Here is a 93031-nt window from a genome sequence, read left to right on the forward strand (position 1 = left end):
ACGACACCGACTACCTCGCCGCCCAGCTCGCCCTGATGCTGAACGCGCTGCCCGCCGACATGGCCACCGCCCTGCGTCAGGAGCTGAGCCCGGGCTTTGTGCCCAATCTGCTCCACACCCTCGGCTTTGTGCGCCAGTACCAACTGCTGCAAAAAGAGAACGCCTCGCCGGAGAAGCTCGACAACGTCGAGATGCGCGCCGGTCTCAAGCACCCGCTGCTCGGCTGGCCGCTCTACCACGACTTCTAAGGCCGCTTTCGCCGCCCATCAGTCGCACCACAACGCCCGGCCCGCCGGGCGTTGTTATATCCTCCCCTCACCCTCTCGACAGCAAAGAGAGAACACGCGCAAGTCCCCCTGAGGCTACTCCTTCTCTTACCGATATTTATGCACTCAATGCCCAAGGATGAATAAACAACCTGCAATACAACAACTTGGCGCCAGCTGCGTTTCGGGACAACAAAGCGGGACGCAGATCCCGCTACAGCGCCATAATCGGCATTAAATAGCCGACTGGATCACATCAACCGTGCCGCAATCGCGTGGTAAGCCGAGCTACAACCACGACTCAATCGCGCATAAAAAGGCGGAATAGATCAATAAAAAGCAATTAATCGCGCCGGATTAAATTTCAGGTATGGCTATTTGCACCGCTTGGCCGCTAAATGACAGACCGGCCTTCAGACCAGCATGGAAGCGCACAAGGCTAGCCGGCAGCAGACCGGTACGCTCTCAGGACGAGTAATGATTTTCTTCTCTCACAGGAGACAGACCGTGAGCGCTTCGAATCAACACCCCACCATTCCCCCCGGCTCCGGGGCGCTGTTCTTTATCCAGACCTTCTCGACCCTGGGGTTTGCCGTGCTCTACTCCACGCTGGTGCTCTACGCCACCAAGCGGCTCGGCTTTAGCGAATCCCAGGCCAACGCCATGATGGGGGTCTTCGGGGCCTTCAACTATGGCCTGCACCTGTTTGGCGGTTATCTCGGCGGGCGCTACCTCAGCAACCGCAACCTGTTCGTGATGGGGATGGTGCTGCAGGTGATCGGCTGCTACTTCATCGCCGAGATGGGGATCACCGGCCTCTACTGGGGGCTCGCCATGTTCCTCACCGGCAGCGGCCTCAACGTCACCTGCCTCAACATGATGCTGACCCAGCGCTTCGCCCCGGATGATCACCGCCGCGAGAGTGCCTTCCTGTGGAACTACGCCGGGATGAATCTGGGCTTCTTTATCGGCTTCACGGTGGCGGGCTACTTCCAGCTCACCGAGGATTACCGCACCTTGTTCCTGTTTGCGACGCTGGGCAACATCATCGCCATCATCGCTACCTTCGCCTGCTGGCCGATTCTGGCGGATATCAGCACCCCGCTGCGCCATATCAAGGGGAGCGGTTTCTACCGCCGCATGCTGGCCGGCCTCGCCATTCTGGCCATGCTGGTGCCCGCCCTGCGTCTGCTGCTGACCCACGCCAGTTTCAGCGGCAGCTTCGTGCTGATCCTGGGGGCCGTGGTGCTGGTACTGCTCTGCGTGATGACCGCCCGCCACCCGGACGCCGCCGAGCGTAGCCGCATGGTGGCCTACCTGATCCTCGCCCTCGGCTCCCTCATCTTCTGGTCGCTCTACCAGCTGGCGCCCATGGGGCTGATGCTCTTCTCCGAGCACAACATCAACCTCAACGTGTTCGGGCTGCGGGTCGCCCCCCAGTGGATCCAGAACATCAACACCATTGTCATCGTCATCGGTGGCCCGCTGATGGCGCTGCTGTTCAAGCGGCTGCGCGAACAGGGGTGGAATATCGACATCCCCTCCCAGTTTGCCGCCTCCCTGTTTTGCATGGGGCTCGGCATGCTGGTGCTGCCGATCGGCATCCATCTGGCGGGGGCCGACGGGCTGGTCGCCTTCAAGTGGATCGCCATCAGCTATGTGCTGCAGAGCTTTGGCGAACTGCTGATCTCCCCCATCGGTTACGCCATGATCGGCAAGCTGGCCCCCGCCAGCCTGCAAGGCTTGATGATGGGCTGCTGGATGATGGTGACCGGCGTCGCCTCGGTGCTGGCGGGCTATGTCTCCAGCGCCATGCCGCAGAATATCGGCAGCTCTCCGGTGGCCACCAACCCGGGTTACAGCTCGGTGTTCAATATGCTCGGCTGGGGCTCGATGGCGGGCGGGATCGTCCTGCTGTTGCTGGTGCCCCGCCTGCGCCTGCTGATCGCCTCGAAAATCACCCCGCCACCGGCGGCGACAGCCATTCCTGTCTAATTGGATTCGGGCCAACCATTTCAGTAGCCCCTGCCAGCGCGAACGGTTGAATCGGCAATGCAGCTGATAATGCGAAGGGCCCCGCCATCATGGATGGCGGGGCCCTCTTTTTTGGCGGGATGGATGACCCTAATCTGGCTGGCGAGCCCCCGTTTAGGCTTCGTCAATCAAGCCTATGTCCCCACAGGTCTCGTTTCTCAAACATCCGATTTTGGGGTTCCCAAACGCAGCAGCTTGAGCAATCGATATAGAAAAAGTGGCTGAATAATCGTCAACACTATGGTTAGCCAAGCCAATAGAGTTATGTTGCCAAGGTGACCATCGACATTTGTTAAAATCATCGAAGAGACGACGGCAGCCGAGCCACTGAATATATGTTGAAAAACATTTTGCAATGACATGAATCCCGCCCTTTCCCAAGGCGCTGCCACTTGACTATTAACAGCAGCAACGGTGATCGTTCGGGTCGATGTAACCACCACGAATAACGTGAAAATCACTATGGTCGGCAACCAAGGCTCATGCAAAAAACCATCCCAAACAACCGCTATCGTCAATGCCCCTATCAAAATCGTCACTTTCATTGCGCCAAAACGGTCAATAAACAATCCGCCAAGCTGCATTGAAAACAGGCTAAATATACCACCCATGACATAGTAATAACTCATATCACCACGAGGGACATCAAGGTTAAATTGAAAATAAGCAGCTATGTTGGGAACAATAAGGAAGGTGCTGAAAATTGCCAACCCAATTGCCATAAACGCATTCAACACCACAGGTCGCTTCAACATTTCAATGGATGAAAAAGCCTTCTGACTCAATCCCAAGTGGGCCGTCATCCCGGGCAGCCTTGTATATACCGCCACGCAGACACATAATCCCAAGCCACCTAAAACATAGAAAGGTGCACTCCATCCTTTTGACATTGCCAGCTCCAATCCCAACGGCACACCGGCAATCGCTGACAACGAAAACGCCCCCATCACGATGGCCATCGCTCGGCCACGTTGCTGTACAGGCGTAGCATCCGCAACGATCGCCAGAGCAATGGATGTTGCAGGACCGGCAAACATACCGGCCAGCAAGCGGGTAAAGAATAAACTTTCCATATCCCATGCCAAAGCGCAGGCCCAAGTGGATAGCGAGATCCCCAACAATGTGATCAGTGCAACATGCTTTCTATCAAATAGGTCGAGATATCTGGCACATAACAACGATGATAGTGCGGCTGCCAGTGCATACCCGCCTCCTAAATATCCTATATAGGTTGGACTTATATTTAGTGCGCGAGATAAATCAGGCCCGAGAGGCATAATCATCATGAAATCAAGTGCACTGACCAATTGAATCAATGCCGCCAACCAGACAACGTTAAAATCCATAACCGAACAATTACTGTGAGTTTTTTCACCCACATTATTTTTATCTAGCATAATAATGTTTACTCTCAATCTTTAGAGATAGAAAGTATACCCACTATCACATTTTAATTTTATTCGTTAAAATGGCATGAATTGTTATCAGATTAGGGATAATCAATGCGTACCGGCATGGAATTGAATGCGCTGAAAATTTTCATTGCAGTGGTTGAAAACAGCAGTTTTGTCGGTGCATCTAAAGCCCTTCAAATCCCCACCTCAAATGTGAGTCGCAGTATTTCTCAATTGGAAGAAGCCTTGAATCTTCAACTGATTGAACGCTCAACCCGCCATATGAAGCTCACACAGTCAGGGCAACTGCTCTATACCCGAGTAAAACCACTGCTGGAATCACTGGAGCAAACCGAGGCTGAATTGACATCACAGCAGATTCAGCTGAAAGGGCCATTACGCATCTGTATCCCCAATGAGGCTGGGCCAAAACTGCTCGGTACTGCCATTGCCGACTTTGCCTGCCAACATCCTGAAATAACGATCAGCTGCATTACCAATCTCTCCGGACTTGAATCATTAAGAGAGGATTTGGACATGGCAATCATCATTCACAGAGGCAAGATGGATGATTGCGATTACATAGCCAGCCATTTGACCACCATTCCCTGTACTGTTGTTGGCTCCCCGTCATTGATTCAGAAGTGGGGGCTTCCCAACCACACATCACAACTCAAAACTCTCCCCTGCATAACAACGGTGAGCGCTCTGAAAGGGATGCCTTGGCAATTTACTCGCACGAGCAGTGAATTTTCCACCATTCAGGTGAATGAACACTACCGGGTCAATAGTGGCGAACTGGCGTTAAAAGCAGCAATAGCCGGTGTAGGTTTTGCCATTCTTGCCAAGGTATCTTGCCAGGAGTTTATTGATGATGGCAGCTTGGTTGAAATTGAACTTGAGCTACCCGCTGCCCCATTACAGTTGTTTGCTGTTTATGCAAACCGCCAATATCTTCCTGCTAAAACACGTGTATTTATTGAGTTAATTCGACAAAACATCATTAGTTATCAGTAGCTAAAGTCCAAAACTAAATGGCCTACGCTAGCGTTTATCGTTTGCGTAGGCCTGATTACGCTTCGTTAATCAGACCTACAGCCTTATAAAGGCCTGTGCAAAACTAACTCACTTTCAACACTTCTTTACCATAGTGAGTTTCACATTGTACATATTCTAATAGCGCATACAGTTTATCAGGTTCATTTCTTATAACCTTCAAACTATCCATTGTCGTTTCCCTTGGTGAAACCTTTGTTAAAAATAGCTCGCCATAAATCTCATTTTGCAAACATGATATGAGATCTCTGGTGAAACACGATATTTCTCTAGATACCCATTCTAACTTACTAAAAAGTCATTTTTTTCAAGATATGGTTGTTCCCTAGAAAGCTCGTATAATTTTGCTTGAATCATGAAACGAGTTGTTCTAAATAACAAAGGATTTAAAATTTCGTGGCATTCCAATTCTTTGCAAAACAAATACGTGACATGCTCAAGCTGCATTGCGTAATCCATTCTTTTAGGGAGGTCAACCTCATGTCCATCCGCTTTATTAACACGCCATATCAACGCTTTTAAAGATAGTTCATCACAAGTAGATGTCAGTGCATTGGAAACAGAGAGCAATTGTTCAAATATTTTAATTTGATGTTCTTTTTTAAAGTTAGCTCTTCTTTCCCGTTGAGCTTGATAAATTGGGACAAACAATCCAAAAAAAGCTAAAAAGACAGGTGAAAAGTCCTTTATAAAATCGTACATGAAATCACCAAAAAAATTTTATAATAAAAAAGGCGCTTTCGCGCCCTTCAATATTAATTACCCTTCCTGATTTTCCCCGGCTACCGGTTCGGTTCCCGCGGCGGGTTCAATCTCAATACGATCCACCCGCTGCAAACCGCGGGGCAGCTTGGCGCCGCGGCGGCCGCGCTCGCCGCGGTAGTAGTCGAGATCCGAGGGTTTGAGGGTGAGCTTGCGCTTGCCGGCAAACAGGGTGACCGACTGACCCTGCGGGATGACGGCGGCCATTACCACAAACTCCTCCCGTGCTTTCACCCGAGCCGACGGAATGCTGATGAGCTTGTTGCCCTTGCCCTTGCCGAGTACCGGCAGGGTGTTGAGCGGGAACAGCAGCATGCGCCCCTCGTTGGAGATAGCCATGCAGAGATCGGTCTCCGGCGAGCCGATCTTCTGGGGTGCCATCACCTGACCCCCTTCCGGCACGGTGAGCAGCGCCTTGCCGTTCTTGTTCTTGCCGATGAGGTCGTCATAGGTGCAAACAAAGCCGTAACCGGCGTCGCTGGCGATCAGATACGGCTCGCCTTCGTTACCCATCACCAGATGACGCACCTCTTCACCGGCACCCAGCGCAAAGCGGCCGGTAAGCGGCTCGCCCTGACTGCGGGCGGAGGGCAGAGTGTGCGCCTCCAGCGAGTAGGTGCGGCCAAAGCTCGACAGGAACACCGCCTGCTGGTTGCTGCGGCCAAAGGCGTGGGTGAGGTAGTTGTCCCCCGCCTTGTAGGAGAGCCCCTCGACATCCACGTCGTGGCCCTTGGCGGCGCGCACCCACCCCTTGTCGGAGAGGATGACGGTGACCGGCTCGCTCGGCACCAGCTCTTTCTCGGTCAGCGCGACGGCGGTGGCACGCTCCACCAGCGGGGTGCGACGATCGTCGCCGTACTTCTCGGCATCGGCCAGCAGCTCTTTCTTGAGCAGGGTGTTGAGACGGCGCTCGGAGCCCAGGATCAGCTCCAGCTTGTCGCGCTCTTCGGCCAGTTCGTTCTGTTCGGCACGCAGCTTGAACTCTTCGAGCTTGGCCAGATGGCGCAGTTTCAGCTCGAGGATCGCTTCGGCCTGGGTCTCGGTAATGTTGAAGCGCTCCACCATCACCTTGCCCGGCTCATCCTCGGTGCGGATGATCTCGATCACCTCGTCGATGTTGAGATAGGCGATCAGCAAGCCTTCGAGGATATGCAGGCGAGCCAGCACCTTGTCGAGGCGGAACTGCAGACGGCGACGCACGGTCTCGCGGCGGAACTGGATCCACTCGCTGAGGATGGTCTTGAGGCACTTCACCTGCGGCCGGTTGTCGAGGCCGAGGATGTTGAGGTTGACCCGGTAGTTCTTCTCCAGATCCGTGGTGGCGAACAGGTGGGCCATCAGCCCCTCTACATCCACCCGGTTGGAGCGCGGCACGATCACCAGACGGGTCGGGTTCTCGTGGTCAGATTCATCGCGCAGATCGGTGACCATCGGCAGCTTTTTCGCCACCATCTGGGCGGCGATCTGCTCCATGATCTTGGCGCCGGAGGCCTGATGGGGCAGCGCTGTGATGACGATGTCGCCATCCTCCTCGCTCCAGACCGCCCGCTGCTTGATGGAGCCCTTGCCGGTCTCGTAGATTTTGCGGATATCGTCGCGCGGGGTGATGATCTCGGCGTTGGTCGGGTAGTCCGGCCCCTGAATGTGCTGCATCAACACATCGAGCCCCGCATTGGGGTTGTCGAGCAGCTCGGCACAGGCGTAGGCCACTTCCCGCGCGTTGTGGGGCGGGATGTCGGTCGCCATGCCCACCGCGATACCGGTCACCCCGTTGAGCAGGATGTGCGGCAGGCGGGCAGGCAGCACCACCGGCTCCTTCATGGTGCCGTCAAAGTTCGGCGTCCACTCCACCGTGCCCTGGCCCAATTCGGAGAGCAGCAGCTCGGAGAAGCGCGACAGGCGCGCCTCGGTATAACGCATGGCGGCGAAGGATTTGGGATCGTCCGGCGCCCCCCAGTTGCCCTGACCATCCACCAGCGGGTAGCGGTAGGAGAAGGGCTGGGCCATCAGCACCATGGCTTCATAACAGGCGCTGTCGCCGTGGGGGTGGTACTTACCCAGCACATCACCCACGGTACGGGCGGATTTCTTGTGCTTGGACAGCGCCGACAGACCCAGCTCGCTCATGGCGTAGATGATGCGCCGCTGCACCGGTTTGAGGCCATCGCCAATATGCGGCAAGGCCCGATCCATGATGACGTACATGGAGTAGTTCAAGTAAGCCTGTTCGGTAAAGGTGCGCATTGGCTGGCGCTCTACCCCGTCCAGACTGAGCTCGATAGCATCACTCATGTGATTTTCTCTTTCGGTTCGGGAGCCGCCACAGGGCGACTCCGGCTAAATGCTTGCTGGCCCTGTGCGGGCCAGCCTACAGCTTAGATGATGGCGAGGTTGCCCTTCTCTTCGAGCCATTCGCGGCGATCACCCGCCCGCTTCTTGGCCAGCAGCATGTCCATCAGCTGCAGGGTCTCGTCAGCCGCATCCCCTTCGCTCTCCCCTGCCGGCTCCATGGTGAGCTGCACCAGACGGCGGGTGTTGGGATCCATGGTGGTTTCCCGCAGCTGTTTCGGGTTCATCTCACCCAGACCCTTGAATCGGGTCACCATCACCTTGCCCTTCTTCTTCTCGGCTTCGACCCGCTGCAGCACCCCGTTCTTCTCGTCCTCGTCGAGGGCGTAGTAGACCTCTTTACCAATATCGATCCGGTAGAGGGGCGGCATGGCGACATAGACGTGGCCTTTCTCCACCAGCGTGCGGAAGTGTTTCACAAAGAGGGCGCAGAGCAGGGTGGCGATGTGCAGACCGTCCGAGTCCGCATCCGCGAGGATGCACACCTTGCCGTAGCGCAGACCGGAGAGGTCGTTGGAGTCGGGGTCGAGACCGATGGCCACGGAAATATCGTGCACCTCCTGCGAGGCGAGCACCTGACCGGCCTCCACCTCCCAGGTGTTCAGGATCTTGCCGCGCAGGGGCATGATGGCTTGAAACTCGCGATCCCGCGCCTGCTTGGCACTGCCGCCCGCGGAGTCACCCTCCACCAGGAACAGTTCGCCCTGCATGGGGTCGGCGCAGTTACAGTCAGTCAACTTGCCGGGCAGGGCCGGGCCCTGGGTAATCTTCTTGCGCACCACCGTCTTGGCGGCGCGCATCCGGCGCTGGGCGCTGGAGATACAGATCTCGGCGATCTGCTCCGCCAGCTCGGTGTTGCTGTTCAGATAGAGGCTGAAGGCATCCTTCACCACGCCGGAGACAAACGCAGAGCTCTGGCGGGAGGAGAGCCGCTCCTTGGTCTGACCGGCAAACTGCGGATCCTGCATCTTGATGGAGAGGATGTAGGCGCAGCGATCCCAGATATCTTCCGGGGTCAGCTTGACCCCCCGCGGCAGCAGGTTGCGGAACTCGCAGAACTCGCGCATGGCGTCGAGCAGGCCCTGACGCAGGCCGTTGACGTGAGTACCGCCCTGCGCGGTGGGAATGAGGTTCACATAGGATTCGGCGAGGCATTCGCCCCCTTCCGGCAGCCAGCAGAGCGCCCAGTCCACCGCCGACTGTTCGGAGCTGAACGAGCCGATAAAGGGCTGCTCCGGCAGGCAGGTGTACTGCTTGACCGCATCGATCAGGTAATCCTTGAGGCCATCTTCGTAGCACCACTCCAGCTTGATGCCGGTGTTCTTGTCGAGGAACTTGATGGTGAGGCCGGGGCAGAGCACCGCCTTGGCTTTGAGCAGGTGCTCCAGCTTGGTGACCGAGAATTTGGGCGAATCGAAATAGCTCGCCTGCGGCCAGAAGCGCACCCGGGTGCCGGTGTTGCGACGACCGCAGGTACCGGTGATGGTCAGCTCCTGCACCTTCTCACCGCGCTCGAAGGCGATGTCGTAGACCTGACCGTCGCGACGTACCGTCACCTCGACCCGATCGGAGAGGGCATTTACGACCGAAATACCCACCCCGTGCAGACCGCCGGAGAACTGGTAGTTCTTGTTGGAGAATTTGCCGCCCGCGTGCAGCTTGCAGAGGATCAGCTCCACCCCGCTGACCCCCTCTTCCGGGTGGATATCGACCGGCATGCCGCGGCCATCGTCGATCACTTCGAGGGACTGGTCTTCATGCAGGATCACCTCCAGATTGCGGGCGTGACCTGCCAGCGCTTCATCGACGCTGTTGTCGATGACCTCCTGGCCGAGGTGGTTGGGCCGGGTGGTGTCGGTATACATGCCGGGGCGACGACGCACCGGTTCAAGGCCATTGAGGACCTCAATGGCATCCGCATTGTATTGAGTAGACATGGAGGGCCTTGCGAATTGACGTTTGGGGAGAATCTTACTCGTTGGGAGGGTATTGGACAAACTTGGCTGCGGGAAAGGGTGATCCGGAGGGGATTGTGCCCCTCCCAAGGCTGTTTCAGCTCCCCTCGGCGGGGCCCGGCAGCGCCTGTTGCAGCTGGGAGAGCGAACTTTGCAGCCGCCACACCATGCCTGCCAGCTCTCGCGCCGTGCCATCGCCATGGTTGGCCAGCCCCTGACTGATCCGCTGCAGCTCGGCCAGCGTGCGGTCGAGGGAAGCGTGCTGCACCCCCTGCTCGGTGAGGATCCCCTTCAGGCTACGGATACAGTTGTCACGCACCAGATAGAGAGGATGCTCGTCACCGCGCCACTGGCGCAGCTGCCAGACGATATGGCTGCAGTTGAGCAGCACCACGCCCCAGCGCAATACCCACATACGGGCGGTCTGCTCCTGACTCTGACCGAGCTGGCTGATGCAGTGGTAGATCAGCGACTCGAACTGGCTCTCACTCTGGCGCGGGGCCGGCTCCAGCTGATCCATGAAGTGGCGGCGCAGGGAGCGGATAATGCGGCGGCTCTTGCGCCGATCCGAGCTGGGTCGCAACAGCTGAAACGCCAGCGCGGCGCTCATCACCCCCATCATCTGGGCGAGGCTGCTGTTGATGAACTGCTGATAGTCGTAGCTGGGCGGATTGGTGATGGCGAGAAACGAGCCGAGCAGCACGATCATCTGGCCCCAGAGGCCCGCCTGCCGCACCTGCTGCTGTTTGCAGAGCTGCATGGAGAGCAGCGCCGGAAAGAGCAAGAGGCAGAAGACCCAGAAATCGTCGATGCGGATCATCAGGCCAAACTTGACCGCAAAGCAGATGAGGCTGAGCAGCAGGATCGCCCTGAGCATGGTGTTGGCCCCCTGAGCCGGCGCCGGGGTCGCCGAGTAGAGCACGCAGCAGATGGAGAGCATGGTGAGCGCCGAGCTGCCCGCATCCCACTGACTGTTGATCCAGAAAGTGCAGCCGAGCAGCACGCAGAGGAAGGTGCGCCCGCCGTTGTAGGCGGCCTCCAGCGTGTCGGTATGGCTGGTGAGAGAGGTGTGACGGGGCGGCGCCGGCCACTCCTGATCGTCGTAGCGGGTCAACCGGTCGAGCCAGCGCTGACACTCCAGATAGCTCCAGCAGAAATGGCGCAGCCGCAGCAAAAAGGTGCGCAGCCGGTAATCATGCTCGCTGGTCGGCATCAGGGGAGCCAGCAACCTCGCAACCCGATACTTGTCGCACTCCGGCTTGCCAAGCTCGGCCAGCAGGGTGGCGAGCAGCGCCTGAATGCCTTCCGGTTGTTCCGGCCAGTTGTGCAGCATGCGGCGCTGGCTGGAGATAAGGCTGATGAGCCGCAGCTGGCGATGGAGCAGGAAGTTGAGCAGCCGGTTCTGGCGCCGCAACCGATGATGGCTCCAGACCGCCTGTATGCGCAGCACGTTCATGGTGAGGATCTGGCCGATCAGCCCTTCGTGGGAACTGCGCACCTCGGGCGTCATCTCCCCCAGCCAGAGCAGCTGGGCATGTTCCAGCAGGCGGGTCTGGCTCTTGCGCAGGGAGTCCAGCAGGGTTTCGCTATCCGAGGTGCTGGGCAGGATCATCATCATCAGACCGCCGCAGAGGATACCGATGATCACCTCGCTCACCCGCGCCTGGGCAATATCGAAGATATGGTGGGGATCCGCCACATTGACGCAGGAGAAGGCGATGATGGCGGCAGTGTAACCGCCGAGGGCGAAGGCGTAGGAGACGTTGTTCTGATAGTGGTTGGAGATGTAGGTGCACAAGCCCAGCCAGAGGGCGATGAGGAAGCTGAACAGCCAGGGATCGCTGATGCCAAGACCGGTGATCACCACCGCCGCCATCGCCCCCATCAGGCTGCCAACCACCCGCCCCAGACTCTTGCTGATCACCCCGCCCACAGTGGGAAAACTCACCACGGCGGCCGAACTCATCGCCCAGTAGGGGGAGTCGAGCTGCAGCACGAAGGCCAGCCAGAGCGACAGGCACATGGCCAGCGCGTTGCGCAGGGCATAACGCCACTGCCCCCCTGTCGCCTTCCCCCAGGGGGTACGCAGCCAGAATGACTCGCTCACCCTACTCGCCAATGGTGATGGTGCAGGTGGTGCCGGCGATCAGCGTCACGTCCGCCGGCACATCCAGCAGCTTGATCCGCACCGGCACCCGCTGGGCCAGCCGCACCCAGGGCACGTTGGGTTTGACGTCGATCAGCAGACCGTTGCCGCCATCGACGCTCTGATCGTGGATGGCGCGCCCTATGCTCTCCACCTCGCCGCGCAACCGCTGCTCACCGCTGTAGAGCACCACTTCGGCCGGTTTGCCCGGCGCTATGTGGCCAAGCTTGGTCTCTTCAAAGTAACCCTGTACATAGAAGGAGTGAGTATCCACCAGCGCCACCAGCGGCACACCGGCGCTGGCGTAGTTGCCGACCCGGGTCTGCAGGTTGGTGATGTAGCCATCGCTCGCGGCATGCACCCGGGTCTTGGCCAACGACCACTCCGCCTTCTCCAGATTGGCCTGTGCCACCTGATAGGCCGCCTGCATCGCCTGGGCATTGAGGCGCGCTTCATCCATCGTCTCGGCGGAGATGACGCTGCGCGACAGGCCACTGCGGCGGTTCGCCTCATGCTCGGCCTTGTCGAGATCCGATTTCGCCTTGGCCAGTGCCGCCCGGGCATTATCGAGGGCGATCCGGTAGGGCTCGGGGTCGAGCGTAAAGATCTCCTCCCCCGCTTTCACCAGCTGGTTGTCCTTCACCGCGATCTTGATGATCTTGCCCGACACCTCGGGGGTAATGCTGACCAGCTCGGCGCGCACCTTGCCATCCCGGGTCCAGGGCCCCTGCATGTAGTAGTTCCACAGCCACCAGCCCGCCGCCAGCGCCAGCGCGCAGACCAGCAGGGTGGAGAAGTATTTGAGGGTCGCGAGAGGTGATTTAGCCATGTAACAGCATCCATAAAGCGCCGCTGACGGCGAGGATAAAGAGAGAGAGATCCATCAACATGGGGTGCCAGACATCCCCGCCATAGAGCCAGTCACGCAGCAGATGATGCACCGGCAGCCAGCAGAGCAGGCCGAGCAGCACCGCCTTGAACAGCGGCGGAAAGTAGAGAGAGGCGCCCAGTACCAGATCCGGCAGCGCAGAAGGAGTTGTCACAAACGTGTTCCCTGTTGGCAGTGAAGTTCAGAAGAGTTCGGCCATCCCCTGCCCCGGGCGAGGCAAAGTAAACAGGCCGCTAAAGATTAACACTGCCCCGCAGGGCGCAACAGGAACATATGAGCCCCTTTCGTTCAGGCCTGTCGATCCGCTGGATGGTGCACTCCATCGCGCGTCGGCACCTCCCCCAGCTCGAACGGGTTCACTTCCTCAGATGTCAATCAAACAGGGTATCGCGCCGCCCCTGCTGCAAGTGCTCATGGAGGGTGCGCAGCTGGGAGGCCACCACCCGATGGCGGGAGAGCGGGGGCAAGTCGTCGATGGGGAAGTACCCCGCCCCTTTGGTTTCATCGGTTTCGCCCAGCAGCTGGCCGCCGGTCACCTCGCACAGGAAGAAAGCCTTGTGGGCGTGGGGCAACTGGGGTGGATGAGGGTGTTTTAGCTTGTCGAACAGGGCCAGCAGTTGCACCGCCCGACACGCAAGGCCGGTTTCCTCAACGGCTTCACGCACCACGGCATCCGCCGGCGAGTCACCGATATCGCACCAGCCACCGGGCAGAGTCCAGCAGTCGTCGCTGCGCTCCTGCACCAGCAGAATATGGCCCGCATCGTTCTGAATGAAGGCCCGCACATCGAGCTTGGGGGTGGGATAACCGTGATCGAGGGCAATCCAGTCGCTAATGGCTTCCGGCGCCAGCTCGCTCTGGCTGGCAATAAGGGCCACGGTGGCCGCTCGCAGCGCCTCGAAACGGCCGATATCGAAGGGGTCTTTGGAGTAGGTGAGGCCCGCTTGCGCCGTGGCCAGTACCTGTTCCAGAAAGGCGGACAACGGCGGTTGCATGATTAAAGCCCGAGGAAACGGATAATCTGGGCGGGGTAACGCTCAAACGCGACAAAGGCGTGGTTGCCGCCGCACTCCAGCGAGAGGCGGGCAAAACGGTATTCATCCAGCGCCTTGCGATAGTCGAGCACCTCATCTCCCTGCTGCTGCAGGATCCAGAGTCGCTCCGGCGCCGTCACCGGTACCGCCAGCGCTCGCAGCTCATCCATATGTTCAGGCAGCAGCTGGTACTGCTCACCCGTATAGGGATTGGTCTGGGGGCCAAGGTAGTCACAGAGCAGCTCATGCGGGCGCACCGCGGGATTGATTAGGGCCGCGCGGCAGCCGTACTGCTCGCTGACCCGGGTCGCCATAAAGCCACCGAGGGAGCTACCCACGGCGCCGAGCTTGAATTCACTACCATAGCGGCTCTGCAAATTGGCAATGGTCTGTTCGATGGCCGCCCAGGCTGCCGCTGGCGTATTGGGCTGGGCCGGGATCACCACCTCTATATCGGGTCGGTTGGTGGCCACCCAGGCCGCCATCTGCTGCGCCTTGGCGGAACCGGGTGAGGAGTTGAAACCGTGCAGGTAGAGGAGAACGGGCTTCATGGCGACTCCTCAATAACCGGTGGCATTGGGGTCGGGCACAAACTGCCCCACCGGCAGACGCCACACCTGGCTGGCGATACGGCCATCAGGGTAGAGGGTGAGGTAGCGCCAGCCCGGGCCGGACTCGTCCAGCGCGAAACCGTCACAGAGCGGTTTGAACTGGATGCAGGTCGATGGGCTGGCGATCAGCCGCACGCCGCGGTGCACCTCGTCAAACTCCTGATGGACGTGGCCAAACAGAATGGTCTTCTGCTGCGGGTGGCGAGCCAGCACGGCAAACAGGTCATCGGCATTCTTGAGATTGTGCTGATCCAGCCAGGCACAACCCACCGGCACCGCCTGATGGTGCAGGGCGATGAGGGCGTGGCGATCCGGATACTGGCGCAGAGCACGGTCGAGCGCTTCCAGCTGGTGATCACCGATCATGCCGTGGGGTTTGCCACGCACCTGGGTGTCGAGCAGGATCACCTGCCAGTGGTTTCCCACCAACTGCTTGGACTCACTGATCCCGGCGGCATGGAGGTATTCGGTCATCAGCGGACTGTCATCGTGATTGCCTGGCAACCAGTAGATGGGGCGGCCAAGAGGCGCCATCATGGAGGCAAAACGCAGATAGGATTCCGGGCTGTGATCCTGCGACAGATCGCCGGTCGCCAGGATCACCTCGTAGGGATGGTCGTTGGCCTGCACCTGTTCCAGCACGGCAGCCAGACTCTCTGCTGTACGCACGGCCAGCAGCCGTCCCTCTTCACTGGCAAAGAGATGGGTATCGGTAATTTGCAACAGGCGCACACTGCCGTCCTGCGCCTGGGGGAGCTCTGTTTCCAAAATCACGCTTCTTTATATTTGTTCAACTGGAGATATTGATGGGGCTGGTGCCATGCCTGAGACAAAATTTCAGCCATTCGGCCAGAAACAGATTTACCTGCTCCTTTTCATCCCGCTGGTGCATCTTTTTGTTGGGGTAATCATAACGTGGTTGCAAACGGGAAATCTGTTGCGCTGCACACACTTCCGCCATCCGCACATCATGATACAAACGAATCTCGATTTGAGCCTGCAGATATTCGGGCAACTCGGGATTGTGCTGACTCAAAAGAACCTGAGAAGTGAAGCGACTCTCGCCACAAATGGTGAGCTGGAACTGCAGATCGTTGCCAACACGATAGCGGCGTTCAGATCCGACTTCCCCATCTGGCGGCAGCAGTTTCATCAGCGCCATGTAATTGACCTCGCAGGTACGCTGCAAGGACATCAGATCAGGCACATAGCGCCTGCTCTGTTGCTGGGTCTGAGCCAACTCAGCGCTCCGCCAACCAGCGGGCGCGCAACTCGCCGTGGTTGAGGGCCAGCCACTGCAGGGCGATGACCGAGGCGGCGTTGTCGATGCGCCCCTCTTTCAGCCAGGCGTAGGCCTGCTCGCGGCTCACCACGTGGACCCGGATATCCTCGCCTTCATCCGCCAGACCGTGCAAACCGCTCGCCTTGCTGGCATCCACCTCGCCCACATAGACCTCGATCCGCTCGGTACTGCCGCCCGGGCTCACCAGATAGCTGATGGCATGTTCGCAGCGAGCTACCTCGATCCCTGCTTCTTCCACCGCTTCGCGACGCACCACCGCCTCGGCAGTCTCACCTTCGTCGATAATGCCGGCCACCAGCTCCAGCAGCCAGGGGGTCGGGCTGGTCTCCATGGCGCCGATGCGAAACTGCTCCACCAGCACTATCTGGTCGCGCACCGGATCATAGGGGAGCAGCGCAGCAGCATGGCCCCGTTCAAACAGCTCGCGTACGATGGGCTGATTCCAACCACCAGCAAATAACCTGTGCTGCAGGCGATAGACGTTCACCTTGAAAAAGCCGTTATATCCAGCTGATTTTTCAATGATTTTCACATCATCAGCGGCATAGTGCCGATCTTGCGGCAAGGGTTGCTGCGACATCAGGGACTCCCGTCAGCTTGACTTGAACCAGTTTGACCATAAAATCCGAGGAACATGAATGAACATTCATTCACTCGGCGTGCCATGGTAATGAGGGGTGGATTTTAGCAGCCACAGACCATTTGGCTAGGCACTCGGGGAGAAAACTGCAGCCGGTTCTTGACGTTCCCGTCACCGGACCCGAGACACTTCGCATTAAATTTTGCTTATAGTAGAGTGATTAAGCTGCAATCAAGCTTGGTCGGCGACAATATTTGCCCTCTCCAGCAACCAGTTTGGGTTACTACATAAGGTTAAAACGATCTATGAAAAGAACACTCTTGTCCGTCATGGTGTTGCTGGGCGTCAGTGCCGGTGCCCACGCCGAAAACCTGCTCGATATCTATCAACAAGCCCAGCTGAAAGACCCGCAGTTGCTGCAGTCCAAAGCCGTTCGCGACCAGGCCTTCGAAAAGATCAACGAATTCCGCGCCCCCCTGCTACCCCAGATTGATCTGGGCGCCGGGCTCAATTATTTGCAAAACAAGAACGATACCCAGACCAATAACAACGCCAAGGGTGAGCTGACGCTGTCACAATCCCTTTATCGTCGCAGCAACTGGGTCAATCTGGATATCGGCGAGAAGCAGGCCACCCAGTCTGATGTCGCCTACAACCTCGAAATCCAGAACCTGATGGTGCGCACTGCCAAAGCCTACTTTGATGTGCTCAAGGCGATGGATACCCTGGAGTTTGTGCGTGCCAACAAGGTTGCAGTAGAGCGCCAACTGGAGCAGACACAGCAGCGTTTCGAAGTGGGTTTGACCGCCATCACCGATGTGCATGAAGCGGAAGCCTCTCGCGACCAGGCGCTGGCTGACGAGATCAATGCCGAGAATACTCTGGATAACAGCTACGAAGCCCTGCGCGAGCTGACCGGTGTTGATCACCGCAACCTGGACATCCTCAACACCGATCGCTTCAGCCCGCAGAAGACCGCCTTCGGTTCCGACAAATGGCTGGAGCTGGCGCTGGACAAGAACCTGCAACTGCACAATGCCCGCATCGCCAAGGACATCGCCAAGGAGCAGATCGATCTCGCCAAGACCGGCCACGAGCCGACCCTGGATCTGGGCGCCGGCCTGCAAACCAGCAATACCGATTACAAGCTGGATAGCATTCAGAACGGTGGCAATGACAACCAGGCCAATATCGGTCTGACCTTCAAGCTGCCCCTCTACAGCGGTGGCGCCACCAGCTCCAAGGTTAAGCAGGCTCAATACAACTATGTTGCGGCCAGCGAGCTGCTTGAGAAGAACTTCCGCTCGGTGCAGAGCACGGTGCGCTCCTCCTATAACAACGTGAATGCCAGCATCGGCTCGGTACGTGCCTACAGCCAGTCTGTGGTCTCCGCCGACAGCGCCCTGAAGGCGACCGAAGCCGGTTACGAAGTGGGTACCCGTACCATCGTCGACGTGCTGGACTCCACTCGCAAGCTTTACGAGGCCAAGCAGAAGCTCTCCGAAGCCCGTTACAACTACATCCTCAATATCCTGAGCCTGAAGCAGGCTGCCGGTGTGCTGGAAGCGCAGGATCTGGTGGAAGTAAACCAGGGCTTGATGCCTGCCACCGCAAAAGCCAAGGCCAAGGCCAAAGCCTGATAGCCGTTATCGGACATGAAAAAGGCGACCGCAAGGTCGCCTTTTTGTTATCCGGATTCTTGTCGGCGGCTCTCTCTGTTTATCGCGCCGTCTGTCGGCCCCACCATCCAGTGGGGCAAACACTATCGTTAGCCGCGCTCGCGGATCGTCTTGATGATGTCGGTGGTGGAGCAGCCATCCTCGAAGTTGAGAACGCGCACCTCGCCGCCATTGGCAGTCACCTCGGCGTAACCTGCAATCTCTTCCGGCTTGTAGTCACCGCCCTTGACCAAGAGGTCTGGCAGGATCTCGGCAATCAGGCGCTGTGGGGTATCTTCACCAAACGGCACAACCCAATCCACCGCGCCAAGCGCAGCCAGCACCGCCATGCGGCGCTCGGTCGGGTTGACCGGACGACCCGGCCCCTTGAGACGGCGAACCGACTCGTCGGTGTTGACCGCCACGATCAGGCGATCCCCCAGCTTGCCGGCGTTGGCCAGATAGGAGACATGGCCAGCGTGCAGGATGTCGAAGCAGCCGTTGGTCATCACCACCTTCTCGCCACGCAGACGGGCGGCACGAACCGCCACTTTCAGCTGGGCTTCGGACATCACGCCGAAGCCTGTCTCCTGCTCGGTGTAGAGGGCGTTGGCCAGCTCGACCGGGCTGACGGTAGAGGTACCCAGCTTGCCGACCACGATACCGGCAGCGGTATTGGCCAGTGCGCAGGCTTCGTCCAGGCTCTTGCCTGCCGCCAGCGAGGTGGCGAGGGTAGAGATCACGGTATCACCGGCACCGGTCACATCGTAAACCTCGTGGGCCTGAGCCGGCAGATGCAGCTCCGGCTGACCTTCGCGGATCAGGGTCATGCCGTTCTCGGAACGGGTGACCAGCAGGGCATCCAGCTCGAAACGATTGACCAGATCCAGCCCCTTGGCGACCAGCTCTTCTTCGCTCTTCACCTTGCCCACCACGGCCTCGAATTCGGACATGTTGGGGGTCAGCAGGGTGGCACCGCGATACTTCTCGAAGTCGGTCCCCTTGGGGTCGACCAACACAGGAATACCGGCGGCACGGGCGCGCTGGATCATGCCGGGCACGTCGTTGAGAGCACCCTTGCCGTAGTCGGAGAGGATCATCACGTCGCTGTTTGGCAGCGCCTGCTCAACCTTGCTCATCAGCAGGGTGGCATCGACGGAGTGGAAGGGCTCTTCAAAGTCCAAACGCAGCAGTTGCTGGTTGCGGGACAGCACCCGCAGCTTGGTGATAGTCGGGAAGTCGGCCAGACGAACGAAATCACAGGCCACCTTGACGCCAGCCATCTGGCCAGCCAGCGCATCGGCAGCTTCATCCTGACCGGTCAGGCCAAGCAGCACGGCGTGGGCGCCCAGCGCAGCGGAGTTGAGGGCCACGTTGGCCGCGCCACCGGGACGCTCCTCAATGTGTTCAACCTTGACCACGGGCACCGGCGCCTCGGGGGAGATCCGGCCGGTGGGGCCATGCCAGTAACGGTCCAACATGACATCGCCAACGACCAGAACGCGGGCTTTTTCAAACTCGGGCAGGGTGATCTTCATCTGTATCGACTCTCAAAACCTGAAAAATCAGTCGCCGATTTTATCACACTCTTTTATTTGAGGGAGAAAAAGCAAACCTGCGGTTTCCATTTAAAGGAAACCGATAGTTAGGATTCCCGTAACACCAGTGAACCACAATTAGCCCCTCTGACCAGCACACTGCCATTCGCCCCCGCCCCCCCTTTTCGGCTAGAATCCCCCGATTGTGTTTGCGAACAAGAGATTAGCCATGGCCCACGACAACGCTCCCCGCCTCGAGCCCCGCCTGTTTCATCCCCGTTACTGGGCCAGCTGGTTCGGCCTCGGCCTGCTCTGGCTGCTGACCCTGCTGCCGTGGCGCAGCCAGATGTGGCTGGGCCGTCAGCTCGGTCGTCTCGCCGCCAGGATATTGAAGTCCCGGGTCAAGATCGCCCGTCGCAATCTGGAGCTGGCGATGCCCGAGCTGACCCGGGATGAGCGGGAGAAACTGCTTAAGGCAAACTTCGAGAGCGTGGGCTGCGCCGTGTTCGAGGTGGGGATCGCCTGGTTCTGGCCAGACTGGCGGATGCGCAACCTGATGAAAGTGGAAGGGGAAGAGCATGTCATCGCTGCCATGGAAAAAGGTCAGGGCATGCTGCTGCTCTCCTGCCACTTCCTAACGCTGGAACTCAACGCCCGCTGTTTCGGGCTGGTGCGCCCCGGGGTCGGCGTCTATCGCCCCAACACCAACCCGGTGCTGGAGTATGCCCAGTACCACGGTCGCTGCGCCTCCAACAAATATCTGGTGGACCGGATGGATGTGAAGGGGATGATCAAGGCGCTGCGCAACGGCGACGCCCTCTGGTATGCACCGGATCACGACTACGGCAGCCACGCCAGCGTGTTCGTGCCCTACTTCGCGGTAGAGCAGGCGGCCACCATCACCGGCACCGCCACCCTGGCTCGGGTTAAAAACACCGTAACCCTGCCCTGCTACAACATCCGTACCAGCGAGGGTTACACCCTGCATATCGGGGCGCCGCTCGCCGACTACCCGAGCGGAGATGACATGATTGATGCCGCCCGCGCCAACCGCGAGATTGAAGCTGCGGTGCGCAAGGCGCCGGAGCAGTACATGTGGCTCCATCGCCGCTTCAAGACCCGCCCCTCTCCCGAGAATGCCGGCTTCTACTGAGCCGCAGCCTCAACAGGGGCCAGATCGCAAAAACTGACAAACCGCCTGCTGGCGGTTTGTTTTTATCTGCAATCTGGCCTGCGCGGCAAACAAGCGCCCCGAACATCTGCCGCTCGATAGCATCCTGCATGTTGGCGCCCATTCCCATCAATCAGCCGCAAAAGAGCCCTCATCACCGACCGTAAAAACTGAAAGCGGGTTACAAATTTATTGATTCATTGGTAAGCAATGGAGTATTTCGATAGATCCATCGCCACTACCCACTGATGAGTAATTGAGTGATTTGTCCCATTCGAATACAAAAACTGAATTTGTGATGTGAATCACCTTTACACGAAGGAGCGGCAAAGCTGAAGTGGTGACCTAAATCACAAAAAATGGTCATTCAAAACAGAAAAGATCGAAATGTAGCCGAATTACAGCTCTCGAACGTGATCAGGATCACTGGTTTGGGAGGGGGTATGGCTGGGTATCTGAGAGCTTGATCACAAGACACCCCGTTTTCAGCCTAATTTGATATCAAGCTGGTAGATTGAAGTTGCTTAGACGACCGGGATGGAGGTTCGGCAAAACCAGCCATCCCGACTACCACTTTTAATCAAACAGGCTTAAAACGGGGTCCCGACATGTTATCACCGGATACCAAAGTCAAGATACAGAATTTTGGACGCTTCCTGTCCAATATGGTCATGCCCAACATAGGCGCCTTTATCGCCTGGGGCTTTATCACCGCCCTCTTTATCCCCACCGGCTGGCTGCCCAATGAAACCTTGGCCAAGCTGGTCGGCCCCATGATCACCTACCTGCTGCCGCTGCTGATTGGCTACACCGGCGGCAAACTGATGGGCGGTGAGCGCGGCGGCGTGGTCGGTGCCATCACCACCATGGGTGTCATCGTGGGGACCGATATCCCCATGTTCATGGGAGCCATGATGGTCGGCCCGCTCGGTGGCTGGGCCATCAAGCGCTTCGACAAGGCGATGGACGGTCGCGTCAAAAGCGGCTTCGAGATGCTGGTCAACAACTTCTCCGCCGGGCTTATCGGCATGCTGCTGGCGATCCTCGCTTTCTTCGTGATCGGCCCCTTCGTCAAGGTGCTCTCCGGCCTGCTGGCCGGTGGCGTCGGCTTCCTGGTGGAAAACCACATGCTGCCGCTCACCTCCATCTTTGTCGAACCGGCCAAGATCCTGTTCCTCAACAACGCTATCAACCACGGCATCTTCTCACCGCTGGGGATCCAGCAGGCGACCGAGCACGGCAGCTCCATCTTCTTCCTGATTGAAGCGAACCCGGGCCCGGGCATGGGCGTGCTGCTGGCCTACATGGTGTTCGGTCGTGGTGCAGCCAAGCAGTCCGCGGCTGGCGCCTCCATCATTCACTTCTTCGGCGGCATCCACGAGATCTACTTCCCGTATGTGCTGATGAACCCGCGCCTCATTCTGGCGGTGATCGCCGGCGGCATGACCGGGGTCTTTACCCTGACCCTGTTCAATGCCGGTCTGGTCTCCCCTGCCTCACCGGGTTCCATCTTCGCCGTGCTGCTGATGACACCGAAAGCCTCCCTGATCGGGGTCGCGCTCTCCATCATCAGCGCCACTCTGGTCTCCTTCCTGGTCGCCGCCGTATTCGTGCGTGCCCAGCAGCCGGAAGCCGACGAGGCCGATGCCCTCGGTGAAGCCACTCGCAAGATGAAAGCCATGAAGGGCGGCAAGCCCGAAACCGCAGCGGCCAAGAAGCCGGGCGGCGAACTGATGGCGGTGCGCAATATCGTGGTTGCCTGCGATGCAGGGATGGGTTCCAGCGCCATGGGCGCCGGCATGCTGCGCAAGCGGGTGCAGGCCGCCGGGCTCGATATCAGCGTCACCAACCGCGCCATCGATCAGCTCGATGATCAGGTGGACTGGGTCATCACCCACAAGGATTTGACCGAGCGGGCCCGTCGCCATGCGCCGAACGCTCACCATATTTCCCTGACCAACTTCCTCGACAACGGCCTCTATCAGGAGCTGGTACAGAGCCTGAGCCGCGCTGCCAACGATGATGTCGCCAACCCGCAACTACTGGTGGCGGCCAACGACGACAGCTACGAGCAGCAAGCGGCCGAAGTCTTTACCCTGAGCCGTCATGACGTGCATCTGGGATTGAAAGCCGACAACAAGGAGGCCGCCATCCTGACCGCTGGCCGACTGCTGGCAGAGCGCGGCTACGTGGCGCCCGACTACGTCAACGCCATGTTGGAGCGCGAACAGCTGGTCTCCACCTACCTCGGCGAGTCCATCGCCGTGCCGCACGGCACCATAGCCGCCAAGGAGTTTGTGAAGCGTACCGGCATCGTCATCTGCCAGTACCCGGCCGGGGTCGCCTTTGGCGAGGCTGCCGATGAGGTAGCACGGCTGGTGATCGGCATCGCTGCCCGCAACGACGAACACATGCAGGTGATAACCCGCCTGACCAATGCACTGGATGAACCCGGTCTCATCGACCGGCTGGCCAGCACCACGGATCCACAGGCCTTCCTGGATCTGCTGGGTGCCGAACAGGCTGCGTAATCATCTTTCATCGTCTTTGGTTCAAGAGGTTAATATCATGAAAACATTGCATTTTGGTGCTGGTAACATCGGTCGCGGCTTTATCGGCAAAGTGCTGGCGGATGCCAGCCATCAGGTCACCTTCGCCGACGTAAACGACACCCTGATCGACCAGCTCAACCACCGTCAGGAGTACAAGGTCCATGTGGTGGGGGCAGATCAGAAGCTGGACGTGGTGCGCAACGTGGCGGCGGTGAGCTCCGCCGGTCACGAGGTGATCGCCCGTATCATCACTGCCGATCTGGTCACCACCGCGGTCGGCCCCAACATTCTGGACAAGATTGCCAGTACCCTGGCCAAGGGGCTGCAGGCCCGCTTCGATGCCGGCAACCTGACACCGCTGAACGTCATCGCCTGTGAAAACATGGTGCGCGGTACCAGCCACCTCAAGCGGGAGGTACTCAAGTACCTGCCGGTCGCGTATCATGCCACGCTCGAATCCTGTATCGGCTTCGTCGACTCGGCGGTGGATCGCATCGTACCGCCCGCCGCGGCTGCCAACGATGATCCGCTGGAAGTGACGGTCGAGAGCTTCAGCGAGTGGATCGTCGACCAGACCCAGTTCAAGGGGGAGCTGCCACAGGTGGCGGGCATGGAGCCCACCGACAACCTGATGGCCTTCGTCGAGCGCAAGCTGTTCACCCTCAACACCGGCCACATCGTCACCGCCTACCTCGGCAAGCTGCGGGGCTACCACACAGTGCGCGAGGCGATCGAAGATCCGGTGATCCGCAGCAAGGTACGCCGCGCCATGGAGGAGAGCGGTGCCGTGCTGGTGAAACGCTACGGCTTCGACCCGCGTCTGCACGCCGCCTACATCGAGAAGATCCTGGCCCGCTTCGCCAACCCCTATCTGGTGGACGAGATTGACCGGGTCGGTCGTCAGCCACTGCGCAAGCTGGCGGCGGGGGATCGACTGGTGAAGCCGCTGCTGGGCACCCTGGAGTACGGCCTGCCGAGCGATCAGTTGCAGGAAGGGATCGCCGCGGCGCTCCACTATCGCAATGCCGATGACCCGCAGGCAGTGGAGTTGCAAGCCCTGCTGGCGGAGCTTGGCCCGGCCAAAGCGCTGGCCCGCGTTACCGGACTGGATGAAGAGAGCGAGGTGGTTCGCGCCATCGTCGCCCGTTACGAAACCCTGTAATGACCCTGCTTGCGGCGCATTCAGCCACCACTGATAGCGCGCCAAGCGCTTGAATGGCAAGGGAATGTGCCCCATATGATAAAAACCGGGAGAGAGGCCCACTCTCTCCCTGTCAGCTGGACCCAATGCACCTATGACCACACACCAGGAAGATGAAGTACTGGAACGACTGAATGAGCAGGATGGCCCCCGCGGCTTCTTTCTCGAAGCCGTGACCATCCTGGAAGAGGCGGTCGACTCCCTGATGCGACGCGCGTTCCGTCAGGAGGAGTATGCCGTCAAATACGCCATCGAACCCCTGCTCAACCAGAGCGGACCCCTCGGCCAGCTGGAGGTGCGCCTCAAGCTCATCTTCGCCCTCGGCCTCATCTCCCTCGAGCGCTATCAGGATATCGAAGCCTATATCAAGATCCGCGACTTTCTGGTGCGCGACCCCAAGGATTACCGCTTCAGCGACAAGCCGATCCGCGATCTGCTCGACCGCCTGCACGGGGTCAATCAGGGCGGCATGATGAAGCTGGAGCCCCCCGCCAGCGAAGAGGATTGGGCCTTCTACCAGATGCAGCTCAACCGGCTCGATCAGATGGTGCGCTCCGCACTGGTACTGGCGCTGGCCGACTGTGTCGGCGAGCTCCACAAGGAGAGCCCCATCTAATCCAGCCCCAAGGCCACCCCATCACCACGGTTGGCGTCTGGCTGGCGCCCTGCACACCACCGCCAGCCACCATGACGCCGACTGTCGCACATCTCCCCATCCCGGCCATGATGCACGCTCCTTCAGGTGTCAATCTGACCAACTTAGCCACTACACTAGCTCCATACTCACTGCCTGAATCGAGGTCTGCATGATTGCCCTCTCTCTGGCCGGGATCGCCCTGGTCTCCGTGCTGGCCCAATGGCTTGCCTGGTCGCTGCGGGTACCCGCCATCCTGTTTCTGCTGCTCACCGGCCTGACTCTGGGCCCGGTCAGCGGCCTGCTCGACCCCGATGCCCTGCTCGGGGATCTGCTGTTTCCGCTGGTCTCCCTGTCGGTGGCCATCATCCTGTTCGAGGGGGCACTGACCCTCCATCTGGCCGAGCTCAAGGGGATCGGCAAGGTGGTGCGCAATCTCTGCTCCACCGGCATGCTGGTCAGTTTCGCCGTCATCGGCAGCGCCGGTTACTTCCTGCTGGGGCTGGACTGGCGGGTTGCCACCATGCTCGGCGCGGTACTGGTGGTAACGGGCCCGACGGTGATCGCCCCCATGCTCAACGTGATCCGCCCCACCCGGGAGGTGGACCGCATCCTGCGCTGGGAGGGGATCGTCATCGACCCCATCGGCGCCCTGTTTGCGGTGCTGGTGTTCGAGGCGGTGCGCCTCGGCAGTCAGGGGGATCTCATCAGCCATACCCTGCTGGCGCTGGGCAAGACAGTGCTGGTCGGTTCCCTGATCGGGGTGGCGGCGGGCTGGCTCACCACCCTGCTCATTCGCAAGGACTGGCTACCGGTCAGCCTGCACAAGTTCGGCGTGCTGGCGCTGGTGCTGGTCACCTTCAGCCTCTCCAACTGGCTGAGCCACGAGTCCGGCCTGCTGGCGGTGACCGTGTTCGGTATCTGGCTCGCCAATCAGGAGGGGCTGGACCTAGAGGAGGTGCTGGCGTTCAAGGAGGATCTCGCGGTCATCCTTATCTCCAGCCTGTTTATCCTGCTGGCGGCGCGCCTCGATCTGGCCCAGCTCTGGCAACTCGGCCCCATGGTGCTGGCGCTGCTCTGCGTGGTGCAATTCGTGGCGCGTCCGCTCTGTATTCTGGTCTCGACCTGGGGCTCGGATCTCTCCTGGCGGGCTCGCGCCCTGCTGAGCTGGATCGCCCCACGTGGCATAGTCGCGGCGGCGGTCAGCGCCTCGTTCGCTATCAGCCTGCATCAGGCCGAGATCCCCGATGCCGACAAGCTGGTGCCGCTGGTATTTGCGGTGATCATCTCCACCGTGGTGCTGCAGAGCCTCACCTCGGCGCCGCTGGCCAGCCTGCTCAAGATGCGCCAGAGCGCCCCCAACACCTGGCTCATCATAGGGGCCAACTCGGTGGCTAGGGCCATCGGCAAGGCGCTGGCGGATCAGGGGGTGCCGGTACAGCTCTGCGATCCCGCCTGGGAGTTCTGCAAACAGGCACGGATGAGCAACCTCCCCTGCTACTTCGGCAACCCCCAGTCGGAACATGCCGAGCTGCACCTGCCGCTCACCAGCATCAGTACCGTGCTGGCCCTCTCCCCCAACCGCCACAACAACGCCCTCGGGGTGCTGCACTTCGCCCACCTCTATGGCGAGGAGCAGGTCTACTCCCTGCGCTCCAGCGAGCAGCACGGCAAGGCGAACCGGGAGAGCGCCACCTTCCGCGCTCGCCAGAACCTGTTTGGGCCCGATATCAACTATGCCAGGCTGAGCGGCCTGCTGAGCCGGGGTGGCCAGATCAAGGCGACCCGCCTGAGCGAGGCGTTCGACTGGGCCCAGTATCAGACCGCCAATCCCGGCGCCATCCCGCTGTTCATCATGGATGGCAAGGGCAAGCCCCAGATCGTTACCGGCCCCGTCACCCCGCAGGCGGGTGAGCTGCTGATCGCCCTGCAACCGCCCAGAGAACAGGGCGCCGAATGAGCGAAGCCAACAATAATCCGCTGATCGCCCCTCTGCTGGTGCTATTGCAACAGGCGGCGGGCAGCTACAAGGTGCACGAGCTAATGGCCTCCCTGCGCCAGCAGGGGGCAATTCCGGTACTGGCTGACGATGAGCAACTACAGCTGTTTCGGGTCAACTTCCTGATCATGAACGCCCTCTACCAGTTGCAGGCCGAGCTCTGGCAAGAGGGATGGTGGCTAGTGATCAGCACCCTGGATATCCGGCTCGAACCGCTGGCCGGGAACCAGGAGGTCAACCACGGCTTTGCCCTTAGCGAAAATCTGCGCGGCTACTATCTCGACTGGCAGGTGTTCTGGCAGACCGATCGTGCCGAAGTAGAGGCCCTGCTCAACCGCTTCTGGCACGCTTATGACGGTGAGGGGCACAAAGCCGAGGCGCTGGCCCTGTTCGAGTTGAATGAAGGGGCGAGTCAGGAGGCGATCCGCCGCCGCTGGCGGGAGCTGGCATTGCAGCACCATCCGGATCGAGGTGGTAATGCCGAGACCTTTATCCGTATCCGCTGGGCCTGGGAGGTCCTGCGGGGATGATCCGGTTGCCGTCCGCACAAAGAGAGGCATAGACTGGAGCTGAATCCCCCTTCACAGGAGAGCATCATGACAGTCAGTGAACTTCGCAAGCTCTATCAACAACAGATCCTGCAAGAGGCCGAAATACTCCACGACGTGGCCATCCCCGGCTGGCTCATCGAATTCAGAGGCAAGGATGGCGCTCTCTACGAGCTGACCGACACCCTCGGCTGCCCGGTCAGTTTCGATACGGTCGAGCAGGCCCGCGATCATGTGCATCTGGTAGCTGACTGCCCGATGCAGGTAGAACACCTCTATCGCTTCTTCGAACGTTAACTCAAACCGTCACATCTCACCCCTAGCCCCGGTGAGGCTTGTACCAGGCACATAGTCAGCACGTGCCTGCCACAGGCCTCCCCAGAAAAAACTGCTTCGATTTACTCGTGTTGCAGAGTACAAGTTGCACGCTATCTGGCATAGACAGCCATAAATCTGGCTATGGAGTGGCTATCTCTATGGTCACATGGACCAGCTCTTCATGTATCGCCAACCGCGCGCGGATCTCGCTGGCGGAGACAGGCGCAGTCATCAGCAGGGAGAGCACGCAGGCATACTGCTGCTGGCCCACCCGCCAGACGTGCAGATCGCGGATCTCGGCATCCGGCAGGTCGGCAATCACCTCACGGATCTCACCCACCAACGGGGTATCCATCTCGGCATCCAGCAGCACCCGACCGGAGTCGCGCAGCAGACCCCAGGCCCACACCGCCACCAGTACGGCCCCCACTATGCCCATCAGGGGATCCAGCCAGTCGGCCCCCCACAGCATGCCCCCCACCAGTGCCAGGATCGCCAGCACGGAAGTGGCCGCATCCGCCAGCACGTGGATATAGGCGGCACGCAGGTTGAGATCCTGATGGCCGTGGTGATCGTCATGGTCATGATGATCGTGGTCGTGATGCCCATGATGGTGGTCATGCCCATGATGGTGGTCATGCCCATGGCCGTGGTGATGATGGCCGTGATCATCCTTGAGCAGCCAGGCACAGGCCAGATTCACCAGCAGCCCCACCAGCGCGATGGCGATCGCCTGTTGATAGTGGATCGGGCTGGGATCGAGCAGCCTGAACACCGACTCGAACAGCATCAGCCCGGCCACCCCCACCAGCAGGAGAGCGCTGGTGAAGCCACCCAGCACCTCGATCTTCCAAGTGCCGAAGCTGAATCTGTGGTCGCGGGCAAAGTGGCGGGCGGCGCGGTAGGCCAGCACCGAGAGGCCGAGCGCCAGCGCGTGGGAACTCATGTGCCAGCCATCGGCCAGCAGCGCCATGGAGTTGTAGAACCAGCCGCCGCCGATCTCCGCCACCATCATGATGACAGTCAGCAGCACGGCCCAGCGAGTCTTCTGTTCGGCCAGCGGATTCCCTTCGTGGACGACGGGTTGGTGGCAGTGGGATGAGGCAAGGGATGACATGGATTTCTCCTGAGGACGACAATGCAATATACTATACCCCAGTATAGTTTTATTGATCGAGAGGATCCTGCATGTCACACACCATTCACGGTAAAAAGAAGCTGCTGGCACGGGTACGTCGCATCAAGGGGCAGGCGGGCGCGCTGGAGCACGCACTTGAGCAGGAGAGCGACTGCGCCGCCATTTTGCAGCAGATCGCGGCCATTCGTGGTGCCGTCAACGGCCTGATGCTGGAGGTGCTGGAAGGGCACATGCGTGAGCACCTGGGCGCCGAAGAGGGGACCCCGGCCGAGCGGCTGGAAGATCTGGATCAAGTAGTGCGGGTATTGCGATCCTATCTGAAGTAAGACCGGTGAACGAGGCTGAGGGCAACCCCGCATCATCCCGTTTACGGCTGTGCGGCGTCTGCCCGCCAGCCCCCGTCCCTTTCGGGCTTGAGCCACCGCCAGCTTTGCGCCATGATGTCCAGCCCGGCTGACCGCCGGTTTTACTGGACAGTCAATTTCAAGGACCCCCCATGTTTGAACACGTCGATGCTTATGCTGGCGACCCCATCCTGACCCTGGTCGAGACCTTCCACAAAGACACCCGCGAACAGAAGGTGAACCTGGGGATCGGCCTCTATTACGACGAGCAGGGCCACATTCCGCTGCTGCCGTCGGTGCAGCAGGCCGAAGCCCAGCGCGCTGCCGCCCCGGCGCCGCGTCCCTACCAGCCGATGGAGGGTGCCGCCAACTACCGCACTGCGGTGCAGCACCTGCTGTTTGGTGCCGACCATGAAGCGGTCAAGGCGGGACGTATCGCCACCATCCAGACCATCGGCGGCTCCGGCGCCCTGAAGATCGGCGCCGATCTGCTCAAGCGCTACTTCCCGACCTCCGAGGTGTGGGTCAGCAATCCCACCTGGGACAACCACAAGGCGATGTTCGAGGGGGCCGGCATCAAGGTGCATGACTACCCCTACTACGATGCGGCCACTGGCGGCGTACAGTTCGATGCCATGATCGACTGCCTGCGCAGCCTGCCAGCCAAGAGCATCGTGCTGCTGCACCCCTGCTGCCACAACCCGACCGGGGTGGATCTCTCCCGTGCCCAGTGGGATCGGGTGATCGCACTTGTGGTCGAGAAGAACCTGATCCCCTTTATGGACATCGCCTATCAGGGCTTCGGTGACGGGCTGGAAGAGGATGCCTATGCCATTCGCGCCATGGTGGCCGCCGGCGTCAGCTTCTTCGTCAGCAACTCGTTTTCCAAGAACCTCTCTTTCTACGGCGAGCGGTGCGGCGGCCTGTCGGTCATCTGCCAGGATGCCGAAGAAGCCAGCCGCGTACTGGGCCAGATGAAGGCCACCGTGCGCCGCAACTACTCCAGCCCTCCCACTCACGGTGGCCAGATCACCGCGGCTGTGATGAGCCAACCCGAGCTGCACGCCATGTGGGTCGATGAAGTGACCGAGATGCGCACCCGCATCAAGGCCATGCGCCAGAAGCTGTTCGAGGTGCTGAGCGCCAAGGTGCCGGGCCGCGATTTCAGCTACTTCATCAACCAGCGCGGCATGTTCAGCTACACCGGCTTCACGCCGGAGCAGGTTGACAGACTGCGCGAAGAGTTCGCCGTCTATCTGGTGCGCTCCGGCCGCATGTGCGTGGCGGGCCTCAACAGCCGCAACGTCGACTACGTGGCCGACGCCATGGCGGCTGTGCTCAAGGGCTAATCCGCACAAGCCCCGCTTCGGCGGGGCTTTTTTGTCTTGTCTCTTCCCTTCGCTTGTGGAGTACTTATGGATCTGATCGCTCTCTCTCGGCTGGGAGGTCGCCATCTGGTCACCCTGCATCTGCTGCTAGACAACCAGAGCGTCACCCGCACCGCCGAGCGGCTCTGCACCACGCCTTCTACCGTCAGCAAGACCCTCAACCAGCTGCGGGATCTGCTGGGGGATCAACTGCTCTATCGCCAGGGCAACCAGCTGCTGCTCACCCCCATGGCCGAGCGACTGGCTCCCACCCTGCATCGGCTGCTGGGGGAGCTGAACGGCCTCACCCGCCAGAACGCCTTCAACCCCCAGCAGTGGCAGGGCAGCTTGCGGCTCGGATTGCGCGAGAGTGTGATGACCTGGCCGGTGGGCCCCATTCTGGGTCAGCTGATGCAGGAGGTGCCGGGTATGGTGCCGGAGATCTGGAACAAGGATGAGCAGGGGCTGGAGGCGCTGGCAGCGGGCAAACTCGACTTTGTCATCCTGCCCCATGACCAGAGCCAGCCGTTACCGCGCCAGCCCGGGCTGGTGTGGGAGACCCTGCGGGAAGAAAAACTGGTCTGCCTGTTACGCAAAGATCATCCGGCGCTCGCCAAGCCCTGGGATCTCGATGCCTATCTGAGCTGGCGCCATATCGCCATCCGGGATCAGGAGCTGGCCAACCCCTTCTTCGAGCAGAGTCTGGCCCAGCAACAGGTGCGTCGCCAGATTGGCGCCACCCTGCCCGATTTTGCCAGCGCGGCGGCCCTGCTACCCCAGACCGATCTGATCCTCACCGCCATCGGTGGATGGGCGGCCTGCATGGCCAGTCAGCCGGATCTGGTGATGCGCCCGGCACCGTTCGATTACGGCAAGGTGAGTCACAGTCTGGTCTGGTATGGCCCGGCCGGTGATGGTTCGGCCCGCCACTGGTTCCGCCAGCGGATCCTGCAACTGGGTCGCGAGCTGGTCGAGCCCTGAGCCAGGTGACAGCGAGAAGAGATGGATGTTTCGCCACGGCGAAACATCCATGGCAATGAGGGATCAGGGACGTTTGGTATAAATGGGGCTGGGGAAAGAGGCGACATTGCTACCCAGATCAGTAATGCGGGCAGCCCCCTGCTTTTTCACCTGATCGATGCGCAACACCTGATGCATGGGTATAAGGGTGTGATGCACATCGGCAAATTCGCTCTTGAGCTTTTCATGGCTGGGATCGACGATAAGCGCCGTGTGATTGTCCCAGACAAAATCGGCGATCTCGATAAATCCAAACAGTTGGCCCTGATTCACCTCGCGCACATAAACCTCATAGCGCTCGTTGTGGCAAATAAACTGAACCCGATATAACGCCTTGCTTTCACTCATGATTTATCTGTCGTGGAGGGTGGACGGATGGGCAATATCATAACGAGCCACAAGGTCCCCTCCAATAGACAGAAGTCACAGTTGTTTGCTTTTACTGCACAACCAGGGAATCGATTCGCCCCTTCAGATCAAAGGGGGCAAGGTCACGGCCCCCACTCCAGCAGCACGTAACCGATTCGCCAGCCACTCCAGCTCGCTGCGGGTCGCGTCTGACCAGCGACTCGCCTCACCACGTACCCCATGATGACGAAAACCATTGATACGGATAGGTACTGGCCCCAGCCGCAGCAGGAAAGCGGCGAGATCCGCGTCCAGCTCACCGCTCTTATCCAGAAAATCGCTCTTGCCCGGCACATGGAGCAGCCGCAGTTCGGTCAGCTTGCCGTGACGTGCCAGCAGTTGCAGAGACGCCAACACCCGCTCGCGACCATAGCCGGTCAGCGAATGATGCACCGAGTCACGCCACCCCTTGAGATCGAGCATGGCGCCATCGAGCACCGGCAATAGCCGCTGCCAACCGCTCTCGGCCAACGAGCCGTTGCTGTCGAGCAGGCAAGTGAGATGAGCCAGATCCGGCGCAGCCTTGATGGCGGCAAACAGCGCAACCACGAAGGGAAGCTGGGTGGTCGCCTCACCACCGGAGACGGTAATCCCGCTGAGCAAGGGGCTGTAGCGGCGCAGCAGGTTCAGCACCTCGGTCACCGTCATGGTGGCAATCTTCGGATTGGCGCTGCGCGGGCACGCATCGAGACAAGCATCGCAATCGGTGCAGAGCGCCGCCTGCCAGCGCACACTGCATTTCCCGGGGCGGCCCTCAGTAAGGGTCAGCGCACCGCTCGGGCAGACAGCAATACAGTCACCGCAATCGTCGCACAGCCCTATGGTGTGCGGATTATGGCAGCCGGGGCAGCGAAAGTTGCAGCCCTGCAGAAACAGCACCAGCCGGTTGCCCGGCCCGTCAACACAAGAAAAGGGCAGCACCCTGCTTACCAGGGCGCTGCGTGTTGGCAAAACATCAGCCATCGGTGCGAACTCAATACTCGCAGATGGTCGATTCGTGGGCGACTACCCGCGGTGCTCGCTGACGAATGGCGGTCACTTCACTCGCCTCGGCCCCGAGACAGGTGGTCTGCAAGCGCGAGCCTTCTTCTGCGAAACGAGCCACATCGCTCTTGCGGATCATGTAACCGGTCACCCGCACCAGATCGCTGTCGGCCACGTTGGCGGTGAACTCGCGCATACCGATAGCGAGCGCCCCTTTGCAGAGCTGCAACAGCGCCTGCGGGTTCTGGCGGATGGTGGGATCCAGCGTCAGGATCTCGCTGATCCCCGAATGGTAATAAGTGTGGTGCGGTGCCAGCGCCAACACATGACTGGCGGGATCCGGCTCATGACCATAAGGGATGCGCACCCCGGGAGTCACAGCCACATCGATGCTGAGGCCACCCTGTGAGTGCAGCAGCGCGCGCCCCCCCCAGGCGTGGGTTTGCGGCGTCGCAGTGACATATTCCGAGAGCTGAGCCGAGATGCGATAGCCAAGCTGATTCGCCTCGTCGTCGTGTCCATAACGATCTGGCAGATTCTCTTTATCCATCAGGATATTCACCGCTTCCGCCATGCCGTAGATGCCGAACATGGGGACAAAGCGCTCCTCATCCAGCAGCCCCTCCTTGACCAGGAAGCAGTCGAAGAAACCGGACTCCTCGTGCAGGAAGGCGGCTCTCGCCTCGATCAGTTGCGAGGCCAGACGGCAGTAGTGGGGCAACAGGCAGCCGAGGAAATCATCTATACCCTGAGCCTGCTCGGCGACCCGCTTGAGGGAGATGCGCACCAGGGTATTGGCGCCACCCGCCTGCGGCAGGGCGTTGTAGCAGCTGACGATACCAAAACCACGCTGGTCGAAGGTATCGCGATGGATCGGGTAGTTGGCGATGTGCGGCTTGCTGCACTCGGCAATGTTCTTCACCGCCTGCAGCAGCAGATCGTCCGGGGTCTGCTCCGGATCGTGGAAAAAGGTGAGGTTTGGCGCCACCTGCTTGAGCTCGTTGTCGATGCGCAGGATCAGGCGGCAGATCCGGTTGTCATCGGGGCCGATGTTGACGTGCATAAAGGCGTCCGGCAGCACCCGGTCCAGATAGACCCAGAACCCCTTCAGCTTGCGATAGAGAGTCTCGTCATCCAGTTCGCCGACGAAGGGCAGCAGCAGGTGGTCGAGCCGCCCCAGCCAGACCGGCATGCCGGTGACCGAGGGGACATGGTGATAGAGGATGCGCAGGGCATCGAGCGCCTCGTCGAAATCCTGCGGCGCCGCCAGCTCCAGCCAGGGAGAGCCCTGAGTCAGGAATTTTTCATAGTCCGGCAGTACATAACGTGGCTTGTAGGGGGCGTGCCCTTCGAACATGTCGCAGATAAATCCCTGCGCCATCGCCTCGGCGACTGCAGCAGGCAGGTCGGGGTAGGGCAATGCATTCTCGGCAGCCAGTGCCAGTGCATGGCTCTTCTGGGCTGCGGAGAGATGGGGATCGCGCACAATGCGCTGACAGGTTTCGGTCAAAGACATGGGACACTCCTTCACGGACAGAGCCCATATCCTCACCATTTAAAGGCCTTTTTTGAAGTGACATTCATGACATGACGGATGTCGAATAATGACATCCATTACACAAGATCACGACTCGCGTTTCACCAAGGCAAGAGCTCTGCTATGCCTCCCAGCCAGCGCAGCAGGAAGAAGCCCCCCATTCCGCCCACCACCACAACCAGAGTCGGCAGCCGCAACAGGGTCAAGAGCATCACCCACAGGGTGGCGGCCAGGTAGTCAGGATCCCAGTCAAGACCTATCCCCGGCTCGTAGCTAAAGACGATGGGCAACCAGATGGCGGTCAGCACCGACTGGGCCGAGAAGCCGAGAAACGCCCCCATCTCGGCACCCGGCTGATATCGGGTCAACCGAGAAAAGAAGGCGAAGCGGTTGAAAAAGGTGATCAGGGCCAGCAGGCCAATCATCAGCCAACTCACGCTACCTCCTCATCCGGTGCAGCACATAGCCCACCACCATGCCAGCCAGAGCCGAGACGATGATGTGGATCTCCGCCAGCAGCGGCTTGGTAAGCAACGCTGTGCCGCCGCTCACCAGAGTGGCCGCCACCATGGGCAGGTTTTTCATGGCGGGAATGGTCATGGCGATGAAGGTGGCCGCGATGGCAAAATCCAGCCCCATGCTGTCCAGCCCATCGATGTACTGGCCGGCCGCGATGCCGAGCAGGGTCGCCAGATTCCAGAACAGATAGAAGACGAATCCTGCGATGAGCGCGTAGGCCGGGTCAAAGCGGCCGCTGCGCTCCCGGTCTTTCAGCGCCACAGCGAACATCTCATCGGTCAGGAAAAAGGCAAGGCTGGCCCGCCAGCGCAGGGAAAGCGGCAATACGTCACGGCGGAAGGTGAAGCCGTAAAGCAGATGCTGGGAAGTGATCACCATGGTGGAGCCCATAATGGGCAGCAGGGGCGTGCCCGCCCCGAACAGGGTAGTGGCCGAGAGCTGGGCGGCTCCGGCGTAGACCAGCAACGACATCAGCTGAGCCTGAAGCGGACTCAGCCCTGCCTGCAACGCCAAAGCGCCACACAGGATCCCCCAGGGGATCACCGAAATGGAGAGAGGGAGCATATCCAGTGTGGCGCGCCACCAGAGCATCCCAGTTCGCTCGGGCAAGCTCGTTACTGACATCATGTGATCTTCCTTGTCACAGCCAAAGCGAGCCGAAAAAACTAGCACGGGACAGCAAGCGCTGTCACGTCATCACTGGCGGGAAATAAAACGCCCGCGGAGTCGCGGGCGTGCACAAGGGGATCAGGGCTCGATGACGATGGGCGTACCCGGGTCAACAGCGTTCCACACCTCATCCAGCTCGTGGTTGAGCATGGCGATGCAGCCATTGGTCCAGTTGGAGGGCTGAACCCTGCGGTTGCCAATGCTGTTGCGCTGGCCGTGGATCATGATCATACCACCCGGACGAACACCCAGTTCATTGGCACGCTTGATATCATCCAGGTTCGGATAGTTGATATGGATGGCTTTGTAGTAACCGGAATTGGTCTTCTTGTAGTCGAGGGTGTAGCGCCCTTCCGGCGTACGCTGGTCCCCTTCCTGCTGCTTGTGCCCCTTGGGCGCCGGGCCCAGAGCAATCCAGTAGCGCTTCAGTTCTTTGCCATCCTTCATCAGGGTCAGGCTATAGGTCGACTTCTTGACCACCACCAAATCGGCTTTTTCGGTCAAGGCAAAACTCAATGCGGGCCAAAGCCCCAACAAACACAGTAATACGGCTCTCATTCCATCCCTCGACAAGCCTCTGGTGCGGGCTTTTCTTGTTACCAGATCATCTGAACGATGCCCGCCGAGCGGCGAGCGAGCGCCATGATATTGGATCGCCATCAATACTCAATAGACCCAATGAAACATATCTTGGCGGTGAGAGGTGAATGGCCCATGAACGGCCTTCGCTGATATGGCCAATTGATAATAAAAACAAAAAGATAGCTTATATTTTCTGGCTGGCCATGAGGCCTCTGATCGGTAAATATGTAGCATTTGAACCTGATTCAGGATGACATCATGTCTCTGTACTTCTTGCCGAACTCTTCGCTGCCCCGTCTGCTGCTGGCCAGCGTCCTGCTCTTGTTGACCGGCGCAGCCGGAGCCGAAGAGCCGCGCTGGCTACGCGAACCTGCCCTCTCTCCCGATGGCACTCGGCTCGCCTTTACCTGGCAGGGGCGAATTTTTGTAGCCAGTGCCGAGGGGGGGCCCGCCACAGCGCTCACCGGCAGCGGCTACCTGAGCCAGCGCCCCGTCTGGTCGCCCGATGGCAAACAACTCGCCTTTGCCGCCAATCTCTATGGCAACGAAGATGTGTTCGTGGTGCCCGCCAGCGGCGGCGAGATGGTGCGCCTCACCCGCGATTCGCGCACCGATCTGCCGCAAGCCTTCAGCGCCGATGGCAAACGGCTGTTGCTGAGCAGCCAGCGCCCAGGCTCGGCTACAGCCGATCACTTCATCGCGGAAGGGGTTCAGTGGGGCGAGCTCTACTGGACGCCGGTTAGTGGCGGAATGCTGCAAGCTGACTTGCCGCTACCTGCCACTCTGGCGCGTCCGCACGGTGCCAGATTGGCTTATCAGATGCCAGCCATGGATCAACCGTTTCGCAAACACCAGCGTTCATTTGCCGTCTCCCGCCTCTGGCTGTTTGATGGCAAGCAGCATAAGCAACTGACCGAAGATCGGATTGCGGCCACCGATCCGGTCTGGAGCGACAAGGGGGATGCTCTCTTTTACCTGAGTGAGCGCAGCGGAGATTTCAACGTCTGGCGCCGGGATCTCGCCAGCGGTACAGAGCTGCAGCTCACCCACTATCAGGGTCACCCGGTCAGGGGGTTGAGTGCCTCGACCAAGGGGGATCTGGTCTGGTCGTGGCAAGGGGAGATCTATCGCCTCGACGAGGGCAGCAATACTCCACGCAAACTGCTTATTCAGCCGCAGATAGCCATCGAACCCGATCAACTCGGCGTATCGTCCGGGATGGCCGATGACATGGTGGTCAGCGAAGAGGGAGACGAGCTGATCCTGACCAGCGAAGGCAACCTCTACGCCGTCAACCCTGGCCGGGAGCGGGTGCGCCAGCTCACCCATTCCCCAAGCGAACAGTCCAGTCCGCTCTATGCAGAGCAAGGTGGCTCCCTCATTTACCTCTCGGAGCAGCAGGGACACGCAGCGCTCTACCGGCTGAGCAAGGAGGATCCCGAGCGGCTGTTCAGCGCACCGGGTACCCTGACCGAGAGTCTGCTGCTGGCCATTCCCGGCAAGGGGATCAGCCGTCCTGTGCTCTCCCCGGACGGCAAACAGCTCGCCTTTGTGGTGGATGGTCAGGCTATCCATCTGCTGGATCTGGCGAGCAACCAGCAGCGGGAGCTGGTCCCTGCCAGCTTCAATCCGTCACGCCACGAGGTCTCTCTCGCTTTTGCCCCCGACTCCCGCCATCTGGCGCTCACCTTCCGCCCCGACTCGGCTCAGCAGGAGATCGCCGTCATCGATACCGCCAGCCCCGGCACGGTACCGGTCAATGTCAGCCTCAACGGCTATCAGGATAGCTCTCCCGTCTGGAGCCAGGATGGCGCTATCCTCTACTGGCAATCGACCCGATATGGTGTGCTGGGGGCCGATGGCGAACCGCTCGGTAACAATCTGCTCGGCCTATACAGCAGTCGCGCCGCCAAGGCCGACTTTCTGGCCGAGCGGGAGGCTCCCAAAGGTGGCTACGGCTTCGAGAGTGAACGACTGGGCCATCGCGAGGCGCTGCAGCTACTGCCCACCGGGGTACTGCTGACCAGTCGCATCGTTGATGACCAGCTTATCTATCTGGTCGAAGAGGCTGGCGACGGTGATCAGAGCGAGATCAAAGGTTATGCCCGGGATCTGCGCAAAGGTGATACCCGGGTGCTGTTTGCCGAACAGCCAGGCCCGGTACTGGCCAGCCTCAACCGGCAAGCCACCCTCGCCACCCTGGTTCGGGAGGGGGAGATCACCCGCATCGACCTCAACTCAGGCGAGATCCACAGCGCCCCCTTTGCCCTGCAAAACCAGCTGCATTGGCGAGCTCGTATGGCCGCCGCCTTCGATCAGATCACCCGGCTCACCCGGGACGAATTCTATCGGGACGATATGAACGGGGTGGATTGGGACGGCTATGTCGCCGCCTACCGCCGCCAGTTGTCGGGCATCGGCAATCCCCGCGACTTTGGCAACCTGCTCGCAGAACTGGCTGGCGAGCTCAATGTCTCCCACACCTGGGGCAGCGGCCCGGCTCCCTTCCCGCGCATGGCGGACGAAACCGCCAGCCTGGGGGGGTACTGGCAGGATGACGAGCAGGGGGTGACCCTCACCGCCCTGCTGGCGGGCGGCCCGCTGGACCAGGAGAGCGACATTGTTCCGGGCTCCCGTCTGCTCGCCATCAACGGCCTCCCGATTGCCAATCTGAGCGATCTGGATCAGGCCCTCAACCAGCAGGCCGGCAACCGGCTGGTACTTACCGTTCAGCCACCGCAGGGCAAGGCAGCGAGCGAGCTGGAGGTGACCGCCATCGATCTGCAGCAGGAGTATCGGTTACAGCTCGACAACTGGGTCAGCAAGCGCCAGGAGCTGGTGGCCACCCTGAGCCAGGGCCGCGTTGGCTACGCCTACCTGCCGGAGATGAGCAGCGCAGCCTATGAAGAGCTGGTGGCACAGGCCCTTGGCCGGCTACGTGACTGCGAGGCCTTGATCGTCGATGTGCGCTTCAACAAGGGGGGCTACCTGGCCAACACCCTGGTGGAGTTTCTGACCGGCAGCGGCAGCACCAAGGGAATGGCCAGCAGTTGGCCACGTCAGGGTAAGGGTGAAACTGATGCCGCCACCCGCCAGTGGACCAAGCCCTCGGTGGTGCTAGTCAATGCAGGCAGCTACTCGGAGGGTTCCGCCTTCCCCGAGTACTACCGCACCCTCAAGGTCGGCCCCATCGTCGGCGACCCTGTACCCGGCACCGGCACCATGGTCTACGCCCACGACTCCAGACTATTTCCGGGGCTCGCCTACGGCATTCCGACACTGGGGCTGCGCAAGCCGGACGGCACCTTCTACGAAAATCAGGAGCTGATCCCGGACCTGCAGGTGCCGCTAACCCCCGCCGATATGGTGGCCGGACGCGACCCGCAGCTGGAGGCGGCGGTACAAGCCGCCCTCAAGCAACTGCCTGCGAGCGCCAAGTAACAGCACCCATCGAGCTCAGCGAAAGCGAAACAGCTCGCGATGCAGATGCCTGTCCGGCAACAACCGGGCCAGGGCATCTGCCATCCCCTCCGGCCCGCAAAACCACACCTGCTCGGGCGCATCTTGCGCGATGCGGGCCATATCCAGTCGCCCGGCTGCCTTGTCCAGATGCAGCTGATAGCGAACGCCGGTGCGATGACAGAGCTCGGCCAACCGCTGGTGGTAGACAGCCCCCGCCAGATCCGGCGCGCACTGGATCAGGGTGATCCCCTCGCCGTGCTCCCCACGGGCAGCCAGCCCCTCCAGCCAGGCGACAAACGGGGTGATGCCGATCCCGGCACCCAGCCAGAGGGCTCGCCCTCCTCCCTGCGGGGCGACAAAAGCACCATAGGGGCCGGTCACCACCACTCCATCCCCGACGCGCGCCTCTGCCACCAGCTGACGGGTATGATCCCCGAGCGCCCGCACCGCGATCACCAACTGGCGCCGATCCGCCGACACCCGCACCAGGGTAAAGGGGTGCGCCCCCTCCTTGGCATCAAATTCGAAGAAGGCAAACTGACCCGGGCGGTAATGGGCGAGCGGCCGCTCCAGTTGCATGGTCAGCTCGCAGGTGTGATCCGCCAGCGCCCGCACCGCAATGACCCGGCCGGGATGGCGCTCCCGCGCTCCCACTTGTCCCAGCAGGGAGTAGAGGGCCCCGATAGCTCCCAGCCCACCGACAAACCAGATCGATACCCCCACCGGGGTCATGGCCCCAATCTGAGGCAGCAGGCAGAGCCCGTGACACCAGCCCGCCAGATAGATGAGCGGGGCCAGCCGGTGGATCAGTCGAAAACGGCCATAACTCACCAGTGCCAGCAAACTCAGCACCACCAGCGCGATCAGCAGATAGAAACTCCACTCACCCAGGGTATTGCCAAGGGCATGGAGCGAGATGCCATTGCCTGCTCCGGCACCCACTTCGGCAGCGCTGGCCCCACGCCGGGCGGGACGACTCAGCCAGCCTGCAGAGACCGCCCACTTGGGCACCTCCACCAGCAGCCAGTGGGCAGTCAGTACCAATGCGCCGCCGACGGCCGTCTGGCGGTGCAATCGCAACATCCGATCCAGACCACCACACCACACTTCCAGCTGCGGCAAGCGTAACGCCAGCAACAGCGAAATGGCCATATAGGCCATCCCCAGCAGGCCGGTCAGCAGCAACATCTCATGACGCCAGGGCCACACCCCGTTGGCGTCCCCCGCATAACCCAGCCACCAGACCCCAACCGCCAGCAGTGGCAGCAGCCACCACACCCGTTTGCCCGTCATAACATCCCCCCTGGTTACATCGCTGCAGGACCTCATCTACCTGCTGATGGCGCCATTACACAGCCAGCCGGTCACAAGACTTTGCCACAGGGAGAAGCTTGTGTGGCAATGTGTGACAAACAGCAACAACAGAGGGCTCCGGAGACCCCCTGCTCAATCGGGCTGCTCCCTGTTCATCAGAAGGGTGGTTGACACTCTGCTGGCAAAGGGAATCAAATGGGGATAATTAATGGCTGCGGTGGCAGCACAGACCACCCCGACCGACCACGGACAAGGAGAACCCGTTGCTTACCTCTAACGAAAGACGCTTCTGCCCAAGCTGTCAGTGCGAAACCAGCCATGTCGTGGTGCTGGTCGACAAATCTTTTGGCCAGCAGCCGACACCGGAGCAAAAGCGCAAAGCCTTTATCAAGGATTTCATTACCGGTTGGGCTGCGGGCCCCTTTCTGGCCAACATGGATCGCTTTGAACGACATGCCATCTGCGAACATTGTGGAAATAAAGTCATTGATGAATGACAGAGCAGGTGCAAAACGGAAAACAGCAGAAAACGGCCCTGCCGTGAGTGACACCGCAGTGGGACACCCGCGCAGGAGAAATGCATTGCCCTTAAAGCAGCAAGCGATCATTTTTACAGCATGAGGGGTCGGCTGGCCGCTCATGCTCACGGTGCTTTCGAGGCCGTGCGCTTGCCCATCAGTCGGTGCAGCAGTTTGTTGTATTTGGCCCAGGAGTGGATCAGCAGGAAGATACCAAACAGCAGGACCAGAAACAGTTGTCCCACCTCGGCAGCATCGAGTGAGCCAATAAAGCTCTCGTTCTCATCCGTCTCCAGATAGTTGAGCCAGGGTTGCAATGCCAGAAACAGCCACCCCCCCCAGGTCACCAACAGGATCAGCAGATCTCGTAGTCGGTACTTCCAGCTACGCCGGGTGCCGTTGCTGATGATCATCTCTTTCGCCAGCTTATGTTTTGTCACGGAACGACTCTCCCCTATCAGGACTTTCCCACACGGCCAGCTGGCCACGACGACGCAGGATCGCCCTAGGCACGGCTACTACCACGGTCACCAGATTGAGCAGCCAGTAGATGAGCGGATACCAGACGCACCAGATAAAGCTGCGAGCCATGCTCTTGTCATAGTGGTTATCGATAAAGATGCTGACCCCGAACTGCAGCAGACAAATCGCGGTCATCATCACCCCGGTCCACTGGAACAGGTGACCCACCGCCAGCCCGCTCAGGTCCGGCTCAATGAGCCAGACCAGCGCAAGCAGCAACATGCTGTAGCACCAGGCAACGCTGGAGAGATACTCCAGCAGCAGCAACCAGAAGCGGCGGTTGCGCCAGCGCATCGCCTGCAAGCCGTAGCGCAGAAACACCTCGGCGCCCCCCTGTGCCCAGCGCAACCGCTGCTTGTAGAGACCGCGTACCGTCTCCGGCATCAGCACCCAGCAGAGCGCCTGCGGTTGGTAGTGAATGAGCCAGCCGGCCAGCTGCAGCTTCCAGCTGATGTCGATGTCCTCGGTCACCATGTCATTGCTCCAGCCACCGACCGCCTCGACCGCCTGCTTGCGAAAGGCCACCACCACTCCGGAGACGGTGAAGACGGTGCCGTAGATCCGCTGGGCCCGCTTGATGAGGCCGATGATGGAGCTGAACTCGCCGGTCTGGATCTTGCCGATGATGGTGGAGCGGGTGCGCACCCGCGGGTTGCCGGTGACCGCCCCGACCCTCGGGCTCTCGATGAAGTGCTTCACCATCCAGCGCACCGCGTCATAGTCGAGCACCGCATCGCCGTCGATGCCGACCAGGATCTCCCCGCTGGCCACGGCCAGCCCGTTGTTGAGCGCCATCGCCTTGCCCTGGTTGTGCTGGTGGAGCACGGTCAGGCGCGGATCCTGCTGCGCCAGCCGATCCAGCCGCGCACCTGTGTCATCCTTGCTGCCATCGTTGATGGCCAGCACCTCGAAATCGGGATAACGCTGACGCAGCAAGTGACCGATGGTCTCCTCGACATTGGCCCCCTCGTTGTAGCAAGGCACCATCAGGGTCACCCTGGGGTAATAGGGAAGTACCAATCCACGTTTTGCCAGCGCGATATCACGCCGCTCCCACTGGAAGTAGTAATAGAGACCGCCACAGACCCACACCATTGCCATCAGACTGGGATAAGCCAGAGTAAAGATGGCTATCCCTTCGAGAAAATCCTTCACCGCATCGCCTCCCCGTGGGTGGCTTTAGCGGCACTGACTGCGACCGGCGTTGCCGGCAGCTGGGCCGGCTGAGGCTGGGTCTGCACCGAGAAGACCGGTTTGAGCACGGCCGGATCCGGCTGGTTGTTGTGGAAATCATCCGGGTAGTAGCCAAAGTTGGTCACCCCCTTGCGCTGGATGATCTGCATCCAGCGCGCCAGCTCGGCATCGGGAATGGGCTGGTCGGTACGCCAGTTGCGGCTCTGCAGCTCGAACACCAGCCGATTGGCCGGTACCTGTGCCAGTGAATCTTCCGCCAGCCTGGCCAGCCACTCATCAGGATTATCTGCCTGCTCCATGTACGGCATGGCCATCACTGCGGTGTAGTCATAGGCCTTGGCAAACGCCGCCATGCTCTGGGCGAACCACTGCTGGGATTGCGGCTCGGTCACCAACGCCGCATAGATGTTGCGGGCGGTCTTGAGGCCGTCGGCTCCCCCCTGCCGGTAACGGGCTGCTGCATCGCGCAGCGCCATGGTGAACTCGATAAGCAGATCGGTCTTCTGCTCCCCTTGCGCCTGTAGCGCATCCGGAGTGCGCGCCAGCGGCATCGGCCCCTCGTAGTCGCTGAGGAAGGCATCGTCATGGAACAGCAGACCGTCGAACTTGGTGTAAAAACCGAGATCCTCGTAGATATCCAGCAGCAGCTGACGGCTGGCAGGATCCCATGGCGACAGGCGCAGATACTGCCCCTTGGCCGGAGCACCGGTACGGCTGTCGGTGACATAGGCATGGTTCGGCCCCATGTCGTAGGCCATCACCGGCATCCAGGCGAACACCTTGACCCCGGCACGGGTCTTGAGCTGCCAGGCCACCCGGTTGAAGAGATCCGCCTTGACCGGCATATGGCGGTTGGGGAAGTAGAGCGCCTCCGCCACCCCGTCACCGTTGTCATCGGCATAGGCCTGCAGATAGACGGTGGTGATGCCGTAACCCTTGATCCGGTCCAGCAGCATATCGATGTTCTTGTTCATCTGCTGCGGGTCCTTGTCGTAGACATAGTCGAGATCCACATGCACCAAGCGCTCCACCTGCCGCTCCCAGGTATTGCCCCCCATGATCTCGTCCAGAGTTTCGAGGCTGGTGTCCTCCTCCAGCAGGTAGCGGCGTACCGTGTTGCCAGAGTCACTCAGCTTGTTGAGCCCTTCCGCCAGCGTGAAGGTGTAGGGCATCCCGGCGGCCCCCGCCAGTTCCAGCGCAGCCTGGTTGAAGGCGCCGTAGGGCCAGACCAGGATCCGTGGTGCCCGACCGGTCTGCTCCCTGAGCTGATGGGCCGATGCGTCGAAATCAGCCTTAATCCGCGCCCGATAGTCGGCCATGCTCTCGTAGCCACGCTGGCTCCAGCCTGCGGTTGTGACCGCCGGCTGCACGTTGCCCTGCGGGTTGGCGAGTAGCCCGTAGTGGGAGGTGAAGGTGTGGGAGGCCAACTCCACCAACCCGGAGTCCTGCATCTCGCGGATCTGCGGCCAGCTCACGAAGTAGCTGCGTGGCAGCTTGTCATTGCCGTACGGGACCATCTGGTCATCGGCTACGTCCAGCCAGCTGCCCACCAGCGCAAAGACCGCCGGGTAGTTGTAGAGCTTGAGCAACGGATAGACCAGCCGGTAGAAGCTCTCATAGCCATCGTCGAAACTGAGCAGGATCGCCTTCTCTGGCAGTGGTGCTTTACCCGCTTTGGCATCCAGGATCTGCTGGAAGCTGACCGGGTGATAGCCCTGCTGTTTGATCCAGTTGAAGTGGCGGATCAGGGTGTCGCGCCGGATGGTCTGGGGGTAAAGCTTGAGATTAGGGGTCAATTTCAGGTCGACGATATCGTGGTAGCAGAGCACCACATAGTCATCGGGGTGCCGAGCCGCCTGTGTCAGCGAAGGCAACAGTGCAAGCAGCAAAACAAAAGAAGCAAGCCAGCGTCTCATCACATGAAACTCCATTGCAGATTGGCGAAGATGAAATTTCCGAACTCCGGGTTACCGTCATAAATGGCCTGACGGCGGCCCAGGCCATAACCCAGGCTGAGGGCGGGAGAGAGGATCCAGTCGTGGCGGTAGCTGAGCTGCCACCCCTGATCGCTGCCATAGCCCTGCTGCCAATAGTGGTTGCCACTCATGATCAGGCTCTGCAGCAGGAAGCGACGCCCATCCAGCGGCAGCCGATAGCGCCCCGCCAGCTCCAGCTCCAGATTGCGATCCTGCAGGGGGTTGAAGTAGTCGACGTCTACCACCTCGTTGCGAGAAGTGGCCCCGCGCAAGGTGGTATCGAACCACCAGCGATCACGACGCCAGAGATCCTGACGCAGCCAGCCGGAGACACTCAGCCGCCGGTTGCCATCGCTGATATCCATCCGTTCCAACCGCAGCGCCCCTTCGCGGGTCTCGTCCTGACGCCACCCCAGATCAAGCTGGTATTGATCGGCGTAGTTGCCGCGCGCCAATGCCCGCAGCGGGGTGTCGGCACTGTTGAGGTTGATGGCTGTGCCCAACGTCCAGCGCTCGTCCAGCCGCCAGTCGATGCGACTCCACAGATAGCCTTTGTGGTTGAGCTCGCTGCCCGTGCCCCCCTCCAGCGTCAGTTGCAGCGGGTAGAAAAAGATCTCGGCCCCCAGCCCGGTATAGGCGGCACGTTCGGGCTGCAGATCGAACTCGCCAAAGCTACCCTGACGACGGACAAACAGCCGATCGCCACCATCAGTGCGAGCGCTGTAAAGGCGGCTGTCGTAGCTCCAGTCACGGCTGGCCTGTACCGAGCCCCCTTCATTGCGACCATGGGTCAGGTCGGTGACAAACTGCGGGGCCTGTTCCAGGGTCAGCCGCTGCTGCAACTCCTGACGATCGCGGGTCAGGTTGCCAAGGGCACGCACGGCCTGCGGCGTGCCCTGCCAGTCGCCCCTGTCGAGCCGGGCGTTGAGGCGACCGGGCTCGGCCAGCACAGCACGTTCGGCTGGCAGCCAGCGCACCGCCTGTTCATAGGCCTGCTCGGCCTCGTCGGAATGACCCCGCCAGCGCCGAATATCCCCCAGTTGCAGCCAGAGCCAGGGGTTGGCTGGCGCGGTTTGCAACCACACTTCCAGCTGTTTCTCTGCTGCACCCGCCTCACCACGCCAGGCCTGCAGCAGGGTTTTCAGCTGCAATACCTTTTCGTAGTCGTCGTTGGCCATGCGCATGTTGCCGGTGAAATCCCAGCGAGTCGGCGGCTCCTGCCAACCAGCCAACAGCACCTGCGCCGCGCCATAACGTTCGCCATCCGAATAGGCGTAGAAGCGCTTCTCCAGCAGCCGCTTGTCGTTGGCTCGCGCCGGGGTCGCCAGTTGTTGGTAAATCACGGAGGCCTCATCCACCCGTCCCAACCCGGCCAGCGCATCGGCGCGCGCCTCCAGCACATAGTCAGGCAATGGCCCCTCGGCCTGCAGCGCGGCGGACTCCTGCTCGGCCCGGAAAAAATCGCCCAGGGCCACCAGCGTCACCACTACATCGCGGCGAACACTGGTGTAGAGCACATGATCGTGTGGCGCACGTGCCAGGATCCTGTCCTGCAGCGCCAGCGTACGGGTAAGGGAGCGACGGGCCAGCGCCGGATCCTCGGTCTGGGCCGAGACCCGCAGTAGATTGACCGCCTGGTAGTAGTCGAGCCAGAGCCGGTCGACCGGTTTGAACAATTCGGGATAACGGCCCATCAACTCCGCAGCGGCAGGACCCGCCCCCAGACTCACGGCTACCCGATAAAGTGCCAATACCTGCTCGTGATTATCCGGTTCCAGCTCCAGCCACTGCTGGCGAGCCAGCAGCTCGCCCATGGGATCTTCACTCTGACGGGCGGCATAGATACGGGCATCAAGGATCGCCTGATCGCGGCCAAAACGTGCTTCATAGTCAGCCGCTGCGCGGCGGGCCAGCTCGCGGTTTCCCTGATCGCTGGCGGTGAGAAACAGTCCGAGCCAACCATTGCGGTTGGCAGGATCACGCCCCTGCAGGATGCGGTAATAGCTGATCGCCTCGGAATAACGCTTCTCGTCACGGGCGGCACGGGCCACCCCTTCCAGCGTGATGTTGCTGATGGGACTGAACTCGCACGGCTCGCAGGCGGCCAGCGCCCCCTTGCGGTCGCCACGCCACAACTGCACGGCTATCAAGTCATCAAGCACTTTGCCATCACCACTCTGCCGATAGAGGGCATCCAGCCCATACGCCGCACCATCCAGCTCCCCGGCTCGGGCCTTGAGCACCCAGGCTTCGCGAGCCCTGTCTATCTCACTGGCGCACACCAGCAGGGGTAACAGCGCCAACATCAAAAAGATGCGATTCATTCGCAACATACCACCCATAACAAACGCTGGTCATATCGTCCCTGCACGGCCATACGGATATCCACACCCGTCCGCTCCTGCTGGATAACAAGAGAACTTCCTGAAGTGTGTGCTGATTTCGAGGGTGAAAGGCGGGCATGAACAGGCCAGCACCTTTCCTATGTGCGGCCCAGCCATCTCGGGGGGAAGAGATCTGAAGCTTTCCGAACCCGACTCACATCGGGGGTGGCAAGGGAGGCGATTTTGCAGTTGTGGACAATTTAGTCAACCCGATAAGATGAGAATAGATATCAAATAGGTGAGTGGAACAATCTTTATGCACAAAGATGACCACAAAAAACACTATTAACAAAAAGATGAAAAGAGCGGGGCTCAAGGAGTCCACTATCTTGTAGCCTGCAATTCATATTCATGTTCATACGAATACATATTTGATGGATAAAATATGGTTTCAATCGACAAAGCGACAATTTATGTCGCGAACTTCCCCATAAAACGATAGCGCCTACCACGCTTGCGACAATAAACAGCCATACACAGCACTGCTCCCGCCCTCGATGCGGGAGCTGTGTATATTACGCGACAGGCGCTTATTGGTAATGGTTGACGATCCATGCCTCGAAGTCGGCCAACATGCGAGTTTCCGACTCGCTGTTGTCGGCGATAAGCTCTGCGCCGTGGACCACCCGGATATGGGCATCGAGCGGGGTGCCCTCACCAGCCGCAGGGCGTTGCTGGGCCGCGGCCATGCAGGCTTGCGCCTGTTGCCACGCTTCAGCAGCACTCATGTTGCATGCCTCGGCCAGCGGTACCGCGCTGAACCCCTCGCCGGTCAGACTGCGCAACGTCTCATCGTGAGTCATGCCGTTGCCCGGTCCCCAGTAATGGGCGGCCAGATCCGGTCCGATACGCGGGTTGTCAGTGAGGTAGCCATCACGCTTGAGGAAGTAAGCACGGGTCTGCTCCACTGCCATCAGTGCCAACAGGTATCCGTGATAGGCACAGGCCGACTCCTGATTCAGGAGGTGCGGGATGGCCAGCAACGGGCGCGGGCTCGCCACCCCGACAATCTTGCGCTCCCACTGGCGGGCCAGCGCCAGCACGGCATCCGTAGTTCGTTCGGCATCATCCATGGCGTAGAGATCCCGCTCGAAGTAGGCCACCAGCGCAATCTGGCGCTCGTTGAAAGCGCGAAACGGCTGGCGTGCAGCGATCATCTCCTTGATAAGCGCGTCGGGGATCGCCTCTCCCTCAGTATTTCTGGCGTAACGTTTCAGCCAGTCGGCATCGTCCAGCAGGCTGTCGCAGAACATCGACTGGGTCTCGGCATAGGCCATGGAAGTGGGCGAAAACTCCTGTGAGAAGCAGGGCGCGTTGCCGGTGACATTGGCAAAGTGCGCGGCGTGGCCCCCCTCGTGGAACAGGGTGTTGAGGCCGCTCCAGCCGCTGCCCACCTGCGCCGGATCAGCCAGGCTGGTGAAGTTGACCACCGCCGGCACCCACTCCCCCTGCTGGAAGAAGCTCGGCACCGGGCCGTGGCAGAAGCCGTTCTCGTATTTCCCCTCCCGGGTCAACAAATCCAGCGTCAGGGTCGCCCCACGATACTGGATGCCGAGACGACGGAAGCTCTCGACCCAATCCTTCAGCGCCCGCGAGAAGGGCACATAAGGATCGAGCTGGCGGGTTACATCACCACTGATGGCGTAGCGCAGGTTATGGGGCAGCAGGGCCGCCTCCCCCTTGGCCGCTTTCAGCTCGGCAAGGCTTTTCTGCAGCCGGGCGTCGGTGCGAGCAATAAAGTCATCGAGGATGACGAACAGCTGATCCGGGCTCATCTGTTCGTTCTTGCGCACCTTGTAGTCGAAGTAATTGCGATAGCCCATGGCGCGGGCAAAGCGGTTACGGATCGCCACTACCTCGAGAAAACCGTTGCTGACCACCCACTGCTCCAGGGTGTAGAACATGGCGAGTGCGCTTTGGCGCACAGCCTCGCTCGGGCTGGCTGCAAGGGAGGTGCTGGCGGCGGGCAGGCTACCCGCGACCCGTTGGCCCTGCTCATCCAGCAGTGTCAGTTTCAGCTCGCGGCGGCGGGCAAACAGCTCAGCTTCGGCGGCCACCAGCTCATCCATCAGGGCGGCAGCGGTGGGATCTTCAATCACATTGCACTCGAAGAAGGCGAGCCAGCCCCGCAGGCCGCGTTTGAGATCATCCTCTTCGGCCTGCGCCAGCATCTCCCGCAATTCGGGCAGACGGGCAGGATTGGCACAAAAAGCCTTGTAGGCTTGCTCGGCCGCGGTAAAACCGGCCTGATCGTCGCTGGTGCCCATATAAGTGGACCAGAAAAGATCCTCTTTGCACCTGTGTACCTGCAGATAATCGGCGTTGAGTTGGTTGAAGTAATTCCTGGCAATGGAACTCATAAATTCCCTCTTGTGATGGGGTCACCCGCAGCGGGGCCCACTCCTTTTTTTAGTGAAATGCCAAATGATTCACACTCTTTGGCAAAAATTGCGCAGGGATGCGCATGAACACGCTACCAAAAAATGGGGAGCGCTGTCTGCTGGCTATACTGTTGTTCAAACGCTCATCAGAAACGGTCGGCAAACGGCTGAAAGTAAATGAGTTGTTAACTTTGACGAACTGGCTGCAGCGGTACAGAGCCACCATAAAACGGGATAACGAGGGTTTAATCATGTTCAAGCTCGGTGATATCACCGTGAGCCGCAAATTGATCTTGCTGCTCACGTTGGCGTTTGTCGGTTTTGTCTCGCTGCTGCTCATCTCGGCCAATGCGCTCCAGCGAAATCTGATGAGCGAGCGAGAGGCACGGCTCAATGCCGTGCTGGACCAGGCCATGAGCCAGATCCAGTTTCTGGCCAGCACCCTGCCCATGGAACAGGCCCAGCAGGAGGCGCGTAAACTGCTGACCAACACCCGCTTTGATGGCAACAACTACCTGTTTGTCATCGACGAGAACCGCACTATGGTAGTTCACCCCATCCGCCCCGAACTGATCGGTCAGAAAATGGGCGAAGGGGGCGCTGCCACCGCCGGGCAGTTCTGGTATCAGATGGTGGATATCGCCAAGGGGGGCAAGCATGGGACCCTGCAATATGTCTGGACTGGCCCGTCGGGCGAAACCGCTGACAAACTCTCCATGGTCTCCGGCTATCAACCCTGGGGCTGGATCCTCGGCTCCGGCATGCTGCTGCAGGATATTCAGCAGACCATCTGGGCCCAGTACATGAAGATGGGTACCGCTACCGCCATCGTGATCCTGCTGATGGGGCTGCTGGGCTGGCGCATCACCCGCTCCATCGTCTCCCCCCTCAGCCAGATCAACCACGCCATGCAACGGGTCGCCAAGGGGGATTTGGTGGTGAGCATCCCGGTACAGGGCAAGGATGAGCTGGGTGTTGTTGCCCGTTGCACCAACCAGAGTCTTGACGCCATCCGCCACGCCCTGCTGGAGGCAAGCCAGGGGGCTCGCAATGTGGCGGATGCCGCCTTGCGCATCGCCGCTTCTGCCGAGCAGACCAATCAGGCGGTGACCAGCCAGCGGGATCAACTGGCCCAGCTCGCCACCGCCATGAACGAGATGAGCGCCACCATCTCCGATGTGGCCGGGCACGCCGAAAATACCGCGCGGGATACCCAGGAAGCGACAGGTGAAGCCGGGCTCGGCAACCGCGACGTTCACGCCAGTGTGCATGGCATCAAGGCGTTGGCAACCGAAGTGGAGCAGGCCACTCTGCAGGTCAACCAGCTCAAAGAGGGGGTGATGCAGATCAGTGAAGTGACCGCCGTTATCAGCTCAATCTCGGATCAGACCAATCTGCTGGCGCTCAACGCCGCCATAGAAGCAGCCCGTGCAGGGGAGCAGGGACGTGGCTTTGCCGTGGTCGCCGACGAAGTGCGCCAGCTGGCCAGTCGTACCCGCCAATCCACCGAAGAGATCCAGAGCACCATCGCCCAGCTGCAGCAACGGGCCGTCACTGCAGCCAATGCCATGGATGCCAGCCGAAAACTGGCTGAAAGCAGCGTAAACCAGTCACAACAAGCGGGTCAGGATCTCACCCTGATCGTCAACCATATCCAGCATGTAAGCGACATGGCGACCCAGATTGCCACCGCTGCAGAGCAACAGAGCATGGTGGCCGAGGATATGAACCGCAACGTCAGCGGCATCAACGACTCGGCGCTGGAGATGTCCCAGTCCGCCTCGCAACTGGCGCAGGAGAGCGAGCTGCTGGCCGGCCTCTCCCGCAGCCTGGATGAGCGGCTTGCGGTGTTCAAACTGGGCAAGGAGTCCTCCACTGCGCCAATGATAGCTCCCGTATCTCCCCCCTCAGGAGAACAGCGCGCCCGTCATTGATGGCGTCAATCCGTGTCGCATTGTCACCCGGCCTGCCAGCTCGGCTGGCAGGTTTTTTTACGCCTAAAAACGCGCAGCAAGCATGCATCTTATCGGCATATTCAACGGTATTCGACGCCATTCATAAACAAGAGAACAATTTAAAAACAGCCAGTTAGGATGATTTTCGCGCCATTGAATGACGTATTTAAACATGTGACTTCAAATAATTAATCAATGCGGGGCACAATGCTGATGGCCGAACATTTGGCCCATCACTAACCATCTAGTCATTTGGCAAACTGACCGAAAGGTCGGGACGCAAAGCCTCCGGTCTACAGACGTTTTGTCCAGGATAGCGGGGTTGCCACACGCAAGTGTGCATCGGGGAACTCCCCGGCCAACTGACTGCCCACATCTATCGAACAGAGGAATGTATGGCAGCAAAAATCCAACTCAATCACATCGCGGCGGTGCTGGCCCTGCTGGCCAGCGGCAGCGCCCTGGCTCATGGCTACATCAGCCAGCCCGAGAGCCGCAACTACCTGTGCAAAACCGGCGGCAACAGCCAGTGTGGAGGCGTACAGTGGGAACCCCAGAGCGTGGAGGGGCCATCAGGCTTCCCGCAAACCGGCCCGCAGGATGGTCAAATCGCCTCGGCGGGCAGCCCGCGCTGGAGCGAGCTGAACATCCAGACCAGCGACCGCTGGACCAAGCGTGAAGTACAGCCCGGACCCTTCGCCATCAGCTGGACCTTCACTGCCAACCACGTCACCCGCAACTGGCGCTACTACCTCACCAAGCAGGACTGGAACCCCAACCAGCCGCTCACCCGCGCCTCGTTCGACCTGACCCCCTTCTGCGTCATCGACGGCAACATGGTGCAGCCGCCCAAGCAAGTGACCCACAACTGTGTCCTGCCGGAGCGCACCGGTTATCAAGTGATCCTCGGCGTGTGGGAAGTGGGCGACACCAGCAACAGCTTTTACAACATCATCGATGCCAAGTTCAAAGATGGTAGTCAGCCGCCGCTGGAGTGGAGCCAGGCAGGCACCATCTACCCCTCCATCGACCTCGCAGTGGGTGACAAGGCGATGACCCGGATATTCGATGCCAACGGCGAGCGCCCCGATCTGCAGACCGTGCTGACCATCACCAATGCCGAGCAGGGCCAGAAGAACAACTGGGCCCATGCCCTCGCCAGCAAGATCAACGCCGAGCAGAGCCTGATCCGCGCAGGTCAGCAAGGAGCCGATGGCCAGTTCAATCCGGTCTACGGTATGAACCCCGTCTATCTAAAGCGAAACAGCAAGCTGGAACGAGTCGAGATTGACCTGCAACAGCTGCAACCGCCAGTGGTGGACAGCATCAGCGTCAGCGGTCTGGCCAGCGACTATGTACTGGACAACGGCAAGGCAACCCTCGATTTCACCGTCACCGCACAGGGCGATCTGGCCGTCACCAACACCCTCTATGACCACGGCGGCGTCGCCAAGGGTGAAAGCAGTGCCGACATCAAGGACAGCAGCCACACCTTCACCATGGCGCTGGAAGGGCTCAAGGCTGGTCACCATCAGCTGGTGATCAAGGCCACCCCGAAAGCGGGCGGCGAGACCATCCAGCAGACCATGGATCTGATGTTCAAGGATCAGAGCAGCGGCGAATACGACTTCGTCTTCCCGAACAACATCAAGTCCTACACCGCCAGCACCAAGGTGCAGCAGCCGAAAAATGGCAAGGTCTATCAGTGCAAGCCCTTCCCCTACAGCGGCTACTGCCAGCAGTGGACCACCACAGCCACCCAGTACGAGCCGGGCATCGGCTCCCACTGGCAGATGGCGTGGGATGAAGTGAAGTAACTCGCCACCGGATAGCAGAAGGGGAGCCAATGGCACCCCTTTTGCTATCTCTTCTCATTCAAATCTGGAAGTCGAGGGCGGGCTCGCTGCCCATGGCGCGGGCCTGAATATCCGCCAGCGCCAGCTCGGGGTTGCAGAGCTGGATAAACTGCCAGGCAAAGTTGTGCTGGAACTGCCCCTGCTTGAGGCCAATCCAGGCGGTGTGGGGGGCAAACAGATGGCTGCCGTCGAGCTGTACCAGCCCCTGATCACGCTGGGCGTCGAACGCCATATCAGCCAGTATGCCGACCCCCATCTCCAGCTCGACATAGGTCTTGATGACATCGGAGTCCTGCGCCGTCAGCAGGATCTGCGGCTCGATGCCAGCCGCAGCAAACGCCTCATCCACCCGCACCCGCCCGGTCAACCCGGCTTGATAGGTGACGATGGGCCAGTTGGCCAGCGCCGCCAGCGTCAGATCCCGCTCGCCAGTAAGCGGATGTTGCTCGGGCACCACGATATTGTGGTGCCAGCGGTAGTAGGGGAATGCCACTACCCCTTCGCTTTTGTCGAGCTGCTCGCTGCTGATGCCGATATCCACCTCGCCGCTCTGCACCAGCCGCACTATCTCCTCCGGGCTGCCCTGACGCAGCTCCAGCTGCACCAGCGGAAACTGCTCGCGAAACGCCTTCACCACCCGCGGCAGGGCATAGCGGGCCTGGGTATGGGTGGTCGCCACCAGCAAGCGGCCCGAGTCGCGGTTGGCAAAGGTGCTGGCCAGTTTGCGGATGTTGTTGGCGTCATTGAGAATGCGCTCGGCAATCACCAGCAGCTCCTTGCCAGGCTCGGTCATACCGAGCAGCCGCTTACCGTAGCGGATAAAGAGCTCGATACCGAGCTCCTCTTCCAGCTCGCGGATATGGCGACTCACCCCGGATTGCGAGGTAAAAAGGGCATTGGCTACCTCGGTCAGGTTGTAATCCCGCCGCGCTGCCTCCCGGATAATACGTAACTGCTGGAAATTCACCTTGTCGCCTCCTGCGAAGAGTGGGCGACACAATCTGCTCGCCCCTCTCATTTTTGTTATTTGGCCGGATCATGCCCGGCTGACAGCCAGAACCGGGCGGCCACACCGCCCGCAACACAGCATCAAATCTGATAGTCGGGATAGAACTGCGCCTGTCTGGCCACCAGCTTCACCCCCTGTCCCGGGGCAAACTGCTTGGCCGCCTCCTTGCTCAGCTCCGCCTCATAGTGGGCCCCTTTCGTTTCGCCATCGCCACGCAGCTCCACCCGAATGCGTGGCCCCATGGGCAATAGACGGGTGATGGTGGCACGGATCCCGCCCGGTGCATCGGCTGGCAAGATCTCCAGTTCATGGGGGCGGACATAGGCGATGGCGGTACTGCCGTGAGCCAGATGGGAAGCCGACGGCCCGCCGAGCAGCTGCTCACCGACACCGAATCCCTGCTCCGCCACCCGACCGCGGAACTGGTTCACACTGCCGAGGAAGCTGTGGACGAAGGAGCTGGCAGGCTGGTCGTAGACCTCGGCCGGGGTGCCGATCTGCTCGACCCGTCCGGCATTCATCAGCACCACCCGATCCGCGACCTCCAGCGCCTCTTCCTGATCGTGGGTGACGAACAGGCTGGTGACGTGCAGCTCGTCGTGCAGCTCGCGCAGCCAGCGGCGCAGCTCCTTGCGCACCTGCGCATCAAGAGCGCCGAAGGGCTCGTCCAAGAGCAGCACCTTGGGCTGCACAGCCAAGGCTCGGGCCAGCGCGACCCGCTGACGCTGACCGCCGGAGAGCTGGGTCGGATAGCGCTCGGCCACATGGCTGAGCTGCACCAGATCCAGCAGCTCCTTGACCCGGGCGCGAATGGCCGCCTCGGCCGGGCGTTCACTGCGCGGTTTGACCCGCAGGCCAAACGCCACGTTTTCGAATACCGTCATATGGCGAAACAGGGCATAGTGCTGGAACACGAAGCCGACGTTGCGCTCGCGCACATGGAGATCCGAGGCGTCCTCACCACGAATGATGACGTGGCCACTGTCGGCTTGCTCCAGCCCGGCGATGATCCGCAGCAGGGTGGTCTTGCCACAGCCGGAGGGGCCGAGCAGCGCCACCAGCTCACCGTCGTGAAAGTCGAGGTTGATGTCTGCCAGCGCCGCGTACTGATTGAAATGCTTGTTGAGTTGTTGAACCTGAATGCTCATGGCTGCCTCTTTAAAACGGTGATCAGTGAGATTTGGTGGGCTGGGCACGCAGCCGGGCCAACAGGGTTTCCCCGAGTAGGGTAAAGATCCCGAACAGAGCCAAGAGGCTTGCCACTGCAAAGGCGGCGCCGGTCTGGTACTCGTTGTAGAGGATCTCGATATGCAGCGGCAGGGTATTGGTCTGGCCGCGAATATGGCCGGAGACCACCGACACCGCGCCAAACTCCCCGACCGCGCGGGCGGTACAGAGCAGCAGGCCATACATCAGGCTCCAGCGAATGCCGGGCAGGGTGACGCGCCAGAACATCTGCAGACCGCTCGCCCCCAGCATGATGGCGGCTTCTTCCTCTTCCGGGCCGCGCGCCTCCATCTGGGGCAGCAGCTCGCGCACCACGAAGGGCACGGTAATGAAGGTGGTGGCCAGGATGATCCCCGGGGTGGCGAAGATGATCTTGATGTCGTGCTCGCTCAGCCAGTCACCAAACCAGCCGCGGCTGCCGAACATCAACACCAGCATCAGACCGGCGATCACCGGCGACACCGAGAAGGGCAGATCGATGATGGTGATGAGCAGCTGCCGACCGGGGAAGCGGAAACGGGCGATAGCCCAGGCCGCCGCAATCCCGAACAGCAGATTGAGTGGAACCGCACAGAGGGTCACCAACGCGGTGAGACCGAGGGCGCTCAGGGCATCCGGCTCGCTGATGGCGTGCCAGAAGAAGGCGAGCCCCGGCGTCAGCGCCTGAATAAAGACGGTGGCCAACGGCAGCAGCAACAGGGCGGCAAACCAGCCGAGACCCACCGTGATGAGCAGCCATTTGACCCACTGGGGCTCGCGGATCACGGTCGGAGCCTTGCGCACGGGAGCAACCTCCACAGAGGCCGCCTCAATGGCGATAGCAGATGAACTCATATCCGGCTCCCTCCGATGCGAGACCAGCTCCAGGCCTGCAACTTGTTGATTAGCAGTAACAAAATGAACGAAATCAGCAGCATCACCACTGCGATGGCGGAGGCACCTGCGTAGTCATACTCTTCCAGGTGGCTCATGATCATCAGCGGCGCGATTTCCGAGACCATCGGCAGGTTGCCGGCGATGAAGATGACGGAGCCGTACTCCCCCACCCCACGGGCAAACGCCAGCGCAAAACCGGTGAGCAGGGCAGGCACCAGGGTCGGCCAGAGCACCCGCAGAAAGGTCTGCCAGCGATCGGCGCCGAGGCTGGCGGCCGCCTCCTCTTGCTCGGTTTCAGCCTCCCGCAGCACCGGCTGCAGGGTACGCACCACAAACGGCAATCCGATAAAGGTGAGGGCGATAACGACGCCGATAGGGTTGTAGGCGAGCTGGATGCCGAGCGGCGCCAGCAACTGGCCGATCCAGCCGTTGGGGGCGAAGATGGCGCACAGGGCGATGCCGGAAACGGCGGTCGGCATGGCGAATGGCAGGTCGATCAGCGCATCCACCAGACGACGACCGGGGAAGGTGTAGCGCACCAGGATCCAGGCCAGGATCAGGCCAAACAGGCTGTTGAGCAGCGCCGCGACAAAGGCCGCCCCGAAGCTCAGGCGAAAGGAGGCGAGCACCCGGGGTGAACCGATCACCTGCCAGAACTCGGCGGCGGTCAGGTTGTTGATCGCAAACAGTACCAGGGCCGAGAGCGGCAACAGCACCAACAGGCCCAGATAGAGCAGGCTGAACCCCAAGGTGGGACCAAAACCGGGCAGGACAGAATAAGAACCAAATCGCATAACACATCCATCTGTTATGAAGAATTTTCGATATGGTGATTCTGCGCACTCCCCTCATCGGCAACAAACATCAATTGCGACTTTGCTAATCACTTTTTTGTCTAACCGCAGAGTCACAAGGCTCTTGGCGCACTCCAATAAAAAAAGGTCTTTTATATAAATAAAAGACCTAAGAAATGGAGCAATACGGAGCGGAGCATTCAAAGAACGGGGGCATGGAGTAGCCAGCGAACAGCGCGCCCGACAACCCTCCAACCACTTCACAGATACCTAGCGAAAGCCCAATACGACCGGCCGGGGCGATGCGGCCTTGACCGGTGCCACTACCAGCTCACCACGGCGGTAGAGAGCCCCCAGCAAATGCAGCCCCTGATGCCAATCCCCATGACCGGACTGGGCATTGATATGGCCCGCCTCACCGGCATCGAACAGCGGCACCTGCCACTGACGGCTCCAGTATTCGGCCCGTTCAAAGCTCATCCAGGGATCATTGCGGCTGGCCACCAGCTGGGCAGACACCTGCAGCGGCCCGGCCAAGGCCTCATCCGCAATGCCAAAACGGGCGGGATCGGCGGGCGCCACCAGAAAGATCGAGGCCACCTTCTCCGGCTGCAAGCGGGCCGCCGCGATGGCGGTCAGGGCGCCGAAAGAGTGGGCCACCAGATGGACCCGGCTGCGGCGACGTTTCAGCTTGCTCGCCAGCTTGGCACTCCAGACCCTGAGGTTCGGCTTGTCCCACGGTAGCCCGGTCATCCGCTGCCATTGGGGAAAATGATCGTGCCAGCGGCTCTGCCAGTGATCCGGCCCACTGTTGTGCAGACCGGGAACCAGGAGGATCTTGTTCATCTTGGTGCTCCTATCGGCTGGCACAGGGGCCAGTTCAGTGATGGATAACGAAGCTATCAACGACCCGGCTGGTAGATCTGGTCAAACAGACCGCCCTGGGCGAAGTGTTTCTTCTGGGCTTTCTCCCAATCCCCTTCCAGATCCTTGACGGTAAAGAAGGCAAGCTGCGGGAACTGGGCCGCGGTCTCCTTCAGGATCGCCGGGTTGCTGGGGCGATAGTGATGTTTGGCGACGATATGCTGCCCCTCGTCAGAGTAGAGATAATCGAGATAGGCCTTGGCCACCGCTTCGGTACCGTGCTTCCTGGCCACCTTGTCCACCACCGCGACCGGCGGCTCCGCCAGAATGGAGACCGAAGGCACCACCAGCTCGAACTTGTCGCTGGCCCCCGCCTGACCAAGCACCAGCAGGGCTTCGTTCTCCCACGCCAGCAGCACGTCACCGAGACCGCGCTCGGTAAAGCTGGTGGTGGCACCGCGGGCGCCTGAGTCCAGCACCTTCACGTTCTTGAAGAGATCGCCAACAAACTGCTTGGCCCCCTCTTCACTGCCGCTCTTCTTCAGGGCATAGCCCCAGGCAGCCAGATAGTTCCAGCGTGCCCCGCCGGAGGTCTTGGGGTTGGGAGTCACGATGGCAACATCCTTGCGCACCAGATCATCCCAATCCTTGATCTGCTTGGGATTGCCCTTGCGCACCAGGAAGACAATGGTGGAGGTATAGGGCGAGGCGTTGTTGCCGAGGCGACTCTGCCAGTCGGCAGCGGTCAGCCCCGCCTTGGCGATGGCGCTGACATCGTAGGCGAGCGCCAGCGATACCACGTCGGCTTCCAGCCCATCCACCACGGCGCGAGCCTGCTTGCCGGAGCCACCGTGAGACTGGCTCACCACTACGTCGTCGCCGGTTTTGGCCTTCCACTCCTTGGCAAAGGCGGCGTTGTACTCCTGAAACAGCTCGCGGGTCGGATCGTAAGAGACGTTGAGCAGGCGGATCTCGGCGGCATTGGCCTGACCAAATGCCAGCAGAGAGAGCAGGGTCAGGGCGGTCATTCGCAGTTTCATGGTGATTCTCCATATCTTGTTGGGTTGAGAACAGCATGCCGTGGAGTTGTTATGCCCAGAAGAAAGAAATAACTCTTTGCTTATCTCTTTTGCTCATATCAACTCAGCCACCCGCACCGGGAGCCGGACGCAGACTCTGTGAGCCATGCCCCTCTGGCCCCTTGCTCGCTGTGCCATCATGGGAACAAGGCAGGCAGATGACGAAAAGGAAGTCGTTATGTGGATCAATGCAGAACCGGTCAACGGAGCCCTGGTCTCGTTGGCCATCGGCCTTATCATCGGGCTGGAGCGGGGCTGGCAGGTGCGCCAACTGGGGGATAACCAGCGCATCGCCGGGATGCGTACCTACGGCCTTATCGGCCTGCTCGGCGGGGTGTGCGGTTTGCTGCTGCCCACCCTGGGCCCCTGGCTGCCGCTGCTCGGCCTGCTGGCGGTGGTGATCGGTTGCGGCCTCTCGGTCTGGCTGGCCCAGCGCTGGCAAGGGGAGTTCGGCCTCACCAGCTCGGTGGCCATGCTGCTCACCTATCTGCTGGGGCTGATGTCGGTGCTGCTGAGCCCGAGCGAGGCGGTGGCCTGCGCCGTGCTGGCGGCCCTGCTGATGGGGCTCAAGGGCAAGATCCAGCAGGGGATGCTGTTTCTCAGCGAAACCGAATTCCACGCCACCCTGCGCTTTCTGCTCATCTCGCTGGTACTGCTGCCGGTACTGCCCAACGAGGAGATGGGGCCCCTCGATGCCTTCAACCCCTTCAAGATCTGGCTGATGGTGGTGGTGATCGCCGGCATCTCGTTTTGTGGCCACTTCGCGGTGCGGCTGCTCGGTACTCGCGCCGGACTGGTGCTCACCAGCATACTGGCGGGATTGGCCTCCTCCACCGCCCTCACCCTACAGTTTGCCCGCCTCAACAAGGAACAAGGAGGGCTGGAGCGACTGCTGGCTACCGGCATCCTGCTGGCAGGGGCCACCATGTGGCTGCGGCTGCTGGTGCTGGTGCTGCTGATTCACAGCGAACTGGCGATGCGCCTCGCCGCCCCGCTCGTATTGCTGGCGGCCACCGTCTACGGCTTTGCCTTCTGGTTCTGGCGCCAGCGCGAGGAGCTGACAGACGGCCCGGTACAGCCGGAAACCAGCAACCCGCTCGATCTGGCCACCGCCATCAAGTTCGGCCTGCTGCTGGCGCTGATCGGCTTTATGGCAACTCTGCTGCAAGACAAGGTAGGCAACTCGGGGGTCTATCTGCTGGCGCTGGTGTCGGGGATCACCGACGTGGATGCCATCACCTTGTCGCTCTCCCAGCTCTCCCACAAGGAGCTGGCACTGGAGGTCGCCGCTCGCGGCATTCTGCTGGCCGGGCTGGTCAACTCGCTGGTGAAGGGGTTGCTGGCCCTCGGCATCGGCGGTCGCAGTCTGGGGCTGCGGGTGCTGCTCCCCTACTTCGTCTCGGCCCTGCTGATCCTGCCCCTCGTCTGGCCCGCAGGTTGACGGGGATCACCTGCAACAAGTGACAGACTGACGGCGCCCCAGACAGTCACGTATACTGCCCCCTCTTGCAGCATGAGGAGGTAGCAATGGCGAGCGACTGGGACAAGATACTGGCAGGCGGGGCGCTGGATGGCCAGAGCGAGGAGATAGCGAACGACCGGATCCGCGGTCAGGCGCTGCTGGCCCAGCTTAATGGTTCACCTGCAGGCGATGCCCCTCTGCGCCAGCAGATTTGCCGCGAGCTGTTCGGCCACTGCCCCGACTCCTGCTGGATCAGCACGCCCTTCACCTGCGAGTTTGGCCGCAACATCCATATCGGCGAGAAGACCTTCTTCAACTTCAACGTCACCATTCTCGATCTGGGTGAAGTGCATATCGGCAGCCATGTGCTGCTGGCCCCCAACGTGCAGATCTACACCGCCACCCACACCATGAACTATCTGGAGCGACGCAACTGGACCGCCTACAACAAGCCGGTGCAGATCGGCGATGACTGCTGGATCGGCGGCGGCGCCATCATCTGCCCCGGCGTCACCATAGGGCCGCGCTCCATCATTGGCGCAGGCGCCGTGGTCACCCGCGACATCCCGGCCGACTCGGTGGCGGTGGGAAATCCGGCCAAGGTGATCCGCACCCTCAAGCAGGACGAGGAGCGCTGCTGGGAGCTGGCCCAGTGATGGCGCTGGCGCTGCTGCCACTGGGCGCCGCCCTCTGGCTCGGCCTCGGCGAGCAGCAGTGGTGGCCGCTGGCCGTGTTGCTCTTCATGAGCCTGCTGACGGTAGCCGCCTACGCCTGGGACAAGCGGCAAGCGGTGCGGGGCGAGTGGCGCATTCCCGAATCTCGCCTGCACCTGCTGGAGCTGTGCGGCGGCTGGCCGGGGGCACTGGTGGCCCGCCAGTGGCTGCGCCACAAGACCCAGAAGCGCAGCTACCGGCTGGTCTTCTGGTTTATCGTGCTGCTGCACCTCACCCTGTGGGGACTCTGGCTTGGCCGCCCCCTCTGGCAGCAATAGCTGTCTGCGTCACAAAGGGACAATGGGCCCCATTGCGGCCAATTGGCGGCTGTGAGAAAACAGAACGGATCTCATCAGCGTTTTCGCCGTTTATAGACGACAAGGAGTCGTGACATGACCATGTGGACAGGCATAGTCCTGATCGTATTTATCAGCCTATTGTTCGGATATCTCGGCAAGCGGGCCCGCTATCAGATGGGGGATGCCCGCATCACCGACCGCCTCGGCAAGCAGGATCTGGTCATCCGAGAGCTACAGGAGCGGGTCGCCAATCTGGAGGCGATCGTCATCGAAGAGGAGAAACGGCGCCCGTTTCGGGAGCTGTGATTTTTCACCGCCAGGTTTCAGATACAGAGAGGGCTGCATGATGCAGCCCTCTCTTGTTTGAACTGATTCAAATTACCAGCGGCAGCAACTCGGCATAGTCGCGGATCGCCGGAAAAGCGGTGATGTTCTGCTCCGGCTTGCAGCCGTCCGGATTCAGGATCGCCAGCTGATAGCCGATGCCATAGTCGGCGGCAGCCCGCAGGATCCGCTCGCTATCATCCACAAACAGGGTGCGGGCCGGATCGAACGCCAGCCGCTGTGCCAGCGCCAGCCAGCAGTGCTGACTCTCCTTCGACCAGCCCAGCTCGTGGGTACTCACCATCAGATCCAGATGGTCGCTTAGTCCCAACTGCGCATCCTTCACCGACAGACTGGCGGGGTGGGCATTGGTGAAAAGCACCAGCTGCTTGCCCGCGGCGCGCAGCGCGGCCAGAAAGGGGATGGCGTGGGGACGCCACCGGATCTTCGCCAGCAGCTCCTGCTTGAGGGCACGAATATCGAGCCCCAGGGTCTCGCTCCAGTAATCCACGCAGTACCAGTTGAGGGTGCCGTTGACCGCCTGATAGTGGACGTCGATCTGCGCTTTGGCTTCATCCAGTGGCAGCCCGAGCCGCTCGGCGTAACGCTCCGGCACCAGCTGCTGCCAGAGGTGGTTGTCAAAATGCAGATCGATCAGGGTGCCATCCATATCGAGCAAGACGGTATCTATCTGGTGCCATGGCAAGGTGTTTGAGCGGGAGTGTGGCATCGGGCCTCTTGATCGCGGATCTCGGAAAACGGGGCGGCAGTATAACGGATTTTTCCTCCCCCTTTCCCCTCCCTGCCCCGTGGTGTTCGGTGTGGGAGTCGTTTACTCTTGAAGCACGATTTTTTAACGAGCCGTCCCCCCTGATGAGTGAGCACCACAAAAGCCCCCCCGAACAGATTTCGATCGACCAGCTGGAGCAGGAGAAGAGCAAACCGGAGATCCTCAAGGCCGAGATCGTGGCCGAGAGTCGGCTGTTCAGAGTGGAATCCCTCCACCTCAAATTCTCCAACGGCGAGGAGCGGGTCTACGAGCGGATGCGCGGCGGCAATCGTGGCGCCGTCATGGTGGTGCCGCTGTTCGATGAGCAGACCCTGCTGCTGGTGCGCGAATATGCCGCTGGCACCCACTCCTACGAGCTGGGCTTTCCCAAGGGGCTGATCGACCCGGGCGAAGATGCCTTCGAGGCAGGCAACCGGGAACTGATGGAAGAGGCGGGCTTTGGCGCCAACAACCTGACCCTGCTCAAACAGGTGTCGCTGGCGCCCGGTTACTTCTCCAGCCGGATGGACATTTTACTGGCACGGGATCTCTTCCCCGAGCAGCGGATCGGCGACGAGCCCGAACCGCTGGAGGTAATCCCCTGGCCACTCAACAGGATCGACGAATTGCTGGCGCGACCCGACTTCACCGAGTCGCGCAGCATCAGTGCCCTGCTCTTGGCCCAGAAGTGGCTGGCGGAGCAGGCAGAGTAGCCCGCAGACGGGCAGTTAACAGACAGAGGATAACGAGATGCAGGAGTTGTTGGCCTGGGTGCCGGGGGTCAAGGAGATTGCCCGCGAAGCCGGAAGGATCCTTCACGACATCTATCACGGCGGTCAGTTCGAGCGTCAGCTGAAGGAGGATGCGACCCCGGTCACCAGTGCCGATCTTGCTGCCGATGCCTACCTCAAACAGGCGCTCTCGGCGCTCACCCCCCATGTGCCGGTGCTGACCGAAGAGGCGGCCGACATCCCCTTCAGCCAGCGATCCAACTGGCGGCAATACTGGCTGGTGGATCCCCTCGACGGCACTGGCGAATTTATCGCAGGCAGCGGCGACTTCGCCACCCTGATCGCTCTGGTGCGGGACAATGTGCCGGTGCTCGGGGTCATCTACGCCCCCGAGTCTGACGTGCTCTACTGGGCGGTGCGCGGCTACGGCGCCTTCAAGGAGGTGAAGGGCGAGGTACTACCCATCAGCGCCATGCATCACGAACATGACCAGCCCGACTCGCTGGTGGTGGCCATTAGCCGCCGCCAGAAGCTGGAGAAGCTCACCCGCCGCCTCAACCCGGCCATCAACTACGAGCTGATCCCGCTCGGCTCCAGCTCCCTCAAATCCTGTCTGGTGGCGGAAGGGGCGGCCGATTGCTACGTGCGGCTCGGCCCCACCGGCGAGTGGGACACCGCCGCCGCCCAGTGCATCGTCGAGGCGGCTGGTGGCCGCATCCTCAGCCTGGCGTTGCAGCCGCTCAGTTACAACGAAACCGAGTCGCTGGAGAACCCTGACTTTATCGTGATGGGGGATCCGGATCTCGCCTGGGGCAACATTCTGGCCCACTAGACGGATAGCGATATCATCACACCAGACAAGCAGGCGGCCCGATGGCCGCCTGCTTTTTCAGGGAAGTTACCCCGGGTAATGGCCGGAGTGATCCTCTGGTCAAGGCGCTCTTGAACAGCGTGATACGCTGGCAAAGCGGCAAAATGACAGTGAAACATCACAGTCGGTCGGCGAGAAATGGTGCAATTTTTCACGTAATTCTGAAAACACCTGATTAGTCAAAATAAAAAAACGAGTGCAGATCAAATTTTGGTTTTATATTTCACAAAAACCACAAATATCAGTTTTGTTTCATTCTGTGACCCAGATTCCATTCCCAATCTCGCTGGCTAAACCCCGCAATAGCAGTGATATGTTTCAGTCTCGTTTTTTGAGAATTAAATCCCGACAAACCATAATGAACTCAGATTAAAACACTAACAAAAAGTGAATTAGTAATGAGTTTATCTGTAGAGGCTACCAAGGAGCTATCCGGTTCCTGCTCCACCACTGCCAGCACCCCCCGCTGGCGCCGTCACGACACCCACTGGGTTATCAGCCTGTTTGGCACCGCCGTTGGCGCCGGTATCCTGTTCCTGCCCATCAATCTGGGTCTGGGCGGCATCTGGCCCCTCGTTATCGTCGCGGTACTGGCAGGCCCCATGACCTTCCTCGCCCACCGCGGGCTGGCGCGCTTCGTGCTCTCCTCGTCACACCCCCACGCCGACTTCACCGAAGTGGCGGAGGAGCATTTCGGCAAAATGGCCGGTCGCCTCATCTCGGCGCTCTACTTCCTCTCCATCTTCCCGATCCTGCTCATCTACGGGGTCGGGCTGACCAACACGGTGGAGAGCTTTATGGTCAACCAGCTCGGCATGGCAACCCCGGATCGGGTGATGCTCTCCGGCGTACTGGTATTCGCCATGATCGCCGTGATGCTGGCGGGTGAGAAAGCGATGCTGCGCGCCTTCGCCTTTATGGTCTATCCGCTGGCGGCCATTCTGGCGGCCCTCTCCTGCTATCTGATCCCTCAGTGGCAATGGCCGGAAGTGACCGCGTTTGAAGGGGTCAGCTTCCTCAACACTGTCTGGCTGGCGCTGCCGGTCACCGTGTTCGCCTTCAGCCACGCCGCTGCCATCTCCGGTTTTGCCAACGTGCAGCGCCGTGAATATGGCGAGCAGGCGGAAGCCAAGAGCGGCCTGATCCTGCGCAACACCACAGTAATGCTGGTGGGCTTCGTGCTCTTCTTCGTCTTCTCCTGCGTGCTGAGCCTCTCGCCAGCCCAGCTGGCTGAAGCCAAGGCCCAGAACGTCTCTGTGCTCTCCTATCTCGCCAACATCACCGACAACCCGGTGATCGTGACTCTGGGGCCGCTCATCGCCTTTATCGCCATCAGCTCCTCCTTCCTCGGTCACTTCCTCGGTGCCCGCGAAAGCCTCAAAAGCCTGATCGCCAAGCCCACCGGCCTGCCGTTGGCCAAGGCGGACAAGTTGGGTATCGCCCTGATGTTCTTCGCCATCTGGGGCGCAGCCGTCATCAACCCGGGCATTCTGGGACTGATGGAGACCCTCTCCGGCCCGGTCATCGCCATGATCCTGTTCATCATGCCGGTGATTGCGATCTACAAGGTGGATGCGCTGGCCCGCTTCCGTCACGGCTGGACCAACGGTTTTATCCTGCTGACCGGGTCGCTGGCGGTATCGGCGCTGATCTTCAGCCTGTTGAAGTAACGACTCGCAGCAGATAACAAAAAGAGAGGCGACCTTGGGTCGCCTCTCTTCTCTCTGTTCGGGTGTGAACTCAGCCCAGCCTGGCGCCGTTCTCCACCGCCCGCTCGGGAATGGCCATCACCACGGCGCCATCCGGCCGGTAGAAACCGGTCAGCAGAAATTCAGACTGAAACGGGCCAATCTGTTTGGTCGGGAAGTTGACTACGGCGATGATCTGGCGGCCCACCAGCTGCTCTGGCTGGTAGAGGGCGGTGATCTGGGCACTGCTCTTGCGAATCCCCAGTTCAGGGCCAAAATCCGCCCACACCTTGTAGGCCGGTTTACGTGCCTCGGGGAACGGCTCGACCCGCACCAGGGTGCCCACCCTCAGCTCCACCATCTCGAAATCCTGCCAGCTAATCGTCTCCATTTCGGCTCCTGTTTATCGTGCACTTGCATGACCCGCAGCATGGCCCAAAGAGAGCATCCCGTCTTCGGCGATCAGCCGTTTCGTTGCGGCAGGCGGCCGTTTTGCTGGCGCCAGAGGGACGGAGTAAGCCCGGTCTCGGCCAGGAAGCGCTCGCTGAAGGCCCCCTGATTCTGGTAGCCGCAGCGGCTGGCAATCTCGCCAACGGGCAGTTGCGTACCGGCAAGCAGGGTTCGCGCCAGTGCCATGCGCCGACTGCGAATGTAGTGGGAGACGCTCATACCCAGCTGCTGGCGAAAAGCGAGCTTGAACTGGCTCTGGCCAAGACAGGCGATGGCGGCGAGTTGCTGATTGGTCAGCGGGGCGGCGAGGTTGGCATCGATATGGCGTTGCACCTTGAGGATGCGGGCGGCAAGACGCGGCGTGACAGCGCTCTGCATCCCCTGCCCTTCCGCCAGAAGGGAGAGCCACACCTGCTCCATGCCCGCCACCTGCCGCCCCTCGGCCACCATGCGGTGCAGAAAAGCGAGGTAGTGGCGCTGGGGCTCATCCAGCTCGATAAAGGGGCGGGCAGCCAGATCGCCGGGCAGCCAGTCGCTCTCCTGCACCAGAAACGAAAGCGCCGGATCGGCGGCATAATCGTGCCGCTCGCCGGGAGCGATGATGCAGGCAGAACCGGGGACAAGCCTGTGCCCTCGGCCCTGCACCTCGATCTCGAGGGGGCCGTCGAGGGGGATCACCAGCTGAGCAAAATCGTGGCTATGGCTGCAGACATGGTGGTGATAGTGGCGCAGGCTGAAGCGGGACATGGCAGATAGCAATGACGCGGCCAGGGCCGCGTCATTGGGGGTTATTCCTTGTCGAAATCTTCGATCTCTTTGCCCAGCGCTTCCATGATGGCGCGCGCTTCGGCCGGGACACTGTCCGGTTGATCCTTGCGCAAATCTTCGTCGCAAGGGAGCGGCTGGCCGGTGAAAGCGTGCAGGAAGGCTTCACAGAGCAGCTCGCTGTTGGTCGCATGACGCAGGTTGTTCACCTGACGGCGGGTGCGCTCATCGGTCAACACTTTCAACACCTTGAGCGGGATCGAGACGGTAATCTTCTTGACCTGTTCGCTCTTCTTACCGTGTTCCGCGTAGGGGCTGACGTAGTCGCCGTTCCACTCTGTTCCCATGACTCACCTGTTCTCATTTAGCCGTGAGCGCGGATTTTAACCCTTAAGGAAATTAATGGCAATCCAACAGCAAAGCCATTTAGACGTCTGGAAGTGTTGACGGCCTTTTTAAGCTGGCGTAGTGTGGTTCATCATGATGCCAGCATTGGCACGATTGCGTGTGGCAAAAGCAGCGTGGCAGGAAGAGCGGCCACCGTCCAGAGAGATCAAGGAGAGAAACATGACCCACAAGGCCACCCTGGCGGTTCGCACCGGGATTGAGACAGACACACAGCACGGTGCCGTGGTGCCCCCCATCTACCTCTCCAGCAACTACACCTTTGCCGACTTTGGCGAGCCCCGCCAATACGATTATGCCCGCTCCGGCAATCCGACCCGTACCAATCTGGCGGACGCGCTGGCGGCGCTGGAAGGGGGCGCTGGCGCCGTGGTCACCGGCACCGGCATGGGGGCCGTCCATCTGGTCACCACCGCCCTGCTCAAGGCGGGAGATCTGCTGATCGCCCCTCACGACTGCTACGGCGGCACCTGGCGCCTGTTCGAGTATCTTGCGGCCAAGGGCCACTACCGGGTGCAGTTTGTCGATCAGGGAGACGAGGCCGCACTGGCCGCCGCGCTGGCCCTGAAGCCTGCGCTGGTATGGGTCGAGACCCCCTCCAACCCGCTGCTGCGGGTGGTGGATATCAACGCCATCGCCAGCGCCGCCCACGAGGTGGGTGCGCAGGTGGTGGTGGACAACACCTTCCTCTCCCCCCTGCTGCAACAGCCGCTGGCCCTCGGTGCCGACGTGGTGGTGCACTCCACCACCAAGTACATCAACGGTCACTCAGACGTGGTGGGCGGAGTGGCGATTGCCAAGGAGGCCGCACTGGCCGAGTCGCTGGTGTGGTGGGCCAACTGTCTGGGGCTCACCTCCGGGGCGTTCGACTCCTACCTCACCCTGCGCGGCCTGCGCACTCTGGCCCCCAGATTGCGCACCCATCAGGAGAACACCGATCGCATCCTCGCCTTCCTGCAACAGCAGCCACTGGTGAAACGCATCTATCACCCCAGCCTGCCGAGCCATCCGGGCCACGATATTGCGCGCCGTCAACAGTCCGGCTTCGGCGCCATGCTAAGTTTTGAACTCGATTGCAGCGAGGCAGGCATTCGCGCCTTCCTCGCGGCCCTCACCCTCTTCTCGGTGGCCGAGTCCCTCGGCGGGGTGGAGAGTCTGGTGGCCCATCCGGCCAGCATGACCCACAGGGCCATGACCCCGGCGGCGCAGCAAGCAGCAGGCATCAGCGCCCAACTGCTGCGGTTGTCGGTCGGTATTGAACACGGTGAAGACCTGGTGGCCGATCTGGCTCAGGCTTTTGAACAGGCGCAGCAGGCAGAACAGGTAGCGAAGTAATGGAACAGCAGCAACAAGGAGAGATCGCGGTGGCCACAGAAGCAGGATTGAAGCGGCGTCACGTCCACAAATTTGGTGGCAGCAGTCTGGCGGATCCGGTCTGTTATCGCCGGGTCGCCAGTATCGTTGAACAACAGGTGGGCGGGGATGAACTGATCGTGGTCTCCGCCGCCGGCAAGACCACCAACCGGCTGATCCAGCTGGTGGAGCTGGCCGAAGCGGGGGACGAAGCCGCCGGTGAAGCCATCTCTGCCCTGCAGGCCTATCAGCAGAGTCTGATCGACGGCCTGCTGGAGGGTGAACTGCAGCTCGATCTGAGCAAGCAGCTGGCCGACGACATGCAACTGATAGCCAAAACGCTGGAGGGACAGTTTGATCGCTTCGCCCGCAACGGCCTGCTCGCCTTTGGCGAAGTGTGGTCGGCGCGCCTGCTGGCAGCCCTGCTCACCAGCCGCGGCGACAAGGCCATCTGGCTCGATGCCCGCAGTTTCCTGCGCGCCGAGGATGGCGCTCTGGTCAAGGTGGATACCGCGCTTTCCAGCGAGCTGCTCAAGGCGCGACTGGCGGAGCATGCCGGTCGCATCGTGGTAACCGGCTTTATCGCCGCCGACATGGAGGGGCGCTCCCTGCTGCTCGGTCGCAATGGATCCGACTACAGCGCCAGCCTGTTGGCCCTGCTGGCGGACGGCGAATCCACCACCATCTGGAGCGATGTGGCCGGGGTCTATAGCGCCGACCCGCGTCGGGTGAAAGAAGCGCGTCTGCTGGAGCGCCTGAGCCTCGCCGAAGCCAACGAGCTGGCCCGCCTTGGCTCCTCGGTGCTGCACTCGCGCACCCTGCAACCGGTGGCCGACAGCCGCCAACGCCTCACCCTGCGCTGCAGCTACAACCCGGACGAGGGCTGTACCCATATCCTGCGCCGCGCCCCCCGCTCCGGCGGCGCCCGCATCGTCTCCTCGGTGGATCAGATCGCCCTCATCGAGCTGAAGGTGCTGCCACAGACCAACTATGAGCAGACTGTGGCCACCATCGAGGCCCATCTGGCTCGTCACCGTCTCAACCCGCTCACCCTGCAGCGCCAGCCGGATCGCCGGATCCTGCGCCTCGCCTACACCCTTGAGGTAGCACAGGGCGCCTTCGAGCTGCTGCGCGACTTCCAGCTGCAAGGGAGCTTCACCGGCCTCATCCAGAAAGAGGGGTACAGTCTGGTGGCGCTGGTCGGCGCCGGTGTCACCGACAACGCGGAGCAGTGTCACCGCTTCTATCAGCTGCTGGCAGATCAACCGCTGGAGTTCGTCCAGGTGGCCCGAGATGGCCTGAGTCTGGTGGCCGTGCTGCGTCAGGTAGTGCTGGAGCCGCTGCTCATCGCCCTGCACAGCGCCCTCTTCAGCCGCCCGACCCGGGTCGGACTGGTGGTGTTCGGCAAGGGCAATATCGGCGGCCACTGGCTCAGCCTCTACGCCCGTGAAAAGGCACGGCTGGAACATGAGCTCAATCTGGCGCTCACCCTCTACGGCGTGTTCAGCTCGGAAGGGGGCCTGCTCGATGAAGAGGGGCTCAACCCCCTCAAGGTACAGGACAACTTCAACCCCAAGCCGCTGATCTGGCCGGAGTTGCTCTCCCAGCTTGAGCAGCACGGCTTCGATGCGCTGATTGCGCTGGACATGACCGCCAGCGAAACGGTGAGCCGCTACTATCCGGATTTTGCCCAGCTCGGCATTCATATCATCGCCGCCAACAAGTTTGCCGGCGCCGCCGACAGCGAGTTCTACCAGCGCATCAAGCAGACCTGCCGTGACCATCAGGTGCAGTGGCGCTACAACGCCACCGTGGGCGCCGGGCTGCCAATCCAGTCCAGCATCCAGATGCTGCGTCAGAGCGGCGACCGCATTCAGGGGGTCTCCGGCATCTTCTCCGGCACCCTCTCCTGGCTGTTCCAGCAGTATGACGGCACTCGCCCCTTCTCCGAGCTGGTGGACGAAGCATGGCAACACGGCCTGACCGAGCCGGATCCCCGCGAGGATCTCTCCGGTCAGGATGTACGGCGCAAGCTGCTTATTCTGGCGCGGGAAGCAGGCTTTGAGCTCGACTCCGCCGATATCGAGCTGGAGAATCTGGTGCCCGTCCCGCTGCGCAAGGTGACCGCCGATCAGTTCATGGACAGACTGAAAGAGCTGGATGGCCCGATCCAGACCGCCTTCGAAGGGGCCAAGCGCCTCGGCAAGGTGCTGCGCTACGTGGCCCGCTTCGAGCATGACGGCAAGGCGCGGGTCGGACTGGAGGCGCTGGAGCCCCACCACCCGTTTGCCAACCTGTTGCCGTGCGACAACATTTTCGCCATCGAGAGCGACAGCTACCGCACCAACCCGTTGGTGATCCAGGGGCCGGGGGCGGGTCGGGAAGTGACCGCCGCCGCTATCCAGTACGATCTGTGGCAAATCTGCGCCAGCCTCTAAAGCAGATTGCAAAGGGAGCTGCACCTCTCTCCCGCGCACAATAAAAAAGCCCGAGTCGATGACTCGGGCTTTTTGCTGAATGCCGCTTCGATTAGGAGAAGCAGGCCTGCAGCACGTAGAAGATGGCGATAGCCAGAATGGCACCGGCAGGCAAAGTGATGATCCAGGAGACCACGATGTTGCGCAGTACCCCCAGATTCAACGCCGCAATACCGCGCGCCAGGCCAACACCCATCACAGCACCGACCAGGGTCTGGGTGGTAGAGATGGGCAGACCGGTACCGGAGGCAATCACCACGGTCGCGGCAGTGGCCAGCTGGGCAGCAAAACCACGGCTCGGGGTCAGGTGAGTGATGCCGGTACCGACCGTCGCCATCACCTTCTCGCCCATGGTCGCCAGACCGATCACGATACCGATACCGCCGAGGGGCAGGATCCACCAGGCAATGGCAGCCTGACTGGAAATCTCGCCACCGGAAGCCACGATAGAGGCCACCGCAGAGAGCGGGCCAATGGCGTTGGCCACGTCGTTGGAGCCGTGGGCAAAGGCCATGGCACAGGCGGTGATCACCATCAGGATGCCAAACACCTTCTCCACGTTGGCGAAGTGCATCTTGCTGTCATCCTGCGGGTTGTACTTCTGGCCGCGAATGTAGATCCAGCCGGCAAACGCCACTGCGATGGAGATGGCGATGGAAAGCAGAATGCCCTCACCATCGCTCAGGTGCAGACCGACGTGGGTCAGCCCCTTCTTGATGGTCACCAGACAGATAACCAGCGCAGTCAGGAACATGTAGAACGGCACATAGCGCTTGGCGTTGTTCAGGGGATCATCGGTGTTGAAGATAAGCTTCTGCACGCTGATGAACATGAAGTAGGCGATGACACCTGAGATGGCCGGGGTGATGACCCAGGAGCCAACGATGCCGCCAAACTTGCTCCACTGCACCGCTTCCGGGCCAATGCTCACCACAGCGAAACCGACGATGGCGCCGATGATGGAGTGAGTGGTGGAGACAGGCCAGCCGAAGTAGGAGGCGAGGATCAACCAGGCGCCCGCCGCCAGCAGGGAGGCGATCATGCCGAGCACCAGCAGGTCCGGGCTATCGACAAACGCATTGCTGTCGATGATGCCGTTACGGATGGTGGCCGTCACTTCGCCACCGGCCAGATAGGCACCGGCAAATTCGAAGATCATGGCAATGATGATCGCCTGACGAATGGTCAGGGATTTGGTGCCGACCGATGTGCCCATGGCGTTGGCCACGTCATTCGCGCCAATACCCCAAGCCATCAAAAAGCCGAACAAGGCCGCCACGAGCACCAGAGTGGTGCCGTAATTCGCGATAATGTCCATTAGTAGTGTTTACCCAGTCAGTCGATTACGAACGAGCCAGCATCAGTTCCAGACGGGCGCCTACGCGCTCGGCCTGATCTGCCAGGTCACCTACCCATTCGAGGATCTTGTAAAGGAACATCACATCGATCGGATTGTAATTGTGCTCAACCGCTTGCAGCTGTTGGCGCAGTCCGATCTGCATGGTGTCTGTATCGTCCTCGATCAGATCCAGCTGATGGATCATCTCGGCAACCATTTCCACTTCCCGTCCTTTGAAGCCGGTCTCGAGCAGCTCGTCGAGCTCCCCGATCGCTTTCTCGGCCTGAGCGGTCGCATCAATACAACGTTTGAGGTAAGCCATGAAATCCGTCCGCATTTCGGCGGGGAACTCCATGCGACGGCCAAGCATGCGGCCGGAGATATCCTTGGCACGGTTGGCAATCTTGTCTTGCTGGGTCAACAGCTCCAGCAGGTCGGTACGTGCAACCGGCAGGAACAGGCCGCGAGGCAGTTTCAGACGGATTTCGCGCTTGAGGGTATCTGCCTCTTTTTCCAGTTGGGCGATCTGCTGCCGGATCTTCTCGGCATCTTCCCAACGGTCTTCGGCAACGGCGTCAAAGAAGGGAACCAACTGCTGGGAGCACTGGTGAACCTTGACGATATGCTTCTGCAGCGGCTTGATGGGGGACTTGGCAAAAAGCCCCAAAATAGTATTTACTGGCATGGCCAAACCTGTGTCGGTGAAAAAACACTCGATACGATTTTATGAGGCGCGCATGGTAACCGAACTGCGCCCTCAATTAAACCGCGAATTAATCTAGTCGTCTCGCGGGCATTATATCCCCGCGACCCGAATCCTGCCCCCCAAAGTTGCCTGCCAGCCCGGAATGACTATGCAAACTGAGATCGAGATAAAGTTTTTTGTCGCCCGCGACATTCAAGCCAAGTTATCCAACCTGCTGAATTCTCTTGAGATTAAAGAATCGTCACAACAGCAGCTCGGCAACGTCTATTTCGATACGCCGACCCTGGCTCTGCGCCAGCTGGAGATGGGGCTGCGCATTCGCCGCTGCAACGCCTTCGCCGAACAGACCATCAAATGCCGTGGCCAGGTGGTGGGCGGCCTGCACGCCAGACCCGAGTACAACACCCCCGTGAGCGGCGATCTGCCGACCCTCTCGGCCTTTCCCGATGAAATTTGGCCGACCCTGACCGAGCGTGACCACATTCAGCAGCAGCTGGTCGCCCAGTTTCGCACCGACTTCCTGCGCCGCCACTGGCTGATCGTCTTCGAGGGGGCCAAGATTGAGCTGGCCTGGGATCAGGGCGAGATAGTCGGCAGCCAAGGCAGCACCACCATCAACGAACTGGAACTGGAGCTCAAATCAGGCGCTACCGCGGCGCTGTTTGCGCTGGCCCAACGCCTCGCTAGGATCGGCGGGCTGCGCCTTGGCGCCCAATCCAAGGCCCAGCGCGGCTATCGACTGGCTGGTCTTGGCAAACCGCTGTCCCTGCAGGCGCTGGTCGAGCATGAAGGTATGGATGGCATAACGGGGGTAAGCGAGGGGCTGCGTCACTGGCAGCACCACGAGCAGCTCTGGCTGGAGCATCCTCAGGATAAAGGCATTCAACAGCAGGCACTCGCGGCCCTGTGCCAGGGGATCGATCTGGTCGCCCGCACTGCGGCCGCGCTGCCACAACCCGCACCTTGGCTGCCAGCTCTGACCAGCCTGCACGCCCATCTGCAAGCCCAATCGGACGAGCAAAACGAGTGGCCTGCCGAACTGGCCGATCTCTTCCTCTATCCGGCGTATGTCGAGTTGCAGCTGGCCATCGCCACATGGCTGCATCACGCAGCCTGAGCGTGGCCATACCGGTACTAAAGGTCGGAAATAAAGACCGGAAACAAAAGCCAAAAACAAAACGGGTGAGCCTTGGCTCACCCGTTTTGCATTACAGCAGGTTGAGCTGCTGCATGGCGCTGCGAATGCGCTCGCGGGTCGCTTCCGACAGTGGCATCACCGGCAGACGGCACTCCTCGCTGCAGAAACCGAGCAGAGAGGCGGCATACTTGGCACCGGCCGGGCTCGGCTCGGCAAACATCGCCTGATGGAGCGGAATCAGCTGGTCTTGCAGTTCACGCGCTTCTTGCCACTTGCCAGCCAGCGTGAGGTTCTGCACCTCGGCCACCAGCTTGGGGGCCACGTTGGCGGTCACCGAGATACAGCCCTGACCACCGCCGATGTTGTAGGCGACGGCAGTGGCATCTTCACCGGAGAGCCAGGCGAAGGGCTTTTTGATCAGCTGACGCTCGGTCCAGGGGCGGGCCAGATCGCCGGTGGCATCTTTCACCCCGGCAATGCGCGGCAGTTCGGCCAGACGGGCCAGAGTGGCGGGCTGCACATCGACAATGGCGCGCGGCGGGATGTTGTAGACAATGATCGGCTTGGCGGTGGCGTCGTGTACCGCCTTGAAGTGGTGGTAGAGCCCCTCCTGATTGGGACGGTTATAGTAACCAGCCACATGCAGGGTGGCATCGGCCCCCACCCGCTCTGCATGGAGGGTGTACTCGATGGCTTCGACCGGATTGTTGGAACCGGCCCCGGCAATCACCGGAATGCGACCAGCGACCTGCTTGACCACCAGCTCCACCACCCGGCAGTGCTCGTCGTGGGTCAGGGTCGGACTTTCCCCCGTGGTGCCCACCGGCACAATGCCGTGAGTGCCCTGTTCGATATGCCACTCCACCAGACGCAGCAGCGCCTCTTCATCCAGCTTTCCCTGTCGAAACGGGGTGATCAACGCAACGATTGAACCTTGAAACATGGGATCTCCTTCTCCTAAATGACGCGCATATGGCAATAAAAAACCCCGGTACGATGTGCGCAACCGGGGTTTGAAGCTTCTCAGGGATGAGAGGTTACGCGCGAACGTCGGCAGGCCCGAATTTCAGGCTTTTTTTGTGCTTTCGTTTCAACCCGTTGAACCGCATTTCGTCATCTCTGGTCAAAAAATGGTGTCTGGGCATATTTCGGGAACACGGCATAAATGTCAAGGCGAAAGGGGCTATGTATAATGGCCGCCCAAAATTGCGTGGAGAGACCCGATGAGCAGCCCAATCAGTGCCGTCAGCCAGATGCTGGAACGAAACCAAGCCCTCTTTGTCGGCAAGCGGCTACTTGTCTGCGGCGCGCTGGAGGATGACTACCCCCGCCAACTGGCGAGCCTGGCCCAGACCCTGACCGTATTTACCACCGATTACTGCTACTACCGCAGCCAGCAGGCCGCCCTCGGCGAGGCGATCCTGTTTGACCACCAGCTAGGTGGTGCCCCCCGCTTCGATGCCCTGTTGCTGCTGATGCCCAAGGCCAAGGCCGAGGCACAATATCTGCTGGCCATGATGACCCCCTTGCTGGAAGCGGGTGCCGATCTGTTCCTGGCCGGTGAAAACCGCGGCGGCATCAATGGCGCCGACAAGCTGCTGGCCCCCTATGGCGAAAAGCCGATAAAGCGCGATTCGGCGCGCCGCTGCTCGCTCTATCACGGTGAGCTGAGCAAGCCGGTTGAACCTTTCAATCTGGATAGCTGGTTTGGCCGCTATCAGTGCAAGGCGGGTGATACCGAGCTGACCGTGCTGGCGCTGCCCGGCGTCTTCAGCGCCGCCGAGCTGGATCTCGGCACCCAGATGCTGCTGGCCGCCGTGCCACCGATGAAGGGCGAGCTGCTCGATTTTGGCTGCGGCGCCGGGGTAATTGGGTCTGTGCTGGCCAAGCGCAATCCGGATCTGCGGGTCAACATGGTGGATATCAGCGCGCTGGCGCTCGAATCGAGCCGCCGCACCCTGGCGATCAACGGTCTGCAGGGCAAGGTCACCGCTTCCGATGTCTATTCGGATCTCTCCACCCGTTTCCAGCACATAGTCTCCAACCCGCCATTCCATGCGGGTCTCAAAACCTTCTATGCGGCGACCGAGCAGTTCCTGGCCAAGGCGCCGGAATTTTTGCTGCCAAATGGTTCGCTGACCATTGTTGCCAACGCCTTCTTGCGCTACCAGCCTATACTGGAGACACACTTCAAACGGACTGAAGTGATCAGCAGTGATGCCAAATTCAAGGTCTATCTGAGCAAAGTGTAATTAAGTGTAAGCAGTACAAGAAAACAGCTAGAGAGCCCCATACGGGATCTGGTAAGGTACTAAGAGCACGATAAAAACCACCCCTTTAGGGGTGTTTTTATACCGAGCTTTGAAAACCTTTTCATGTTGTTCATTCAGGGAGAGAAATACGATGGCTGGCATTTTGACCATGATCCTGGCTGGTGGCGAAGGTACTCGCCTGCAGCCTCTGACCACCACCCGCAGCAAGCCTTCCGTCCCCTTCGGTGGCAGCTACCGGCTGATCGATTTTGTCCTCAACAACTTCGTCAACGCAGACTTTCTACGCATCTATGTACTAACCCAATTCAAATCCCAGTCCCTCTATCTGCACATGAAGAAGGGGTGGAATATCGTCGGTATCACCGACCGCTTTATCGATCCCATCCCGGCCCAGATGCGGATGGGCAAACGCTGGTATGACGGCACCGCCGATGCCATCTACCAGAACCTCGGCTTTATCGAGCGGGCCGAACCGGATCACGTCTGCATCTTCGGCTCCGACCACATCTACAAGATGGATGTGAGCCAGATGGTCACTTTCCACAAACAAAAAAATGCTGCCATGACAGTCGCGGCCCTGCGCATGCCCATCGAAGAGGCGAGCGCCTTCGGGGTGATCGAGGTAGATACCGAAGGACGGATGATCGGCTTTCAGGAGAAACCGAAGCAGCCCAAGCACATTCCCGGCGATCCGACCCAGGCGCTGGTCTCCATGGGCAACTACATCTTCGAGACCGATGCCCTCTGCCGTGAGTTGAAGCGGGATGCCGCCGAGGAGAACTCCAGCCACGACTTTGGCAAGGATGTGATCCCGAGCCTCTACCCGCGCGCCCCCGTCTATGTCTATGACTACAGCACCAACGTCATCCCCGGCGAGAAACCGCACGTCTACTGGCGGGATGTGGGCACTCTCGACTCTTATTGGCAAGCGCACATGGACCTGGTGGCCGACAATCCCCCCTTCTCCCTCTATAACCGCAAGTGGCCACTGCACACCCACTATCCGGCGCTGCCACCAGCTACCTTCATCGACAGCGACGAGTGCAAGGTGAAGATAGCCAACTCCCTGATCTCCGCCGGTTGTTTCATTCAGGGCAGCCAGATCCAGCGCTCCATCCTCGGTTTCCGCTGCAATATTGGCCCCTGCAGCCACATCAGTGAGTCGGTGTTACTGGGGGATATCAAGATTGGTGAGGGGTGCTCCATCCGGCGCGCGATTATAGATAAAAATGTTGAAATTGCGCCCGGCACCGTTATCGGTGAAAATCTGGACCACGATAGAGAGCGATTTACCGTATCCGAAGGCGGTATCGTGGTGGTACCTAAGGGAGCAAGAGTTGGCTATTAACCCACTGAAAATCCTGTTTGTTGCCTCGGAAGTTGAGGGGCTGGTCAAGACCGGGGGCCTAGCGGATGTCGCCAGAGCCCTGCCGATGTACCTGGCCCAGAAGGGGCATGATGTCAGGATCATGCTCCCCTTCTACAAGACGATAAAGCGACGGGATGAGGCCAGACTGGTCGCTTCTCGCTGGTTGCCAACCCACCCCGGGCTGCCGGATATCGGTTATCGCATCTACCAGATGGAGCTGGATGGCGTCTGCGTCTATCTGCTCGATTGCCCGCAATATTTCGATCGTCCCCAGCTCTACGCCGAGAACAATCAGGCCTATCCGGATAATGGCGAGCGCTTTGCCTTCTTCTCTGCCGCGGCCCTCCATGCCTGCGAGCAGCTCGGCTTTGCCCCGGATATCGCCCACTGCAATGACTGGCACACCGGCCTGCTGCCACTGCTGCTGAAAACCCGTCACGCCCACAACCCCTTCTTCCAGCAGACTCGCAGCGTGATCAGCATTCACAATGCGGCGTTTCAGGGAGTATTCGGGCGGGAGCAGTTCTGGGCCATGCCCGAGATCGCCGACTACGAACGCCGCATCAACTACGACTACGGCCACGTCAATCTGCTCAAATGCGGGGTGCTCTACGCCGACAAGATCAATGCGGTCAGTCCCAACTATGCCCAGGAGCTGTTGACTCACCTCGGCGCCCACGGCATGGCGCATATCTTCCAGCAGCGGGCGGCAGATCTCTGCGGCATCCTCAACGGCTGCGACTACAAGGACTGGGATCCTGAGTTCGACGAATTCCTGCCTGCGACCTACAGCATCGACAACATGGCTGGCAAACAGATCTGCAAAGAGAGCCTGCAGCAGGAGGCGGGGCTGGCCGTGGCGGACTTGCCCATCTACGGCATGGTTTGCCGCCTGACCGAGCAGAAGGGCGTTCCCCTGCTGCTCCCTGCGCTGGAGAAATTCCTCCACCATCAGGTACAAGTGGTGATCGTCGGCTCTGGCGATCCTGCGCTCGCCACGCAACTGCAAACCATGGCCCGGGATTATCCGGGCAAGCTCGCCTTCATCAACACCTATGACGATCGGCTGGCTCATCTGGTCGAAGCCGGTGCCGACTTCTTCCTGATGCCCTCTCTGTTCGAGCCTTGCGGCCTCAACCAGATGTACAGTCTCGCCTATGGCACCCTGCCACTGGTGCGCGCCGTGGGGGGTCTGAAAGATACCGTGGTGGATTGGGATGCGGATCCCGAGCATGCTACCGGCTTCTGCTTCAACGATCCGACTGCCGCCATCCTGCTCGATACCATGCGCCGCAGCCTGCTCTATTTCCTGCAGGACAAGGAGCGTTTTGCCAAGGTGCAGCGCAATGCCATGAACACCCGCTTCAACTGGCCTGACTCGGTCACCCAGTATGAACGGATGTATCAGAACGCATTGGGCCGTTACTGAATGCCAGACGTCGGCTAATTGCTGAAGTTTTGTACCCTTGGCGCCACTTTGGGCGTCAACAGCGAAAAAAGTCCCCTTTGGCTGTTGACGCTCCCCCAAAACTCTATAGAATCCCCCTCCGCAGTGATGCGAAGGTGGCGGAATTGGTAGACGCGCTAGCTTCAGGTGTTAGTGTCCCACGGATGTGAGGGTTCGAGTCCCTCTCTTCGCACCAATACTGCCATGCTGATTCAGCAGCATGTAAATCCAACTAGAAAACCCGAATGTGCGAAGGTGGCGGAATTGGTAGACGCGCTAGCTTCAGGTGTTAGTGCCCCCCGGGTGTGAGGGTTCGAGTCCCTCTCTTCGCACCATGCTTCTCCAGACAGCATGTAAATCAAAACTGGTAAGACAATGTGCGAAGGTGGCGGAATTGGTAGACGCGCTAGCTTCAGGTGTTAGTGTCCCACGGATGTGAGGGTTCGAGTCCCTCTCTTCGCACCATGCTTTATCCAGACAGCATGTAAATCCAGACTGGAAACCCGAATGTGCGAAGGTGGCGGAATTGGTAGACGCGCTAGCTTCAGGTGTTAGTGCCCCCCGGGTGTGAGGGTTCGAGTCCCTCTCTTCGCACCATGATTCTGACATGTAAACACAGAGCAATGCGCTCCAACCGCATTTAAAAACCAGCTGGAGAAAATCAGTGTGCGAAGGTGGCGGAATTGGTAGACGCGCTAGCTTCAGGTGTTAGTGTCCCACGGATGTGAGGGTTCGAGTCCCTCTCTTCGCACCATTCATTACGCAAAAGGCCCATCACGAAAGTGATGGGCCTTTTGTTTTTACTCCTTGTTATGGCTATGCTTTTGACGACTGCCCGCTCATCGTCATGCCAAGGAACGCATATGATACTGGATACCGACATTCACAACTTTTACGAACATCTGGTGCTCAAGGAGATTGAGAAACAGGGGCTGCAGCAAAAACTCAACAGCGATCAGATGGCCGACCTCTGCTGCCTCACCCTCAACCAGCTTCCGGCCCACTATATTCGACACAATGTCGACATGATCTACTTCCTGACCGACGCCAAGCGCACCGAAATGGAAAAGCTGGTGGTCGAATCGCTCAAGGTGGCACAGCAGAAGATCAAGCAGGCTCCCGTCAAAAGCTCATAACCAGGGCTGCTGCCAGAGCAGGGTAACGATACCGGTCAACCCGGCCACTGGCAGCAAGATCAAGGCGGGCCGCAATCCGGGCTCCAGCATCACCCAGGCAGCCAGCAGAAAACCGGCACTCCAGGTGCCGTACTCTTTATCCTGACCCCATGCGAGTACGGCCACCGCCACCAGCAACATCATACCCCGCAATATCCAGCGCATTGTTTTCTCCCCAATCAACAATTGATAATAATTATCATCTTCATCTACTGGGGATGCAAGTGGCGTCACAGGAAAGCTTCGTATGTGACCCATTGTGTCAACAGGCCGCTCAAAAACGGGTTATGAGATCAACTAATTTGTGATTTTTCAATCAAATGTGCATTTTTGCCAATTTGATGGGGCTTTAACCCGCCGGGTTTGTGGTAGATTGCGGCCTCTTTTTGGGTTGCCTCCTCGGGATCGATGTATCCACAGGACGAGAGGGAGTGACCTTGGCGAGCAAGAGTTTAGGAAGTATCTATGCAAAACCAACAAAACCACATCCGACTACCGGGCATGGCACAGGTGTTTGCCTGTCTGGCCATTTTCCTGGCCCTGGCATTCTCGTTCACCAACGTGCTCGATCTGCCGATCCAGCTGGCGTTGTTCATCGCCTGGTTCGTCATCATGGGGCTTGGCATCAAACTCGGTCACGATTACAAATCCCTGGAACAGGCTGCCGTTGACGGCGTTGCCAAGGGGATGGGGGCCATCCTGATCCTGGTCTCCGTCGGTGCCCTGGTCGGTACCTGGATTGCTGGCGGCATAGTCCCCAGCATCATCTACTTCGGCCTCAAGGTCATCCACCCGTCCATCTTCCTGCTGGCGACCCTGATCATCTGCTCCCTGACCTCGCTGGCCACCGGCACCTCCTGGGGCTCTGCCGCTACCGCCGGTATCGCCATGATGGGGATCGGCCACAGCCTCGGCGTGCCTGCGCCGCTGGTAGCCGGTGCCGTGCTCTCCGGCGTCTACTTCGGTGACAAGCTCTCTCCGCTCTCCGACTCAGTAGTGCTGGCTTCGACCATGTCCAACGTCGACGTGGTGGAACACATCAAGGGGATGCTGCCCATCAGCCTGCTCTCCTATGTCATCACTGCCGTGCTGTTCACCGTGGTGGGCATGCAGTATTCAGGCAACGTCAGCCTGGAGCAGGTCAATCTGGTGATGGAGGCTCTCGACAACCAGTTCAATATCACCCCGCTGGCCATAGTCCCCGTGGTGCTGGTGCTGGGTCTGCTGGCCAACCGCAAACCCGCCTTCCCGGTGATCAGCTTCGGCGCCCTGCTGGGCCTGATCTGGGCAATCGCCTTCCAGGGCATGGATCCGGTCAAGGCGATGCACTCGGCTTATAGTCCGTTTGCCATCACCTCCGGCATCGACTTTATCGACAACATTCTCGGTCGCGGTGGCATGGAGTCCATGCTGGGCTCGGTCGCGGTCATCATCTTCGGTCTCGGGTTTGGCGGCCTGCTGGAGAAGGTCGGTATTCTGGAAGTGATCGCCAGCGCCTTCGAGAAGCGCATCAACAGCGCCGGCAGCCTGACCAGCCACACCATCGGTACCGCGTTTCTGGCCAACGTGTTTGGCTCGGCCATGTATGTGTCGCTGATCCTGACCCCCAAGATCATGGCCAAAAACTACGACCGACTGGGACTGGCGCGCAAGAACCTCTCTCGCAACGCCGAGTTTGGCGGCACCCTCACCTGCGGCATGGTGCCCTGGAGCGACAACGGCATCTTCATGGCTGGGGTTCTGGGGGTGGCAACCCTCGACTACCTGCCTTACATGTGGCTGAGCTTCACCTGCATCATTGTGACCATCACCCTCGCCTACATGGGCAAGGCCGTGAACCGGATCCCGCTAGTCGCGGCGGCAAGCTCCCGCTAAGCTATCCTGAAACAACAAAGGCGCCATCGAGGCGCCTTTGTTGTTTCAGAGAAATGCTGTTTGATGGAACGCACTGATCACCACAAACAAAAACAGCCCTCGTTGCCGAGAGCCGTTTCATCAGACCGATAACGCCGATCAGATGGAGAAGCTGGAGCCACAGCCACAGGTCGTGGTGGCATTGGGGTTGGTCACGGTGAAGCGTGAGCCTTCCAGACCCTCGGTGTAATCCACACTGCCGCCTACCAGATATTGCAGGCTCATGGGATCGATCACCATGGTGACGCCATTCTTCTCGACTACGGTGTCTCCGTCGTTGATCTTCTCATCAAAGGTAAAGCCATACTGGAAACCGGAGCAGCCCCCACCCGTGATGTATACCCGCAGCTTCAGCTCGGGATTCTCTTCCTCGGTGATCAGGTTCTTCACCTTGTTGGCCGCCGCATCCGTCATCTGGATGGGCAGCGGGGCTTCTGCTACTGCACTCATTACTGACCTCACAACCATTAGATCCACAAACATGGAAACCGCGAAATTATCCAATACCCGACCATTCAGTTCAAGTATTCACCACGTTTAACCGGCAGCGGGAACCGGAGCTGGCGGTGCGGCAACCAGCGGCTTGATCACCTCACCCCACTCAACCAGCAGCTCTTGCGCCGGTTGCCTGCCGTCCTTGTTGATGGTGACACGGATCCGATCCGGCACAAAGCCTTCCGGCAACTGCCAATTCCCTTCCAGCAGCTGGAAATAACGCAGGGCATAGCGCCACTCGCTCACTTTCATCCCGAGATCGCGACCGGTCAGCGTCTTCGGCTTGTCGGCCAGGCTCCCCTCGACCCGGATCTGCACCTGACCACGGAACAGCTCCCGCTTCTTGGCAGGCTGGGTCAGGGCTAGACGGTAGTGGTAGCGACCGGGAATGCTGGTCTCCTGCAGGGTCAGGTTGTCGATCACCACCCCCACCTGTTCGCCGGTGGGGCGCATGATCCGCTCGAAAAAGGCCAGCTGGCGCTTGAGCTCCTGCACCTGCGCCTCCTGACTCTTCAGGGTGGTCTGCAACTGCTCGAAGGCCGCTTTCTGGGTCGCCAGCTGAGTATCTTTCACCCCCAACTCGGTCTTGAGCTGGCCGATGGCCTTGCCCTGACGATCCAGCGTCTCCTGCTGTACCACCAACAGACTGCTCTGGGCCAGCTCCTGCCGGTTACCGACAAAGTAACCAATGAGCCCGCCAACGGCTAACACGACCAATAACTTCAATAGATTGGACATAGCCCCTCATCCCGTTATCACGCCATTTACGGCAGCGCCTCTCCCTTCACTATACCGCCCTGACCGGGGTCAAAGGCGATAAAGGGAAAAATTAACTGGCCGTGGCGCTGCCATCACCCCGCTTTTGACGCGCGGCAAGCCGTAAAGTTCGCTCCAGGATCTGGGAATAGATGGGTCGGCCACCCAGCCACTGGGCAACCAGGGTCGCCCCAACCGTGGTGATCATCATGGGCAGGATCAGCTGATAGTTGTCGGTCATCTCGGTGACCAGCACGATGCCGGTGATGGGGGCACGCACGGTGGCGGCAAACAGCGCACCCATCCCGGCGATGGCAAAGGCGCCGGGCTCGATACCCAGTTCGGGAAACGCCGCATGAAACAGATGGCCGAACACCACGCCAAACAGGGTGCCCAGCGCCAGGGTCGGCGCAAACACCCCGCCCGGGGCACCGGAGCAGAAGCAGATGAGGGTCGCGACCAGCCGCACCGAGAAGATGAGGAACAGGGTCGCCATCGCATACTCATCCCCCATCAGATGTGGAATAAGCTCGGTGCCGCCCCCCGTCACTGCGGGGGCAAACAGCGACAGCACACCAAACGTTCCAGCGACCAGCATACCGATGGCGACGAAACGGTGGCGCTTGTTCTGATGCAGCGCCAGATAGCCATCCTGACAGGCCAGCACCAACTTGTTGAAGACAAAACCCAGCACCCCGAAGGTGGCCCCCATAAAGAGGAACAGCCAGAGCGCCTTGAGGGCTGGCGCATCGTAGTGGGGCAGAGTGATCACCGCCCCCTGACCTTTCATGTTCTGCAGCATCAGGGTCGCCATGATGGCGGAGATCCCCACCGCCTTGATGGCCAGAAAGGAGTAACGAAACTGCGGCCGCATCTCCTCCATCACAAACAGGATGCCCGCCAGCGGCGCATTGAAGGCTGCCGCCAGACCGCCCGCCGCACCGGCGGCCAGCAGGGCGTGACCATGCTCCTTGGGCAGCCGGAAGATATCCGCCACCATCTTGCCAAGGTTGCCGCCGATCTGTACCGAAGGCCCCTCCCGCCCCAGCACCATGCCGGAACTCAGGGTGCAGATGCCGCCGAAGAACTTGACCGGCAACACCCGCCACCACCGAACCGGGCGCAGATCGTCCATCGCCCCCTCGATCTCGGGAATGCCGGAGCCGCCCGCTTCCGGGGCAAAGGTATGAGTGAGGAAGTAACCGACAAATCCCAGCAAGGCGCTGAAGCCAAAGCCAAGCAGACCGAGCTGCCACCAGGGACGGTCTGCCAGCAAGGCGATACGTTGTTCTGCCAGCCAGTGGACTCCCGATTCGAACAGGCCGCACACCAGTCCGGCCAGGGTACCGACCAGCGCCGCCAGCAGCAGCACCAGCAAGGGCATCTTGTCTTGCCAGATAATGCGGGAAAGCGGCCCCCGCGCAGAGGTATCGGCTTCAGAGGAGAGAGCTTGTTGCGCCATCTTGTTACACCAACTTGGAAAAACCATATCGTCAGCTAGCTGAGATCAGGATCACCCGGCGCGTTGCTCGGCTGCCCAGGGCTGGGGCTTTCTGCTATAGTCGGCCCGTTAAATTTTTGTCACGGGAGCAGACCGAGAGTCCGGGTGGCGAGAGCGCAAAGCATACTCCTGATGCTCCGGCCTGCCGAGTCTCAATCGGCTGCAATCCCTTGTGTGACGCCCAAAATCCCATTAAGGATGATCCATGTCAAAATCAGATCAGCTGTTTGAACAGGCCCGCCAGACCATTCCGGGTGGCGTCAACTCACCGGTCCGCGCCTTCAATGGGGTCGGCGGCACGCCCCGCTTCATCGATCACGCCGATGGCGCCTATCTCTATGATGTGGATGGTCAGGCCTACGTGGATTACATCGGCTCCTGGGGCCCCATGCTGCTGGGTCACAACCACCCCGCCATCAAGGCTGCCGTCATCAAGGCCGTTGAGAAAGGGCTGAGCTACGGTGCGCCGACCGAGATCGAAGTGCTGATGGCCGAGAAAGTCCGCCAGATCGTCCCCTCCATGGAGCAGGTGCGGATGGTCAACTCCGGCACCGAAGCCACCATGAGCGCCATTCGTCTGGCCCGTGGCTACACTGGCCGCGACAAGATCGTCAAATTCGAGGGCTGCTACCACGGCCACGCCGACTCCCTGCTGGTCAAGGCCGGTTCCGGCGCCCTGACCCTGGGTCAACCGAACAGCCCGGGCGTTCCGGCCGATTTCGCCAAACACACCCTGACCTGCGTCTTCAACGATCTGGATTCGGTGCGTGAAGCCTTCACCCAGTACGGCAGCGAGATCGCCTGTATCATCGTCGAGCCGGTCGCAGGCAACATGAACTGCATCCCACCGGTCCCCGGCTTCCTGGAAGGGCTTCGCGCCATCTGTGACAAGTTCGGTGCCCTGCTGATCCTGGACGAAGTAATGACCGGCTTCCGCGTCTCCCTGCGCGGTGCTCAGGGTCACTACAACATCGACCCGGATCTCACCACCCTTGGCAAGATCATCGGTGCCGGCATGCCGGTGGGCGCCTTCGGCGGCAAGAAGAAGGTGATGCAACACATCGCACCGACCGGCCCTGTCTATCAGGCGGGGACTCTCTCCGGTAACCCGGTCGCCATGGCAGCCGGTCTGACCATGCTGGATCTGCTGCTGGAGCCGGGTCTCTATGAGCAGCTGAGCGCCAAGACGGCTCGTGTTGCCGAGGGACTGAAAGCGGCCGCAGCCAAACACGGCATCCCGCTCGCCATCAACTATGTGGGCGGCATGTTCGGCTTCTTCTTCACCGACGAGCCCGAAATCACCCGCTACGAGCAGGTCACTCGCTGCGACATGGAACGCTTCAAGCGCTTCTACCATCTGATGCTGGAAGAGGGCGTCTATCTGGCGCCGAGCGCCTACGAGGCGGGCTTCCTGTCGCTGGCTCACGGCGACAAGGAGATTGAACACACCCTGGCCGCCGCCGAGCGCAGCTTCGCCAAGCTGGCTGGCTAAATCACCGCTGGTTGTCGCCAAGGGCCCGTCATGGGCCCTTTTCTATTACAGAGACTCCATCACCACACAGGGCGGCAATACGCCCATTTATGGTGCATTGTCCCCTGGTCATCCGCCGATTTGTCATCCTCTGGTGCAACTTGCCCCATCATCCCTGTCATAAAGCAGGCCCACTATTTGCACATTCACCACAAGAGCCCACGTCACCGAGGTCCATATGGCAGAGATGAGCCCCATCGATGTGCTGCGGCGCTATCAGGAGTATCAGGAGGAGCTGACCCCGCTACTGCAGGGGCTGCTCAGCGCCCCCCTTGTCTCGCTCAAGGGGTATCCCTTTGTTGTCAGCATTGACCACTATCAGGGGCCGATGTGCATCCAGCCTGCGGCACCGACGGCCCATAACCGGCTGCACCTTATCGTGCAGGGGCAAGGACGGGAGATCACCGTCTGTCTGAATCAGCTGATTGGCTGGTTGATGGGGGACAGGGAGCGCCGCCGCGCCATGCCCTGGTTCAAGGCGGTCTATGTGGTGCTCAGCATGGCGCTGTTTTTGATCGTCGCCACCCTGATCTGGCACGGGCTGGAGCAGCTCTACCAGCTATTGTGCGGTGAGCAGCAGAACCAGCTCGGCGCCTTTAGCGCCATCATCTTCCTGACGCTGGCACTGGCGGTGTTCGATCTGGGCAAGACCATTCTGGAAGAGGAGGTACTGCTGCATAAGGATATCTTCCGCCACAGCGCTATTCGCCGCACCATCACCCGCTTTATCGCCGCCATTCTGATCGCGGTCTCCATCGAGGGGCTGTTGCTGCTATTCAAAGGCTCGCTCGGCCAGAGCGAGCTGCTCTGGCCAGCGGTCGGAGTGATGGGGTGTGCGGTGGGTTTGCTGCTGGCGCTTGGCCTCTATGTTTTTCTGGGGGCCAAGGCCGAAGCGGCACTGGTACAGGCTAGCCTGCGCTCTCCACCGTCAGCTGCACAGGGGAGCGACGCGCCGCCCGCCAGGAAGCGTACATGGTCCAGGAGGTATAGATGACGATAAAGGCAACCAGCCACTTCAGCATCTCCATATCCATGGATTTGACCAGCATGGCGGCCAGCACCACACCGATGGGGCCAAAGATGGCTACCGCCAGCACCGCCTTGGCATCAAACGCCCCTTTGCGGATAAAAGTGCCTGCGGAGAAAACGCTGAGCACGGCGGTGGAGCCCATCATGATGGGAAACGCCGCCAGCGGATTCATCCCCAGCAGATAAACCAACGTCATGCAGGGGGCAAACAGGCCGATACCGACATTCATCAGCACCCCGAAGATGAAATTGCCAAGCAGGGCAATCGTCAGCTTGTAGCCGCTGAGCCCCATCGCATCGCCGCCTACAGGAAAAAGCCCCAGCAGACCGGCAAAGATAAGCCCTGCAACGACCAGCAAGGAGATAGCCATCACCAACCGGATGGTCTGCCGATCAAACGAGGCCACATGGCGAGCCCCCCAGGCAGCGCCCGCTGCGGCGGCCATCATCATGCTGATCAGCGTCAGCGGCTCCACTGCGACTGCACCGACGAAGATCAGCGACTGAGTTACGGTCGGCAGCACGCACTGACCATTGAGGGTACCCGGCAGCACTCGATCATCGATCAGCTTGAACTGCTTGTAGCAGGCGGTCTTTACCGCAAAGCTGCCCACCCCCAGGGTATCGAGGAAGTTGGCAACCCCACCGATCAACGCCACCGGCCAGAAGGGGGTCGCCTCAAAGGATCCACTCTGCTTCTTCCGCCAGCAGGCTTGCACCAGCATAAAGATGAATACAAGGCCTCCGGCTATAAAAACCAGCCGTAAAATATCAACTAACATAGGGGTTTCTCCTGCAACGGGCGGCGATTCTAAGGCAAGCAGCAGAAAAAATCTTGACCGGAATTAAGCAATGCTCACGACACACCTCGGCGAGGCGAAATATTTATCAATAGACTCCGAACGACTCTGCTAATACTTGTTACTGAGGCCAACAGGCCGGGTCCTGAGCACGTTGTTATGGTCCTTTCGCGACGACCACTTGTGCCAAAGGACATAATAAAAAAGAGGGCCGGTAGTGATACCGACCCTCTTTCTGTATCTGGCCGGGGCGCTGGGCCCTCGACCATGACAACTGCTTATTGAATGCTCTTGCCGGCACGCACGTCCTTGATAAACCCCATCAGGCTGGCCAGATCACGGGGGGCACCGCGCAGGATCTGATCACCGATGATGAAGGCTGGGGTACCGGAGATACCGAGCGCTTCAGCCAGCGCACGGTTGGTACCGAGGTTCTGGTCAATACTACCATCCTTGATCTTGGCCTCCACCTTACTCCAGTCAACGCCGGCCGCCACAGCCAACTGCTTGACCTGTGCTTCATCAGCGAGCGGGCCCTGATGGGTATAGAGCTTCTCGTGGAACGCTTGGTACTTGTCAGGCTGACCCAGCTGGACCGCCAGCGCAGCACGGGCTGCGAAGTAGGAGGACTCGCTCAGAATGGGGAACTGCTTGTAGATGTAACGGATATCTTTATCTTCCGCCATCAGCTGCTTGACCAGTGGATGGGCCCGTTTGCAGTAACCGCAGTTGTAATCGAAAAACTCCACAATGGTCAGCGACGCCTTCGGATTCCCCATCTCGGGATCCTGATTGGCATAAAGCTGCTTGGAGTGAGCCTTGATCAGCGCCTTGTCACTCTCGGCCTGCTGGCTCTCTTGCTTGGCACGCAGGGCATTGGACATCTCGACCAAGATCTCGGGATTCTTGACCAGATAGTCGCGAACGATTTGCTCGACATCGCTTTTGGTCAGCTCGCTTGCATGTACCGGCGTCGCCAGCAGGGTCACGCCAGCCAGCGCGCAAAACAGGGCATTTTTAATAGTCATAACGTTATCTTGCAGAGGATATGATAGAGGCAACTATAGTGGTTGAGTCTGTTTTCAAGTCAAGTTATCTGGCCAAAAAAGCGCTTGATGCGCCCTGATTGCCACTTTTTCATGTTGTTTAGCACAATTAACCAGCAATCGAACCGGACGGGGATTTACAAGCCGGATCAGCATGGTAATATTCGCCGCACTGCTGCGGAGGGGTGGCAGAGCGGCTGAATGCACCGGTCTTGAAAACCGGCGATGGGCGACCATCCGTGGGTTCAAATCCCACCTCCTCCGCCATTTATACCGAGCCCATGCAACCATGTTGCGTGGGCTTTTTATTTGCCTGCGATTTGCCATTCCTAATAGCTCTCAAAATACTAGCCTTCTCCAACACCTGTCTTGATCTTCTCACCTGCGGGCTCAACAGCTGCCACAAGATCACCTATCAATATCGAACCTCTGCGTTCCTGTGCACATCCCTTCCTACTCCAAACCACAGCGACCAAACGCTCCCACAACAGATCCAGATTGGCATGGCATAGCCAATAACCCCTCTTCGGAATAAAGTCAGGACCGGTTAACACAGTCATAGAAAAGCAGGGGCGATGGGGTTGCGGCTTAAAAAGAGCGGATGGCTAACTCAGGAAGCAGAGATTCCAAGCAAGAGGTCATGACGTATAGGCGATCATGGGATGCACGGGATATGACAACTGCAGAGCCACCGCACAGAGCGACAGCGGTTCAGTTAAGGAAGAGTACCAAGCGAAATATCAGGCTATTTGTGGAACCAGAAAACAGCGGCGAGTAACAATAAGAACAGAAGAAAAGAGATAAGATGGGTCAATTATCAGGCAATTCTCTAAATTGCAGGCAATAAAAAACCCCGCTCGATGAGCGGGGTTTCTTGTATTGGGTGCCTGGCAGTGTCCTACTCTCGCATGGCGAATGCCACACTACCATCGGCGCTACCGCGTTTCACTTCTGAGTTCGGCATGGGATCAGGTGGTTCCACGGCGCTATGGCCGCCAAGCAAATTCTTCAATCCAGAAAGCTGACGTGAATAACGACTGAGTCATTATCACTGAATTAGTAGTTCGCTTAGGTTTGCTACAAGCCTTAGAACACTTCTTGGGTGTTGTATGGTTAAGCCTCACGGGTAATTAGTATGGGTTAGCTCAACACGTCGCCGCGCTTACACACCCCACCTATCAACGTTGTGGTCTCCAACGGCCCTTTAGGACCCTCAAGGGGTCAGGGATGACTCATCTCAGGGCTCGCTTCCCGCTTAGATGCTTTCAGCGGTTATCGATTCCGAACTTAGCTACCGGGCAGTGCCACTGGCGTGACAACCCGAACACCAGAGGTTCGTTCACTCCGGTCCTCTCGTACTAGGAGCAACTCCCTTCAATCATCCAACGCCCACGGCAGATAGGGACCGAACTGTCTCACGACGTTCTGAACCCAGCTCGCGTACCACTTTAAATGGCGAACAGCCATACCCTTGGGACCGACTTCAGCCCCAGGATGTGATGAGCCGACATCGAGGTGCCAAACACCGCCGTCGATATGAACTCTTGGGCGGTATCAGCCTGTTATCCCCGGAGTACCTTTTATCCGTTGAGCGATGGCCCTTCCATTCAGAACCACCGGATCACTATGACCTACTTTCGTACCTGCTCGACCTGTCCGTCTCGCAGTTAAGCTGGCTTATGCCATTGCACTAACCTCCTGATGTCCGACCAGGATTAGCCAACCTTCGTGCTCCTCCGTTACTCTTTGGGAGGAGACCGCCCCAGTCAAACTACCCACCAGGCACTGTCCGCGAGCCCGATTCAGGGCCCTGCGTTAGAACATCAAACATACAAGGGTGGTATTTCAAGGACGGCTCCAGCGCAACTGGCGTCACGCCTTCAAAGCCTCCCACCTATCCTACACATGTAGGTTCAATGTTCAGTGCCAAGCTGTAGTAAAGGTTCACGGGGTCTTTCCGTCTAGCCGCGGGTACACCGCATCTTCACGGCGAATTCGATTTCACTGAGTCTCGGGTGGAGACAGCATGGCCATGGTTACACCATTCGTGCAGGTCGGAACTTACCCGACAAGGAATTTCGCTACCTTAGGACCGTTATAGTTACGGCCGCCGTTTACCGGGGCTTCGATCAAGAGCTTCGCTTGCGCTAACCCCATCAATTAACCTTCCGGCACCGGGCAGGTGTCACACCCTATACGTCCACTTTCGTGTTTGCAGAGTGCTGTGT

The 93031-nt window shown here is 60.1% G+C and carries 80 protein-coding genes, 6 tRNA genes, 2 rRNA genes and 1 riboswitch (2 of these 89 only partly in view); of the genes, 41 read left to right on the top strand and 47 right to left on the bottom strand.

The features are described from left to right. Positions 1 to 248 carry the end of a hypothetical protein gene (locus I6L35_RS03320; RefSeq protein ID WP_216979530.1) on the top strand. The gene continues 655 nt to the left of window position 1, outside the view, so only the last 248 of its 903 coding nucleotides appear in the window; its start codon lies beyond the left edge, outside the window; it ends in the stop codon at positions 246 to 248. Positions 249 to 773: 525 nt separating this feature from the next. After that, complete coding sequence (locus I6L35_RS03325; RefSeq protein ID WP_254204519.1) at positions 774 to 2261, top strand: peptide MFS transporter; 1488 nt, start codon at positions 774 to 776, stop codon at positions 2259 to 2261. A 197-nt stretch (positions 2262 to 2458) separates the two neighbouring features. Here the strand turns inward: I6L35_RS03325 and I6L35_RS03330 are convergent, their stop codons facing one another. Then, positions 2459 to 3697 carry an MFS transporter gene (locus I6L35_RS03330; protein WP_216979532.1) on the bottom strand — a complete coding sequence of 413 codons (1239 nt, stop codon included), beginning with the start codon at positions 3695 to 3697 and terminating at the stop codon, positions 2459 to 2461. A 105-nt stretch (positions 3698 to 3802) separates the two neighbouring features. On the opposite strand from I6L35_RS03330, the gene I6L35_RS03335 reads away from it, so the two are divergent. Next, positions 3803 to 4711 carry a LysR family transcriptional regulator gene (locus I6L35_RS03335; RefSeq protein ID WP_216979533.1) on the top strand — a complete coding sequence of 303 codons (909 nt, stop codon included), beginning with the start codon at positions 3803 to 3805 and terminating at the stop codon, positions 4709 to 4711. 321 nt (positions 4712 to 5032) lie between these two features. Here I6L35_RS03335 and I6L35_RS03340 read toward each other — a convergent pair whose 3' ends face one another. The 11 genes from I6L35_RS03340 to nudF all read right to left on the bottom strand — a co-directional run bounded on the left by I6L35_RS03340 (position 5033) and on the right by nudF (position 16379). Further along, a complete protein-coding gene (locus tag I6L35_RS03340; protein ID WP_254204520.1) occupies positions 5033 to 5452 on the bottom strand; it encodes a hypothetical protein in 420 nt (139 codons plus the stop codon). Positions 5453 to 5509: 57 nt separating this feature from the next. Then, positions 5510 to 7804 carry a DNA topoisomerase IV subunit A gene (gene parC / locus I6L35_RS03345; protein WP_216960723.1) on the bottom strand — a complete coding sequence of 765 codons (2295 nt, stop codon included), beginning with the start codon at positions 7802 to 7804 and terminating at the stop codon, positions 5510 to 5512. Positions 7805 to 7887: 83 nt separating this feature from the next. Then, entirely contained in the window at positions 7888 to 9798 is a 1911-nt protein-coding gene (gene parE, locus I6L35_RS03350; RefSeq protein WP_216979534.1) for a DNA topoisomerase IV subunit B, read from the bottom strand. Positions 9799 to 9913: 115 nt separating this feature from the next. After that, entirely contained in the window at positions 9914 to 11923 is a 2010-nt protein-coding gene (locus I6L35_RS03355) for an FUSC family protein (protein ID WP_216979535.1), read from the bottom strand. Between the two features lies 1 nt (position 11924). After that, entirely contained in the window at positions 11925 to 12791 is an 867-nt protein-coding gene (locus tag I6L35_RS03360) for an HlyD family secretion protein (protein ID WP_005343109.1), read from the bottom strand. Next, positions 12784 to 13026 (bottom strand): DUF1656 domain-containing protein, encoded by a 243-nt coding sequence (locus I6L35_RS03365; RefSeq protein WP_139408694.1) that lies wholly within the window; start codon positions 13024 to 13026, stop codon positions 12784 to 12786. The genes I6L35_RS03360 and I6L35_RS03365 overlap by 8 nt, the downstream gene beginning before the upstream one ends. A gap of 196 nt (positions 13027 to 13222) precedes the next feature. Then, the gene (locus I6L35_RS03370; RefSeq protein WP_216979536.1) at positions 13223 to 13846 is read right to left on the bottom strand and encodes an NUDIX hydrolase; all 624 of its coding nucleotides are present in this window, start codon (positions 13844 to 13846) and stop codon (positions 13223 to 13225) included. 2 nt (positions 13847 to 13848) lie between these two features. Continuing rightward, the gene (locus I6L35_RS03375; RefSeq protein ID WP_005343106.1) at positions 13849 to 14436 is read right to left on the bottom strand and encodes a YqiA/YcfP family alpha/beta fold hydrolase; all 588 of its coding nucleotides are present in this window, start codon (positions 14434 to 14436) and stop codon (positions 13849 to 13851) included. 9 nt (positions 14437 to 14445) lie between these two features. After that, a complete protein-coding gene (gene cpdA, locus I6L35_RS03380; protein ID WP_041234061.1) occupies positions 14446 to 15264 on the bottom strand; it encodes a 3',5'-cyclic-AMP phosphodiesterase in 819 nt (272 codons plus the stop codon). Positions 15265 to 15286: 22 nt separating this feature from the next. Then, the gene (locus I6L35_RS03385) at positions 15287 to 15691 is read right to left on the bottom strand and encodes a DUF1249 domain-containing protein (RefSeq protein ID WP_050552205.1); all 405 of its coding nucleotides are present in this window, start codon (positions 15689 to 15691) and stop codon (positions 15287 to 15289) included. 46 nt (positions 15692 to 15737) lie between these two features. After that, a complete protein-coding gene (gene nudF, locus I6L35_RS03390) occupies positions 15738 to 16379 on the bottom strand; it encodes an ADP-ribose diphosphatase (protein ID WP_005343102.1) in 642 nt (213 codons plus the stop codon). A 305-nt stretch (positions 16380 to 16684) separates the two neighbouring features. Here nudF and tolC point away from each other — a divergent pair, with 305 nt between their 5' ends. Further along, positions 16685 to 18019 (top strand): outer membrane channel protein TolC, encoded by a 1335-nt coding sequence (gene tolC / locus I6L35_RS03395; protein WP_216979537.1) that lies wholly within the window; start codon positions 16685 to 16687, stop codon positions 18017 to 18019. A gap of 128 nt (positions 18020 to 18147) precedes the next feature. Here the strand turns inward: tolC and hldE are convergent, their stop codons facing one another. Next, complete coding sequence (hldE, locus tag I6L35_RS03400) at positions 18148 to 19575, bottom strand: bifunctional D-glycero-beta-D-manno-heptose-7-phosphate kinase/D-glycero-beta-D-manno-heptose 1-phosphate adenylyltransferase HldE (RefSeq protein WP_216979538.1); 1428 nt, start codon at positions 19573 to 19575, stop codon at positions 18148 to 18150. A 229-nt stretch (positions 19576 to 19804) separates the two neighbouring features. On the opposite strand from hldE, the gene lpxL reads away from it, so the two are divergent. The 7 genes from lpxL (at position 19805) to I6L35_RS03435 (ending at position 27977) form a co-directional block, all read left to right on the top strand. Further along, positions 19805 to 20728, top strand: a complete 924-nt coding sequence (gene lpxL / locus I6L35_RS03405) for an LpxL/LpxP family Kdo(2)-lipid IV(A) lauroyl/palmitoleoyl acyltransferase (RefSeq protein ID WP_216979539.1) — start codon at positions 19805 to 19807, stop codon at positions 20726 to 20728. Between the two features lie 626 nt (positions 20729 to 21354). Next, the gene (locus tag I6L35_RS03410; protein ID WP_216979540.1) at positions 21355 to 23277 is read left to right on the top strand and encodes a PTS mannitol transporter subunit IICBA; all 1923 of its coding nucleotides are present in this window, start codon (positions 21355 to 21357) and stop codon (positions 23275 to 23277) included. 37 nt (positions 23278 to 23314) lie between these two features. Then, positions 23315 to 24460 (top strand): mannitol-1-phosphate 5-dehydrogenase, encoded by a 1146-nt coding sequence (locus tag I6L35_RS03415; protein WP_005335906.1) that lies wholly within the window; start codon positions 23315 to 23317, stop codon positions 24458 to 24460. A 133-nt stretch (positions 24461 to 24593) separates the two neighbouring features. Further along, entirely contained in the window at positions 24594 to 25115 is a 522-nt protein-coding gene (locus tag I6L35_RS03420) for an MltR family transcriptional regulator (protein ID WP_005335907.1), read from the top strand. A 190-nt stretch (positions 25116 to 25305) separates the two neighbouring features. Then, positions 25306 to 27093 (top strand): sodium:proton antiporter, encoded by a 1788-nt coding sequence (locus I6L35_RS03425; protein WP_110303612.1) that lies wholly within the window; start codon positions 25306 to 25308, stop codon positions 27091 to 27093. Then, positions 27090 to 27662, top strand: coding sequence for a DNA-J related domain-containing protein (locus I6L35_RS03430; protein ID WP_216979541.1), 573 nt, complete (start codon positions 27090 to 27092; stop codon positions 27660 to 27662). The genes I6L35_RS03425 and I6L35_RS03430 overlap by 4 nt, the downstream gene beginning before the upstream one ends. Before the next feature lie 66 nt (positions 27663 to 27728). Continuing rightward, positions 27729 to 27977 carry a hypothetical protein gene (locus I6L35_RS03435; RefSeq protein WP_216979542.1) on the top strand — a complete coding sequence of 83 codons (249 nt, stop codon included), beginning with the start codon at positions 27729 to 27731 and terminating at the stop codon, positions 27975 to 27977. A 160-nt stretch (positions 27978 to 28137) separates the two neighbouring features. Here the strand turns inward: I6L35_RS03435 and dmeF are convergent, their stop codons facing one another. Beyond that, entirely contained in the window at positions 28138 to 29115 is a 978-nt protein-coding gene (dmeF, locus tag I6L35_RS03440) for a CDF family Co(II)/Ni(II) efflux transporter DmeF (RefSeq protein ID WP_216979543.1), read from the bottom strand. A 71-nt stretch (positions 29116 to 29186) separates the two neighbouring features. Between dmeF and I6L35_RS03445 the strand changes: the two genes are divergently transcribed. The 3 genes from I6L35_RS03445 (at position 29187) to I6L35_RS03455 (ending at position 31828) form a co-directional block, all read left to right on the top strand. After that, on the top strand, positions 29187 to 29462 hold the full coding sequence (locus I6L35_RS03445; RefSeq protein ID WP_216979544.1) for a metal/formaldehyde-sensitive transcriptional repressor: 276 nt from the start codon (positions 29187 to 29189) through the stop codon (positions 29460 to 29462). Positions 29463 to 29632: 170 nt separating this feature from the next. Next, the gene (locus I6L35_RS03450; RefSeq protein ID WP_216979545.1) at positions 29633 to 30829 is read left to right on the top strand and encodes an amino acid aminotransferase; all 1197 of its coding nucleotides are present in this window, start codon (positions 29633 to 29635) and stop codon (positions 30827 to 30829) included. 66 nt (positions 30830 to 30895) lie between these two features. Further along, positions 30896 to 31828 (top strand): LysR family transcriptional regulator, encoded by a 933-nt coding sequence (locus I6L35_RS03455; protein WP_005343087.1) that lies wholly within the window; start codon positions 30896 to 30898, stop codon positions 31826 to 31828. 63 nt (positions 31829 to 31891) lie between these two features. Here I6L35_RS03455 and I6L35_RS03460 read toward each other — a convergent pair whose 3' ends face one another. The 6 genes from I6L35_RS03460 to I6L35_RS03485 form a co-directional block, all read right to left on the bottom strand. Beyond that, positions 31892 to 32215 (bottom strand): DUF1820 family protein, encoded by a 324-nt coding sequence (locus I6L35_RS03460; RefSeq protein ID WP_005343086.1) that lies wholly within the window; start codon positions 32213 to 32215, stop codon positions 31892 to 31894. Positions 32216 to 32338: 123 nt separating this feature from the next. After that, positions 32339 to 33238 (bottom strand): YjjW family glycine radical enzyme activase, encoded by a 900-nt coding sequence (locus I6L35_RS03465; protein ID WP_216979546.1) that lies wholly within the window; start codon positions 33236 to 33238, stop codon positions 32339 to 32341. A gap of 10 nt (positions 33239 to 33248) precedes the next feature. Further along, positions 33249 to 34775 carry a YjjI family glycine radical enzyme gene (locus I6L35_RS03470; RefSeq protein WP_216979547.1) on the bottom strand — a complete coding sequence of 509 codons (1527 nt, stop codon included), beginning with the start codon at positions 34773 to 34775 and terminating at the stop codon, positions 33249 to 33251. Between the two features lie 122 nt (positions 34776 to 34897). Further along, complete coding sequence (locus I6L35_RS03475) at positions 34898 to 35233, bottom strand: AzlD domain-containing protein (protein WP_108541394.1); 336 nt, start codon at positions 35231 to 35233, stop codon at positions 34898 to 34900. A 1-nt stretch (position 35234) separates the two neighbouring features. Beyond that, positions 35235 to 35942 (bottom strand): AzlC family ABC transporter permease, encoded by a 708-nt coding sequence (locus I6L35_RS03480; protein ID WP_216979548.1) that lies wholly within the window; start codon positions 35940 to 35942, stop codon positions 35235 to 35237. A 120-nt stretch (positions 35943 to 36062) separates the two neighbouring features. Next, positions 36063 to 36542, bottom strand: a complete 480-nt coding sequence (locus I6L35_RS03485) for a murein L,D-transpeptidase family protein (protein ID WP_005343080.1) — start codon at positions 36540 to 36542, stop codon at positions 36063 to 36065. 282 nt (positions 36543 to 36824) lie between these two features. Here I6L35_RS03485 and I6L35_RS03490 point away from each other — a divergent pair, with 282 nt between their 5' ends. Then, on the top strand, positions 36825 to 40007 hold the full coding sequence (locus tag I6L35_RS03490) for a S41 family peptidase (protein WP_216979549.1): 3183 nt from the start codon (positions 36825 to 36827) through the stop codon (positions 40005 to 40007). 15 nt (positions 40008 to 40022) lie between these two features. Here the strand turns inward: I6L35_RS03490 and I6L35_RS03495 are convergent, their stop codons facing one another. Beyond that, positions 40023 to 41321: a ferric reductase-like transmembrane domain-containing protein gene (locus I6L35_RS03495; protein WP_216979550.1), complete on the bottom strand. Its 1299-nt coding sequence runs from the start codon at positions 41319 to 41321 to the stop codon at positions 40023 to 40025. 284 nt (positions 41322 to 41605) lie between these two features. Here I6L35_RS03495 and I6L35_RS03500 point away from each other — a divergent pair, with 284 nt between their 5' ends. Further along, the gene (locus I6L35_RS03500) at positions 41606 to 41839 is read left to right on the top strand and encodes a hypothetical protein (protein ID WP_005343077.1); all 234 of its coding nucleotides are present in this window, start codon (positions 41606 to 41608) and stop codon (positions 41837 to 41839) included. Positions 41840 to 41985: 146 nt separating this feature from the next. Here the strand turns inward: I6L35_RS03500 and I6L35_RS03505 are convergent, their stop codons facing one another. The 5 genes from I6L35_RS03505 to I6L35_RS03525 all read right to left on the bottom strand — a co-directional run bounded on the left by I6L35_RS03505 (position 41986) and on the right by I6L35_RS03525 (position 50296). After that, complete coding sequence (locus tag I6L35_RS03505; RefSeq protein WP_005343076.1) at positions 41986 to 42300, bottom strand: hypothetical protein; 315 nt, start codon at positions 42298 to 42300, stop codon at positions 41986 to 41988. After that, positions 42287 to 43537 carry a poly-beta-1,6-N-acetyl-D-glucosamine synthase gene (gene pgaC / locus I6L35_RS03510; RefSeq protein WP_216979551.1) on the bottom strand — a complete coding sequence of 417 codons (1251 nt, stop codon included), beginning with the start codon at positions 43535 to 43537 and terminating at the stop codon, positions 42287 to 42289. Before pgaC ends, I6L35_RS03505 begins: the two co-directional genes overlap by 14 nt. Further along, complete coding sequence (gene pgaB / locus I6L35_RS03515; RefSeq protein WP_216979552.1) at positions 43534 to 45492, bottom strand: poly-beta-1,6-N-acetyl-D-glucosamine N-deacetylase PgaB; 1959 nt, start codon at positions 45490 to 45492, stop codon at positions 43534 to 43536. Before pgaB ends, pgaC begins: the two co-directional genes overlap by 4 nt. Beyond that, complete coding sequence (pgaA, locus tag I6L35_RS03520; RefSeq protein WP_254204522.1) at positions 45492 to 47876, bottom strand: poly-beta-1,6 N-acetyl-D-glucosamine export porin PgaA; 2385 nt, start codon at positions 47874 to 47876, stop codon at positions 45492 to 45494. Before pgaA ends, pgaB begins: the two co-directional genes overlap by 1 nt. Before the next feature lie 590 nt (positions 47877 to 48466). After that, positions 48467 to 50296, bottom strand: coding sequence for a M3 family metallopeptidase (locus I6L35_RS03525; RefSeq protein ID WP_216979554.1), 1830 nt, complete (start codon positions 50294 to 50296; stop codon positions 48467 to 48469). Positions 50297 to 50568: 272 nt separating this feature from the next. On the opposite strand from I6L35_RS03525, the gene I6L35_RS03530 reads away from it, so the two are divergent. Together I6L35_RS03530 and gbpA are read left to right on the top strand one after the other, a co-directional pair. Further along, the gene (locus tag I6L35_RS03530) at positions 50569 to 52251 is read left to right on the top strand and encodes a methyl-accepting chemotaxis protein (protein ID WP_216979555.1); all 1683 of its coding nucleotides are present in this window, start codon (positions 50569 to 50571) and stop codon (positions 52249 to 52251) included. Between the two features lie 265 nt (positions 52252 to 52516). Further along, a riboswitch (cyclic di-GMP riboswitch) is annotated at positions 52517 to 52602 on the top strand. A 65-nt stretch (positions 52603 to 52667) separates the two neighbouring features. Continuing rightward, positions 52668 to 54089, top strand: a complete 1422-nt coding sequence (gbpA, locus tag I6L35_RS03535; protein ID WP_216979556.1) for an N-acetylglucosamine-binding protein GbpA — start codon at positions 52668 to 52670, stop codon at positions 54087 to 54089. 58 nt (positions 54090 to 54147) lie between these two features. On the opposite strand, the gene cbl is transcribed toward gbpA, so the two are convergent. From cbl to I6L35_RS03565, 6 genes are all read right to left on the bottom strand, one after another. Further along, entirely contained in the window at positions 54148 to 55095 is a 948-nt protein-coding gene (cbl, locus tag I6L35_RS03540; protein ID WP_216979557.1) for an HTH-type transcriptional regulator Cbl, read from the bottom strand. A gap of 122 nt (positions 55096 to 55217) precedes the next feature. Beyond that, the gene (locus I6L35_RS03545; RefSeq protein ID WP_216979558.1) at positions 55218 to 56285 is read right to left on the bottom strand and encodes a sulfate/molybdate ABC transporter ATP-binding protein; all 1068 of its coding nucleotides are present in this window, start codon (positions 56283 to 56285) and stop codon (positions 55218 to 55220) included. A 22-nt stretch (positions 56286 to 56307) separates the two neighbouring features. Next, on the bottom strand, positions 56308 to 57198 hold the full coding sequence (gene cysW, locus I6L35_RS03550) for a sulfate ABC transporter permease subunit CysW (RefSeq protein ID WP_201986186.1): 891 nt from the start codon (positions 57196 to 57198) through the stop codon (positions 56308 to 56310). Then, positions 57195 to 58034, bottom strand: a complete 840-nt coding sequence (cysT, locus tag I6L35_RS03555; protein WP_040067348.1) for a sulfate ABC transporter permease subunit CysT — start codon at positions 58032 to 58034, stop codon at positions 57195 to 57197. The genes cysW and cysT overlap by 4 nt, the downstream gene beginning before the upstream one ends. Positions 58035 to 58304: 270 nt before the next feature. Beyond that, positions 58305 to 58880, bottom strand: a complete 576-nt coding sequence (locus tag I6L35_RS03560) for an alpha/beta hydrolase (RefSeq protein WP_216979559.1) — start codon at positions 58878 to 58880, stop codon at positions 58305 to 58307. A 56-nt stretch (positions 58881 to 58936) separates the two neighbouring features. Continuing rightward, positions 58937 to 59938: a sulfate ABC transporter substrate-binding protein gene (locus I6L35_RS03565; protein ID WP_216979560.1), complete on the bottom strand. Its 1002-nt coding sequence runs from the start codon at positions 59936 to 59938 to the stop codon at positions 58937 to 58939. A gap of 217 nt (positions 59939 to 60155) precedes the next feature. On the opposite strand from I6L35_RS03565, the gene I6L35_RS03570 reads away from it, so the two are divergent. The 4 genes from I6L35_RS03570 to I6L35_RS03585 all read left to right on the top strand — a co-directional run bounded on the left by I6L35_RS03570 (position 60156) and on the right by I6L35_RS03585 (position 62757). Beyond that, positions 60156 to 61418: a DUF4010 domain-containing protein gene (locus tag I6L35_RS03570; protein WP_216979561.1), complete on the top strand. Its 1263-nt coding sequence runs from the start codon at positions 60156 to 60158 to the stop codon at positions 61416 to 61418. Between the two features lie 86 nt (positions 61419 to 61504). Next, the gene (locus I6L35_RS03575; protein WP_216979562.1) at positions 61505 to 62095 is read left to right on the top strand and encodes a sugar O-acetyltransferase; all 591 of its coding nucleotides are present in this window, start codon (positions 61505 to 61507) and stop codon (positions 62093 to 62095) included. Further along, complete coding sequence (locus I6L35_RS03580) at positions 62092 to 62430, top strand: DUF1294 domain-containing protein (RefSeq protein WP_167570795.1); 339 nt, start codon at positions 62092 to 62094, stop codon at positions 62428 to 62430. Before I6L35_RS03575 ends, I6L35_RS03580 begins: the two co-directional genes overlap by 4 nt. 114 nt (positions 62431 to 62544) lie before the next feature. Continuing rightward, the gene (locus I6L35_RS03585; protein ID WP_068977307.1) at positions 62545 to 62757 is read left to right on the top strand and encodes a hypothetical protein; all 213 of its coding nucleotides are present in this window, start codon (positions 62545 to 62547) and stop codon (positions 62755 to 62757) included. Between the two features lie 67 nt (positions 62758 to 62824). Here the strand turns inward: I6L35_RS03585 and yrfG are convergent, their stop codons facing one another. Next, positions 62825 to 63505 carry a GMP/IMP nucleotidase gene (gene yrfG, locus I6L35_RS03590; RefSeq protein ID WP_216979563.1) on the bottom strand — a complete coding sequence of 227 codons (681 nt, stop codon included), beginning with the start codon at positions 63503 to 63505 and terminating at the stop codon, positions 62825 to 62827. 143 nt (positions 63506 to 63648) lie between these two features. Between yrfG and nudE the strand changes: the two genes are divergently transcribed. The 3 genes from nudE to I6L35_RS03605 all read left to right on the top strand — a co-directional run bounded on the left by nudE (position 63649) and on the right by I6L35_RS03605 (position 66816). Then, positions 63649 to 64257 (top strand): ADP compounds hydrolase NudE, encoded by a 609-nt coding sequence (gene nudE / locus I6L35_RS03595; protein ID WP_033113990.1) that lies wholly within the window; start codon positions 63649 to 63651, stop codon positions 64255 to 64257. A 37-nt stretch (positions 64258 to 64294) separates the two neighbouring features. Beyond that, entirely contained in the window at positions 64295 to 65107 is an 813-nt protein-coding gene (gene cysQ, locus I6L35_RS03600; protein WP_216979564.1) for a 3'(2'),5'-bisphosphate nucleotidase CysQ, read from the top strand. A 437-nt stretch (positions 65108 to 65544) separates the two neighbouring features. After that, the gene (locus tag I6L35_RS03605) at positions 65545 to 66816 is read left to right on the top strand and encodes an aromatic amino acid transport family protein (protein WP_216979565.1); all 1272 of its coding nucleotides are present in this window, start codon (positions 65545 to 65547) and stop codon (positions 66814 to 66816) included. Positions 66817 to 66886: 70 nt separating this feature from the next. Here the strand turns inward: I6L35_RS03605 and I6L35_RS03610 are convergent, their stop codons facing one another. The 3 genes from I6L35_RS03610 to metJ all read right to left on the bottom strand — a co-directional run bounded on the left by I6L35_RS03610 (position 66887) and on the right by metJ (position 68396). Then, positions 66887 to 67225 (bottom strand): tRNA-binding protein, encoded by a 339-nt coding sequence (locus I6L35_RS03610; RefSeq protein WP_069530010.1) that lies wholly within the window; start codon positions 67223 to 67225, stop codon positions 66887 to 66889. Between the two features lie 71 nt (positions 67226 to 67296). Next, positions 67297 to 68031, bottom strand: a complete 735-nt coding sequence (locus tag I6L35_RS03615) for an AraC family transcriptional regulator (protein ID WP_216979566.1) — start codon at positions 68029 to 68031, stop codon at positions 67297 to 67299. 41 nt (positions 68032 to 68072) lie between these two features. After that, positions 68073 to 68396 (bottom strand): met regulon transcriptional regulator MetJ, encoded by a 324-nt coding sequence (gene metJ, locus I6L35_RS03620; RefSeq protein WP_005340251.1) that lies wholly within the window; start codon positions 68394 to 68396, stop codon positions 68073 to 68075. Between the two features lie 220 nt (positions 68397 to 68616). Here metJ and metB point away from each other — a divergent pair, with 220 nt between their 5' ends. Then, positions 68617 to 69789 carry a cystathionine gamma-synthase gene (metB, locus tag I6L35_RS03625; protein ID WP_216979567.1) on the top strand — a complete coding sequence of 391 codons (1173 nt, stop codon included), beginning with the start codon at positions 68617 to 68619 and terminating at the stop codon, positions 69787 to 69789. Next, positions 69789 to 72245 (top strand): bifunctional aspartate kinase/homoserine dehydrogenase II, encoded by a 2457-nt coding sequence (locus I6L35_RS03630; protein ID WP_216979568.1) that lies wholly within the window; start codon positions 69789 to 69791, stop codon positions 72243 to 72245. The genes metB and I6L35_RS03630 overlap by 1 nt, the downstream gene beginning before the upstream one ends. 91 nt (positions 72246 to 72336) lie before the next feature. On the opposite strand, the gene I6L35_RS03635 is transcribed toward I6L35_RS03630, so the two are convergent. After that, complete coding sequence (locus I6L35_RS03635) at positions 72337 to 73602, bottom strand: inorganic phosphate transporter (RefSeq protein ID WP_005343043.1); 1266 nt, start codon at positions 73600 to 73602, stop codon at positions 72337 to 72339. A gap of 25 nt (positions 73603 to 73627) precedes the next feature. After that, entirely contained in the window at positions 73628 to 74308 is a 681-nt protein-coding gene (locus tag I6L35_RS03640) for a TIGR00153 family protein (protein ID WP_005340244.1), read from the bottom strand. 169 nt (positions 74309 to 74477) lie between these two features. Between I6L35_RS03640 and I6L35_RS03645 the strand changes: the two genes are divergently transcribed. Beyond that, positions 74478 to 75446 carry an inorganic triphosphatase gene (locus I6L35_RS03645; protein WP_216979569.1) on the top strand — a complete coding sequence of 323 codons (969 nt, stop codon included), beginning with the start codon at positions 74478 to 74480 and terminating at the stop codon, positions 75444 to 75446. A gap of 91 nt (positions 75447 to 75537) precedes the next feature. On the opposite strand, the gene dapA is transcribed toward I6L35_RS03645, so the two are convergent. Next, a complete protein-coding gene (gene dapA / locus I6L35_RS03650; RefSeq protein ID WP_005357833.1) occupies positions 75538 to 76410 on the bottom strand; it encodes a 4-hydroxy-tetrahydrodipicolinate synthase in 873 nt (290 codons plus the stop codon). Between the two features lie 280 nt (positions 76411 to 76690). On the opposite strand from dapA, the gene rsmC reads away from it, so the two are divergent. The 9 genes from rsmC to I6L35_RS03695 all read left to right on the top strand — a co-directional run bounded on the left by rsmC (position 76691) and on the right by I6L35_RS03695 (position 81692). Next, the gene (gene rsmC / locus I6L35_RS03655) at positions 76691 to 77719 is read left to right on the top strand and encodes a 16S rRNA (guanine(1207)-N(2))-methyltransferase RsmC (protein WP_216979570.1); all 1029 of its coding nucleotides are present in this window, start codon (positions 76691 to 76693) and stop codon (positions 77717 to 77719) included. Between the two features lie 151 nt (positions 77720 to 77870). Continuing rightward, a complete protein-coding gene (gene glgC, locus I6L35_RS03660; RefSeq protein WP_216952148.1) occupies positions 77871 to 79088 on the top strand; it encodes a glucose-1-phosphate adenylyltransferase in 1218 nt (405 codons plus the stop codon). Then, on the top strand, positions 79078 to 80538 hold the full coding sequence (gene glgA / locus I6L35_RS03665) for a glycogen synthase GlgA (protein ID WP_216979571.1): 1461 nt from the start codon (positions 79078 to 79080) through the stop codon (positions 80536 to 80538). The genes glgC and glgA overlap by 11 nt, the downstream gene beginning before the upstream one ends. Before the next feature lie 128 nt (positions 80539 to 80666). Continuing rightward, positions 80667 to 80752: transfer RNA gene (locus tag I6L35_RS03670), tRNA-Leu, on the top strand. A 53-nt stretch (positions 80753 to 80805) separates the two neighbouring features. Further along, positions 80806 to 80891: transfer RNA gene (locus tag I6L35_RS03675), tRNA-Leu, on the top strand. Positions 80892 to 80935: 44 nt separating this feature from the next. Then, positions 80936 to 81021 (top strand) — tRNA-Leu (locus I6L35_RS03680). A gap of 46 nt (positions 81022 to 81067) precedes the next feature. After that, a tRNA-Leu gene (locus I6L35_RS03685) sits at positions 81068 to 81153 on the top strand. 71 nt (positions 81154 to 81224) lie between these two features. Further along, positions 81225 to 81310 (top strand) — tRNA-Leu (locus I6L35_RS03690). Between the two features lie 109 nt (positions 81311 to 81419). Next, positions 81420 to 81692, top strand: coding sequence for a late competence development ComFB family protein (locus I6L35_RS03695; protein ID WP_005343036.1), 273 nt, complete (start codon positions 81420 to 81422; stop codon positions 81690 to 81692). Here the strand turns inward: I6L35_RS03695 and I6L35_RS03700 are convergent. Next, positions 81687 to 81896, bottom strand: coding sequence for a hypothetical protein (locus I6L35_RS03700; RefSeq protein WP_005357820.1), 210 nt, complete (start codon positions 81894 to 81896; stop codon positions 81687 to 81689). The two genes, I6L35_RS03695 and I6L35_RS03700, sit on opposite strands and share 6 nt — an antisense overlap. Positions 81897 to 82196: 300 nt before the next feature. Between I6L35_RS03700 and nhaC the strand changes: the two genes are divergently transcribed. Continuing rightward, positions 82197 to 83606: a Na+/H+ antiporter NhaC gene (gene nhaC, locus I6L35_RS03705; protein ID WP_216979572.1), complete on the top strand. Its 1410-nt coding sequence runs from the start codon at positions 82197 to 82199 to the stop codon at positions 83604 to 83606. Positions 83607 to 83744: 138 nt separating this feature from the next. On the opposite strand, the gene erpA is transcribed toward nhaC, so the two are convergent. The 3 genes from erpA to clcA form a co-directional block, all read right to left on the bottom strand. Continuing rightward, positions 83745 to 84095 (bottom strand): iron-sulfur cluster insertion protein ErpA, encoded by a 351-nt coding sequence (erpA, locus tag I6L35_RS03710; RefSeq protein WP_005340225.1) that lies wholly within the window; start codon positions 84093 to 84095, stop codon positions 83745 to 83747. 87 nt (positions 84096 to 84182) lie between these two features. Next, positions 84183 to 84878, bottom strand: coding sequence for a DUF6776 family protein (locus I6L35_RS03715; protein WP_005343032.1), 696 nt, complete (start codon positions 84876 to 84878; stop codon positions 84183 to 84185). Between the two features lie 91 nt (positions 84879 to 84969). Then, a complete protein-coding gene (gene clcA / locus I6L35_RS03720; RefSeq protein WP_216979573.1) occupies positions 84970 to 86358 on the bottom strand; it encodes a H(+)/Cl(-) exchange transporter ClcA in 1389 nt (462 codons plus the stop codon). Positions 86359 to 86602: 244 nt separating this feature from the next. On the opposite strand from clcA, the gene hemL reads away from it, so the two are divergent. Together hemL and I6L35_RS03730 are read left to right on the top strand one after the other, a co-directional pair. Beyond that, positions 86603 to 87889, top strand: a complete 1287-nt coding sequence (gene hemL / locus I6L35_RS03725; protein ID WP_216979574.1) for a glutamate-1-semialdehyde 2,1-aminomutase — start codon at positions 86603 to 86605, stop codon at positions 87887 to 87889. 217 nt (positions 87890 to 88106) lie between these two features. Further along, positions 88107 to 88922 carry a hypothetical protein gene (locus I6L35_RS03730; protein ID WP_216979575.1) on the top strand — a complete coding sequence of 272 codons (816 nt, stop codon included), beginning with the start codon at positions 88107 to 88109 and terminating at the stop codon, positions 88920 to 88922. Here the strand turns inward: I6L35_RS03730 and I6L35_RS03735 are convergent. Further along, positions 88837 to 89739 carry a sulfite exporter TauE/SafE family protein gene (locus I6L35_RS03735; protein WP_216979576.1) on the bottom strand — a complete coding sequence of 301 codons (903 nt, stop codon included), beginning with the start codon at positions 89737 to 89739 and terminating at the stop codon, positions 88837 to 88839. The genes I6L35_RS03730 and I6L35_RS03735 overlap by 86 nt on opposite strands. Positions 89740 to 90035: 296 nt before the next feature. Then, positions 90036 to 90785 (bottom strand): DsbA family protein, encoded by a 750-nt coding sequence (locus I6L35_RS03740; RefSeq protein WP_216979577.1) that lies wholly within the window; start codon positions 90783 to 90785, stop codon positions 90036 to 90038. A gap of 197 nt (positions 90786 to 90982) precedes the next feature. On the opposite strand from I6L35_RS03740, the gene I6L35_RS03745 reads away from it, so the two are divergent. Then, positions 90983 to 91070, top strand: a tRNA-Ser gene (locus I6L35_RS03745). Between the two features lie 618 nt (positions 91071 to 91688). Here I6L35_RS03745 and rrf read toward each other — a convergent pair. Next, positions 91689 to 91803, bottom strand: a 5S ribosomal RNA gene (gene rrf, locus I6L35_RS03750). Between the two features lie 109 nt (positions 91804 to 91912). Beyond that, a 23S ribosomal RNA gene (locus I6L35_RS03755) occupies positions 91913 to 93031 on the bottom strand; it runs 1770 nt beyond the window's last position.

This window comes from Aeromonas sp. FDAARGOS 1405 (assembly GCF_019048265.1).
Classification (GTDB): Bacteria; Pseudomonadota; Gammaproteobacteria; order Enterobacterales; family Aeromonadaceae; genus Aeromonas; species Aeromonas veronii_A.

Excerpts from the sequence above, each read along its gene's own strand:
- I6L35_RS03330 (WP_216979532.1), bottom strand. The coding sequence starts at position 3,697 with ATGCTAGATAAAAATAATGTGGGTGAAAAAACTCACAGTAATTGTTCG.
- I6L35_RS03335 (WP_216979533.1), top strand. The coding sequence starts at position 3,803 with ATGCGTACCGGCATGGAATTGAATGCGCTGAAAATTTTCATTGCAGTG.
- I6L35_RS03340 (WP_254204520.1), bottom strand. The coding sequence starts at position 5,452 with ATGTACGATTTTATAAAGGACTTTTCACCTGTCTTTTTAGCTTTTTTT.
- parC (WP_216960723.1), bottom strand. The coding sequence starts at position 7,804 with ATGAGTGATGCTATCGAGCTCAGTCTGGACGGGGTAGAGCGCCAGCCA.
- parE (WP_216979534.1), bottom strand. The coding sequence starts at position 9,798 with ATGTCTACTCAATACAATGCGGATGCCATTGAGGTCCTCAATGGCCTT.
- I6L35_RS03360 (WP_005343109.1), bottom strand. The coding sequence starts at position 12,791 with ATGGCTAAATCACCTCTCGCGACCCTCAAATACTTCTCCACCCTGCTG.
- I6L35_RS03370 (WP_216979536.1), bottom strand. The coding sequence starts at position 13,846 with ATGCAACCGCCGTTGTCCGCCTTTCTGGAACAGGTACTGGCCACGGCG.
- I6L35_RS03375 (WP_005343106.1), bottom strand. The coding sequence starts at position 14,436 with ATGAAGCCCGTTCTCCTCTACCTGCACGGTTTCAACTCCTCACCCGGT.
- I6L35_RS03385 (WP_050552205.1), bottom strand. The coding sequence starts at position 15,691 with ATGTCCTTGCAGCGTACCTGCGAGGTCAATTACATGGCGCTGATGAAA.
- nudF (WP_005343102.1), bottom strand. The coding sequence starts at position 16,379 with ATGTCGCAGCAACCCTTGCCGCAAGATCGGCACTATGCCGCTGATGAT.
- tolC (WP_216979537.1), top strand. The coding sequence starts at position 16,685 with ATGAAAAGAACACTCTTGTCCGTCATGGTGTTGCTGGGCGTCAGTGCC.
- hldE (WP_216979538.1), bottom strand. The coding sequence starts at position 19,575 with ATGAAGATCACCCTGCCCGAGTTTGAAAAAGCCCGCGTTCTGGTCGTT.
- lpxL (WP_216979539.1), top strand. The coding sequence starts at position 19,805 with ATGGCCCACGACAACGCTCCCCGCCTCGAGCCCCGCCTGTTTCATCCC.
- I6L35_RS03410 (WP_216979540.1), top strand. The coding sequence starts at position 21,355 with ATGTTATCACCGGATACCAAAGTCAAGATACAGAATTTTGGACGCTTC.
- I6L35_RS03415 (WP_005335906.1), top strand. The coding sequence starts at position 23,315 with ATGAAAACATTGCATTTTGGTGCTGGTAACATCGGTCGCGGCTTTATC.
- I6L35_RS03420 (WP_005335907.1), top strand. The coding sequence starts at position 24,594 with ATGACCACACACCAGGAAGATGAAGTACTGGAACGACTGAATGAGCAG.
- I6L35_RS03425 (WP_110303612.1), top strand. The coding sequence starts at position 25,306 with ATGATTGCCCTCTCTCTGGCCGGGATCGCCCTGGTCTCCGTGCTGGCC.
- I6L35_RS03430 (WP_216979541.1), top strand. The coding sequence starts at position 27,090 with ATGAGCGAAGCCAACAATAATCCGCTGATCGCCCCTCTGCTGGTGCTA.
- I6L35_RS03435 (WP_216979542.1), top strand. The coding sequence starts at position 27,729 with ATGACAGTCAGTGAACTTCGCAAGCTCTATCAACAACAGATCCTGCAA.
- dmeF (WP_216979543.1), bottom strand. The coding sequence starts at position 29,115 with ATGTCATCCCTTGCCTCATCCCACTGCCACCAACCCGTCGTCCACGAA.
- I6L35_RS03445 (WP_216979544.1), top strand. The coding sequence starts at position 29,187 with ATGTCACACACCATTCACGGTAAAAAGAAGCTGCTGGCACGGGTACGT.
- I6L35_RS03450 (WP_216979545.1), top strand. The coding sequence starts at position 29,633 with ATGTTTGAACACGTCGATGCTTATGCTGGCGACCCCATCCTGACCCTG.
- I6L35_RS03455 (WP_005343087.1), top strand. The coding sequence starts at position 30,896 with ATGGATCTGATCGCTCTCTCTCGGCTGGGAGGTCGCCATCTGGTCACC.
- I6L35_RS03460 (WP_005343086.1), bottom strand. The coding sequence starts at position 32,215 with ATGAGTGAAAGCAAGGCGTTATATCGGGTTCAGTTTATTTGCCACAAC.
- I6L35_RS03465 (WP_216979546.1), bottom strand. The coding sequence starts at position 33,238 with ATGGCTGATGTTTTGCCAACACGCAGCGCCCTGGTAAGCAGGGTGCTG.
- I6L35_RS03470 (WP_216979547.1), bottom strand. The coding sequence starts at position 34,775 with ATGTCTTTGACCGAAACCTGTCAGCGCATTGTGCGCGATCCCCATCTC.
- I6L35_RS03480 (WP_216979548.1), bottom strand. The coding sequence starts at position 35,942 with ATGATGTCAGTAACGAGCTTGCCCGAGCGAACTGGGATGCTCTGGTGG.
- I6L35_RS03485 (WP_005343080.1), bottom strand. The coding sequence starts at position 36,542 with ATGAGAGCCGTATTACTGTGTTTGTTGGGGCTTTGGCCCGCATTGAGT.
- I6L35_RS03490 (WP_216979549.1), top strand. The coding sequence starts at position 36,825 with ATGTCTCTGTACTTCTTGCCGAACTCTTCGCTGCCCCGTCTGCTGCTG.
- I6L35_RS03495 (WP_216979550.1), bottom strand. The coding sequence starts at position 41,321 with ATGACGGGCAAACGGGTGTGGTGGCTGCTGCCACTGCTGGCGGTTGGG.
- pgaB (WP_216979552.1), bottom strand. The coding sequence starts at position 45,492 with ATGAGACGCTGGCTTGCTTCTTTTGTTTTGCTGCTTGCACTGTTGCCT.
- pgaA (WP_254204522.1), bottom strand. The coding sequence starts at position 47,876 with ATGAATCGCATCTTTTTGATGTTGGCGCTGTTACCCCTGCTGGTGTGC.
- I6L35_RS03525 (WP_216979554.1), bottom strand. The coding sequence starts at position 50,296 with ATGAGTTCCATTGCCAGGAATTACTTCAACCAACTCAACGCCGATTAT.
- I6L35_RS03530 (WP_216979555.1), top strand. The coding sequence starts at position 50,569 with ATGTTCAAGCTCGGTGATATCACCGTGAGCCGCAAATTGATCTTGCTG.
- gbpA (WP_216979556.1), top strand. The coding sequence starts at position 52,668 with ATGGCAGCAAAAATCCAACTCAATCACATCGCGGCGGTGCTGGCCCTG.
- I6L35_RS03545 (WP_216979558.1), bottom strand. The coding sequence starts at position 56,285 with ATGAGCATTCAGGTTCAACAACTCAACAAGCATTTCAATCAGTACGCG.
- cysW (WP_201986186.1), bottom strand. The coding sequence starts at position 57,198 with ATGAGTTCATCTGCTATCGCCATTGAGGCGGCCTCTGTGGAGGTTGCT.
- cysT (WP_040067348.1), bottom strand. The coding sequence starts at position 58,034 with ATGCGATTTGGTTCTTATTCTGTCCTGCCCGGTTTTGGTCCCACCTTG.
- I6L35_RS03560 (WP_216979559.1), bottom strand. The coding sequence starts at position 58,880 with ATGAACAAGATCCTCCTGGTTCCCGGTCTGCACAACAGTGGGCCGGAT.
- I6L35_RS03565 (WP_216979560.1), bottom strand. The coding sequence starts at position 59,938 with ATGAAACTGCGAATGACCGCCCTGACCCTGCTCTCTCTGCTGGCATTT.
- I6L35_RS03570 (WP_216979561.1), top strand. The coding sequence starts at position 60,156 with ATGTGGATCAATGCAGAACCGGTCAACGGAGCCCTGGTCTCGTTGGCC.
- I6L35_RS03575 (WP_216979562.1), top strand. The coding sequence starts at position 61,505 with ATGGCGAGCGACTGGGACAAGATACTGGCAGGCGGGGCGCTGGATGGC.
- I6L35_RS03585 (WP_068977307.1), top strand. The coding sequence starts at position 62,545 with ATGACCATGTGGACAGGCATAGTCCTGATCGTATTTATCAGCCTATTG.
- yrfG (WP_216979563.1), bottom strand. The coding sequence starts at position 63,505 with ATGCCACACTCCCGCTCAAACACCTTGCCATGGCACCAGATAGATACC.
- nudE (WP_033113990.1), top strand. The coding sequence starts at position 63,649 with ATGAGTGAGCACCACAAAAGCCCCCCCGAACAGATTTCGATCGACCAG.
- cysQ (WP_216979564.1), top strand. The coding sequence starts at position 64,295 with ATGCAGGAGTTGTTGGCCTGGGTGCCGGGGGTCAAGGAGATTGCCCGC.
- I6L35_RS03605 (WP_216979565.1), top strand. The coding sequence starts at position 65,545 with ATGAGTTTATCTGTAGAGGCTACCAAGGAGCTATCCGGTTCCTGCTCC.
- I6L35_RS03610 (WP_069530010.1), bottom strand. The coding sequence starts at position 67,225 with ATGGAGACGATTAGCTGGCAGGATTTCGAGATGGTGGAGCTGAGGGTG.
- I6L35_RS03615 (WP_216979566.1), bottom strand. The coding sequence starts at position 68,031 with ATGTCCCGCTTCAGCCTGCGCCACTATCACCACCATGTCTGCAGCCAT.
- metJ (WP_005340251.1), bottom strand. The coding sequence starts at position 68,396 with ATGGGAACAGAGTGGAACGGCGACTACGTCAGCCCCTACGCGGAACAC.
- metB (WP_216979567.1), top strand. The coding sequence starts at position 68,617 with ATGACCCACAAGGCCACCCTGGCGGTTCGCACCGGGATTGAGACAGAC.
- I6L35_RS03630 (WP_216979568.1), top strand. The coding sequence starts at position 69,789 with ATGGAACAGCAGCAACAAGGAGAGATCGCGGTGGCCACAGAAGCAGGA.
- I6L35_RS03635 (WP_005343043.1), bottom strand. The coding sequence starts at position 73,602 with ATGGACATTATCGCGAATTACGGCACCACTCTGGTGCTCGTGGCGGCC.
- I6L35_RS03640 (WP_005340244.1), bottom strand. The coding sequence starts at position 74,308 with ATGCCAGTAAATACTATTTTGGGGCTTTTTGCCAAGTCCCCCATCAAG.
- I6L35_RS03645 (WP_216979569.1), top strand. The coding sequence starts at position 74,478 with ATGCAAACTGAGATCGAGATAAAGTTTTTTGTCGCCCGCGACATTCAA.
- dapA (WP_005357833.1), bottom strand. The coding sequence starts at position 76,410 with ATGTTTCAAGGTTCAATCGTTGCGTTGATCACCCCGTTTCGACAGGGA.
- rsmC (WP_216979570.1), top strand. The coding sequence starts at position 76,691 with ATGAGCAGCCCAATCAGTGCCGTCAGCCAGATGCTGGAACGAAACCAA.
- glgC (WP_216952148.1), top strand. The coding sequence starts at position 77,871 with ATGGCTGGCATTTTGACCATGATCCTGGCTGGTGGCGAAGGTACTCGC.
- I6L35_RS03695 (WP_005343036.1), top strand. The coding sequence starts at position 81,420 with ATGATACTGGATACCGACATTCACAACTTTTACGAACATCTGGTGCTC.
- I6L35_RS03700 (WP_005357820.1), bottom strand. The coding sequence starts at position 81,896 with ATGCGCTGGATATTGCGGGGTATGATGTTGCTGGTGGCGGTGGCCGTA.
- nhaC (WP_216979572.1), top strand. The coding sequence starts at position 82,197 with ATGCAAAACCAACAAAACCACATCCGACTACCGGGCATGGCACAGGTG.
- erpA (WP_005340225.1), bottom strand. The coding sequence starts at position 84,095 with ATGAGTGCAGTAGCAGAAGCCCCGCTGCCCATCCAGATGACGGATGCG.
- I6L35_RS03715 (WP_005343032.1), bottom strand. The coding sequence starts at position 84,878 with ATGTCCAATCTATTGAAGTTATTGGTCGTGTTAGCCGTTGGCGGGCTC.
- clcA (WP_216979573.1), bottom strand. The coding sequence starts at position 86,358 with ATGGCGCAACAAGCTCTCTCCTCTGAAGCCGATACCTCTGCGCGGGGG.
- hemL (WP_216979574.1), top strand. The coding sequence starts at position 86,603 with ATGTCAAAATCAGATCAGCTGTTTGAACAGGCCCGCCAGACCATTCCG.
- I6L35_RS03730 (WP_216979575.1), top strand. The coding sequence starts at position 88,107 with ATGGCAGAGATGAGCCCCATCGATGTGCTGCGGCGCTATCAGGAGTAT.
- I6L35_RS03735 (WP_216979576.1), bottom strand. The coding sequence starts at position 89,739 with ATGTTAGTTGATATTTTACGGCTGGTTTTTATAGCCGGAGGCCTTGTA.
- I6L35_RS03740 (WP_216979577.1), bottom strand. The coding sequence starts at position 90,785 with ATGACTATTAAAAATGCCCTGTTTTGCGCGCTGGCTGGCGTGACCCTG.